Here is a 109,046-nt window from a genome sequence, read left to right as displayed (position 1 = left end):
CTCCGACGTCCTGACATGGTGTTGTCGGATATTCAGGAGGACAAGGTTGGCCTACGAATGGGATGAGCGGCGCGCCCGGCGCGCGCAGTTGGTGAGGCTTGCTACCGCCATGGCGTTGACGCTGTCGGCCATCAGCGTGCCCGTCGCCGTGCTCCTTGCCGCGTTACCCTTCTGACGCCACGGCAACGCTCGCGCAAGGACGTCGAAGCATTCTCCGCCGCCAAGTGATCGGCAGGAGAAGCAGATTGGACGATATGTCGGGCGTCTTTACATCGACCACCGAGCGTACAGCATGGAACATCGCGGCCCGCCATCTGGCCCGCGGCCAGAAAGATCCCGTGATGATGATTGTCGACGGCATCGAGGAGGAACGCAAACGCTGCATCGATTTGCTGCGGGCTGCCATCGGCAGGGACTTTGAAGTCCCCACTTTCATGGTCGATCCCGACCATCAATGGTGAGCCAACAGACCGGCTCATATGAGCGGACGAATCTGGATTCACATCGGCACGCACCTCTGGCAGAGTACCAAAGTGCTCGAACCATCGAGCGCCAAGGCCCGGTCGAGCTATACGAGGTGGCTCCCGGGCCGATTTTCTCGGTTCTGTCTCGGTCTATATCGGGCTTTGCCTTATGCGGCCGTGTCGCTGCTCTAGAACATTCGCGCCGACGCTTCGACGACCGAGCGATGTTTCCGGGCATCAAAGGCGCCAGACGGGAACGTTTCGATGAGATACCTGGCGAAAGCCTCCTGCGCGCCATCGGACGGATCGAACCAGGGCTGCGATGTGATGTCATCGAACAGCACTTTGAGATCGCTCAGCTCCTCAGGCTGGTGTCTTTCGGCGTCTTGTTTGACCGCACCATCGGCGCCGACAGCTGACCCCAGTCACATCGGAGAAACCACAAATTGCTCAGCATGTTAATCTAAAAAGGGCGGGTCATTCTTCCGCGCCGAAAGGGGTCAAACCTCGACGCTTAATCACAATCTCGCTCCGAAACTGCGGGCACTCGTCAATCACGTGAAGCGGTGGCGATAGCACCGCGCGCTCACCTCGCCTTTCGAAAGCGGCCGTCCAGCTCTTCTGTCCAGGCAATCCGAGCTTTCCTAACCCTGAACCCGACACATCGAGCCTTGACTGGTATTGCGGCCCGCAAGCGTCTGCTGGTTATTCTGTGCGGAAGCGAACGGTCCAGAATATTGCTCTTCACCGGCACTGGCGCCGTGGGCCTCCGCTATATGGTTGGTACGTGTTGTCCTCGGAGCGATAGGACCTGTAGCGCGCACTGCACCTGCGAACCTGATCGTCTATATCCGCGGTGACTATCGCCACATTCTGGTCACTCTCGCCGAGCGACCGAGGCGCGCTTAAAAGGACCTCCTCGGCGGCTCCTCCGTCCTGGTCACGGATTTCGGTCTCAAGCGCGATGTAGGGAGAAACGCAAGGCCTGCGTTTTCCGCTGTAGGGTTGATAGGTTCCGTCGTCGGCTCGGTAGGAATTGTACCTCGACACACACCATTGCACATGTTCGCGGGACAACGTCATTGCCCTTTGGTCTTCCTCGTCCGCAATCGAACCCGTGACAAAACCGTCCGGCTCGGAATCCGGCAAGACTGTCTGTTCGACGGTCTCATTGGACGGGTTGCCCCCTTCGGTATGCGATGCCGATACCTGGCGGGCAGCGGCACGCTCCAGCGGGTTGCGCGCAACAATGGTGGGCTCCGTGGTCCACAGATCCGAGACCCCCGCGGTTCTTGAGATCGAAGCCGGCTCAGGTGTCGAAAGATAAAGAATGGCACCGAACACGCCGATTGAAAATGTAACAACCGACAGCAGAACGCTGGCGATGATGGCTGCCAATGTTTTCATGATTGTACCTCCATGCAGCGCCCGCCGCAGTCAGCGTTTGGCGGCTGTGCCTTCGACTGGCTCGGTCTCGTTCTTGCTATCCGGCGTGGCGATGGCCGGCGTATCGCCGTCGGTCGTCGGGGTCGCGGCCGCCTGGGCCAGGGCCCCAGAGGCCGGTGCGCCGACAAGGGCGGCGGCCAGGAGAAGCGGTCTCATGATAAAGTCCTCATATCGCCGGGTTATCTCGCGTTGTAAAAGCGATGGATTGCGGCAATGGTTCCGGCCGGAAGCGTTGATCAGACCTTTGTCCCTATGGGCGCAGGCATTGGTCCAACGTCGGAACCATCGCCAGCCAAACCGCTTCCTTTGCCGTCCAACCCAAAGGAGTGGAACAATGAAACTCAACCTTCTTGCCTCGGCTGCCATCGCGGCCGCTCTTCTCACATCGCCGGTGATGGCCGACGACGACAATGATGGTGCCGTAACGGGCGCAGCAGGCGGCGCCGTGACCGGCGCGGTCGTCGGCGGACCCGTCGGTGCCGCCGTCGGCGGTGTTGTTGGCGCGATCGCGGGAACGGCGCTCGATCCGCCGCCGAGGAGGGTCGTCACCTACGTCGAACAGCAGCCGATACCCTCCGACACGATCGTCGTCGAGGACGTCGTGGAAGTCGGCAAGCCCCTGCCGAAGACGGTGGTGTTAACGCCGATTCCCGAAGACCCGACTTATGCTTATGCCGTGGTCAACAAGCAGAGGGTCATCGTTGACCCCAGCACGTACACGGTGGTGCAGGTACTGAACTGACGCATTCCGCCTGCCCTTCGTCATGGAAGGGCAGGCGGTCATCGGCGGAACCAATGCCCGCTTGGTTCGTTCGGGGGAAAGCTTAGGGACTATCTCTTCCGGAGCCGAGGAAACCAAGGGTGCCAACGCGCGTGAATGCAACGAATCCCGCGTGTGTAGAGTCGACACGACAACCGCCACGCAATTCTGTTTGGGGGCGTCAAACCCTTGCCCGCCAGTTCTTTATTGTCGGCAGTGCTTTCTCCCTTGGTGCAATGGCGCTCGTCGGACTGTTCGTCACACACCTTATAGAGAAGGCCGTTACCCGCAACGCCGCCGCCTCAACCGCTCTTTACGTCGACAGCATCATCGCTCCCCTGCTTCCTGACATGGCAAGCAGCGAAATTCTCGATGAGACCAGCAGCCGAGTGCTTGATGAGACCCTGGCGCAGGGGCCGTTGGGCGAGCGGCTCAAGGCGTTTCGTCTCTGGGCTCGTGACGGGCGGATACTCTATTCCAGCGACCCATCCCAAATCGGACAACAGTTTGCGCCCAGTGAGGATTTGCAGAAGGCGTTCGGCGGAGAGCTCGTTGCCGAGTTCGATGAACTCGATGACATCGAAAGTACGGCTGAGCGGGAGTCCGGCCTTCCGCTGCTGGAGATTTATAGCCCGCTGCTGCAACCCTGGTCCGGTGAAGTTGTCGCCGTCACGGAATTTTACGAGGTTGCAGAGGGTTTGAAGGTGGATCTGTCTGTAGCCCGCTGGCAGAGTTGGAGCGCGGTAGCCACCGTCACGCTTGCCTTCTTTCTCACCCTGTCAGCGATCGTTTTTCGAGGAAGTAGAACGATAAGCCTTCAGAGTCGGGAGCTGGAGTCCCGCATTGCGGAGCTGACACAGCTTTTAAGCCAGAATGATGCCCTCAAGTCCCGGATCCAGCGCGCAGCCGCCGCCACAACGGCCCTCAACGAGAGCTATCTTCGCAATCTCGGAGCTGACCTCCACGACGGCCCCGCGCAGCTGGTCGCCTTCGCCGCGCTAAGGGTCGATAGCGGCCTGTTGTCTGAACCAGCCACGTCCACGGAACGTCGAGAGAAAGAGGTCAGCGTTATCAAAGCCAGTCTGGATCAGGCAATGACCGAGATCCGCACGATATGTACGGGCCTGGTGCTGCCGCATGTCGAGTCGGTCAGTCTCGAAGAGATGTTGGGGGAGTTGCTGAATAGTTATCGCGCACGCACAGGCAAGACGGTCGAATTGCGCAATCGGGCTACAATCACGGTTTTGCCGGTCGCAGCAAAGATCTGCATTTACCGCTTCATTCAGGAGTCTCTCAACAACGGATACAAACATGCGGCCGGTTTGGGCCAGTGGGTCAACATAGCTCAATTCGATGACGGTATCGAAGTCCAGGTCGGCGATGCGGGGCCCGGCCTCTCGCAACTGAATTCAGGTGGTAGCGGCATAGGTCTGGCCGGAATGAGAGACAGGGTCGAAAGCCTGGGAGGGACCTTCAGCGTAGCGCCGGCCCCCGCAGGCACCATAGTGACAATGACATTACCGCTGCACAACATGGAGACACCGATATGAGTACGATCCGCGTTGCGGTCGTTGACGACCACCCCATCTTCCGGGAGGGCGTAGCGAGTTGTCTGATGGACATTGGAGGGTACGATATCGTCGGTGAAGGCGGCAGTTGTGAGGATGCGAAGGCTATCGCCCAGCAGGCAGATCCGGACGTCATGCTGCTGGACATCTCGATGCCGGGAGGTGGGCTCAATGCGGTAGCCTCGATCCTGGAGCGGCGGCCCGCACAGAAGATCATCGTGTTGACCGTGTCGGAATCGCATTCCGACGTGGCAACGGCTTTGAAACTGGGAGCCAAGGGATACGTGCTTAAAGGTGTCGGATCGCGCACGCTCTCCGAAATCGTGCGAGCTGTGCAGGGCGGCGAGATGTATCTCTCCCCTGCCCTGTCTGCGCGGATGATTGCTGACCTCTCGCAGGTGGGAAACCAGCCATCCGCAACGGGCATCCGTGACTTGACCGAGCGTGAGTATGATGTGCTGAGCCTCGTGGCGGCAGGCCTCACTAACAAGCGGATCGCCCGCGATCTCGACCTTCACGAGAAGACGGTCAAACATCATTTGACGCGTATATTCGCCAAATTGAACGTCAGCAACCGAACCGAGGCGGCGATGGCTTTCCGGGATGCAGGCGAAACGGCACCGCACTACCTGGGTTAGGGAACGATCGTTTTCAGAAAAAGGCGCATGCGGTCTTGTGCCGTTGCCTTGCGGTTCACAATCGTCCGGCCCTTCGAGTCCTTCATGATGAACCGGCCTCTGACAACTTGCTCAAGATAGCCGTTGCGATAGCGAACGGCAACTGAATCGGGTGTGACTTCCTTCTTCGCGACTGAAGCGGCCCGCCCTTTTGCCTTGTCACTCGCGCCATTCCGCCCTTTGCCGCTTTTGCTGTCGGATCCCTTGCCGCCTCGGCTGTCAGATCCGCCCTTACCGCCGCGGCCGCCGCCATGTCCGCCCCCGTTGCCGTTCTTCGCATCCGCGGTGGCAAGCGTAGGGGTCGGCGTACGGCCCTTCCATTCGACGTGAACAGGTACTGCGGCAACCGCCAAGGCCATGCTGATCGTAAGGATTGCTTTCGCCAAGTTGTAGACCGTCATGATGGTTATCCTGCGCTCTCGCCGGTGCAACGCGCAAGAACATTATACGTTCATCTACGCAGTTGACGTCGGGGCCTATGCGGAAACGGGACGGTCCATTTGCTCTGTCCTGGTATGGACTTTGGTCCAATCCGTTCCAGCAAAAGCCCTATGCCAGGAACACCGGCGGGGCGCCTGTGTTGACGGCTCGGTGCGCATTTGTAGCGCGTAGAGCAAGAATTGGAAGGAGAAAACATCATGAACATTGTTTCAAAAAAGACGATTGTCGCTGTCCTCCTGAGTGGCACTGCCTTTATCGGTGGAGCGGCCATGGCGCAGCAGCAGTCCGCCGATGGTGCCGGCACCTCCCAGGACGGCGCCAACGTCATCGTCCCACAAGCAGGAGCGTCCGGGCAGGTGGACACGAATGCCGGCGAGAATACCTCGGCGACGAAGAGTGATGCCGGCACCGATGCCGCCGCGAGCAAAAAGATCGAGAATGGTTCTGCGGCCGAAGGTTCGGCGCAGACAGAAGCTGGCGGCACCGGTGCAGAAACAGCCGGATCGACGGGCACCGCCGCGGAAGAGGATAATGCGAAGTCCTCACAGCTCGACGCCAACGGCGAATCTTCGACAATGACAACGACCGCAAAGGACGCCGAAACGGCAGCCGACACCCCTGACACCGAGCAATCCGACGAGGCCTCGGCAGGCAAACCGTCGAATGAAACGACCGCAAGCATCGATATCACGTCCGAGCAGCGTACCGAAATCCGCAATGTCATCGTTGAGAGCAAGGCGGAACCCGTCGATCTCGATATCGAGGTCAATGTCGGTGTCGTCGTTCCGAAGACGGTCGAGCTCCGCCCGTTGCCGCCCCGGATCATCGAGATCGTTCCTGCCTACCGCAGCTACGAGTATTTCGTACTGGCCGACGGCCGCATCATCATCGTCGAGCCTGGCACTTTGAAGGTGGTTTACGTCATTACCGCGTGATTGGTCGGCTGATGCCTCGGAGAGGGGCGAGCGCGATCGCCCCCAGCAAGTCAGGAAAGGAAATGGATTATGACAAGAAGCTCCTTCGATAAGTCGCCCGACCAAGGGTTCAGCGTGGGCCTTCCAGTGGGAATTATCGTCTGCTGCATGCTTGGTATTTCCGTCTATCTCGCTGTTCTGGGCGTGGACATCCCGCCGCCGTCAACGAAGGTGTATCTGGCCTCGCACACTACTGGAAACCCGTGATGTTTGGCCTCGCGCTTGAACATCTGTCCGTAACACTCCTGGAGTTCACACAAGTGGGCAAGACTTGCTATCGATATCTTCTCACCCGGTTGGATAACAACGAACCGACGATTGCCTCCCTCGAGCAGACGATTGAGGACATCAAGGCCGTTTTAGCCGCAAACAACGTTCCGATCCCGGAGGGGCTCGCCGAACTCCACCAGTCCGGTACACTCAAAATCGTCAATGACGTTCAAACCGGCAAGATCGAGACCATTCTTATGGCGAGGGCAGAAAGCGCCGGCGCAAGCGATCCGTCTCGAGCGAGAGAAGTAATATAGCCAATGCGGAAGCGCGTTCGGAGACGCGACAAGGACGACGAGGGCTTTGGCGCTGGCGCCGCATTCGCGATTTTGCGCATTTCACAACCAAGTCTGAAGATTTCTGAGAGAAACAGACGCCTCCTTTCGCGTTCCAAAGCAAGCAGCGGGAGCGACTCATGAATCGACGAACTGGCTTTCAAATCCTGGCGCGCGATGGTTATGTCGCTCGGGGAATCGTGTTCCTTCTTCTGGGAGGGCTGGCCCTGTTCACAGGGACGGCAACGACGAAATCCGCGCTCCCACCGGCGGGATGTTCGGCGAAGAGGTCGAAGTGGTCCTTAATTTGCCTAGCAGGAACATCCTACGTCGGGCGGACCGTTCCAGCAAAGCAGAGCGCAAGCAACTGAGCGTACAGAGCAGATGCGGGGACGGATCAGATATGGGCTGGCACCTCATGGCTGGTCACGCCCCGCGATAGTATTTGGCGGGATTGCTCGCCGCGCTTTCGATGGGGCAGCGCTGATGATACCGCGCCGCCCCTTGTTGGTTAGTTTGGCAAGGCGTCCAGGAGCTCGTCATAGGTTGGTGCGAGGCTACGCAAGTACGCTACCGCCTTATCGTCCTCTCTGGTCACCAAAGGGTATTGAAGAGCGCCGATCAGCCGCGCCTGTCGGTCAACAACCGTTGCTGCCCTGATCTCCGCAATCTGCGCAAGGCATTTGGCCGCATCTGCTGCACGCCGAGCGCCCACGCGTACGGCGAAGTGGATAAGGTGGTTGCGAAGATCATCCGTAATGCCAGTCTTAATCATGTCCGCGAGAGCATGTGCCGCCTCACCATTTCCGATGGTCCCGGAAGGAATATCCATTGTTCCCTGACAGGACAACCATCGCCTAGCCGAGGGGAGAGAGGCGCATATGATATCAGCGTTCGATCTCATCGAGATCTGGCGGAAGCCATGGCGCATCGTGAACGAGGTGCCATAGTCAAGCGTTGCCGTTCGCCAGGACTGCAGGAAGAGCTCGAGGGGTAGCCGTGCATAGGGGAAGCCTTCCGGATCGTGCATGAGAACCGATTCGTGGTCCATTTCGAGAACGACGACATAGTGATCCGCTCCAACCGGACCTGCCCGCCCCGGCTGATGATGGAGATAGCCCATTTCTATCGGACCAACCCAAACGGGGCCTCCACTCAGTGCCCTTTTTAGATGGTGGATGGCCGATCGAGGATCCTCGCCTCTTACGAGTTCGGACACCCACCCCATTGCACCAAGGGCTTCGGCAAAGCTGGCTTCCGGAGTCCAGCAGAATGGATCGAAGAATGGAAGGCTTCCTCTGAGTAAGTGCATCCCAAAGGCGCTGCTTGTGGCAAATTCAATTATGCGCGCTGGTGGTGACGATTCGCCAAACATCATGGAAAACGAATTGGAATAGCAATACGGGCCTGAGCCGACGTAGGAAGTTTTTGCCATCTATTTCACCTCTCAATGTTTAGAGGTGAAGACATAAGAAGAAATTGAATTTTATTGTCAACGGCACCGAATTAATACAATTTCAATTGCGCACATGTCGGCATCTTTCTGATGCGGATACCCGAACAAATCGGGTGGGTACTACGCCCCAGATGGTAGACGTTTCGCCTTTGCGAAGCCGCGATCGGTAGCGATGAAGCGGTTGAGCATCGGCACAATCAGCTTGGCGGGCTCGATGGCCGCGCCGCCTTCGGCGAGCAAGCGGCATATTCGGTGAGATCGCGATGGAGCGTCGCCGGTATCTCCAGTGCGATCTTGACGGGTTTGTCGTCGGCGATAGGGCCGAGTTTCAGCTTGGTCATGGTCAGCTCCTGTATGGTTCGAGCACTAAATCCTTGATGACGATGACGCGGACCGGGAAGCCCAGCCGGATGGTGAGGGTCGGCGCGACCTGCAATTGGCGCTGGACGATCTGCTGACCAGCCTGATTGACCGTATCCTGCGCGCCGTCGCGGATGGCGCGGATCAGGCGGTCGTTGTCATCGGTGGCAAGCTCCGCGCCAACGCCGAGCAAGGTAGAGAGCGCGGCGGCCTTGGCGAGATCCCACCAGTGGTAATTGACGCCGTCCTCGAGGCCGGCATAGCCCCGCGTGTCCGCACCCGGCTGCCGCTCTAGAACGATGGAGCGACCGTTCGGCATAATGAGGCGGTTCCAGACGAGCAGCACACGGCGCTGGCCGAATTGTACGGCGTTGTCATACTGGCCGATGAGCCGCTTTCCCTGCGGCACGAGCAGGATGCTGCCGGTCGGGCTGTCATAGATACGTTTCGTGACCTGCGCGGTGATCTGGCCGGGAAGATCGGAACGGATGCCGGTGAAGAGCGCGGCCGATATCACCGCGCCGGCTTGCAGAACGAAGGGCGATGCCGGTGGCGTGACGCGATCCGGCGTGACGGTGCGGCGGTCGGCCGCCGCATTGAGGAATGCAAGCTGCTTGTCCTGCGCGGTCGGCTGTCCCGCCACGCTCGCAGGATCAAAGCCGGCAAGGCCCGGCAATCATCGTGCTGGGCGTCGCTACCGTCGTGCCTTACCGCGACTACAAGAACACGGTGCTGACGCGGGCAGCCTCTTCCTCGGCACCGCGACGCCGTTCGGCCTCATCGACGCCAGGCGTCGGAACGACAGGCGGCACGACGGGCTGACCGGCATTCTGCGCGGACAGGATCGGTCCGCCGAGATCACCGGGTAGCGCCGGGCCGAGGATCGGGCCAGTATAGTCGCGGGGCAGACCGGCAAGACCATTGGCGGGCTGGCGGTTGGCGGTGGAACAATGCGCCTCGCCGCTATCGCCGGGGCCGCGCGTCTGAAGCGCTTAGATCAGCGCGCCACCGATCCCTACCAGGGCGACGGCCGCGACGCTGGCGAGCATCTTACGGAATAGCTACGTGACGCGGGGGGCGTCGGCGCGAAGGCGCATGGGAGCGGCGTTCGTTTCGGCTTTGGTCATGATTGCGGTCTCCCGTCGGTGCGGACGATCCTGACAGTCTGCTGGCGGTCGCCGCTACCAAGGCGTAGTTCGGCTGCGCGGAACAGGCGATTGGCGATCAGGATGTGTTAATAGATACGGCTGTTGACGATCTGCGCTTCGCCCTCGGAGCTGATGACGAAGATCGAAGGCATTTCGCCCTGCACGATGCCGCGGGGGAACTCGACATCGACACGGCGGCTGACGCCGGAGCCGGATTCCGTATCGCCGATGATCCAGCGTGCGGTGTCGCCGGCCGCGATGGGTCCCGCGCCGGTCAGGCTCTCGCCGGGTTCGAGCGCGATGTTCGTGATCTGACCGGGCGCGGCATAGACCTGATAGAGTGCCCTTCCGACCACGGTAGACCTGAATGGCGTTGAAATAGCCTTCGCGGCGTGGCTGCACGCGGGCGGCGGCGTTGACGTTTTCCACGCGAGCCGTCGGTGTCGCCCCAGCCGTGCCGCCGCGTGCGACGGTCCCGCCCGGCGGGATATGGATCGGCTTGGGTCGGTCGTCCGTCACCGATGCGGGAATGACCGGAAGCGGCGGCACGCTGGCGTCGTAGCCGGTTGGCGGCGCAGTCGGCGAGCGCCGTCGCGCCGTCGCGCCGAGAATGAGAGCAGCTCCGCCGCGTCGCCTAGGGAAGAAAGACGATGCCCGCCGGCGAAGTCGCCGGACGTCAGGTGCTCGCTGTCGTTCTCCTCCGCATACTGTCGCAACGGTCGCCTCGCACAAAATCAATCGGCATTGTGCGAAGGGCGCGCACGATGCGATGGATGAGCCCCGCCCGAGCACACGCTAACCGCGCCGCAAAGCCTCGAGCCCAGCGTTCAACGCACTGACGTCGCCATACTCCAAACCGAAGAGCACATCCAGCAGTGGGAATGTGCTCCTGTAGAAACAGATCCGCTCCCGCATGGCATCGATTCCGGGGTAGGACCTCCGCATCAGTGCGAGAAAATCGTCCCCTAGGCCAGCCGAAAGGCTGGCGAGGTCGTAGGCCGGATCGCCGATCGTGCATCCGGCAAAGTCGATGATGCCCGAGACCTTGCCATTGTCGACGAGGATGTTTCCCGTGCCGAAGTCGCCGTGGATGACCACCCTTGGATGCGGCTCGCCGTTGCCAGCGAGAAAGCGCTCAAACCTGGCGCGCACCGCCATCGCGGTGTCTGTAGACAGCAGTGGCAGAACCTTGGCATCTACTTCCGCTAGGAGACCAGACCACTCGGCCAAGGGGTCATCTGGCTCGTCCGCGCCACCGAGTACGTCGACCGGCAAAGCATGCAAAGCTAGAAGGAAGCCCGCAAGCTTCTCTGCAAATTGCTGACGCGCCGCAAAACTGACGCCGGCAAGATCGCGCAGAGCCGTGCCGGGCAATTTCATGTGCATCGCGACAACAGTGCCGGAAGCAAGCGTTTTGACGGCGACGTTTGGAATGGGCAGCGGCAGTCGGCCGACAAGCGCCGCTAGCACCTTCGTTTCGCGCCCAAGATCGCGGCTTGCGCCATCGTGCCGGGGGACCCGAACGATCAGCTCGCCGGTGTCGAGCACAAGATTGTTCTGTCCGCCTTCGATAACTAAGGCCGATAGGATTTCAGGGCGCCCGAGAGCGGACGCTATTTCATCTAGGCTCGCGTGCTGGTCAAAGTTCATCGTTCTTTCCCCGGCTTTTTTATGAGAGTTACGTCAAAACGACTTGCCAGGCCGATCAGCCACAGCTTTTGCGATGAGGGATGTTAATACGGAGGTGGCGGTCTGCTGGGATATCGACCCAGCCTGAGTCTCGGAGGCTAGGGCCTCCGCTGCGCCTAAAAGACCGACGCACACAGGTCGGAAGTGCTCATCCTCTAGGTCGGAGAGCGGCCGAAGGGCGTCATACATCAGATCGACGTATACGTTGAGCATGAGCCGCTGCTGCGCGGCCATCTCTTTTGTTCCCTTCAGGGCGGCCGAGATGGCGAGAGCTTCTGGACCAAACTGGGCAAGACACTCGAAATACGCTTGGCTGATGACATCCGCTACGGCAGCGAGTTCGGTTGGCGCCTTACGAAGAGCAGAGCGGAGCCAGTGGACATAGTTTTCCTCAAGCCGCTTGAACAGTGCCAGCAAAAGACCGGCCCGGGTAGAAAAGTGTTCGTAAGCGATCGGGCGACTGACCCCTGCTTTTGCGGCTAAAGTCCCGAGCGTCAGCTCATCCGCGCCCTGATTGCGGACGATTTCCATCGCAACATCGAGCATCTGTTCGCGACGCACATCTCTCTTCAGCTTCACATTTCCCCCTTGTGCACGAAATTACAATCTGTAAGTTACAGTATGTAATTTCATAGTCAAGGATGACGTGATGAGTGACTTAGCCGTGATTGGGCTCGGACGTATGGGCAGTGCGCTCGCCAAGGCGCTTTTGACTTCCGGCAAGAGAGTCACTGTCTGGAATCGAAGCCAAGGCAAAACGGACGCCCTGGAGCGCATCGGCGCCTTGAAGGCGGAAACGCCCGCCGCTGCTATTGCCAGCAACAGCACGATCATCGTCTGCCTGTCGGACTACGCTGCAACGTCGGTCGTCCTCGATGGCTCGCACGGAACTAATTTTCTTGAAGGAAAGACAGTCGTCCAACTCACGTCAGGCACACCGAAGCAAGCTCGTCATCTCGAACGATGGGTCGAGTCACGTGGAGGAATCTATCTTGACGGTGCAATTTCGGCCTGGCCCGATCAGATCAGCGGACCTGAAGCTTCGATAGTCATTGCCGGGCGGGAAAGCGCTCTAGCCTCGGTCGAACCGATGCTGAAACTGCTGGCTCCAAATCTCTCTTACGTCGGAACCGACATCGGCCGCGCAAAGATTGTCTTCAATGCGGCGCTTTCCTATTTCGCGGGCCACTGGATTGGCTTCAGCCATGGCGCAGCGATCTACGCGACGGAAGGAATGGATGTCGCTGAGTTTGGCGAAGCTATCGCTGCCTTGTCACCAATGTTTGCAGACGATGCGCGCCACATGGGTCTAGCTATTGCAGGGAACAAGTTTTCCGATCCGCAAAGCACCATCAAGTCAGTTGGTGTGGACATTTCGCGGCTTGTTGAGATGGCGGATGATTTGCATATCAGTCCCGCATTTCCCAAATTTGCTGCTGATCTCTTTCGCAAGGCTGAAGAGGCAGGGCACGGCGCAGAGGAACACTGCGCTATCTTTAAAGTCATTCGCCCGCGATGAGCCATCCCAGTATGTGGCATCAAAAAGCTGTTCTGGTCGAGATCGGGGTCGCAAGAGTCGTTCCTGGGGTCGCCGTGAAGGGAAACGATTCAGCAACTTACAAAAAGTGAAAGGAGTCTCGGTTGGATTTAAGTTCTGCCTTTCTTGATGGATTGCACTCTAACTGGTTGCCAGTCAGAGGTGGAGAATCCGGCAATATCGTTTTTCAGCGTGCCGATGCGCAGGCATACGCGAAAATCGCTCCTACCGCCCACCGGATAGAACTTGCCGAGGAACGCGACCGGCTCATTTGGCTGAAAGGCCGAGGGGTGACGTGTCCCGAAGTAATCAGTTGGCGGGAAGAACAGGAAGGCGCGTGCCTGGTTATGACGGCAATCCCCGGAGTGCCGGCAGCAGATCTTTCAGGATCCGACTTGTTCAAGGCTTGGCCGTCGCTGGTGCAGCAACTTAACGCTGTTCACAGCCTGTCGGCAGAGGAATGCCCGTTTGAGCGCAGGTTGTCAGGAATGTTCGCACGCGCTGTTGATATCGTTTCCCGCAATGCCGTTAACCCCGACTTCTTGCCAGACGAGGACAAGCTTACGCCGCAGCCCGATCTTCTAGCTCGCATCGAACGAGAGCTAACCGTTCGGATAGAGCAGGAAAACACCGAATTGAGGGTTTGCCATGGTGACCCCTGCATGCCGAACTTCATGGTAAGCGTCGAAACCCTGCAATGCACAGGTCTAATTGACCTTGGTCGACTTGGAAAAGCAGACCGTTATGCAGATTTGACGCTGATGATCGCCAACGCTGAAGAGAACTGGGCTTCTCCAGATGAAGCAAAGCGCGCTTTCGATATCCTGTTCACAAGTTTGGGGATCGACGCTCCTGATCGCGAACGCCTGGCCTTCTATCTGCGCCTCGATCCGCTTACCTGGGGTTGATAGTTATGCCCCCTGAATTTCCTCCTGGTTGGAATGTTACACAACCAGTTCTCATTGCAGACACCTTTTCAAGCTGCGTTTGGAAAGTCCAATTGCCGGGCGGAACTCCCGCGATCGTCAAGGCATTAAAGCCAATAGAGGATATTGCTGATGAGCTGCGGGGGGCGGACTATCTGGCGTGGCGCAATGGTAGTGGTGCAGTTCGCCTACTCGGTCGAGAGAACAACTTGATGCTCCTCGAATATGCGGGAGAGCGAATGCTCTCTCACGTCGTTGAGGAAGAAGGCGACAACCGGGCGACGCAAATTGCGGCCGAGCTCATGGCGGAATTGTATGACGTATCGCCCGAACCTCTGCCGTCGGCGCTTCTCCCGATCAGGGATCGCTTCGAGGCCCTGTTTCAAAAGGCACGCGACGAACAATCTTCAGGCTATCGAAATGACTATCTCGAAGGAGCAATCGTTGCTGATCAACTGATGAGCAGTGCTTTAGAACTCCGCGGGTTACACGGTGATCTGCACCACGAAAACATCATGCTCTCCAGCCGGGGCTGGCTCGTGATAGATCCGGTCGGTCTAGTAGGGGAAGCGGGCTTCGGCGCTGCCAACATGTTCTACGATCCGGCTGAAAGGGACGATCTCTGCCTCGACTTTGAACGCATTGCGCTGATGGCGGATGACTTCTCCCGGGCTTTGAATGTCGATCCGCGCCGCTTGCTCGATCAGGCATATGCCTATGGTTGTCTTTCTGCGGTCTGGAACGCGGGCGGGCAAGAGGAGGCGCGCGATTTAGCAATCGCAAAAGCCATTAAAGAGGTGAGGCGGGCATCGTAGTCGGGCGGCATGGACGAATTGATTGACGCGGCGCAGGGCTCCAAGCTGGCCCGGCAATCGCGCAGCGTGGAGGATTATCATGGACGATATTGCCGAAGTAAAGTACTGCGAGCAGCAACTGCGCGAGGCCATCTTGCACAGTGACGTGACGCAGCTCGATCGCCTGCTGAGCGATGGGCTGATTTTCATCAATCAGGATGGAGCGCGCCTTAGCAAGGCGGATGATATCGCCGCACATCGATCAGATTTACTGGCGATTAAGACGCTCTCGGAAAAAGGTGAGTGTGTCATCCAGAGGTTTGGTGATACCGCGACCGTCTGCCTGACCACTGAAGTGGCCGGCGAGTATGCGGACCAGCAATTTGGCGGTACCTTTGCCTACTCGCGCATATGGCATCAAAAGGACGGGCGCTGGCAAGTTTTGCTCGCGCATTGTTCTGCTGTCAATTTGACAGGCTAGTTGCTTCATGCAGCGGGTATTCGCCGGTCGTCATCTTTTGTCGATAATTCTCATTGCAAATAACGAAGGCGCATTTTCATCGGAATTCATCATTGATCTCAAGGTTCAATATTTTTCTCAGGCGATAGTCCCTTGTGCGGGACGGGCACCCGATAATCATCGACTACGCTCGCTTCTGCCTGGGACACATCTTCGTTGACCTTGAATAGCCCCGCATTTCGTAGACACCCTCGGGTTAGATTTTCTGCTGCTTCTCGTACTCGACGGGCGACAGCATTCCGTTTCTGACGTGCTTGCGTTTCGGGTTGTAGAACATCTCGATGTAATCGAACACATCCTGGCGCGCTTCATCGCGTGAAGGGTAGACCCTGCGACGTATCCTCTCTCGCTTCAGAAGATTGAAGAAGCTCTCGGCCACCGCATTATCATGGCAGTTGCCGCGTCTGCTCATCGAGTGAACCAGATTGTGGTGCGTGAGGAACGAGGCCCAGTTCATGCTGGTGAACTGCGACCCCTGATCCGAGTGGATCAACACCTTGTCCTTCGGTTTACGTCGCCACATCGCCATGAGCAGAGCCTGCAATACGACGTCCGTGGTCTGGCGGCTCTGCAGCGCCCAGCCGATGACCCGGCGGGAATAGAGATCGATGACGACCGCAAGGTAAGCAAAGCCCTCGCAGGTTCGGATGTAGGTGATGTCCGTGACCCAGGCCTTGTCCGGGGCCGCTACGTCAAATTGCCGGTCGAGCGTATTGTCGATAGCGACGGCAGGCCTGCCGCCATAAATGCCGGGGCGGCGCTTGTAGCCGATCTGCGCTTTGATCCCGGCGAGACGCGTCAGACGCGCGACCCGGTTCGGGCAGCACATCTCGCCCTGATCGAGAAGGTCGTCGTGCAGCTTGCGATAGCCGTAGACCTTGCCCCTCTCTTCCCATGCCTTCATGAGCAGATCGGTCTGTCGCCTGTCCTCGCTGGCTCGCCTGCTCAGCGGATCCTTCAGCCAGGCGTAAAATCCACTGGGATGAACCCGCAAAAGGCGGCACATCGTCCGCGCAAGGCAATGAACGCGTGCTTCACTTTGCATCCCTGGCGAAATACGCGGCCGCTTTTTTTAGGATGTCTCGCTCCTCGGTGACGCGACCCAATTCCTTCTTCAGCCGCCTGATCTCCTCGGCCTCATCGTTGCCCTTGGCGTTCGACGCGGCAAACTTCTTCTTCCATTCGTAGAGCGAATGCTGGCTGACGCCGAGGCGCTGAGAAACCTCCGAAACCGGATAGCCTCGCTCCGTGATTTGACGCACGGCGTCGCGCTTAAAATCTTCGCTGAATTTCGACTTGCTCATGATGCTCTTCCTGCCTCAAAATTAGGAAAGAAGGCGTCTACAAATCTAGGGGCTATTCAAGAAAACAGTTTCATAAGGGTGCCTTTCCGGGTCCTCATACCCTTGAAACCTCGGGAGTGAAATCCATATCGAAATGCGCCAGATGGATATCGAAGGGAGGATTTCAATGCTGGCCGACATTTCCTTTTCCGCCCCCCTGCATGTGCGCCTGTCCAGCGGCATTAGCCGTACCTTTGGCAGCGTAAACGACACTCTCGACTTCCTGAAAAACGAATGGCCGCTTCGCCATGGTGAGCGATACCGGCGCGCCTGTGAAAAGTGCCGGGCCGGGCTTCTTCGCCAAGCACCGATTGCTGTTGCACAGGAAGCGTTCGTCGCTGCCTGTCTCGAGGCGGGAATGGCGATTGAAGCCGAGCCTCCTGCGTTGCATCGGCCTGGGCCAATGACGCCGCCCCGCATGAGCGCCTGACGGGATAGCTGTCCGGTCAGAAAGATTGGGGCTTTCCCGATACGCAAGCGTTAGCTTGTCGTATGATGCCACTTTCAACAGGTAGCGAGGTTATCTACGTGCATATCGACGATGACCGCTCCAACAGCCCTGCCACCAACACCACGCTTTCCGCCGATATGAGAAACCTCATTGAAAGCGAGGCACGCCTGCGCTTTCTCGACAGGCTGGCGAAGGCGACGGCGGCGAGTGCCGACGCCGATGAAATCCTGGCCATTACGACGCGCGTGCTTGGAGAATACCTTGGTGTGTCGGTCTGCGCCTATGCGGACATGGAGCCCGACCAGGACCATTTCACCATACGCGGCGACTGGAGTGCGGAGGGTTCGCCAAGCATTAGGGGATATTACAGCCTTGCGTCCTTCGGTGCGCGGGCGGTCAACGATCTGCATGCCGGCAGACCTCTTGTCATCAATGACAACCGCGCCGAGCTTCCGCCCGAAGAAGCCGCGACCTTCCAGACGATCGGCATTGCGGCTACGATTTGCATGCCGCTCGTCAAACGCGGCCGCCTGACAGCCTTGATGGCGATCCACCACAAGGCACCGCATACGTGGACGCTTTCGGAACTCGCGATCCTGACCGAGGTCACGGAGCGCTCCTGGGCCCATATAGAACGCGTGCGCTCCGGACAAGTGGCGGAGGAAGCCGCGGAACGTCTGAAGCTTGCCACCGATGCCGCGTCGATCGGTATCTGGGACTATGAGATCGCCTCCCGCCGGCTGACATGGGATGCGCGTTGCAAGGCTCTATTCGGACTACCGCCCGAAGCCGAGATTTCCTACGAGCACAGCTTCCTCGCCGGGCTTCATCCCGACGACCGAGAGCGTGCCAACGCTGCGGTCCTGGAGGCGATCTCCGGCACGGCATCCCAACCTTTCAACATCGAATACCGGACCGTCGGTCTTCACGATCACGTCGAGCGCTGGGTTGCTGCCAACGGCGACGTTGTGACCGCCAAGGATAATAGGATTCGTTTCGTCGGTACCGTGCGAGATATCACCGGGCAAAAAAAGGCCGAGCGGCACCTGAAGATCATGAACGACACCGGCGCTGCGATTGCGGCGGAACTGGATCTCGAGACAATCGTACAGACGGTGACGGATGCCGGCGTGGAACTTTCAGGCGCCGAGTTTGGAGCCTTCTTCTACAATGTGCTCGACAATCAGGGCGGAAGCTACATGCTCTACTCGCTGTCGGGCGCTCCATCCACCGCGTTCGAGAATTATCCAATGCCGCGGGCAACGGCCGTGTTCAAGCCCACTTTCCTTGGCGAAGGCGTCGTGCGATCGGATGATATTCTGCAGGACCCCCGCTATGGCCTAAACAGTCCCCGAAAGGGCATGCCGGCCGGGCATTTGCCCGTTCGTTCCTATCTTGCCGTACCAGTGATCTCAAGGTCAGGGGAGGTGCTTGGCGGCCTTTTCTTCGGTCACAAGGAAACCGGCCGATTTGCGCTGGAGCACGAGACCGCACTGTTGGGCATAGCAGGTCACGCAGCCACGGCGATCGACAATGCGCGGCTGTTCCAGGCGGCGGAAGTGGAACTTGCGCAACGCCGACGGGCGGAAGAGGAACTGACGCTTCTAAATACCACCCTCGAGCAAAGGGTGGCTGAGGAAGTGGCCGAACGCGCGTGCGCGGAGGCGCAGTTGCGCCAAGCACAGAAAATGGAGGCTGTCGGCCAACTCACCGGCGGCATCGCGCATGACTTTAATAACATGCTGGCCGTCATCATCGGTGGACTAGGCATGCTGCAACGGCGCCTGGCGCGCGGCGATACCGATGTCGGCCGGTTCGTGGATGGAGCAACGGAGGCGGCGCATCGGGCAGCGGCTCTCACCCAGAGGCTTCTCGCGTTCTCACGGCGACAGCCGCTCTCCCCTAAACCACTCGATCCCAACCGCATGGTCGGCGGCATGAGCGATCTGCTGACGAGAACCCTTGGTGAGACGATTGCGCTTGAGACAGTTCTGACCGCCGGCGGCTGGCAGATCAATGCCGATCCCATCCAGTTGGAAAGCACGCTCCTCAATCTCTGCGTCAACGCACGCGATGCTATGCCGGGCGGTGGGCGCCTTACGATCGAGACATCAAATGCCTATGTCGACGATCGCTACGCGAAGGACGCCGGTCTTCAAAGCGGCCAGTTCGTTCTAATTGCCGTCACGGACACAGGCGTCGGGATGGACGAAGCCGTGATCGCACAAGCCTTCGATCCGTTCTTCACGACGAAGGAGGTCGGAAAAGGCACAGGCCTCGGGCTTAGCCAAGTCTATGGTTTCGTGCGTCAGTCTGGGGGAACGGTCAAAATCTATTCCGAACCCGGCGTCGGCACGACGGTGAAAATCTATCTGCCGAGATACCATGGTAGCGCTTCGCATCCGGTAGAGGCGGAACGGACACAAACCCCTTTGCCCGGTCGGGCAACCGAAGTGATCATGGTCGTCGAGGACGATTCCCGCGTGCGTGCGGTCTCGGTGGATGCCTTGCGTGAGTTGGGCTACACGGTCATAGAAGCGACCGATGCGGCACATGCGCTTCACCTGGTCGAGAAGGGACAACTGATTTCCCTGCTCTTCACCGACGTCGTGATGCCCGGCATGTCGGGCCGAGAGCTCGTTGATCGCCTACGCCAGATCGGCATCGCCGTTCCCGTCCTCTACACGACGGGGTACACGCGAAACGCGATCGTCCACAACGGCGTCCTGGATCCCCATACTCAACTGCTCTCCAAACCCTTCACCATCGAGGAACTGGCAAGAAAAGTTCGCGGAATTCTGGATGAGCGATCCAGCCAGGATGTATCTTAGAATTTGGATCCCTTGATAGCGGGCAAGAACTCTGCAACCCGAATATATGGAGCCCCCGCGAAGAAATCCGGTCGGACCGTTGACGGTTCATTCCACTATCCTAGCTTTCGCTTGAAGGAGGCTGCACCATGCGCGTTCTGATCGTTGAAGACGAGTTCCTCATCGCATCTCTTCTGGAAGCCATCGTTGAAGAACAAGGACACGAGCGGCTAGGACCGGTTTCGACGGTCGAGCAGGCGCTTGCCTACGCGCCGCGAGCCGATATTGCGCTCGTTGATCTGGGGCTGGCTGACGGGAATAGCGGACGACTGCTTGCAAGGCGCCTCGTCGACCGGTTCGGAATTGAGGTCGTTTTTGTAACCGGCGACGCCAGCGCACTTCAGGACGGATTCGACGGTGCCCTCGCCGTCATACAGAAGCCATTCCGTGATGAGGAGATCATATCGGCGCTGACCACCGCACTGGCTCGGCGCAGTAGGTCAATCGGCCGCGCCCAACACCCTTAAGAACTCTCTGCGCATTGTCTCGCGCCGGCAGAAATGCAGTAATTACGAGGAAATGGGCAGCCAGGGATTGCTCGCTGAGCCGTAGTGATCATGCAACCGCCACCACGTGTGCGGTGCCCCCTGCGGACGCCCGGGTGACACGTCCTGCCAGACTTCCTGCCTACCGAGGGGTGTGAGGTCGAGAAGTGTAAAGGTGGGACCAACAGCCCCAACACCGCGACCGTTCATGAAATAGGTACGATATGCCCTGTCGCCATCCCTTACGAAGACGTTGATGCCGAATTGTTCTTCGACGTCGAAATCTCTCGAAAACCGATCGTCCGGTAGCGTCACCCATGGCGAAAGCGCGCCTCCGCTGACGGCAGAGCAGTCCGACCCGCAAAGCCTAGGCTGGATGCAGGGCTTTCCGCCGCCGGAAGACAGGATCATCCGCTTTTCCGACAGCGATTATTCCGCCTTCCAGGCACGTTATCTCTCGGATCAGCTCGCTGCGTTCCCTCAGATATACGGGTCTATCAAATACCTTCGAGTCGGGCATCGAGTGTATTCGAGCACCTCCATGATCGCCCCCAACACCGGTCTCGGGAACGCCAGCTTCGTCAACAACCGTGATTGAGCGTTCATGGCCGGCTTCACAACCGAGGAAGATCGCTCATCAAACGCCGATATTCCGCTTCGGGCCTACCATAACAATCATGTGCGAAAGCCTCGAGAGCCGGGCGATCGCGGACGACGACGCTGCCCCGCAGTGAGCGGATGAGGCCCTCGCCTTCCAGGACGTGGAGCGCGGTCGTCACACTGGGGCGCCTGACGCCGAGGAGCACCGAGAGGAGTTCGTGCGTTACGGCCATCTCATCGCTGCGGGAGCGGTCGTGGCACATGAGAAGCCAGCGGGCGAGGCGCTCGTTGACGTCATGCACCGCGTTCGAGACCGCCGTGTGCGCCAGTTGAACGGCGAACCCCTCCATGGATCGGTTCATGATTTGCACGAAAGGTTTGCTCTGGTCCATCCAGCGACGGAAATCATCGAACTCCATGCTGTAGCCTTCGGCATCGAGCTGAACCGTGACGTCGTAGGAACTGATCCGCGCACCGGTGACCGCGGCAGTCGGGATATATCCGTCGAAGCCGAAGATACCAGCTTCCGCGCGCCGCCCCTGCGGTGTCATGATCACCACCGACCCTATACCGGAGGTCAGGAAATGCACCGCGTCGATCGGCTTGTCACGATGCGCCAGTGGCGTGCCCTTTGGAAAGACATTGTGTGTCAGATCCGGCGCCAGCATCTGGAAATCGATTTCCGGCAGAAGCTGCAGGAGATTGTTGAGGGGCGCTGAGCGCAACGGGGCGGTCATGTTCACGCCTCCAGTTTCGGGCCGAGGCTTGTTTCGACGCGTCCGGCTCCAAGAGATAATGGAACGAATTTACGCCTTCTCGCCGCCCTGGCAAGGGCGGGCAAGAACCGGGCACAGCGATCGAGGGGATATATAAGGAGGCCGGTCCGCAACTCGCGGACCGGCCTCCTTCAAGCCGAGAAATGCAGCGTGTTCAGCAATCAGCGCCGATAACGCAGGCGCTCCTGCTCGATTTCTGCGGAACCGTAGGGATCGAGGGTTTCGTCGAAGCGCGTCCAACCCTGTTCGGTATAGGCCGCACGCCGCTCGACCGGATCGACCCAGTTCGACTGGCGCAGAATAGCCTCGGCTTCCGCGTAGAGATTCTCCTCGACCCGGGCGGTCACGAGTGTGCCGCCGCGGCGCACGCCTTCCGCATAGACATGGGCATGCTCCTCCGGCACACCGGATTCGGTCATCGCGCCGATGATACCACCTGCCGCGCCGCCCGCGACCGCGCCGGCCGCGGCACCCACCGCGGTGGCGGCAAGCCAGCCGGCGGCGACCACAGGCCCAACACCCGGAATGGCCATGACACCGAGACCGGTCAGGAGGCCGCCGACACCGCCAACGGCAGCCCCGATCCCAGCCCCCGTTCCGGCGCCATCGGCGGCATTTGTGTCGCCGGCATGCCGATCGTCCACATTGTTCGAGACGATGCTGATGTCCTCCGAGGGGATGCCTCTCGCTTCGAGCGCGCTGACGGCGGCGCGTGCGTCGGAATAGTCATCAAAAAGTCCGGTAGCGGTTTTTTTCATGGAAATATCCTCTTAGTTGGCGACGATGTTGCCCTGGTAGTCGAGCGCGACGTTGACGGACTTTCCGTCCTTCATCGCGGTACCGCGCCAGACGCCCTTGTCGTCGAGCGTGAGCCCGGTGACGTCGGCATAGCCCGCCTCGACGATGCGCTCCCTGGCCTGTTCCTCGGTGAAGCTGTTTGCGCCTTCGACCGGCGCAGTGGCGTTCTTGTCGTCCGGGGTCGCGATCGCCGGGGTATCACCATCGGTGGCGGGTGCCGTGGAGGTCTGGGCGAAGGCGCCAAGGGTCGATGCGCCGACAAATGCGGCGGCGAGCAATAGCTTTTTCATGATGTCTCCTCGTTTTCAGCCGTTGAAGGCAAGGAGCGAACCGGGATACGGGCGTTTAGTTCCGCGTTAATTTTGAGATTTCTTAAGATAACTTCAGACTGATGCCGGATTTTTCACTTGGCGCGAGCCGGCAGCCACACCGTCCACCCATAGGACAAACCTGCCCCGCCGACCTGTTTCATTCGGCGGCGCGCAAAGGGCTTTCCAGGTCAGCGCAGGCCAGTCTGCTTGGCCGGTTCGTCGTTCTCGTCCGGGTTCGGATTGGGCTCCTCATCGGGCAGGTACTCGGGCTCCGGCTCCTTGATCGGCGGGCTTGGCTCGCCAATGGGCGGCAGGTCGGGAACCTGATTCGGGCCGGGTTCGGTCGGAATAATAGCCATGGGAAACTCCTTACTGGTTTGACAGGCCCCTATTGCGCCTTGACATTGCGCGCGCCGGCATGGCGGAAGGCCCGTTCGGCCTTGATAAGATCGAAACGCGCGATATCGGCGGAAACGCGGATTTCGCCGTGGAGCGGCGCGTCGGCGCGGGTGGCGTCACCGCCGGAAGGCGCCGTGCCAGCCGTGTTTGCGTCCGTATCGGGCTCCACGAACACATCGGTACGGGCAATTCCGCATTGCTGTACGAGATGCTCGACGGCGCGGTCGGCGGCCTCTCGGGTCGCGAATGTCGCCCACATGGTTTTCGTGCTGTCATCGGACATTGCACCTTCTCCTCTTCTTCAGGGATCAGGTTTGCAACGCGGCAAGGGAGCGATGGTTCAGAACAGAGTGCTAGGCGCTATCCCCGAGTGTAGAACATGCGGGCAGAGGCCTCGATGATGGAGCGGTGCTTGACGGGGTCGAAGGTGACGGCGGGGAATGTCTCGAAGAGATACTTGGCAAAACTCTCCCTCGCCTCCTCCGACGCATCGAACCAGGGTTGCGAGGTGAGCTCATCGAAGACCGACTTCAATGCGCCCAACTCGTCCGGCTCGAAAGTCCCCTTGGAACTGTAGCTGCCCACGCCCGCCTCCTCTGTGCGACAGGCATGAATCTAGGTCCGTATAGGTGCGATTCAAAGCGGTATCATGGTACGAAATCGTACGGAGAAACTCAATCCGTCACGTCGCGAGGCAAATGGCTGTCGACACCACGCGCGAGAAGCCTGTCAGCCTCGACGTCACGCACCCCCTTCACACGGCGCAGGAAGCTGATGAGGTAGCGGCGGTCCTCTTCGCTATCGACGGCGCCGTCGAGCACCGCGACGCCGTCGCGAATCGTGAGCTCAAGCGTTGCAAGATCGACCCTGTGGTCGTCTTCGAGCGCCTCCATGATGCGCGCCTCAAGATCGCCGTCGGCGATGATATCGCCCGTTTCATCTGCAAACGACAGTGGCGCGCCGTCGACATCGCGTGCAGCGGGATCACGCGTGATCGCCACACCCTCGTTGTCCAGCTGATCCAAATCAGCACCGGGGCTTCCGTAAGGCAAGTTCTGCGCGGCTCGACGTGCATCGTCGTCATCCGGATAGGGCCAGCCGTCGCGGGTGTCCCGCTCCTCGTAGTCTCGAAAATCCTCTTCACGAGAGATTTGTTTGCGATCGGCCATCGTCTTGCTCCGCGGTTTAATCTGGAAATGATGATAGCCAATCGCTCAGACCGGCGTTTGTTCCGGAGAACAACCACAACCGCGCCGTTATTCCGTCATTGCGCCCCGGGGCGGCCGATGTCGTCTTCGAGCTTCTTGCGCGCACGGTTGACCCTGCTTTTCACCGTGCCGATCTCACAGTCGCACAGCCGTGCGGTATCGATGTAGCTGACGCCCATCGCCACGAGCAGCAACGTGCGGCGCGAGCGCGGCGGAAGGCGGCGCAGGGCGCAGCGCAGTTCGCTGCGGCGAACCGCCCATTCCTGCGGCGCCATGATGCTCGCCCGTTCTAGCAAGCCGTCGTCCAGTCCGACAGGCTCCCGGCAGCGGCGGCGATATTCCGTGTTGAAGCTATTGCGCATGATCGTGAAGAGCCACGAGCGGAGTTTTGTATTGGGGTGAAACTGATGCGAGGACCGAAGCGCCCGCATCACCGTTTCCTGGATCAGGTCCTCCCGGTCGCTCGCCGAACGGGTCAACTGCTGGGCGAAGCGCCTCAGCGCGGGCAGCTGGGCTTCTATACCGGCGTGGACCGTTTGAGAAACGGGTTCGGAGACCAAGGCGTCCATTCATTCCTCCATTTCGAAGGAAACGAGACGGGCGTGCGGAGGTTGCCGTACGATAGCGTACAGACGTGGCTGGAAAGAAAATGGAACACTTGGCGGCTTCGCCAGTCCCTATGGAAGCGATGACGCTGCGAGGCGACCATGACCCACTACTTCTTCCACATCTGCAGCCGAACGGAACGGATCGAAGACCGGGAGGGTGCGGATTTCGATACGCTGGACGCCGCCCTGGCTGAGGCCCGTCTTGCAGCGCGCGAGATTCTGGCCGAGGATTTGCGAAAGGGGCACGTCGATGAAACGCGTCTCTTCGAAATCGTCGATGAACGGGGGGAGCTGATGGCGCGGGTGCCCTTCAAGGAAGCGATCAGCTAGCCGGCCGCGAGACGACGGCGCCGATGAGCCGCCCGTATTCCCTTTCGCATTCGCCATAGCCATCGCGCGCAAAGGCTTCCAGGCCAGCCCGGTTGCGCACGCTGACGACGCCGCGCTCGGAGTAGATGAGCTTCTTGCCCTCCAGCACATGAAGCGCCGTCGTCACGCTGGGGCGTCGCACGGCGAGCATGATCGACATGAATTCGTGTGTCAGGCTGATATCCGAACCGTCCACCCGGTCGTGGCACATCAATATCCATCGGGCGAGCCGCTCGTCGATATGGTGCACGGCATTGGAAAGCGCGGTATAGGCCTGCTGGACAGCCAGTGCCTGCGTGTAGCGCGCAAGCAGCCTTTGAACCTCGCGATCTTCTGTCAAAACCGCTTTCAAGGCTGCAACGGGAAGACGGTAAGCTTGGCCTTGCATCTGCATGTGGATGGAGAATGGGTCGGCGTCGACGTCAAGGACGGCCGATACCGGACACATGCCGTCCCTTCCGATGATCGCGATTTCGCTATGCTGCCCCTCCGGCGAGCGGATGACCACGGAGGCAATGCCGCTCTCGAAGAAATAGGCGTGTTCCATTGGTTGATGGGGAGAAGACAGCTGATGCAAACGGGGGAGATCGACGCACTCCAATCGCGCGGCGAACCGCTGCAGGCTCGCTTCCGGTAAACCCCGTAGCAGGGTATTTCGAAACCTGCCCTGCCAAACGCCATCCATCCAACGATCCCATGCGGTTAAGCGACCGCATATCCCCCAAAGGCTTCGATCTTCCTAACGTCAATGGCTGTCCATCTATGACCATAAAATCGGCGAGACAACCCAGAGTCGGGCGTCGGTACGGAAGCGGACAGAGGGATGGAAATGTACGCGCGCCCGGCATGGGTCGCGAAGAAGGCGCGCCGGTTTTCGCCCGCGGTCAGTATCCGCGTCGGCGAACGGGTTTGCCTCCGCTCTCACACCTCCTGGGTGCCGTGCGGAATCGCTTCGAGAACCAGCCGGAAGGTGACGATAGGCACGCGGTTGGCATCCTGCAATTCGACGGTGATACTGTCCAGCGGCTCATTCGGCAAACCATCGATGGCCATCTCGGCAAGAAGCGTCCTTGCCTCATCCTTGGCCTTTTCGATGTCCGCAAATTCGAAACCGCGATCAGGCTGCAGTACGCCGTCCTGATCCTGGATCTTGAAATAATACCGTTCCATTGCCGCCTCCCGGATTGAGAAGACAATGGCAAAGCGGGGCAAACGTTCCGCGAGTGAGCGAGCCGGGCAAAGGATAGAGCGGCCAACGCTGGGGGGAGCTTTGACAAAGGACTTGAGGCCTCCGCCCAATCGCTAAACAGCAACTGCGCCCTCCCTCGCGGGAGAGCAGAATGTGTCACGATGATAAGGCGAGATGAAGCGGCGTTCCGGCTCCTTACGAAACCGTACCGACCCACCGAATTGCAGTACCTTTCGGTTGGATAGAAGCCGGAACATGTACGGTTCCGTACAAACACCTCAGCCGGCAGGAACATCCCCTTCCCCAATTCATTTGCGTGAGACCACCAGCGGGGGAACGACGTCATGCAACATCTCGACAAGAAGCGTTCGAAACCATCCGTCAAAGTGTTCGACGTCATTGCGTACTGCCGATCGCACAACATCGATGAGCGGGAGACCAGAAAGCTCGTGCTCATTGTCGGCCGTTTTGCGAGCAGGCTTGAAATCCAGATGAATCTTACGAAACGGCCTGCGCGCTTCCGGTAGCGCTTTGTCCGGCACCCGGAACAATCACGGAAAGCACTTGATGAAACCGGAGCTTATTAACGGCTCATTCAAAGCGAGGAGATTGAAATGCCCACAAAAACAATGGAGGACCTCTTCTTCGATGGGGTCAAGGATATTTATTACGCCGAACGCAAGATTGTCGCGGCGCTCAAGAAGATGATCCGCGGCGCCAAGGCCGAAGAGTTGAAGGCCGCGTTTGACAAACACCTGCAGGAAACGGAAAACCAGATCGAGCGCCTCGTTCAGGTGTTCGAAATCCTCGGCAAACCTGCCCGCGGCAAAACCTGCCCGGCCATCGACGGCATCCTCGAAGAAGGCCAGGAGGTCCTCGAGGAGTTCAAGGAATCGCCTGCGCTCGACGCCGGTCTGCTGGCAGCCGCACAGGCCGTCGAGCACTACGAGATCGCCCGCTACGGCACCCTGAAGTCATGGGCCCTGCAGCTGGGGCACAAGGATGTCGCCCAGCTGCTCGAACAGACACTTTCGGAAGAAATGAAGACCGACCAGGCGCTGAGCCAGCTCGCCGAAACGAAGGTGAACCGCGAAGGCAATGCCAAGGCTGCCTGAACGCGCGGGGTGGGCAGTTCGGTCGAAAAAATGCAGGAACCGCCCACCGCTTCATTGCGCGACACCCTGCTTCAAACAAAGTCTCCCGCGCTCGACGGGGGCCTTCATGCGCAAGCGCTCGGGCAGCCCGAACTTCACACATATCCCGATCAACGCACCCAAACGTCCCTTCCATCACTTCGAGCAGGACGGGCACATGGCCCTGCGCAACCCCGTCGGCCGCGATAATTATCAGCCGAACTCCTGGGGCGAGGGACCGCGGGAATCACCGTCGGCCGGTTTTCCGCATTTCCCTGCGGAAGAGCAAGGCCAGAAGGTGAGGCTACGACCCGAAAGCTTTGCCGCCCACTATAGCCAGGCGCGCCAGTTCTACATTAGCCAAACCCCGGCCGAGCAGCGGCACATCGCGGCCTGATGACGGGAAAAGGTGGATGCATATGCAGATGTGAGGGCAGACCCCCAGCAAAAATGCCGGGGTCCGCACCTGTGCGGTCGAATCTAGCAACGGTCGACATATCTGTTACCATACTGGTCCCTGTAGTAGCAGCGTCCTGGCTGATCCGCGACATTGCCAATCAACGCGCCGGCGACACCGCCGACCGCTGCGCCAAAGGCTGCGCCGCGGACATTGCCGGTCGCAACGCCGCCGACCACGGCGCCCGTCGCGGCGCCAACACCGGCCCCTCGTTCGGTTGCCGTGCAGGCGGCGAGCGATAACCCGACGCAGGCAATAATCATGAGCTTTTTCATGGTAACCTCCCTATCTCGACCTTGTGAGAACCCGCAGTCGCCCCACAAGTTCCCGGCCGTGGTGACTCGATTGATGCGGAGGGCAGGCTTGGGTGCTTATTGTCCATTCAGGCTTCTGATATGGTCGAGCAGGGCAACGTCGCCGCGCAGGGGATCGGCCGGCAGGTGCGGCCCATCGACCGTCACTGCGGTCATCCGGGCATAGGCACGGGCTGCTTCCGGCGAGAAGCCCACAGCGCGAAAGCTCTCCTCCCATTTGTTGCGTGGAATGGTCTCCAGCCGGACAGGGCGGCCGAGCGCCGTCGAGAAGGCGGTAGCGACATCGTCGAACGTGTACCGACGAGGCCCTTCGACATAGCGTATGCCGACGTCGTCAGCTTCGGAGAGAAGCCGGCTCGCGGCCGCTTTCGCGATGTCGACAGGCGAAACCATCGGCAGACGCATGTCGCCCGGAAAGGGTGTCTGCAGGACGCCTTCCCTCGCGGATTCCAGCAACATGTCGAGGTTCGTGTAGTAGTAGGCCGCACGGTTTATTGCGGTGGGAACGCCGCTTGCCTCGGCTTGCTGCTCGAAGTCGAACAGGACGGACAGGTCACCGATCCTCTCTCCCGATTTGGCACCATAGGTCGAGGCGACAACGATCTTTTCAAGGCCCGAACCGGGCAGGGCGTCCGTGATGGCACGCACTGTCGCCGTTTCCGCTTCATCCGTATCGCCGCTCGGATCGGCCGGCGGATTGAGGAGAAAAGCGCGGCGGCCTCGCCGAAAGAGATCGTGCAACGGTGCGGTCTTCCCCACATCGAGAACGATCCGCTCGACATTTGCAGTGCGGATGTCGTCGGCCTTGCCGGTGTCGTGCACGATCGCAATGACCTTTTCGCCGGCCGCGTCGAGCTGGTTCACGAGTTCGGACCCGATATGACCCGTTGCTCCCAGAACGATAAACATTGTGCGCTCCTGTCGCTTGTGCCGTCTACTGTCCGTCTTCCGGTGAAACCGCGGGGGCGATATCGGTCTGGGCGGGCGTTGCAGATCCGTCGGCGGTCGCCGCATCCCCTAGCTTTTCTTCCAGCGGCCCCGGCGACGTCCCGTCTAATATCTTGCGCGAAGAGGACCCGGCGTCATCTCTAACACCGAGCCCTGCATCCCCCCGGATGGTTTGTTTTAATCAAGTGAGTACGTCGCGATCAAGTGGCGAGCGTTGAAATGAAAAAAGCCGGGGCCCTGTGTAAGCAAGGTCCCGGCTAAAATTCATCGCAGAGGCCCTACAACGAGCCGAATACATTAGCACAACCGCAAATTGGATCAAGCTACCGCGCGCGCGCAAAAAAAACCCGGCAAGGCGCCGGGTACAGGCTGGCTTTTCATGGGAGCTTTCGAATCAAAGAGTATCTTATCGCCCACGCCGTTCAAGCTTCTTCGCATATTTCGTGCGTGCGACACTCTCGACCAGTTCGCGGTGTAGAGCAGCGTTGAAAGACGCGCCCGGGAAGGCCTCAAAAATATAGACTGAGAACGCATAACGCGCTTCAGGATCAAACCACGGCCGCGCAGCAATGTCTTCGAACACCGCTTCCATCGAACTCAGATCATCGTCTTCAGAATTGGTGTGTGCCAAGCGCTAGAAGCTCCATGGTGGTAGCGTGGAGCTATCGAAGGAGCTGCTTAGAGGCAAGCAAGAAGCCGGAGCAACCACGCTGACAATCGCTCCGGCTCTTTGAGGCAGATATCGCAAAACCACTTCAGGGGTTGGAGAAGTCTTGCGACTCAAAAACATTAGCACGCGCTTGCATTGCGGCAAGACCGCAATGTGAACGACCCCAATGTGTTCAGTTTGTTCACTCCGTCCGCGACCGGAACATAATAGCAACATGACTACTCTCGCTCGAAAATGGATGGACCTCGAAAGCTATCTGAACGGACAGAAGCCCACGCTATCGGACCTCTTGGAGTCGATTTGCTTGGGTGGACACTGTTCGTCGTGTGAGAGGACAGCCGGTGTAGATCGATGGGAGATAGCGGCGCGGCGCGGCAAGCATAGGTACGTGGCAGAGTTGCGACCTGCCCTTCGGTGCATGGCATGCGGTGCGAAAGGCGGAAATACGTGGGTCTTCCGAATGCAGGCGCGATGACTGTTCACAAAAAAGAACGCGACTTAGCGGAGTCGCGTTCCTTCTTGCAGTCACAGCTTAAGGGTTAGGGGCATTCGCGACTGCGATTGAACATTAGCACTTGCTGCCGAAGGAACAAGCAAGGCGGCATAGTCATATCGAGCGAGTTAAATCTAGATTTTAACAGAAAATAATTAGATCGAACCCCGTAGCATCGAAAGCATAAACTTGACGCTTCGATACTAGTATCTGTCGCACGCCAAAGAACAAAGCCGATTGAATACATTCGGTATCGCTAAATTTCAACGTGAAACGCGGAACGTTTACAGTCCAATTCGCGAACTTCCTTGAAAAGGTACCCCAAATGGGGGTGTAAATCGACGTACACCTTATCAGCTACATCTATTACAACTTGATATATTTCGGCAAACGTTCTGCAACCGCTATCGATTAAACTGAGATGATGAGCAATGTCTTGTACCTCACCGTCTGTGCAGCAATCGGATGCATCCTGACAGCGGGAGGCTTATGCGATCATGACGCGATATATGCAGGACCCAAGCCCTAACAGCATGGTCACTGGCGGCGGCACACAAGCCCGGGCGGATATTGATCTTACTGGCGACTAATCAGCCAAAAGCCGACCACGATGGCGGCGAACCAGATTACGCCGACCAGCAGAAACATAACGGCTAGCTGAAACTCGCTCTCCATACGGCGCATTTTAACGCAGATTTGTCGTAGACAGAAGACAAAAGTGATTGCGTACATTGCACGTGACTAAACTAGAGCGCGCAACGGGGAACGATTACAGCCCAATGCGTGAACTGCCGCAGTGCGCTATTGCTTTCGGGCTATTACGCCGCCTTTTGCCACGAGTTTGAAAAGACGTGATCGGCAACCGCCTTCCGCGTAAGGCGCTAAAGCAACGGCGGACTGCATAACCCCGTTCTGTTGATTATGGGATGGCCCGCCCTTCCGAGGACATCGAGTATGATGTCCTTCTGTTGAAGGGAAAGGAGCCGTGTCATGCAGATTTCCATACTGGGTATCGACATCGGGAAGAACAGTTGCAGCGTTGTTGGGGTAGATGAGCGCGGCGCTGTGGTTGTCCGTCGAACGATACGGCGAGAGACATTGATCGAATTCGTCGAGAAGCTGCCAACCTGTGTTATCGCGATGGAGGCCTGTTGTGGTGCTCACCATCTTAGTCGGCTCTTTACCGCGAGGCGCGCGAGCGGCCATGCCGACGCTCAGTCGGAGTGATACCCCTGTCGGGCAATGGCTCCGAGGTCTGCTTTCCCGGGGTATGCACCGCAACGTCGTGATCGTGGCGCTGGCAAACAAGCTCGCCCGCATTGCCTGGGCGGTATTACGAAAGGACTGCCCATTCGAGCGAGCGTACGGCGCCACCGCGGCGTAACAAGATTGGCTGCGTCCAGCTGCAGCCCATGATGTTTGCGAGAAGGACCGTAGATGGCCTGACAGTTGACCGGCGTGCGGAAAGCCCAGCATTGGCAATGGCTCATTGAAGCCGTGTTGATTATTGAGGCTCCGGACGTGCGGATATCCATCTTGGCCACGGCGTGACCGTGAGACCGAATACGTTGAAGCAGACTGTACAGGGATCTAAAATTCTACTTGCGAACAGGGCGGGCCATACGTTGCCACTGAGAATTGGCTCTGACTCACATTTGCTGCTGTCCGGAAGGAGGTTTCTGCTGATTCACCGGAGGATCAGCAATGGGCCATCGAATGCCGCATGCGAGTCTCGCGCCGTTCGGCTTTGCAGTAGATGAAGTGAAGATCGTTGGGGAATGTGTTCAAGTTCGGCTTCGATCGCGCAATCTATCAGCAGCTTGTCCAGCCTGCGGGCGAGCAAGCCGACGAATACAAAGCCGATATGAGCGGCGACCTGCTGACTTACCTCTCAGCGGCCGGCGGGTCGAGTTGACAGTCGTGACGCGTCGGTTCTGGTGTGACGCCGTACTGTGTGGCCGCCGTATCTTCTGCGAACAGTTTGGTGACAACGTGCTGGCTCGCTATGGTCGACACACCCAGCGGCTGGAGACGATTGTTCACCATCTCGGCTTGGCGCGCGGCGGTAGACCTGCCGGAGCATTTGCCAATCGCCTAATGGTGCCGGTGAGCAACGACACGTTATTGCGGGTGGTTCGCCGCCGTATTGGTGATCGGAACGAAGACCTCAACGTTATAGGCATTGACGACTTTGCCTTCAGGCGCGGGCAAACCTACGGAACGATTGTTTGTGACCTTGAACGGCGGAGACCCGTCACGCTGTTGCCGGATCGTGCGCTTGATATGTCTCGAACATGGCTTGCCGAGCATCCGTCGATATCGATTGTCGCCCGTGATCGGGGAGGTGGCTATGGTGAGGCCATAGCAAAGGTATTGCCCGATGCTGCGCAGGTCGCCGATCGGTGGCACCTGATGGAGAATTCCAGCCGGGCCTTCCTCGACGCTGTCGGCAAGTCGATGCGGCAGATCAGACAGGCCGTCGGCAGCAATGTCGTTGATCCCAAGCTTCTGACATACGCTGAGAAGCTGCAGCATGAGGGATATCTACGCCGCCAGGAAACGAACGAGGCGGTCCGGGAGCTGTCGAAGAAGCTTATATCAATTCGACAGATCGTGCGGCAAACCGGCCATAGCCGGAAGCTCGTTAGCGACGTTTTAAGGGGCCAGCGTCTCGACGTTTTCCGAACGCGACCCAGCTCTCTGGATAGCTGGCTGCTCTGGCTCAACAGCCGCTGGGAGGAAGGAGCACGGAACGCTTCGGCACTCTGGCGTGAGATGAAGACAAAGGGTTTTGCGGGGCAGAGTGGCGTCGTCTCGCAACGGGCGCAACGCCGACGACTTGCGGAAAAGGCCAATCAGAGCGGGCTCGCCAGAACGCCATCGACAAGGGTCATCGCGCGGCTCATGACCACCGCACGCGATGACCTTGCAAAGTCCGAAGCGATCCTGGTGGCGGCGATCGAAGTGAACGTCCCGGAGCTTGTGGTCGCCCGCACGGCCATCGGTGACTTCCAGTCCATGATCCGCTCGAAAACAGCGCGAAAGCTCGACGAGTGGTTGGAAGCCGCTAGGAACAGCCTGGTCGGATCGTTTGCTGGCGGCGTCGAAAAGGGCCTCGACGCGGTAAGGAATGCAATCATCTCACCATGGTCAAATGGGCAAACGGAAGGTCAGATCACACGCCTGAAGCGCATCAAGCGCCAGATGTATGGAAGAGCAAAGCTCGATTTGCTGCAAGCACGACTGATTGGCGCATCGTAGGAGCGGCACGTCAGCAAATGTGCGTCAGAGCCAATCAGCGACAGCGCATTGGAACCTTCATCGACCGACGCTTCCAGCCAGCGGTTCGATCGTTTCTCGCCGCCGAACGGCGTTTGGACGACGTCGGTCAACGCGTAAGCCTCGCGGGGGATCTCCTTCGGACCACGGTGCAGGTTCAGCTCGAGGACCAGAACGCGTCCTTGCTCGCCTCAGTGGAGGAGCGCGCCAGAGCGCAGGTTCACATCCAGCAGGCCGTTGAAGGATTCTCGGTTTTGGCGATCACCTGTTATGGCATTGGTCTCCTGAAGACATGTCTCGAAAGCCTGCAGGCCGCCGGCGTCGACATGCACCACGCAAAGACCGCGCTCTTCGGCGTCGTCCCGATCATCCTATTCGCCGTTTTGCGCACGGTTCGGCATGTGCGGTCATCGATCACCTCGCGAGTCCATGGCGGCTAAGCGTCACGGGACTGAAATCCTCGGGTTCGAATGGCCATAAGATGATGGCTCCCGCTCTATTGAATGCTCGTGAGGAGATATGAACCGCCGACCAGCCTACCGTCATGCGTGACAAGCACGTTCACTGGATCCGGTGGATAGGATATCGTGCCCCTTTGGTGCTACGACAACGCTCGCGCAAGGACGCCGAAGCATTCTCCGCCGCCAATTGATCGGCAGGACAGACAGATTGGACGATATCGCGGGCATTTTTACATCGACCACGGAGCGAACAGCATGGAACATCACCGCTCGCCATTTGGCACGCGGCCAGAAAGATCCCGTGATAATGATTATCGACGGAATCGAGGAGGAACGCAGGCGCTGCATCGAACTGCTGCAGGCCTTCGCAGGCAGGGACGTTGACATCCCAGCCTTCATGGTTGATCCGAACCATCAATTGTGAGCGGAAAGATCGGTGCATGACAGCACGTGGATCCGGATTAACATCGGCACCCGGCTCTGGCAGAGTACCATAGTGCTTGAACCATCGAGCGCCAAGGCCCGGTCGAGCTATACGAGGTGGCTCCCGGGCCGATTTTCTCGGTTCTGTCTCGGTCTCTATCGGGCTTTGCCTTATGCGGCCGTGTCGCTGCTGCAGAACATTCGCGCCGACGCTTCGACCACCGAGCGATGTTTCCTGGCATCAAAGGCGCCAGACGGGAACGTTTCGATGAGATATCTGGCGAAAGCCTCCCTCGCTCCATCAGACGAATCGAACCAGGGCTGCGATGTGATGTCATCGAACAGCACTTTGAGATCGCTCAACTCCTCGGGCTGGAATGCCGTTTTGACAAATAAGTGATCATAGATGCCTCCCATAAGCGCATCACAGTTAAGGAACTCCACAACCGTTTCAAGGTGGATTTTTGACTATCTTTCGGAGGGCCGGTATACTCGTCCGGTAGCTTGGTATGCGTTCGCGCCGCCCCGTGCTGGTTCTCAGGCAACCGAGCCATTGCGGTCGATCAGTCCCTCGCCCTGTGGCGAACCGGAAGACGCGTTGCACGGCAGTACCTGCGCCGAAGAACACCGGCATCCAGATGAGCGCACGACTTTGGCCGCAAATGGCGCGGCGCGCACTCGCACGAAGGAGAAAGGACAATGCCGAGATTCATCACAATCGGATACGGCGCCGCCGCCGACTACGATCGCACATCGCAGCCGGCAAGGGACGCCGCGCACGCCCGGGATGCAAAACTGCGGTCCGAAGGCGCGATCATGGGCATTGCAGGCCCACCGGTGCAGGTTCGCAATCCAGAGGGCGGTGGCATGGAAACCCGTGAAGGTCCGTTCCTGTCGTCCGCGCTGCCGATCGCCGGCTTTGCTATCATCGAGGCTGCCGATCTCGCCGAAGCCATCGAAAAGGTCTCAGGCGTTCCCTGCGCGGTCGCACATGGTGTCGTCGAGGTTTGGCCCTTGAAGGAGACAGCATAGTCGACGCTCATCACGGATCACTCATAGCGATCGTGGCGACGAACCCAGTCCATTCCCTCCGCCTCGTTCCGGCCCTTCGGAGCGAGATCGAGCATGTTGTAAGTGCCCATCATCACCTCTACGCCGCGCCCGAAAGTGGAGTAAGTGCGGAAGACCTGGCCTGCATCGTCCTTATAGAATGCGCTGACGCCCGGCCACTCCTCGCCGAGTTCGTGCCACTCACCGAAATTGTAGTCGATATGCCCGCTGGCGACCTCCTCGGGCGTGAAGCTGACGCGGAAATCATAGTTGAAGTCGCTGCCGAAAGACGACACCCATTTGAACTGCCAGCCCATGCGTTTGCGATAGCGCTCGATGTCGGCGAGCGGTGCGCGCGAGACCGCGAGCATGGTGACATCGTGATGCGCCAGATGCTTGTTCAGGCCGTCGGTGTGATCGGCCATGTAAGAGCAGCTCGGGCAGCCTTCCTTCCATCCCGGCGCGAACATGAAGTGCTGCACCAGAAGCTGGGATCGCCCGTCGAAGAGATCGGTGAGCGCGCGCGGGCCATCCAGCGTATCGAACACGTACTCCTTCTCGATCCGCACCCATGGCAGCGCAAGCCGCTTTTGAGCGACCTCGTCGCGATGACGAGTGAGCTCTTTCTCTGCCTTTAGCAAGGCCCGACGGGCCGTCAGCCAGTCATTGTGTGAAACAACAGGGTGTTGCATTGTCAGTCTCCTTCCGTTGGGTATCGAGGTGTTGGGCGCCGCGAAACTGCGGAGAAGAGCTTCATCCACCATAGGTCTGGGCGACGAAGCGAGATCTTTCGTTGCTTGCGCATCGTCCTCTCCAACCCTCTCATAGCTTCGCGGTTCCAAAGATCGCGATCCTGGAACACTATCTCGGGCAGACTGCCGGGTGAGAGTTACAAGTGTGGCGGGATTTCAAAGGGCTCGTGAATCATCGCGGCTGCATACCGCTCAGGAACCGTTACCGGTTTCAATCCGGCCAACATCACCACGTCAGGGAAGCGGTCGATTGTTCCAAGCAACGCATCTGACGAAAAAAAGCACGCTCTCACCGATCGGCTTGAGCGCGGGACCAACGGCAAACAGTCGATGTATTGGCAGGCTGCCATCCACCCGATCAATGAAAGCAGGATGCGGACATCCTTCACGGCCACAATAATATTACCGGGAAATGGTCACAGCTGCGTCATAAATTATCTATTGGATGAGCCAAATTATTCCACCGGCACGTCGCCTGCCGCGGCGTGTGCTTCCCGGACAAGTCCGGAAAGGCTCGTTTCCACCCCTTCGAGAACGGCGCCGGCGCCGATCCAGGCGATCAGGTCGTCCTTCCATTTGTCGAGCGCGTAAAGGCCGATGAAGATCCAGCTCGCATCCACCGCGACGATCACGAGGCGCAGCCAGGATGAGGGAGTGCGGCTGTCGGCGCGCTTTGCGAACCAACGCACCAGCCAGCATACCGCGATCGCCGCGATCAGGCTGCGCGAGCGGAGGAGCTCAAATATCTGCACCCGCTCCCCGGATGCCACCCGGTCCAACGCAAGACGCGAATATTCACGGACCGTATCCGCCAGGAAACCCCATGCGGCATAATAGGCGAAGAACGGCAGGATGGCCGCAGCGGTGATCAGCAAGAGCCGGTTGGTCGCCTGCCCCTTCCGCGCCGGCGCAGCCGCGGCTGGAGCCGTTCCGCGCAGGGCGGCAAGCGCCGGCAGGCCGGGAGTGAGGGTGGCGAACATGCCGATGACCACAAGCAGCTTGACGAGCACGACCAGCGAAAGCACCACCATCCCGCCGAGGGGCGCCTTCAGCCCGACGCTGACGGCCGCCTCGAGGAGGAGAGCGCGCGCGATGAGCCGGAGCGCCGCAATCAGCATGAGTTGCGGCCAGAAGCGGGCGAAAAGTCGTGCCGCCAATGCCACGAGGCCACCGATGTCTCTGAGCATCGCCATGCCCGACCCTAGCCCGATCCTTGCAGGCGCTCAATCCCGCAGAGTCAGTGTGTGGAAGTGGCACAGTTGAGCACAGCGGTTCGAGAGCATTTAGATTTCGGAGACCAAAGCGCCGCTCGCAATCTCCGGTAGCTTGGATCGCCCGAGCAGGAGGATAGGTTGGCTGCGCTCCATGATGGAGCCTGATTCGAGGAATGAACATGTCGCACCGGCACTCTCGCCGCTTCGCGCTAAAACACGCGCCGGCCGACGATCTGGCCCGCGCGATTGGCGATATAGACAAGCGGCTTGAGCAGCTCAGGCTCGCCAATGAGGCCATCCCATTCGACGCTTATCGCGCCCGCCAAATTCTCAAGGAAGCGCACGCCCGCTGTTGCGAGCACACCGGAACCAGGATCTCGAAATTTTCCAACATACGAGCTGCACGGATCGACTTGATGCCTAGATCAGATCAATCCCGCAGGGACCCGGTCGAGCGATACGAGTCGCTCCCGGGTTTTCCCTATCCGCCACCCAGAGCACAAGATTTAACGGGTTGTGTCGCGCCGGTGCCAAAGACAGATTTGCGCTTCCGCGAATCTCAATGCGGCTTGCATGCCTATGAAGGGACGACCATGGCCTACGACTGGACCGGCGAAACGACGCGCAAACGCACGCGAGTGAAACTGGTAGCGGCCATAGTGCTCAGCCTCGCCATCGTTCTCGGCGTCCCAGCAGCCCTGTCGCCGTTCATTTGAACGCGGCTAACGGAACCGCGTAGAAGCAAGCCAGGCACCGCCCAATATCAACACCCCTCCCCCGATGCAGCCAATGGCGCGTCTTGCCGCCCCATCCAAGCGGCGCCCGATGTGCCCCGCGACAAGGGCATAGCTGCCGTCCGAGAGCACGCAAAAGACAATCGCGGTTCCTCCGAAGATCATTATCTGCCACAACTGACCGCGGCCAGGATCGATGAACTGCGGCAGGAGCGCGCCAAAGAACAAGAGCTGCTTCGGGTTGCTTAGCGACACAAGCAGGCCTTGCAGAAAGAACCCTCTTCGCGGCGATGCGGCCCCCGAATATTCGGACGTACCCTGATCGCGGATCATCTTCCAGCCGATCCAGCATAGATAGGCGGCGCCTGCCAGCCTGAGCCAATCGAACCAGCGACCAGCCAGCGCAATGAGGGACGCCAGACCCAGGCCGGATATCGTGATCATCACGGCGAGGCCGGCGATCGTCCCCCCAACATTCAGCAGACCGGCCCGGACACCATGGCGCATTCCGTTGGCGAGGATCATCATGTTGGTCGGCCCCGGCACGATGGTCGCGACAAGGCAGATGGCGGCATAGGCGAAGTAAGTTTCGAGCGTCATCCGGCGATCCTGCGCGCATCCTGCTCGAACCGGTTGAAGATCGTCACCGGCTTCGGCCCGTCGAACATGCGCTGCGTCAGGAGAATCGTCGTCAGCTGCCTGGCGGGATCGCTCTGCCACTTGGTGCCGAAGCCGCCGCTCCAGCCGATGGTGCCGGCCGGCCCTCCACCGGGCGTTTTATCCACGGCGACCGACATACCGTAACCCCAGCCCTGCCCCTCCTGAAGGATGATCTCGCCATCCTTGCGCTGCGTCCGCGTCAGGTGATCGCGCGTCATCGCAGCGACCGCCTCCGCGGACAATAACCGGCGCCCTTCATGCTCGCCGGCCGCCAGCAGCATGCGGACGAACGCCAGATAGTCGTCGGCCGTGGAGACCAGCCCACCGTCCCCCTGCTCGAAGGCAGGAGGCTTGCTCCAGCCACCGGTCGCCGGTTCGTCCCAGACTTCGAGCGAACCGTCTTTCGGCCGGTAGGCCGTCACCAGCCGCTCGATCTTGGCCTGCGGGACATGGAACGCGGTATCCTTCATGCCGAGCGGCCGGAAGATGCGTTCCTGAAGGAAATCGCCGAAGGATTCCCCCGCAGCGCGCGCGATCAGCACGCCGAGAATGTTCGAGGCGGTTGTGTAGAGCCACCGCTCGCCCGGCTGGGCGAAGAGCGGCAAGGTGGCAAGGCGTTTCAGCCATTCGTCTCCATCGTAGGGCATATGCGGGTCCGGCGGGCCGAAGCCGACGATGCCGAGCCGGGCGATGTCCTTCTGCACCGGATAGGTGCCCGGGGGAACGAGAAGCAGGCCGTATCCCGCGCGGAAGGTCAGCAGGTCCTCGACGGTTATGGCGCGCCTTGCCGGGACGGTATCGTCCACCGGACCGTCGAGGCTGCGCAGCACCTTGCGGTCGACAAGCTCGGGCAGGAGCCGGTCGACGGGCTCGTCGAGCTTCAGCTTTCCGTCGGCGACGAGCATCATCGTCGCGACCGTCGTTACCGGCTTGGTCATAGAGGCGATGCGGAAGATCGAGTCCCGCTGCATCGGCGGACCGTCGACAGCCATGCGGCCAAGGACGATGGTTCGCACGTCCTTGCCCTGCGCCAAGAGGCCGACCAGCCCCGGTGCATGCCCGGCCTCCAGAGCCTCCTCAAGATGCGCCTCCATCTCGTTTTCGGTCGCCTGCGACCACGCCGCGCCGGGCAGCGCCACCGCGGCGCCCAGCAAACCGAGCGTTTCCCGCCGATTGATCGTCATGTCCTGTTCTCCTCGTGGTTCACGATGTTTCGATGAGAAAAGACGAACTACATTGGCACCATCCGACATTGTGGACCACGCTTTCGTCTTTCCGGCAGGGCTTAGCCCGCGCGTCGTTGTCGCCAAGCTTTCCAGGCGGCGAAAATTCCGGCCGGCAGGACAAGGAGAAGCAGGGCATGGAACGCGATATCGCCACGCGTCTGCGGCCCCACCCCGACCGAGATCGTGAATGCGCCGACCAGCGTGCCGAGAAGCGCGAAGAACTGAACGGAAAGGGCCACGACCGCCGCATGCCCCGGCCGGATCAGGCATGCCAGCACGCCGACGGCGAGTACAGCCCCAATCACACCCTCGGCCACCATGGCGCGCGCATGCTCGAAACCGGAAACAAGGATACCGGCATGGACCAGCGAAGCGGCCACGAAGAGGGCCGTCTCGACGAGAAGGAAAAGAAGATGTTGTGTCCGGTCATACATGGTTCCACCTTTACGATCGTTCGGACTTTTCCGCTTCGGCCTCGCCTTGCGGATTGCCCGAGGCAAACCCCGCAAGGCTCGCATAGCCGCGCACGACCTGCTCGCGTTCCTCATAGGATGCGACCGCATCGATATCGTCGAAACCGTCCGGCGCGCGCGCCTCGACGAGATCGATCACGCCTTCCGGCCCGCCCCCGCGGTTCGACAGGACGATCTGCGATGTAAGCGGACGGCGCTCCATATCGTAAGCGCTGAGCGCAGCCTCGACCGACATATGGGTTCGCAGATGCTCCGCCAGCGCGCGGGCGTCGAGAATAGCCTGGCTCGCGCCGTTCGAGCCCACCGGATACATCGGGTGGGCGGCGTCTCCCAACAGGGTAACGCGCCCGAACGACCAGCGCGGCAGCGGCTCCCGGTCGCAGTTGGGATATTCGTAGAAGGCGCCGGTGGCGCGGATGATCTCCACTGGATCGACGTAATCCAGGCGGAAACGATCCCGCACGAAGGGCAGGACCTGTGCGAGGTCCCCCGGACGGCTCCAGTCCGCCAGGGTGAAGTGACCCGCCTGTGGCGCGGAACTGCGGGCCATCACGGCCCAGTTGGTGACGCGCATGGCCGGACTATCAGGGTCCTCGCCGATCGGGTAGAAAACGAATTTGGCATGGTTGCCGCCGGCGATCGCCATGGTGCGGCCGTCCCGCCACGCCGGCCAGCGTGTGGCACCGCGCCACAGCATGACACCGTTCCAGGTGGGCGTGCCTTCCGCGGGATAAAGCGCTGCGCGCACGGTCGAATGAATGCCGTCGGCGCCGATCAGCAGGTCACCCTCGGCCTGCACGGTGCGTCCGCCTTCGGACAGGTGAACGGTCATGCCCTGGCCCTCTTGCGCAAAGCCGTCCACGCGGCATCCCGTGCGGATGCTCGCCGGCCCCAGCCGCTCGATCACCGCTTGGTGGATAAGGCCCAACAGCCTGCCGCGATGGATGCTGAACTGCGGCACGGCATGGCCGGCCTCGATCCCGCGCAGTTCCCGCCAGACGACCTGGCTGAACCGGTTCGCATAGATCAATTCGCGCGTGCGGATTCCCGCCGCGTCAAGTGCGTCCATCAGCCCGAGTTCGGCCAGAAGGCCGACGGCGTGCGGCAGCATGTTGATGCCGACACCCAGTTCACGCACCGCCTAGGCACGCTCGAATATCCCCACGTCGATCCCCGCCCGGTGCAGGAAGAGGGCCGCGGTCAACCCGCCGATGCCGGCGCCTGCGATCAATGCCTTCATGGTCCTGATCCCCGTTGCGGGTATTCGAGCTGCATGGCGACGACATCGGCGGTGTCCCGACCATGGCGAGCGGCGATCTCCTGCAACGCGCCGTCCAAGGCCTTGGCCGGCTGTTCGTCCACGCTCAGCCGCTGGCCGGGCCAGGTATTGGCGATCTTGTCCGGAAGGACACGCACGCCGTTGCGCGTCGTCACGGCTCCCGACGAAGCCGCAAACAATTCCACACTCGAACGGTAGGTGCGCGACCAGGCATCGGCCACCAGCGCGAGCGAGACCTCATCCATTCCCGGCTCAAGGGCGATGCCGAACCGATCCCGGCTCCAGAAGGCAAGGCGGTTGCGCAGCACGGTCTTGGCAAAGGGGCGGGTCAGGCGGAAGGCACCGCTGTCATGGCGGGAATCCCAACTGCCCAGCCCCAGATCGCCCGCAATCGCTTCCGCCTTGCCGCGGCCGGCAATCGCCTCGATCAAGGTGAGCACCATCGGCATCGAGGCCGTGATGCCCGTGGTAGTCGCGACGCCCCGGTCCACCACCATGCGCCCGTCCGGCACATAGCGGATCGAAGGATGCCGCTTGAGCAGATTCTCGAGATAGTACCAATGGGTGGTCGCCCGCCGACCGTCGAGCAGCCCGGCGGCGGCGACAATCTTCGCCCCGGCGCAGACCGCGACGACAACGGCCCCACCCTCCGCCTGCCTGCGCAGCCAGGCCGTGACGAGCGGGTCCTCGTCGTGGCTCATCGCCGGAACGATCACATAATCGGCTCCCTCAGGATGGAGCGCGTCGAACGCCTCGATCGTCGCTTCGGCCTCGACGGTCAGCGCCGGATAGAGTTTGACCGGACCGGCCTCGGTCGAAAGAGTCACCACGTCGGCGATATCAGCACGGCGCAGGATGCCCACGGGCATCAAATAGTCCGTTGTCTCCGTGGCATCGTTGATGCCGACGACAGCAACAAGCGGCCTGGCCCGCTTCGGCGGCTTCAGCGCCGCCAGCATGGCATCCGTTTCCGCCAGCGGGATGGCCGGCGGCGCAAAGGTGACAGGTGCGGCCGGTAAGGTCGCCAACCAAAGGCCGAAGCCCGCCAGCGGCAGGACGACGAGCGCCAGGCCGGCGAGGAGAAGATAGCGCGTGAACATACGGCGCTCCGATCCGGTATTGCAGCAACCGTCAGGGTATCGGCCCTCTGCTCTGGCGGAAATGACATAAACAGCGTATTTTCCGCCAATGCACCGCCTCGCCTTCATCGTCTATCCCGGCTTCGAGCTTCTCGACACGTCCGGGCCGATCTCGGTCTTCACCGGCGCCAACCGCGCTCTGGGCGTGAGTGGCAAGCCGCCATTCTATGCCATCGACCTGATATCGGCGGCGGGAGGACCGGTGACGAGCAGCAGCGGCGTTGCCGTCCACACGCAAAGCCTCGAAGAGCGATCCCGGGAGGCGGTTGATACGCTTCTCGTCGCCGGCGCGGAGAGCGAGCATCTGCTGCCGGTTCTGGCCGATTCCGTCTGGGCGGCCTGGGTTCCGGACCTCGCCCGCAAGGCGCGACGGTTCGGCTCGGTCTGTTCGGGCGCCATTATCCTTGCGCGGCTCGGCCTGCTCGACGGGCATCGTGTCGCCACCCACTGGGATGCCTGCACGCCGCTGGCCGCAACCTTTCCCGCCGTCACCGTCGACCCGGATGCGCTCTATGTCGTCGACGGCCGGCTGTGGACCTCCGCCGGCGTGACCACCGGCATCGACATGGCGCTCGCCATGGTCGCGCAGGATCTGTCGGCCGACATTGCCGGCGCGGTCGCCAAGCGGCTCGTGCTCTATGCACGCCGCCCCGGCTATCAGTCGCAGTTCAGCCCGCTGCTCCAGGCGCAGGTGAAGGCCGATAGCCCCTTCGCGGACCTGATCGCCTGGATATTGGCAAACCTCGGCTCGCCGCTGGAGGTCCCCAGACTGGCAGAGCGCGCCGGGCTCAGCGAGCGGACGTTCCATCGCAAATTCGTTGCAGCAACCGGCCAAACCCCGGCGCGCTTCGTCGAAACGGCCCGCCTCGATGCCGCCCGCATGCTGCTCTGCCGTGGGCTTTCCCTGAAATCGGTGGCGGTCGAGGTCGGGCTCTCGCCGGCGACACGCTTCTGCGAAGCCTTCGAACGCCGCTTCGGCATCGCCCCACGGCTGTTTCGCGAAATGCACGCGGAGTTCTGACCATCAGGAGGACCAGGCTATGTCCATGACGATCTATACGTTCGCCGTCCTTGAAAACCAGGAATGGATTTTCCCGGTCGACAACGAGGACTTCGAAACCTTCCTTGCGATGGATGGACGAGTGATCCGCGATTGGGCTGCCCCCGTCATGAGGATAGTGAGGGCGGAGGATGGGGCCAAGAAACCGAGCTACTCCGATTTCCCCTGGCTGGGCGAGCATGCGCCCATTCTGAGGAAACCCGCCGTCGACGCGCTGGCGCCGGTTCTGACCCTCTACGGGCAGCTCCTGCCGCTGAAAGGCGAGGAGGTCTGGCTGTTCAACGTCACCACCATCCTCGACGCCCTCGACACGGAAAAATCGAGCATCATCTATTTCGACGACGGGGACATCCTCGATATCGAACGATATGTGTTCAAGGAGGAGGTCATCGGAACCGCAGAGATATTCAAGCTACGGAAACGCGCTTCGCCGGTCTATGTCAGCGACAGCTTCGTCGCGAAGGTCCGCGACGCCGGGCTGCGCGGCGTCTCGTTCACACCGGTCTGGACATCCCAAGAATAAGCGCCGCGGCAAGCGCGTGCTATCAGGAATAGTGCGGCCTACCGTCAGGCGCGTAGTCAAGCACAACGACTTCCTCATCGAGAATGCGATGATCCCTGAGCTTGAACTTTTGGTCAGGCATGCCCCGGAAGAATGGCTCGACGCCCGACTGCGGCAGGATCAGCGGACAATAGATCAGGCGGAGGCGGTCCAGCAGACCTGCCGCGAGCAACTGCCGGACGATGGACAGGCTCCCCATCGTGCGGATTTCAGGACCTTCGCCCGCGCGCTCCGCGCGAAGCGTATCGAGAAATCTGGACCCCAGCACCGTCAGGCCCGGCCAGGTCACGCGGCTGAGCGTGGAGGAAACGACCCAGCCCGGATTTTCGGTCATCCGGCGATAGCCGTCATCTTGATAGGCCGCGGGTATGCTGCTCAACGCATCGAGGGTCTTGCGACCGATCAACGTGCGATGGGTCTGCGCGTTTTTTTTTGCCAGCCACGCCATGAATTCGGGTCCGGTGTAACCGTAATAAGCTGGCGATTTCTCGCCGCGCGCCGCGCCGTCGATCGTCAGCATGATTTCACAAACGATTTCAGTCATTGCTCGTCCTTTCCAAAGCAGATCTACAAACGGACCGGGCGCCGCCCGTCAGGCGTAGTGGCGAGCAAGAAACTTGCGCACCAGCGGCAGCGCCGTGTCGAAATGGGTTTCCAAACGCCAGTGGCCGGCCCCTTCAAGCAGATGCAGTTCCGCATCGGGCAGGTCGCGGTGATAGGTGCGCGCGGACGAGGCTGCCCGCAAGTCGCGTTGAATATACCAACTGGTGCGCTCGGCCCAAACGACAGAACGTGCAGGATTTCTGCCACGACATGATGCGCTCGCGCGACACGCGAGGTGAGCGAGATCGTATAAGGAGGACGTTTTTCCTAAAGCTGGCGAAGCACCCGCACGAGATCGATGTAGCCAGACGACCGCAGCAGTGGCGATCCATGCGTCAACTAGTCCATAAGCGTCTGCTGATGGGCGATCATGATCGCTCCGAGGTGCTTTCGGACATAGGCCGAGCCGCAGAACGCCTTATATGGGGGGCTGTCACCCCTGCGCGCGATTGCAGCGTATGCGAGGAAAACAAAACCTCCAGCATCGGCGAGTTGGCGGTTGCACATGTCGACGTGGTCCCAGCGGGGAGCGTCGCGCAGGCTGTCGAGGATTGCAGAACGGTCAAGAATTCCCATCCCCGGGAAAATCATGCGCGCGCCCTCGTGAAGATGCGCCTCGTACACGGAAATGCCTTCAAGCCAGAGCCGACGCTCTAGCTCCCAGATCGGATCTTCATCCATCGCCGCCTCCCTTGCGGACAGATAAGCCCCGGCCTTGCTATTCAAATGGGAAAATAGGGCACCGCTGTCGCGTTGCAACCGCTCGCCGAGCGGCGATGCAGTGCGCAGGATCGCATGCTGCGCCACGCACGCATGCCCTTCCTTGGCCTAGCTGAACGCGCCGTCCGCGATATCGGCAAAATGTTCTGACGTGGAACAACCAGCAGATCGCGCAGTGCGATGCTACATCCAGCGTTAAGCTTGTGAGGCCATTTTTACGCGAGACCGTCCGTCGTTCTTGCTTCAAACAGACATGAGCCTAAATCAATGCTATGGACCCTCTCAAGACAATAGGAACGTCAAGGAAGGATGGGATATCCGCACTTCAACCGCCGAAATCCTCCGTTGTCGATGAAGTCGATCGCCTTCTTGCCGGGCGTACGCGCGATATTCGCTTGAATCCTGAGCTTTCCAGTATTTTTCGCCTGCGATCGTGGCCTCAGACATCGAAGATCATCCGCGCGTGGATGATCTGGGTCGTCGTACTCGACGTTCTCACGCTAGCGGTCAACGCGATCCTTCTGCCATCTGAAGTCGTGGCCGCCATGCTTAAGCCGGCCTTGATCCTCCCGCCGGCCGCGCTTGCTACGGCGGCTGTATTTCTAAAGCCGCGCACGCGCTGGATCGAGGGCACCGCTATCCATCTTGGCGTGTTTCTCATCTTGCTATCGGTAGCTCTGGTCGGCGTAGCGGCAGCTGGTGAATATTATGAGCGCCACCTGACAATCATGCTGTTCGTTGCGGCGAGCGCAATCATAGTCTTCCCGGTTCCACTCGAATGGACGATCTCGATCGTGCTGGCGGCGATCGGCCTTTTTCTCGTGCTGCAACTGCAAAACCCGCATGTCTCGCAAGGAAGCGCACTCGCGGGAACGCACTTCTTCGCGAGCGGCGTTGGGGCGACGGTCGTAGCTCGCCGCACTGCAAACATCCTCAGCCACAAAACGTTTCTGCTCGAATTGCGCGACCGCGCGCGCCTGGCCGATCTGACGGACGCCAATGGGCGATTGGAACTACTTGCCAGGACCGATGCGCTGACAGGGATCGCAAATCGCCGTTGGATGATGGAAGCGCTTCATCGGGTCGGAATCAACGAGCTTGAGCAGGCAGAAGCGGTGGCGATCCTGATGTGCGACATTGATCACTTCAAGCAGCTCAATGACAGCCTTGGCCATGCGGAAGGTGACCGCTGCCTTGTAAAGGTGGCCGGTATTATCCAAAGCAGTTTGCGCGATGAGCGCGACCAAGTTGCCCGTTACGGCGGTGAAGAGTTTCTTGTTCTTCTTCGAGGAGCCGACGAACAGGAGGCGGCAAAGATCGCGGAGCAAATTCGAAGCCGCGTCGAGGCCGCCTCGCTCCCTAACCCTCGGTCGAGCGTTGCTCCATACGTTACCGTCAGCATCGGGGTCTCTATCCTTGAAAAGGGCGACAATATCGTTTCCTCGGAAACACTGCAGCAATGGGCGGACGCAGCCCTCTACGAAGCAAAGACGAGTGGGCGCAACCGGGTGGTCACATACAAACCTTAGTGCCAGGCGGCGCTTGCCTGCGAATGAAAGTCCGGCCGCCCCACCCGCGTCGCGACCATCCCGGATGCAGACTTAAGCTGATCGTGGTTCAAGCGATGAGCGTTTGCGGATAGGTCGCCGTCCAGTGCCAGCGATCAGGCTGCAGCCATGGTGCGGGCATCGTAGTCGGCGGTCCATTGCAGCGACGGCCGCTCCCCGCACCGCTTAACCCAGGACCGGACCACATCGCTGTCCGGCGTCGCCGCGGGGTACCAGGCAAAGGGCGAATGCAGCAGCAGATCGACAGCCGTGTATCGCTCCCCCATCAGATACGGGCTATCCGTGAGTGCGGTTTCGAGGCGTGCCGCCAGTTCCGCCGGGCCGCGGAAGGTAGAATCCAGAAATTGATGCGAGATCCCGGCTGCCTGTGCGATCAGCACCGGCTCGACGACGCCGGCATACCAGGCGAGCCAGCTTAGATACCGACCACGCTGCGGGTCGCCGGCAACCGGCGCCATCTTCTTTTCCGGGAAGAGATTCGTCAGGTACTGGATGATCGCGATGCTCTCCCAGATCACCACGCCGTCGTGAACGAGCAGCGGCACCTTGCCTTCCGGATGTGGGTTCCTCGGATCCTTGCGGCCGCTGCCGTCGCCGCGGGTGATGTCGACAATCTCGATCGCGACCTTGTCGAGGGCTTCGAGTTCGCGAAGCAGGGTGACGATACGCGACGAGCGCGAGCGGGGGGAATGAAACAGCGTCAGCATGGTCTGGATCCTCGGTTGCGTTTGGCAATGCTGATCTTGTACAGTCGGCCAACTGCCATTTTCCGTCAGTAGGCTTCATCTACCTTCCACAGTCATGGCCCGTAGTGATCGTCTGTTTCGCCTGCTCCAGGCGCTTCGCACTCTCCCCTCCCCGGTGACGGCCGCGCGCCTTGCCGAGGAGACCGGCGTATCGTTGCGTTCTCTCTACAGGGACATCGACTGCCTGCGCGCCGCAGGTGCCGTCATCGACGGCGAGCGCGGCTTCGGATACCGGCTGACGGAAGACATCGCCTTGCCGCCGCAGACATTTACACGGCTTGAAATCGAAGCCCTGGTGCTCGGCCTTGCCGAGGTGCAGCATATGGGTGAGCCGGCTCTGGCGGCAGCCGCAGCTGCCGTGCTTTCGAAGGTCACGGCAACGCTGCCTGATCGGCTACAGCGCCAGGCACTGCACGCCGCATCGCAGGTCTATCGCTTCGAACGCCGCGATCCGCCGTTTATCGATGTCGGCCTTCTGCGCGAGGCCTGCTGGCAGGAGCGCGCTGTGGTGATCGGTTACGTCGATGCTGAGCAGCAGCGAACCGACCGGCAGGTGCTGCCGCTGGCGATCGTGTATCTGGAGCGGATGCTGGTGCTGCTCGCTTGGTGCTGCCTGCGCCAGGATTTCCGCAAGTTCCGTGTCGACCGGATCGCCGATATCCGAATGACGGAGGAGAGTTTCCGTCCACGCCGGGTGCCCATGCTCAGGGATTTCGTCGCCTATTTGAACGCCGGCGCGCCCGCGGCGTCGAAGATGACCTTGAGCAGTCAGTAACCGGGAAGGGACGAGCGAACATGCCGCCGTTGCGGTAGGGCCACCGGGAGCCGGGGGTGTTGTCAATCTCACGCTCCTCCTGCGTCAAGGCGAGTATGTCACGTTAGATTGCTGGCGCGGCGGGGTCGCCTCCCTGTCAAAGAAGGCTCTGGCCGCCATCGATGTGAAGGGTCTGGCCGGTGGTAAAATCGCTTTCCATCGTGTGAATATAGGCAGGCGCGATATCGGCCGGCGTTGCAATGCGACCAACGGGCAGGCGGGCGGCCATACCGTCGAAGTACCCGGCCTTCGCCTCGCCAGCCAATGCGTCGAACATGGGGGTGTCCACCCAGCCCGGTGATACGACGTTCACGCGGGTTGGCGCCAGTTCAAGCGACAGCGCATGGGCCAGATAACTGAATGAACCGGCAATCGCCGCGACGACCGCGCCTCCCGGGACGGGCGGCTTGTCCTTGTTGATGCCCGAAGTGAACGTCATGGACCCACCGCGCGTCAATCGGCGCGCCGCGTGTTTTGCAAGAAGAACGGCGCCGACAAACTTGTTCTCGATGAAGTCGCGAACGACATCGATGTCCGTCTGATCGATCGGATCGCCCGGTGGAGGCGACCCGGCCGTCGAGACGAGATGATCGAACGCGCCCACGGCATCGAAAAGCCGGGCGATCTCGCGCTCCTGCGTCATGTCGGCAGCAAGGGCGGTAACACGATCCTCAGCGGCAAGTGTCTCTCGCGCCGCCTTCAGCCTCTCCATTGAGCGACCGACGATGACCACCTGTGCCCCGGCTTTCACCGCGGCGGAGGCAACGCCGAGACCGATACCCGAACTGCCGCCGACGATAACAACTCTCTTGCCCATAAGCGGTGCCATTGGGTTCTCCATATTCTGCGTTGAAGATAATTTTTCCGGGGAAGCGGAACGCGTCAGCCGCGATAGGCGTGCTCGAGATCGGCGATGACGATCTTCTTCATTTTGTACATGGCCTGCATCACGCGGCTGGCCTTCTCTTGGTCGGGATCGGCGAGCATGCGTAAGAGTACCCGCGGCGTGACCTGCCAGTAAACCCCGAACCGGTCGGTCAACCATCCGCAGGGCTGCTCCTTGCCGCCATCGGCGATAAGGGCGTTCCAATAATAGTCCGTCTCCGCCTGATCTGCGGTTTCGACGAGGAAGGAGAAGGCTTCGTTGTAGGGCACCCGCGAGTTGGCGTTCAAAGCCGCAACCGGCAAACCGGCCAGCGTGAACCGAACGACGGACAGTTCAGGATCGGGCAATAGGATGCGTTCGATGACCGTGGACCCATTGAAGACCGACAGGTAGAACGCCATGGCCTCCTCGGCCTGGCCCTGGAACCAGAGATGAGGATAGATCTTCATTTGCCTTCTCCTTGGCTGGCGGTCGCAGACCGGGGGCGGATTGTCCCGCCCCAGTCGCGTTCGAAGCCGATGTCATCCAGACGGCGGGCCGAAAGGCGCGCGATACGCCGCATGGCAAGGTGAAGGTGAACCGCATCCATTGACCGGGCCGCCAGGCGTGCGACGAACGCGAACAACGATGTCAGCGCCTCTCGGGCATCGGGCGCGGAAACCGGCACAAGGCTGCGGCACGGAGCGTCGCAAGTGTGAATGATACTCACAGCGTTTTTCCTTCTCAAATCGCGCCCCCGGGGAGCAGCCGTTGAATTCAAATCCATGAGGAAAAACCTGCGGCAAAACCGGCTGGACGACAAACGAGTAATCGTCGATGATTTGTGATCAATGCTCACAGGTGTTCGATGGCCCGCAAACTTCCTCCGCTGACGACGTTGCCAGCCTTCGATGCTGCTGCCCGACATTTGAGCTTCACCCGGGCGGCCGCGGAATTGAACCTGACGCACGGGGCGATCAGCCGAGCCGTGCGCAATCTCGAGGAGATGCTGGGCGTCCGGCTTTTCGAGCGCGGCACCCGTTCTGTCCGGCTGACTCGGGAGGGGGTGGCCTACGCCGCCGAAATCGGCGCGGCGCTGGACCGCGTGGGTATCGCGACCATTGCAGCGACGGCCTCGAGATCAGCCGGTGTCCTCAATGTCAGCACCTCGGACGGCTTTGCAGGTCGGTGGCTTGTACCCCGCCTTCACAGGTTTCACCGTATCCACCGTGAAATCGATGTGCGTCTTTCGACGTCCGGGACGCTCACCGATTTCATCCGCGATGGCATCGACATCGCAATCCGCTACGGCGAGGGCAATTATGACAAGGTCGTATCGGAACTTCTGGCGGAAGAAGATGTCAGCCCCGTCTGCAGCCCGGAACTCCTGAAGGCAGACCGCCCGCTACGCAGCCCGGAGGACCTCCGGCACCACAGGCTCATTCACGACAATTTCCGTATCGACTGGGCGACTTGGCACCAGGCCGCCGGCCTGTATGGCATCGACCACACCGCCGGCATAAAATTCGAATCCGCCGCCTATGCCGTGGAGGCCGCGGTGCAGGGTGAAGGCGTGCTTCTCGGCAGGAGCGCGCTCGTATCGGCGGACCTTGCAGCGGGACGTCTGGTGCGGCCCTTCGACCTTGCTCTCAAATCGCGCTGGAGCTACTACGTCGTCTATCCGGAAAGCGCGCTGCGGCACCAGAAAATCAGGGCGTTCCGGGACTGGCTGTTCAGCGAGATGGCGGCAGGTCAGTAGCACCCATACGTTGTGCAACGCATCGGTGAGAGCCGGCCGGACAGGGTAATTGTCGAGGTGAACGAGGGCTTCCTCTTGAAGGAGTATCGCTTCCCCTTGCGAGCGGCCAAAATGTGCCAGGCGGTCGCGTGCTTTATCTGTCGCTGCGGAACACGGCTTTCCTTGGCCGCACGCCATCGCTGCGGGTAAGCTCCCTCGACATCCCCCAACACTTTGCGCTAGCTCGGCAACGCGTCGCCGGCGACCAAATAGGACTATCGGTGCGTGGCGTGTCCTCATGGATTTCGTTCGACGTCTCCTCCAGGCTGCGCCGACATCGGCTGGTTCAGTTCAGCGGGGGTCAATCGCTCGAACGCATTCTGTTCAGGGCGAAACGCCCAGACCAGCGTGATCGAGAGAGCGACGAGGAGGACCGACAGCGTCAAGCGACCGGTCATATAGCGTCTCCTTTCGTCGCCCCGCCCTCGTTTTCCCACACCTGAAGACCTGTATCGTCCGCGGCTTGGCGCGGATGATACGCTCTGTGTTCGAGACCATGCAGCATGAAGGACGGTTCAATGAGGCCGGCCTTGAACTGACCGATCACGAACATCGCGGCGGAGCGACTGCGCTTCGTCTCCGCTCCTCCTCCGGCAAGCCGGTAACCCGAACGCTTCAGAATGTCGCGAAGCATTCTTATGTCTGCGGCATCCATATATTGTTCTTGATAGATGGAAGACATGCCACCCTCCTTTCGCATTGGGTGGTTTGTGCGCGTCTTGCACTCTGCCTGTCAGTGGATAGATTTATGGTGCGAGGCGGGTTTCAGCGCTCCACCTTCATTCTCCCATTCCTGCAGATCATTTTCACCAGATCGCAAGTGCACGCTGATCGGACGGAAGCCCGCCCTGGGAACAAGCGGCAGGCCTTGTATGGCATACCGCGGCAGTAGGGAGGCAAAGAGGACCTTGTACTTCATGGGGCGACCGAAACACTGTTCCAGATGCTCCGCCAGAGCATGCGGCGCGACTTCGCCGGAGAGGACCAGCTGCATCAGCAATTTGGTGGCCGTATTGAATTTTTGCCGATCTTCGGCAAGGACATCGGGACTGTAGCCCGCAATGCGCAGCACGGACCGGATCATTTCCATCTCGCGCAATGAGATTTCAGGCGTTCTCGTATCGGAAGACATGTCGTCCTCCTTGGATTGGGGCCAGGGTAACCAACCCTCACACAGCAGTGCCCGGAACCATGGCTGCTGAAGAAACCAGTGTGAGCCCCCTCCGCACCATTAGCAAGGTAAATCAGAGATGCTGCCTCTGAGGGCAGTAAAATCATCCCATGTTGAGGAGACACACTGGCGGCCATGACGCACGATTAGCCCCGAAGGAGAGGCAGAGTAATCTCTGTTGAATAACGATCGGAATTGACCCAGTTTTTCATTTGGCATCGCCCCATCTAAAGCGACGCAAAGGCTTGGGATCGAAAGTAGTTTTATTGCTGCGCGTGGATCACGATAAACTGACAAACTGGGTCAAATTCTGGAAATATCCAACAACTGGGCAACAAGCGCAAAGAGTTTTGGCCAGACGCCGAAGGCTGTTTCGACCGTAGCTTGGAGAAGCTCTCCAAGCATTTTGATAGTTTGAGACAGATTAAAGCGATATGCAGCGACGAGAAGGTGGTTGCGTGCCGAACGTTTTTGGCTCCGCGAATGATTTGCTCTTGAACGGGATCGAACCGAAGACCAGAAGCCAACGTCAGTTCTCGTGGAAAACCGTGCCGGATCAATCGGTCGTAGATATCGCCACGGCATCGACACCCAGGCATTGATGGGGATCGAGCAATCTCAGGCTACACCATTTCGGAAGCCACTGTCGGTCGCTTTCCAGCGAATAGATCGCGCTTCCCACGGCTGAACGAGCCCGTGCTCCACGATCAGCATGACACCCACGAAAGCTAGAGAATACGCGATCACATGCGCGGTTTGGAATTGCTGGAAATAGAGGTGAATGCGAAAGCCGATGCCGTTGGACCGGCCGAGGAATTCGACGACGAGGACGATCTTCCAGATGACGGCGATCCCGTTGCGCGCGGCGACGGCCAGCCATGGTGCGAGTTGCGGCAGGATGAGATGCCGAAGCCGCTCCTGGGGCGAAAGACAGGCAACGAATGCCAGGTCGTCGAGGGCCGGGTCGAAGGACGTCACGCCCTGGCGCACGGTGACCATGACCATTGCCGTCTTGTTGAGGGTCACCGCGACGATCGCCGCTAGCTCGTTGAGGCCGATCCACAGATAGCAGAGCACGATCAGAACCAGCGCCGGCAGGTTCATGAAGATCGTCACCCACGGATCGGCCCAGCGGTTGAGCGCCCTGTGGCGGCCGAGCAGGAAACCCAGCAGCGAGCCCGCCGCCATGGCAAGCCCGAACGAGACCGCCACGCGCAAGAGTGTCGCCATCAGTTCTTTCGGCAAGCGTCCGGCAACCGTTTCAGACCAGAAGACACGCGCGACCTCGACAGGCCCCGGCAGGACGGTCGGGTCGGCCTTCAGCATGGCGAGTGTTGCCCAGAACAGCCCGAACAGGCCGAGTGAAAGAAGGAACACGCTCCCCTGCAAGCGATCGTCGAGGCTCTTCTCAGACATGCGAATTCTCCCGAACCGAATATAGCCGCCACGGTTGCCACCCGATCCGCGACCTTGGTCGTATGGCGGCCTTTCGCCTGGCGCGTAGAGATCGGGTTGGGAGGATCGCGGCATGAGACGACGCTTTGCCCTGCTGAGCTTTCTCGTTTTCAGCCTGCTCGCCTGCGCCGGGATGGCGGGCGCAGCACCGCTCGATCGCGATGCGCTTGCAGGCCTGATCGTGCCGCCCTACGCGCTCGGCGAGCCGGTGAATGAAAAGGGCGTGTGGACGCTGCTGAATTCCGGTGGCGCGGAGGCGGGTTACGTTTTCGAGACCGGTCCGCTGGCGCCGCTTCCGGGCTTTTCCGGCGCTCCCATCAACATGCTCGTGACGATCGACCGCGATGGCCGCTTTCTCGATGTGCGCCTTATTGCCCACAACGAGCCGATCTTCGTTTCCGGCCTGGGCGAAGCGCCGCTGCGCGCATTCCTCGAACAATATCGCGGCCATTCGATCCGGGAAGCGCTCGTTGTCGGCACGCCGTATGGCGAGGCCGGCGGCGGCTCCGATCTCGTCTATCTCGACGGGGTGACGAAAGCCACGGCCTCCGTTCGCATCGCGCACGAGTCGATCCTCGCCGCAACGCTCGCCGTCGCGCGCGAGAAGATGCAGGGCGTGGCGAGCGGCCCGCCGGTGCACCCCGATCCATCGATAGACGAGACATTCGACTGGGCGGAACTGGTCAAGCGAGGGTTGGCCCGGAACCTGAAGGTAACCAACGCCGAACTCGACGACGGCTTCAAGACGACGATCTGGGCGCGCGACGATCCCGAGGCGGCGGATGATCCGCAAGGCCTGTTCCTCGATCTGTGGGTGGTCGACATCGGTCCGCCGTCCATCGCCCGGGCCGTCCTGAGCGAGGAGAGTTTCGCCGATCTTCAACGCCTGCTGCGCGTATCGCCGGACGACGAGCCCATGCTCATCATCGATGGCGGCCGCCACGGGCTGGTGTCGGCGGATTTCGTGCGCAACACGGCGCCGGACCGGCTTGCGGCCGTGCAGGACGGCCTGCCGGTCGCCCTTCGCGATGCCGACATGATGGTCGAGACGCGGCGGGATGTGCCGCAGGGCACGACGATGGTCCTGAGGATCGACCGGCGCCTCGGTTTCGACCCCACGCGCGACTGGATACTCTCCGCCCAGGCCGTGCGCGCCCACGGCATGCTGAAGCCGGAAATGGGCTCGGTCCATTTTCCGCTCGACTTGAAGGCCGACCCCGCTTTCTTCCTGCGCCCGCAAACGTCAAAGGCGCTGCCACCCTGGCAGGCCGCGATCGTCGATCGAAAATGGGACGTTGCCGGGCTTGGCATCCTGCTTGCGGGATTGATCGGCGCAGTCGGCCCCGGCATGCACCGGCTCGCCGCGCCGACGTTGCTGCGCCCGGCACGGCTGGCCTTTCTGGGCCTGATGATCGGCTTCGTGGGCTGGTGGGGCCAGGGCCAGCTTTCGATCGTTACGCCACTCGCGGCACTTCGGGCCGCAAATAGCGGCGGCAGCCTGGCGGTCCTGCTCTACGATCCCTTCTCCCTCATGGTCTGGGGCGCCTCCATCCTTGGATTTGTCTTGTGGGGACGCGGCCTGTTCTGCGGATGGCTCTGCCCGTTCGGCGCCATGCAGGAATTCGCCCATCATGCCGGCCGCCTGCTTCGGCTGCCGCAATGGAACCCCTCACCGATCTGGGACAGACGGTTGAAGGCTGGCGCATGGATTTCGCTCGCCGGCCTGGTCGCCGTCACCTTTCTCGCACCCGAAAAGATTGAAACCGCAGCCGAGATCGAGCCCTTCAAGACGGCGGTCACCACGCTCTTCCAGCGCGAATGGTACTACGTCGCCTATGCCGTCTTCTGGCTGCTCCTCGCAGCAACGACCTTCAAGGGTTTCTGCCGCTATGTCTGCCCTCTCGGCGCGGTCATGGCGCTCGGCGGCCTGTTGCGCACCCGCTCCTGGATACCCCGCCGCGCCGAATGCGGCTCGCCCTGCCAGCTCTGCCGCGTGCGCTGCCCCTACGGCGCCATCCGCAAGACGGGCGAGATCGCCTACAGCGAATGTTTCCAATGTCTCGACTGCGTTTCGATCCACGACGACGCGCAGCAATGCGTGCCGTTGGTGCTGGCGCAACGAAAGCGCCCGCCGATTCAGGCGCTTGCCAAGGTGGAGGCATCAGCATGAAGCGACGGCGGTTCCTGTTCATCGCCGCGGCGGCTGCGTTTTCCGGCGCCGCGCGCGCTGAAAACACGACCTGGCAGACAGACATGCTTGGCGGCACGGTACGGGTGGATCTGCGCGGCACGCGCGGCCTTGCGCAGGATATTGTCGGACGGATCGGCAGCACGATTGCCGAAGTCGAGGCAGCGGCCAGCCTGTTCAAAACCGGTTCCGCCCTCAGCAGGCTGAATGCCGCAGGCCATCTGGACGATCCGCCGCCAGCCCTTCTCGATCTCCTACGCCTCGCCAACCACGTCCATCAGGCAACGGCCGGTCGTTTCGACCCGACGGTGCAGCCCCTCTGGCGCGCGCTTGCCCAAGCACGCGACGTCACCGAAGCACAGGCCGCGATCGGCTGGGAGCGGGTGCGCATCGAACCATCCATCCAGCTTGCTCACGGCCAAGCGCTGACCTTGAACGGCATCGCGCAGGGCTACGCGGCTGATCGGGTCCGCCGCCTGCTGCTGGAAGAAGGCTATGCGCAGGCCTTCGTGGACATGGGGGAGTTTGCCGCCATTGGCGGCCCGTTCAGCGTAGCCGTCGAAGATCCTGCCCTAGGCCAGATCGCCACGCGGCGCCTCGCCGGCAACGCCATTGCGACCTCAAGCCCTTCGGCCATGATGCTCGGCACGGGCTTCCATATTCTGGGACCCCGTGGTGAGCGCCCCTGCTGGTCGACTATCTCGGTGGAGGCAGAAAGTGCCGCCATGGCGGACGGCTTTTCGACCGCCTTCTGCCTGATGACACGCGATGAAATCCGCGCGACCCTGCGCCGTGTTCCCGGCATCACGCGCGTCACCGCGGTCGATGAGGCCGGCGATGTTTCAACCTTCTGAGCCTATCGTTCGGGCGGCGTGAAGGTCAGGCCATGCGCCTCGAAAACACGCGAGATTTCCCCGCTGGCAAGCGCCTTTTCGATTGCCTCGTCGACGGCATAGGCGAGGTCCTTGTGCTGGAAATTCACACCCACGCCAATCGTCCAGCTGCCACGCGCGAAGCCGACAAGCGGCGGAGAATGGACCTTCAGCCCGGCATCCGGATGGCGCACGAGACCGGATTCCAGCTCCGCGCGAGGCCCCATCGCCGCCTTGGTGTCGCCGTCCGCCAGGCCGTCCATCGCCGCTGCGGTCGAGCGATAACGGTGGATCTTGTCGACCGGGCCGATCAGGGACGTGAGGTAAAAGTCAGAGATCGCGTCGTTTTCGACCGCCACCGCATCGAACCGGAAGAAGGGCGGGGTCGGCGCCTTCTCTTCGTAGTCGGACGCACGATAGGCGATGGCGATGCTTTCCTTGGCGTATTTCCCGGTAAAACTCACCTGCTCGATGCGGCAGACGAGCGCGCTGTCATAGGGCACATGCAGCATCACGTCGCTGACCCGCCCACCGACGGCGGCGCCCTTCCAGACATAATTCAACAGATCGGCTTCGAGATTCTCGCCGGCCGCGACAAGGCGGAACTTCGCCTCGACGCCGAGGGCCTTCGCAACCAGACGGCCGATCTCGATATCCACGCCGACCGCCTTGCCCTTCTTTTCATAGGACCACGGGGCATAGTTCTCGTAGACGGCGAACTCGATCCAGCCGTCTTCGATGATCCGGTCGAATTCGCGCCCGACATCCTGCGCGAAAGTGTTCTGCGGCTTGGCCTGGGGCACATAGTCCTCGCAGCGCGCGAAGGCGCCCCCCGGAAGGGCGACGCCGAGGACCATGGCCAGAAATGCACGGCGCAACATGGCAGGTTACTGCGTGGCCGAAAGGCCGACCGTCAGCACCTCGGCCGCCTTCTTCCAGCTTTCCGGCTTGTCCGAGAGGATGCGCGCAGCCTCATAGGTGACGCTGTCGGCAACCGGCGCGCCGGATGCGGTCTTCACTTCGGTCGCGATCGTCTCCAGTTCCTTCTTGATCGCGCCCGTATCGGCCACCTTGCCGCTGCCGAGTTCGTCGCGGATTTCATGGAGGCGCTTTGCGTGGGCGTCGAGCGCGCCGTCCTCCGGCCGTGTCTCGACATAGGTGCGGATCGCCCAGGCGGCCTTCTGGCCCAGAATGTCGCCGAAGGCCGGCATCTTGGTCGTGCCGTCCTGCGTATAACCGTGCCGGAAGCGCTCCACGAACCACTCGTCGCCGACTTCTTCCGCTTCCAGAAAGCGCAGGTCCGGCGCAAGCCCGCCGGACACCGCACCCAAGCCATGACAGCGCGCGCAGTTCTGGGTATAGCCGGAGGCACCGATCTCGACGGCCTTCAACCAGGCCTCATGGCCGATCTTCGCCTCGCGATAGGGGTTTTCGGTCAACCACTCCTCGCCCACTTCGGGAAGCGCATCGGTATTGACCGGTTGCGGCGCGACATCGCCATGCGCAATCACCAGGCTCGTCGTCGCCATGAGAATGAATGCGGCGACCCCGCCGCGAATGATGTTGGCCGACATGCCGTCCTCCTTCGCATTTCCAACTGCGCATTTTGTAAGGCAGCACGGACGCAGCGCGATATTCGACCTAGGTCGCGGCGGCGCATGGCACCAAGGTCGTATTTCTAGCTCTCCCCCTTGGCGACATGGTTGTTGCGGGAGGATGCGACATGCGGGAATGCTTCAAAGGGAGCCGGAAAGGCTTGTGGCTTGCGGCTGCGGCTTTCTGCTGGGCGTCCTCAGCCGCAGCCGACATTGCCATATCGATGACCTATCTCCGCCAGGAGATGCAGGCGCCGCCGGTGCTTTCCAATCTCGATCCGATTCCGGAGGACCGCGGCATTGCCGGCGCCGAGGTGGCGCTGACCGATACCAAGACCACCGGCACCTTCATGGGCCACGACTACAGCCTCGCATTGCTCTCGGTCGAATCCGATGGCGACTTCCTCGACGCCGCCCGCAAGGCGCTTGCCACGTCCAAGATCCTGTTCATCGACGCGCCGCCGGAAGGCATTCTCGCCGTGGCCGACCTGCCGGAAGCCAAGGGCGCGCTGCTCTTCAACGTCTCATCCGGCGCGCGACGGCTGCGGGACGCCGACTGCCGCGCGAACGTGCTGCACACCATGGCGGAAGATGCCATGCGCGCGGATGCGCTGATGCAGGTGCTGAAGGCGCGGCGCTGGACCCGCACGGTGCTAATCGCTGGACCGAAGCCGGAGGACCGCGCCTTCGCCGACACGCTGCGCGCCTCCGCGCAAAAATTCGGCGTCGAAATCCTTGCCGCGAAGGACTGGACGTTCGACACGGACCTGCGGCGCGCCGCCGGCCAGGAAATCCCCCTCTTCACCCAGGATTTTCCCGACCATGACATCCTGCTGATTTCCGACGAGGCCGACGATTTCGCGCGTTACGTTCAGGACAATACCTGGCTGCCGCGACCGGTCGCGGGCTCCGATGGCCTGCGCGGCGAGGGCTGGGCGACGGTGCTGGAACAATGGGCCGCCGTGCAGCTCCAGAACCGCTTCGAAAAGGCGGCCGGCCGCGAGATGGGCTCGCGCGATTACGCCGCGTGGACGGCGCTGCGCACCATCGGCGAGGCCGTCACGCGAACCAATTCCGCCGATCCCGCCGTACTACGCACCTTCATCCTCTCGGAAAAATTCGCGCTCGACGGCTTCAAGGGCCGCAGCCTCACCTATCGCGACTGGGATGGCCAGCTGCGCCAGCCGATGGCGGTGGTCAACGCCCGCGCGCTGGTCGAACTGGCACCACTCGACGGCTACCTGCACCAGACCAACGAAATGGACACGCTGGGCCTCGACCGGCCCGAAAGCACCTGCACTGCCTTTGGAGGATGAGATGAAATTTCCGGCCCTGCTGATCGCGCCCATGCTGGCCGCCATGCCGCTTCCGGCGATTGCCGGCGAGATCTGGGTGACGAACGAGAAGGACGACACGATTTCCGTGATCGACACGCTGACGCTGGAAATGGTGCGCACCATCAAGACCGGCGAGCGGCCGCGCGGCATCACCTTCAATTCCGACCACAGCCGCGTCTATATCTGCGCCTCCGACAGCGACACGGTCCAGGTCATGGATCCCGCGACCGGCGAGATCCTGCACGACCTGCCCTCCGGCGAGGACCCCGAGCAGTTCGTGCTCGCCCCGGACGACAAGCATTTATGGATCGCCAACGAGGACGATGCCGTGACGACGGTCGTCGATGTCGAGACCCGGCAGGTCGTGGCGCAGGTCAATGTCGGCATCGAGCCGGAAGGCATGGCGGTCTCGCCGGATGGCAAGATCGTCATCACCACGTCGGAAACGACGAACATGGCGCACTGGATCGACACCGGCACGAAGACGATCTTCGCCAACACGCTCGTCGATTCCCGTCCGCGCCATGCGGAGTTCGCCAAGGGCGGAACGGAGCTCTGGGTCTCGTCCGAAATCGGCGGCACGATCACCGTCTTCGACGTAGCCACGCAGGCGGAAAAGGCCAAGATCCGCTTCGAGATCACCGGCGTCAATGCCGACCTCGTCCAGCCCGTCGGCTTCGAGTTCACGCCGGACGGCAAGACCGCCTTCGTCGCCCTTGGCCCTGCCAACCATGTCGCGGTGATCGATGCCGATACGTTCGCGGTCAAGTCCTACGTCCTCGTCGGCCGGCGGGTCTGGCACCTCGCCTTCTCGCCGGACCACACGCAGCTTTTCACCACCAACGGTGTCTCCGGCGACGTGACCGTCATCGACGTCGCCTCGCTGGAACCCGTGAAATCCATCAAGGTCGGGCGCTTCCCCTGGGGCGCGGCGAGCCGGCCATAAGAGTCGAAGAGGAGGACATCATGAAAAGAGCAATCCTGACCGCCATCGCGCTTGTCGCCGTGCCGTTCGTGGCGCTGGCGGACGACGACGACAACAAGGCCGAAGCCGGCATGGGCCTTGCCGGCATCCTGTCCAAATCCAATCGCGAAGCGTTGCCCGAACTTACCCTGTCGGCAGGCCAGCCGGTTGCCAAGGGCGCGCTGACGCTGAAATCCGGCAAATATTACACGCTGGAAATCAAGGCGGACGGCAGCCAGGAACTGGCGCTGGAGGGGGCCGGTTTCTTCCGCGCCGTCTGGGTCAACGAGATCGTCATCGAGGGCATCGAGATCCGGCCGCTCGGCGTCGATTCCATCGAATTCGACGAGGCGGGCGAAGCGGAGATCAGCTTCATCGCGATCAAGCCGGGCAGTTATCACCTCAAGGTGCCCGGCAGCACGGGCGATACGCAACAGGTCTCGATCACCATAGAATGAGCAACACATGAGCGGCTTGACGGTAGAGGATATCAGCCACGACTGGGGCGCCCGGCGCGCCCTCGACGGCGTGTCCTTTACCGTCGAACGCGGCCGTTTCTGCGCCCTGCTCGGGCCGAACGGCGCCGGGAAATCGACGCTGTTCGGCATGCTGACACGGCTCTTCACGCCGCGCACGGGCCGCATCGCGATCGCCGGCCACGACATGGCCCGCGCGCCGCGCGCCGCCCTTGCCGGCATGGGCGTCGTGTTCCAGGCTTCGACGCTCGATCCGGACCTGACCGTCAGGCGCAACCTGCTTTACTTCGCAGCCCTGCACGGGCTTTCCGGGCGGGAGGCGGAGGCGCGCGCCATGGCGGCGCTCGAAAGGCTCGGCATGGCGGAACGCGCGGAGGAGAAGGCCGCAAGGCTGAACGGCGGCCACCGCCGGCGCATGGAAATCGCGCGTGCCCTCATCCACCGGCCCGACGTGCTGCTGCTGGACGAGCCGACGGTCGGACTGGACGCAGCCTCGCGCGCCGCCATCACGCAGCACGTGCACGACCTTGCGGCAGGTGGGCTGACGGTGCTCTGGGCGACCCATCTGGTGGATGAAGTGCGCCGGCAGGACCGGCTCGTCATCCTTCACCACGGCCGGGTGCTGGCCGATGGCGAAGCCGGAGACATTGGCGGTACGGATTTGACCGGCCGATTTCTTGCGCTCACGGGAGATCGGCCATGACTGCGGAGGCATTTCCAACCGTGGCTTCTGCACCCACCGGGTTCTTCAGATCGCACCCCTTCATCGCGCTGCGCGCGATCATCCACCGCGAGGCGCTGCGGTTTCTCGGCCAGCGCGGGCGATTGATTGCAGCGCTTGTGCGGCCGCTCGTCTGGCTCTTCGTCTTCGCCGCCGGCTTCCGGGCGGCGCTCGGTCTTTCGATCACCCCGCCCTACCAGACCTACATCACCTACGAGATCTATATCGTGCCCGGGCTGGTGGGCATGATCCTGCTGTTCAGCGGCATGCAGTCCTCGTTGAGCCTCGTCTATGACCGCGAGATGGGATCGATGCGGCTGTTGCTGACGGCGCCGTTGCCGCGCTGGTGGCTGCTGTTCTGCCGGCTTCTCGCCGGCAGCCTGATCGCCATGCTGCAGGCCTATGCCTTCCTGGCGATCGCCGCACTCTATGGCATTCGTTTTCCATTGCTCGGCTACCTGGCCGCAGCGCCGGCAATGGCCGCAAGCGCCATGATGCTGGGCGCGCTCGGGCTGCTCCTCTCCTCCTTCATCCGGCAGCTCGAAAACTTTGCCGGCGTAATGAACTTCGTTATCTTCCCGATGTTCTTCCTCTCCTCCGCGCTCTATCCGCTGTGGAAAATGGCCGAGGCCTCTCCAAGACTGCGGGACCTATGCGCGCTGAACCCCTTCACCCATGCCGTCGAACTCATCCGCTTCGCGCTCTACGCGAAGGGCAACCTGACATCGCTTGCCGTCACGCTCGCCGCTTTCGCCGTCTTCGGCCTTATCGCTGTCTGGGGCTACGATCCCGCCCGCGGGCTTACCGCGCGCAAGGCCTGACCAGGGCCGCAAAGGAGAACTGCCATGCGCCTTGCCACCCTCGCCGCCGGCCTTCTGCTGATATCCGCCAACACCGCCTTGTCCCAGACGGAGACCGATGCCGGCGGCACGCTCAATCCGGAAGAGCTGACGCTCAACCGCGTCATGAAGGACGTGGCGGAAGGGCGGACGAGCATGACCATCTGCGCGACCGGCTACTACATCACCAAATCGGGCCGCCACGAAATGGCGCGCGAGCTTTTCGAGCGTTGCGCCGCAGCCGGCTGGACGCATGCCATGACATGGATGTCGCAGCTTGACGACAACGGCCTTGGCGGCCCGGAAGACCCTGATACGGCGGCCGAGTGGGACCGCCGGGCCGCGGAGGCCGGCGATCCGATCGGCAAGCTGAACTACGGGCTCGACCTGATGCGCGGCCGCGGCGTCGCGGAGAACCGCGCGCTCGGCCGTCAGTATATCGACGAGGCGGCCCGCAGTGGCCTTCCTACCGCAAAGCGCCTGCGCGCCGCCGACTACGACCTCGATGTCGTGACGCCGGACGCCGACAACTGGAAATACGCCCCGGCCTTCTGATCCTCCTCGACGATCCGCGCGGGACGTCCCTCAAGCCGAAGGATGCGCCCGGCAAGCCGCTCCGCCTCCACGCGGACATGGGTGACGAGCAGGGTCGCGCAGGGCCGCTTCGCGATCAGCCGCTCGAAAAGGCCCATCATTTCGCCGGCAAGCGCCGGGTCCAGGCTGACAAAGGGCTCGTCCATCAGGAGAAGATCGGGCTTGGAGGCAAAGGCTCGCGCCAGGGACAGGCGCCGCTGCTGGCCGAGGGAAAGCATGCCGGGAAAACGTTCGCCGAGACCGCCGAGCTCTACGGCCTCAAGCCAGTGCCGCGCCTCTTCAGGGGAGATGCGCGCGACGATGGTGAGGTTTTCGATCGCGGTCCGCCAGGGTAGCAGAACCGGCTCCTGGAACACCATGGCAAGCCGCGCAGTGCCCTCCCGTCGGCCGCGAAAACCGCGATCGAGGCCGGCGACGACGCGCAGCAGCGAGGTTTTCCCGACGCCGGAAGGCCCGGTCAATGCCACCGTCTCGCCCGGGGCCAGCGAAAGCCTCATCGGGCCGAGCACACCGCCCGGCCCGCCGCGTTGAAGGTCGAGCGTGAGGACGGACTCAACTGCCGGGGTGGTGGAAGACGCCATCGGGCAGCTCTTTCAGGTCGCCGACCAGATCGGCGCCGCCGAGCTCGGTCATGATGGCCAGCATGCGTGCGGCCGCCTTTTCGTCCACCGCGCGCCTTTCCGGCGTGCCCGCGAGGAAACCCGCCTTCAGCGCCTCGAATTCCGCATCGGTCTCCGCCCGCATCATCGGCCGGATACGCTCCCAGGCGGCTGGATCATTGGAAAGCCTTTCCTTCGCCTGGCGCGAGGCGGTGGCGATCGCCTCGCCCAGTCCGGGATGGCTCTTCAGGATGTCGCCCCGCACCACGTAGCCGATCAGCGGTGTTTCCGGATCGAGGCCGAGGGCTCTCGCGGCCTCCTCGACGCCGACCAGCGTGCGCATGCCCGCCGCCTGCATCCGTGCGCCAAAATTCCAGAAGTTCAGGGCGCCCTGCACCTCGCCGTCGAGCGCGGCCTTGTAGATCAACGGCGGCGCGCCGAAGACCTGCTCGGTCGTGCCGGAAAGATCGAAATGCTCCACCTTCTGCGCATAGGCACGCAGGATCAGCCAGCTCTTGTCGATCGGGCTGCCGGCGACGCCGATCTTCTGGCCCTTCAGGTCGGAAAGGCTTTTCGCCGTGCTGTCCGCCGGCACCATCAGGCCGCCGACCGCACGCGAATAGGGAATGAACACGACGTCGCGGCCGGCGGCCCGCTCCCGCGCCACCCAAAGCCAGTCGGAGACGATGACGTCCACCTCGCCCCCGACGAGCGCAATCTGGGCCGCGGGAGCGCCGGCAATGTCCATCACCTCCATGGTAAAGCCGTTCGCCGTGTCGAAACCGTAGTGACGGATCGTATCGACTTCCCAGTTTACGGTGCCCGAAAGCTGGAGCGCGGCGCGCACGACAGTCGGCTCGGCGAGCGCCGGCAGGCTGGACATAACCGCGGCAAATGCCACTCCGACAAGCGATTTCAGGATTGTCATGGGCTCTCCTCCCCCTGTTCCAGCGATGCTATCCGCCGCCGCCACGGCCCGATATACGACCTATTGGGGGTCCCCAAAGACATCGGGGTCTCGGCATTACGACCAAGGTCCAATTCATCCGTTGCAAGAGTGAGCAGATGATCCACGCCATGAAGCCCGCATCGATCTGCGGGCAGGGAGTGGGAGGATGCCATGAGGAGTCTCGTTCTGGCCGCGGTTGCGGCCATTGCCTGTGCGGGTGCCGTGCAGGCCGGCGTAACGGAGGAGGATCTCGCAAAGGACGCCGAAACCGCCGCCGACGTGCTGACCAACGGCATGGGGCGCGGCCTGCAGCGCTTCTCGCCGATGGAGACGCTGAACACGAAGAACGTCAAGAACCTGCTGCCGGCCTGGGCGTTCTCGCTCGGCGGCGAAAAGCAGCGCGGCCAGGAAAGCCAGCCGATCATCTATGACGGCATGATGTATATTACCGGCTCCTACAGCCGCCTCTACGCCATCGACATCAAGACCGGCAAGGAAGTCTGGCAGTACGATGCCCGCCTGCCGGAAGGCATCCTGCCCTGTTGCGACGTGGTCAACCGCGGCGCGGCGATCTTCGGCGACAACATCTTTTTCGGCACGCTCGATGCCCGCCTCGTGGCGCTCAATCGCAAGACGGGCGATGTCGTCTGGAACAAGAAGATCGCCGACTACAAGGAAGGCTACAGCTATACCGCTGCCCCACTGATCGTGAACGGCCTCGTCGTCACGGGCAATTCCGGCGGCGAATTCGGCGTCGTCGGCGAGGTGCAGGCGCGCAATGCCGAGACCGGCGCGCTTGTCTGGACCCGGCCCGTGATCGAAGGCCACATGGGCACCTTCAAGGGCAAGGAAAGCACGATGACCGGGACGCTGAACGCGACCTGGCCCGGCGATATGTGGAAGACCGGCGGCGGCGCGACCTGGCTCGGCGGCTCCTATGACGAAGACACGAAGACGCTCGTCTTCGGCGCCGGCAACCCCTCGCCCTGGAACAGCCACCTGCGCGGCGCCGGCAAGCCGGTGGACGGCAACAAGGGCGACAACCTCTATGCCGCATCGCGCATCGGCATCGATCCGGAAAACGGCGAGATCAAGTGGCACTTCCAGACCACGCCGCGCGAAGGCTGGGATTTCGACGGCGTCAACGAGGTCGTGCCCTTCGTCGACAAGGACGGCAACAAGCGCTTCGCAACGGCGGACCGCAACGGCTTCTTCTACGTGCTGAACCGCGAGGACGGCAAGTTCGTCTCCGCCCATCCCTTCGTGAAGAACATCAGCTGGGCCAAGGGCATCGATGAGACGGGCCGCCCGATCTACAACGAAGACAACCGTCCGGGCGATGCCGCTGCCGCCGCCGATGGCGCCAAGGGCCAGCAGGTCTTCGCGGTGCCGTCGTTCCTCGGCGGCAAGAACTGGATGCCGATGGCCTACAGCCCGAAGACCGGCCTGTTCTACGTTCCCTCCAACGAGTGGGGCATGGACATCTGGAACGAGCCGATCAGCTACAAGAAGGGTGCCGCCTATCTCGGCGCTGGCTTCACCATCAAGCCGCTCTTCGAGGACCATATCGGCAGCCTGAAGGCGATCGACCCCAATACCGGCGAGATCAAGTGGGAATACAAGAACGGCGCTCCGCTCTGGGGCGGCGCGATGACCACCGCCGGCGGCCTCGTCTTCTTCGGCACGCCCGAAGGCGATTTCGTCGCCCTCAACAACGAGACCGGCGAGGAGCTCTGGAAGTTCCAGACCGGCTCCGGGATCGTCGGACAGCCGGTGACCTGGGAACAGGACGGCGAGCAATATGTCTCGGTGATTTCCGGCTGGGGCGGCGCGGTTCCGCTCTGGGGCGGCGAAGTGGCCAAGAAGGTCAACTATCTCAACCAGGGCGGCATGGTCTGGACCTTCCGCCTGCCAAAACAGCTCGCAGCGCTGGACTGAGACGACAAGCCGGGCGGAAACGCCCGGCTTCCTGCTTTCTGCACGGGCCAACAAGGCCGATGAAGACGGACGAAATCAATGCTAAGCTATCGCCAGCCCTTTCGGGAATTTCGCATGATGCCAGTCCCAGCCCCCGACAAACCCGTGCGCACGCTGAAATCGGCGCTGATCGTCGACGATCACCCGCTGTTCTGCGATGCGCTGGCGATGACCTTGACCGGTCCGGTCGGCATTCCGGACGTCGAGGCCGTCGGTGCGCTTGAGGCAGCACTTGCGAGGCTGGAGACCGGCCCGCTGCCCGACGTGGTGGTGCTGGACCTCAACCTTCCCGACGTCAACGGGCTCGATGGGGTGGTGCGCCTGCGCCGCGCCCTGCCGGACACGCCGATTGTCGTCGTCTCGTCGCTCGACGAGATCCGCGTCGTGCGGGCAGCACTCAAGGCCGGCGTCAATGCCTTCGTCCCCAAACATGCCTCCCGCGAAGAATTCCGCGAGGCGTTCGCCGTCATCGCGCGCGGCGAAATCCATGCGAGCCGCATGGCGCTCGAAGCTTCGGCTCCGACGCCATCCGAAGAAGCGGTGAGGCGGCTGGCATTGCTGACCCGCCAGCAGGCGCGCATCCTGCAACTCGTCTGCGCCGGGCGCATGAACAAGCACATCGCCTATGAGCTTTCCATCGCGGAAACCACCGTGAAGGCCCATGTCACCGCCATCATGCGAAAGCTCGGCGTGCAGACACGCATGCAGGCCGTGCTTTTCGCCCAGGAGGCAAGTTTCAACGTCATGGCGACCGATATCTGACAACGAACTGCGTGCTGGCGTCCGGTCATCATGGATGCTCTAAGCTTTAAGGCGGGGGAAACGGCGGAGGAGGCCATCACCCGTGGAGGAACAGTTCATCACGCGTGCGCTCGCATCGGCGCATGACGCCCATGCGGTCGAGAGGCTGGCATCAAGCCTCGGTCCCGGCCCGTTTTCGCTCGTCCTTTTGTTCGTCTCGCCGGAAGCCGACGTGCCCGGCATCGTTTCGGGCGCGGCAAGGGCCTGGCCGGATGCGCGCATCGCCGGCTGTACCACCGCCGGAGAAATCTCCGGCGCCGGCTATGAGGACGGAAGCATCGTCGCCATCGGTTTCCGTGCACGCCATTTCGCGGCCCAAACGCTGCTCATTCCGGATCTGTCGCAGCTTGCGGCAAGCGAGCTTTCGGAGGCGCTGCTGCATGTTAGGCAATCGCTCGCCCGCGATCACGGGCACCTGCCCGAAGAGTTCGCGCTGCTTTTCGTCGATGGGTTGTCGGCGCGCGAGGACGAACTTGCTTCGGTGCTCGCCGCCGGCACGGGCGCGATGCCGCTCATCGGCGGATCGGCCGGCGACGGCACGAATTTCCGCGAAACCCTCGTCTTCGACGGCAGGCGGCTTCTGGCGAATGCCGCGGTGATTTCCGTCATGCGCGGCGCCTGTCCGCTGCGGGCCTTCAAAATGGACCATATCAGGCCGACGGAGCGGCGCATGGTCGTGACGGAAGCCGACCCTGCCGCCCGCATCGTGCGAAAGATCAACGCCGAACCCGCCGTGCAGGAATATGCCCGTCTCATCGGCATGCAGCCGGAAAGCGTCGATACCCTCACCTTCGCGATCCATCCGCTTACCGTGCGCATGGGCGAGCGCCACCACGTGCGTGCTATCCAACGCGTTCTGCCGTCCGGCGAACTCCTGTTCTTTTCGGCGATCGACGAGGGAATGGTTCTCACGATTGCCGAACCGCACGATCTCGTGGACCACCTGGCGGGCGAATTGCAGGCCCTGAAGCAGCCCGGAAACCCCGTCGCCGTGCTTGCCTTCGACTGTATCCTGCGGCGCGTCGAGGCGCAGGAAAAACAGATGACCGGCCGCGTTTCCGAGCTTCTGCGGCATCATGGCGTGATCGGCTTTTCCACCTATGGCGAACAGATCGGCCCGATGCACATCAACCATACCATGACCGGTTTTGCCTTCTACCCGCCCGGCACGATCCTTTCGGGAAGCGATCCATGAACACACACCTGTCCGAAGGATTGCTCGACCCCGCCGATGGTGAGACGAAAAACCTCGAAAAGATGCTCGTCATCGCCGATGCCCTCATTCGCCATGTCGAGCAGAATTCCGGCGACAGGGGTGCGGCCTTCGAGCAGTTTCGCCGCGCCGCCGTTCTGGAGGACCGGGTGCGCCAGCGCACGCGCGACCTCGAAACCACGCTCAAGCAGCTCAACGACGCCAACAGCGCGGCCGAGCGGGCGAGACGCGATCTGTCCCAGGCCATCGAGGCGGTCGATGAAGGTTTCGCCCTTTTCGACCCCGCCGACATCCTCGTGCTGTGCAATTCCCGCTTCTGTCGCGACCTCACCGACGTTCGCCCGAAACTCTTTCCAGGCATCGCCTTTGCCGATTATGTGGAAATCGTCAGCCGTTCCACGATGCTGGCCTTTCCCAAAGGCGTGACGGTCAAGGCCTGGGCTGCGGAACGCATGCGCCTGCATCGGACCCGGCAGGTCTTCAATGTCGGGCTGACCGGCGACCGCTGGCTTCAGGTCAGCGAGCAGCGCACCGCCGATGGCGGCACCGTCATCCTCCAGACGGATATCACCGACATCATCCGCATGGAGCGCTCGGAACGCGGCAAGCTGCTTGACGATCAGGCCCGCATGATCCGCGCGACGCTGGAACATATCAACCAGGGCGTCGGCATCTTCGACGCAAACCGCCGGCTGGCCGGCTGGAACGGCCGTGTCGCGCAGCTTCTCGACATTCCGCCGCGGCTGCTGCGGCGGGGAACGCCGTTCGAATTGCTGGCGGACCGCATTGCCCGCTCGATCACCCTCAGCGACGGTTTTTCCGCCGATATGCTGCGCCAATGGATCGACGGCCGCCTGCCGCGCGAACCGCTGTCCTTCGAACTCCAGCACGTCTCGGGCATCATTCTCGACGTCTTTGCGCAGGAAATGCCGGGGCGCGGCTTCGTCATGTCGTTTGCCGACGTGACGCGCGAGCGCCTTGCCATTCACGCCATGATCCGCGCCAACAGCTCGCTGGAAGCGCGCGTGGCGGCGCGCACCGGGGATCTCGCCGCAGCGCTTGCCGAGGCCGAGCGCGCCAATTCCGCCCGCGTCCGCTTCGTCGCGGCGGCAAGCCACGATCTGCTGCAACCACTGTCGGCCGCAAAACTCTTCGTCGCGGCGGCGCGTGACGACGCGGGTGCCACGCCGATGTGCGGGACGCTGGAAAAGGCACACAATGCCCTTGTCAGCGTGGAGGGGATCCTCGGCGCCCTGCTCGACATCTCGCGCCTGGAAGCCGGCGGCGCTGCGGTCGATATCGGCCCGGTTCCCCTTTCCGTTCTGCTCAACCAGCTCACCGACGAATTCGCTCCCATCGCCGCCCGCAAGGGCCTGCAGCTCGACATCCTGCACTGCGGCCTCACCGTATCGAGCGACCCGACCTACCTGCGCCGCATCCTGCAGAACCTGATCAGCAACGCCATCCGCTACACGAGCAGCGGCCGTGTCCTCGTCGGGCCGCGGCGGGTGAAAGGGCATGTGCGCATCGAGGTGCATGATACGGGACCGGGTATAGCAGCCGACCAGCAGCAATCGATCTTCCGTGAATTCCATCGCATCCAAGGCTCCGCCTCGGCATCGGAGGGAATGGGGCTCGGCCTTGCGATCGTGGAAAGGGCCTGCGGCCTGCTCGGCCACCGGCTGGCGCTTCACTCGGAACCGGGGCGCGGCACCTGTTTCGCCGTCGATCTGGCCGTCGTCCCGCACCACGCCAAGCCGGCCTATCGGGAGACCGCGCCGGCGATACCCGAGGAGCCGGGCGACAATTCCGATCGCATCGCGCTTCTCGTGGAGAACGACGAGGACCTGCGCCGCGCCATCTCCCTGCTGCTGGAGCGGCGCGGGGTCAGCGTGCTCGAAGCGGCAAGCGGCGAAGAGGCGCTCTCCCTGCTGGAGGAAATCGGCATCGTGCCCGACCTTTACCTGATCGACCAGCAGCTCGACGGCACGCTCACCGGCATCGAAACCGTGCTGGCGCTGCATGCGGAATATGGCGAGCGCCCCACCCGCCTGCTCACCGCCAACCGTACGCCGCAGGCGCGGCTTGCCGCGGACGCCGCGGGCATCGAGGTCATGTACAAGCCGATCGCCGCGGACGCGCTGGAGGCCTTCGTGCTGCACGCGAGCTGACCCGGCACCAAGGTCGCATTGCGACACGGCGTGCCAGATGGGACATCCCTTCCACCCGAATTGGAGGAGGAAGGACATGAAGAAGCTACTCGCGGCAACCGCCCTGATGATCCTTGCAAGCGGTGCGGCACAGGCGGCCGAGCACGCCGTCAAGATGATGAACAAGGGCGAAAGCGGCGCCATGGTCTTCGAACCGGCCGCCATCGCGGCGGCACCCGGCGATACCATCCGCTTCATCCCGACGGACAAGAGCCACAATGTCGAGGGCATCAAGGGCATGCTTCCGGAGGGCGTAAAACCCTTCAAGAGCAAGGTGAACCAGGAATATGTCCTGACGGTCAGCGAGCCCGGCTTCTACGGCGTGAAGTGCTCGCCGCATTACAGCATGGGCATGGTCGCCCTCATCCGGGTCGGCGATGGCTCCCCCAATCTTGACGCTGCAAAAGCGGTGAAGCTGCCGAAGAAGGCGTCGGAGCGCATGACGGCTGCCTTCGATGCGCTGGCGGCAGCGGCGGTGAACTGACCCGATCGAGAGACCCGAGACCTTGGTCGCATTGTGAAGCCGGACGGACGGGCGCAGCCTGACAGGGTGAACTGTCCACGTTCTGGAGGAGAAACAAATGGCCTGGAAGAAACCCGTCGTCAAAGACATTGCCTGCGGTATGGAAATCAACATGTACGGCCCGTCGGAAGATGATCCGCGTCCCGAACATCCGTTCTGAACGGGGCGCTGTGCGTATCATCGTTCTCGGGGCAGGCGCCGGTGGCGGCCTGCCCCAATGGAACTGCGGCTGTGTGCAATGCGCCGCGGCGCGTGAAGGTCTGATCCCCGCGATGACGCAGAGCACGCTTGCCGTCGGATGATCTGCCAAGGCGTCGGACAAGGTTGCTTACCTCCGGCGACAATTCATTGCCGCGATACTAGCATTCATCCCGCAGAAAGAAAGAATAATAAACTATACTTTTGTAATCATGATTCAATTTGCGCAATGTCAATTCCGGATATATCGGTGAGAACACATCGAAGACATGAAACATTTCCAAAAAAGCGCTGCTAATTTAAAATCAATAGTACAGGAAACAAAAGCAATTCAGGATTTACTGAATAATGACGCGATAAAATAAACACCAAGGCGTCAGTCGCGGCCGCCATCCGCAAGCGCGGCAAGACCAGCCATGTCGCGCACCAGAAGCTTCTGCCGGCCGCCTTCAACGAGGCCTTGCGATTCCCAGGCGCTCAGGATGCGCGAGACGGTGTGCAGCGTCGTGCCGGTCATTTCGGCAATATCTTGCCGGGAGATCGGGAAATCGATGCGCACACCCTCGCCTTCCTTGCGGCCGGCCTGCTTGGAGAGCCGGAGCACGGCGTGCGCCACGCGGCGCTCCACCTCCTGCGTCGACATTTCGCGGATGCGGGTATGCGCTTCCTCCAGCCGCTGGCCAATCGTCTGCATGGCGCTGACGGCAAGCCGAGGGTTCTGCTCGACGAAATGCGGCCAGAGATCCGTCGGCCAGCCGAGGATGACGCTTTCCGTCGCGGCCTTCGCGGTGCCCGGATAATCCGAGCGCTGCAAGGCCTTGGCAAAGCCGAAGAGATCGCCGGGATGCACGACGCGCACGATGATCTGCTGGCCGTCCTCCGTCACCTGCGTCACCTTCAAGCGCCCGTGCAGCAGAAGGAAGAAGCTTGCTGCCTGCTGGCCCTGCTTGAAGACGGCGTCACCCTGCGGCACGCGGCGCGCGGCCGCGTGGTTCAGCAGCCTGTCGAGATCCTCGTCGCTCATCCTGTCAAACAGGGCGAGCGACCGGACGACGGTCCGGTCAATCTTCACAATCGTGTCCCTTTGCGTGCGCCTTCATCGGCGCATCCGGCTTCTATCATGCCTGTCCGCCGACAGAAAGTTCAGAACGCAAGTCCCCTCTCTCTAAGCTTCGCAAGAAGCGGCGCATACCAGCGCGTATCCTTGACCAGCCGGAAGCCGACATTGTCGGGCGGAACCCCGACCGCGCAGCCGCCGCCCTTCGGGTTGCGCACGAACGAACTGAGCGCCGCCCGGTGCTTGCCGCTAGCGACATAGATGCCGCAGGACGATACGTCGTTCACAACAATGCCGGCCTTGTCGAGATTGACACGCCGGTTGCAGGTCGCCGTCCACTCCCAGATATTGCCGGCGAAATCCGCAAAGCCGTATTCGTTCTCGCCGAAGCGGCCGAGCGGCTGCGGCGCCGGATCGCGCGAGGCCTTGCGCGCCGCCTCGCGGTTATAATCGGCGAGCCAGCGATCGGCCGGGTTGGTGCTGTTGATATCGACACCGAGCGCATCGTCGGGAAACCGTGAGCCGGCGGCAAAGGCGAGATCCTGATCGCTCGGCAATACCCAGACCTCGCCGGTGCGCGCACTCAGCCAGCCGGCATAGGCGGTGGCATCGTCGTAGCTGACGCCGGTCGCCGGCGTCGTGGTGGCATCGTGAGGAGCAAAGCCCGGCTCGGCCGCCGGGCAGGCGCCATCGGCCACGCAGCGGCCGTAATCCGCAGCCGTCACCTGATATTTCATGATGGTGAGCGGGCGGCGCATGGTGACGCTCTTCACCGGCCCATCGACGGCAAAGCCGTTGCGGAAGAACTCGCCGCTGTCGCGATACTCGAAGCGGCGCGGCGCGATTTCCACCGTCAACGGCTCGTCCAACACGGGGCCGGTAGCCGCCAATCCGATAAGATCAGCCTTGATCGCGAGCGTGCCGGCAAGTGCCGCCAGCAGCAGGGCGGGAAGCGCAAGTGATTTCAGGGGAATGCCGGGTTTCGATGTCAGCGCAGCCATGAAGGCCTCCTTACGCCTCGCCCGGACGATCGTTCGGCGTCCGGGACTGGGCGCCGATTGGTATGGGAATCGCAGCCTTGCGATCCGCAAGCGCGCCCGTCCCAAGACGGGCGCGCCTTTGTCGGGTGGTGTCAGGCGCCGCTGGGCGGTGTGACCGAGGTCATCAGGTCATCGTTCCAGTCGCCGGTGACGGCGAAGTGGCCGGCGGCACCCAGTTCGAAGGCCTCGATGAGGTTGTGGTTCACATAGGCGTAGATGCCGGGCTGCTGGAAGGTATAGTAGGCCGCGCCCGCCGTGCCGCCCGGAATGAACCAGGTTTCCTGGTCGACATCAGGTGGATTGTGGAACTTGCCGGTCTGCCAGACATAGTCGCCATGGCCGCCGATCAGGTGCGGGCGGGTGTCGCGGTTGGCCTGCGAATGCACGACCAGCACCCTGTCGCCCACCTTGGCCTTCAGCGCGTTGTCGCCCGTCAGTGCGCCCACGGCGCCATTGAAGACGATGTGGCTCGGGGTGAGGGTCCGCATGACCGCAAGCGTATCGTCATAGGCTTCGCCGACGCTGGCATATTTCTTGAAGTTGCCCTCGGCATCACGGGGGACATAAAAGTCCTGCTCGCCGACATAGTAGATGTGGTCATAGGTCAGCTCCTTGCCGTGGCCATCACTCAGGCCTTCGCGCGGCAGCACCATGATGGCGCCGTTCATGCCCGAGGTGACGTGCCACGGCACCATTCCGGGAGGTGCGCAGTGGTAGACGAAGACGCCTGCCTTGGTGGCCTTGAAGCGCAGCACGGTGCGTTCGCCGGGATTGACCACCGTCAGCGCGCCGCCGCCGAGAGCGCCGGTCGCCGCATGGAAGTCGATATTGTGCTGCAGCTCGTTGGTCTCGGGGTTGATCAGCGTCAGCTCGACATAGTCGTTCTGGTGCACCACCATCAGCGGGCCGGGAACCGAGCCGTTGAAGGTCATGGCGTGCACTTCCGTGCCCTTGTCGTCGAGGATCATCTTCTTTTCCTCGATCGTCATGGTGAACTCATAGACCTTCGGGCCGCCTTCGGCCTTCTGGGTGTGGGCGTGCACGAAGGGCGGCTTGACGAGCTCGACCTTCACGCGCTCCAGCTTGGCGATGTCGGCCGCGGTCGCCGCGGCGTTTGTTTCGACCGCGCCGCCTTCGGCGCGGGCCATCGACGCCGCAATGATCGGCGTCAGGACGCCGGCAAACGCGGCACCGCCGAGGATCGTGCGGCGGGTCATCTGAAACTGCTCGGTCATTGAATTTCTCCTTTTCGAAAGGACGGAGCGATTTGTCTATCGCCCGGTCCTCTCTGTTCTAGGAGCATTCGCGCCAACCTCTTTGTGGTGGGACAAACAGGCCTTTCCGGCCGCTGCGGCATTTTGGCAGATGCTGATTTGCTCTTTGCCATCTCGCAAAGAAAGAGCCCGATGGAGGCCCTAGAAACAGCTGACGATTGCAAAGGAAAGTGACATCAATGTCTGCAAATCCCCCCGTCAGTCCATCCGTCAGCCGCCCCGTGCCACGCGGCCTTTCCCGCACCGGCCCGGTGCTCTTCTCCTATGGGTTCCGGCCGTTCTTTCTCGGCGGCGCGCTCTGGGCCATCGCGGCCATGGGCCTGTGGATCGCCGCGATAACAGGCCACATCACGATTGCCGAGACCTATGGCGCGCCGAACTGGCACGCGCATGAAATGCTGTTCGGCTTCGCCTCCGCCGTGCTCGCCGGCTTCCTGCTGACGGCCGTGCCGAACTGGACCGGGCGCCTGCCGGTTTCCGGCTGGCCGCTAGCAGGCCTTTTCGCGCTCTGGTGCGCCGGGCGCATCGCGCTTCTCGCCTCCGATACGATCGGTGTTGCCGTTGCCGCCACCATCGATGCGCTCTTCCTGCCCGTCCTGCTCGCCATCTGCACGCGCGAGGTCGTGGCCGGGCGCAAGTGGAAGGACCTGAAGGTTATGGCCGGGCTCGCCGCCCTGTCGCTTGCCAATGCGCTCTATCACGTGGCGGCCATTCACGGCGGGCACGATCCTATGGCGACCCGGCTCGCCGTCGCCGCCTATGTCGTACTGGTGATGATCGTCGGCGGACGCATCATTCCAAGCTTTACGCGCAACTGGCTCAACAAGTTCGGTCGCACCGATTTTCCGGTGCCCTACAACAGCTATGACATGGTCGTGATCCTCGCCGGCACCGGCACACTCGGCCTCTGGGCCGTCTTGCCGGAGCGTCCGTCAACCGCCGCTGCGGGCGCGGTCGCTGCCGCCCTCCATTGCATCCGCCTGCACCGCTGGCGTGGCTGGACGGTGGCGCGGGACCGGATCCTCGTCATCCTGCACATCGCCTATGTCTTCATCCCGCTCGGCCTCTTGGCGATCAGCCTCAGTGCAGCTGGATACCTTGAGGAACGCTCTGTGCTGCACCTGCTCTCGGTCGGCGCCATCGCCTGCATGATGCTGGCGGTCATGACGCGGGCAAGCCTCGGCCATACCGGCCGCGCTCTGATCGCCTCGAAGATCACGGTGGCCTCCTATGCCGCCCTCATCCTCTGCGCGCTGGTGCGCCCGCTCGCGGAAATCCTGCCGGACCTCAGCCCCGCCCTCTATGCCGCCTCCGGCCTGCTGTGGATCGTCGCCTTCGGCCTCTATTGCCTGGAATATGCACCGATCCTCGCAAGGAAGCGCCGCGCACCGCTCTAAAACGCGAAAGGCCCGGAGGTTCTCTCCGGGCCTTTCGTTCATGCGACATCCAGCATCATATCCGGTGTCCAGGGCGGCTCGTAGGTCAGCCGCACCTCGGCATATTCGACGCCCGGCACATACCAAACGCAGGCCTGCACCGCCTCCTTGAGGAAATCCGTTGCCGGGCAGAAACGTGTCGTCGTGGTCATGGTGACGGAAACGACGCCGCCCTCCTCCACCGCGATATCGTAGACCAGACCGAGATCGACGATGTTCTTGCCGATCTCGGGGTCGATGACCATGCGCAGCGCCGTGCGGATGTCCTCGGACAGCGTGGTCTTGTCCATTTCGTTCATCGCCGTCAAGCCTCCCCGATCCGCACGAGGATGCGATAGGCCGAGCCCGTTTCATCGAAATTGCCGGCCCATTGGTGGCCGCGCTTGGTGAGTTCCGGGAAGAGGAACAGCGGCTCGCGGGAGAGCACGGCAAAGAGCACTTCCCCCGGCGCCAGCGCCTCGGCGGCGGCAAGAATACGCACCATCGGCTCTGGCGGATCCAGATCGGTGAGGTCGAGATGCTCGGACGGATCCGGCCATGTCTCGGGGCGATCGGCGTCGACAGAGGTCTCGACGGGCGCCGCGTCCTTCTTCGGCGTGAACAGCACCTCCCAGTCGCCGCCGTCGATCTCGCGGGCTTCATGATCGAAGCCACGCCCTTCCATCACACGAAACAGCGGCTGCGGACGAAACGTCGCAAGCAGCGTCAACGCCTGTCCGGGCTGCAGGTCTTGAACAGCCTGCATGATCGCCTGGAACGGCTCGCCGCCGCTGCGCAGGATCGGCCGCACGTCGAGCACCTTCGGTGTAATCTCGGACATCATTTATCTCCTTGGAAAGCGGATAGAGGCAGAAAGAGGCGCGGCCGCACCATGCCGGCAGGCGCACGTAGCGCAGCCGGCACGATGGACAGGCGGCGCGCCCGGATGAATTCGCGGATCAGACAAAGCGTCGACAAAAGCTGCCCTGCGACGGCCATCCGGAAAAAGCCGGTCGTTCCGGCAGCAAGGGAGAGCACCGCGATGCCGACGGCACCGTAATAGAGACGGAACAGGATCAACGCGTGGCGCTCGTCGACGAGGTCCTGCACCCGCGGCACGGGCGCACGGCCCAGGACGGGGCCATAGGCCTCCAGCCAGGTGAGAAAGGCGACGATCTTGTAGAGCTGGGCAAGGCCGAGCCCGGTGAGCCAACCGAAAACGAACAGGTAGACGACCGCCGCCACCATATTGCCGGACCTGAGGGAGGGGACGTTGAGAAGGAGGATAGAGAGGGCACACAAGCCAAGCGCCGCGAAACTCGCGCGAATGTTCAGTTCCGCCTGCTTTCGCTTCCGGCCACGATAGATGTGCAGGACATCCGCGCCGTAAAGCATGACGGCCATCAGCGTGAGCAGCAGCGCGGCGGCGAAAAGCAGCGCGGCACCGAAAATGCCGGACAGCACGAAGACCACCGCCACGACAACAAGCCCGACAGCCACGCTCGCACCCCACCAGGCGGCGCGGCTGGTCGAACGCTCGACCTCCGGCGCCAGCAGAAACATCGAGAACAGCCGGTAGCTGACACCGACCGCCGTCGCGCTCAACCAGCCCCCGAGGCCAAGGGCGGCATGCAGCGCGACGCCATCGGCAACGAGCCGGTCGAGCAATGGACTTTCCGTGAAACCGGACAGGGTGGCCGTGAACGCAGAACCGATCAGGGCCGCGCCGACAAGCGCGGCAAGACCGGTGGCGACGAAGCGGGCGGGTAGCGGCAGAGGCCGCGCAGAAAGAAGCGTGACGGCGAGAATGCCGGCAAACAGGCCGAAACCGGCCAGAAGCATAACGCCGCCGATGGGCAGCAGGGCAAGCGGCAGGTCCAATGCCCCAGACAGCGCAACGAACCCGCCCAGAAGGCAGCCCAGCCCGCCGAGCAGCAGCAACAGGGCCGGCATGGCAAAACGCCCGCCGATGACAGGCCGGGCGATGAGCACCGGCACGAATTGCAAGAGCGCCCCGGCCATCAGCAGGCTCAGCCAGCCGATGGCGATGAGATGGACGACGACAAGCGTTTCCGGCGCGCTGATATCGGCAAAGGGATAGCCGTAGCCGGCCACCATCAGCCCCTGCCCCGCCACGAGCATGAGGCAGGCGGCGGCGAAGTAGGACATGGTCCAGCGGGAGAGCGTTGCGCCCGGCATGTCGGTTTGCCTCGCCGCAACCTGTTCAGTGTTCGGAACCGCAGCAGCAGTCGCAGCCGCCGCCGTCTTCCAGCCGGTCGATCTCGACGCGCCAGACTTCCGGACCCTGTTCGAGATAATCCCAGCCGAACTGGCCGGGGAAATTGGTCTCGAGCTGGTAGTGCAAAGGTCGCGGATCGTGATCGCTGGTGATCAGCATGGATTTGCCGGGCATCAATGCGCCAAGCATGCCGAAAATGCGCGGATGGCGTTCGCGCGGCGGAATGGTGCGCACGTCGATGAGGGGCTTGTCCAGGGTCTCAGACATGGTTTGGTGTTTCCGTCCCGGCCGTTCCGATACCGTTCCGGAAGGGCACGGCCCGACCCGACCGGAACCACCTGACGCTAACCCTACGCGCCGCCAGGCACTTTGACCCTGCGCAAACAATCGACGATTTTCAGGCCTCTTGCCGCGCTGCTTGGCATTTCGCAAAGAAGACTGCCCCTGCCGCTCCTACCCTTTCCGCAATCGACACACGAAAAGGAACGCGCCATGCAACAGGCCCTGATCGAGAAATACGGAGAGGCGCGGCTGCCGCGCTATACGAGCTATCCGACCGCGCCCGCCTTCGCTCCCGTCGTCGGCGCCGGCACCTATGGCGACTGGCTGTCTAACATCAAGCCGGGCACCGAGGCCTCGCTCTACCTGCACATCCCCTTCTGTCGGTCCATGTGCTGGTATTGCGGTTGCCACACCACCATTACCCAGAAGGACGCGCCGATCCTCGACTATCTCGACATGCTGCGACAGGAGATCGGCCTCGTCTCCGACCGGGTGGAAAACCGCATCAAGATGAAACACATCCATTTCGGCGGCGGCACGCCGACGATCATGCAGCCGGAGGAGTTCCGCGATCTCATCGGCCTGCTGCGCGCCCGCTTCGGCCTCGTTGCCGGCGCGGAGATCGCGGTGGAGATCGACCCGCGCACGCTGACGGCAGAGATGGCGGCAGCGCTCGGCGAGGCGGGCGTCACCCGCGCGAGCCTCGGCGTGCAGAGTTTCGATCCCGTCGTGCAGAAGGCGATTAACCGCATGCAAAGCGAGGCGCAGACCGCCGAAGCGGTGGCACGGCTGCGTGCCGCCGGTGTACGCGGCATCAATTTCGACCTCATCTACGGCCTGCCGCACCAGACGGTGCAATCCTGCATCGACACGGCGACCGCGGCGGTCGCCATGCGGCCGGAGCGTTTCGCCGTCTTTGGCTATGCCCACATCCCCTCCTTCAAGAGGCACCAGCGACTGATCGACGAACGCGCGCTGCCGGATGCTGCCGCACGGGCCGCGCAGGCGGAGGCGATTGCCGAAACACTCGTTGCCGCCGGCTATGTTCGCATCGGTCTCGACCACTATGCGCTCCCGAGCGATGATCTCGCGATCGCCGCAAAACGCGGCCGGCTGCGGCGCAACTTCCAGGGCTATACGACGGATACCTGCGAAACGCTGATCGGCTTCGGCGCCTCGTCCATCGGCCGCACGCCGGATGGTTATGTCCAGAACGAGGTGCCGCCCGGCCTCTATGCCCAGCGCATCGCCTCGGGTCGGTTGGCCACCGTCAAGGGATACCGGCTGACTGCCGAAGACCGGCTGCGCGCCGAAATCATCGAACGGCTGATGTGCAATTTCCGCGCCGACATCACCACCATCGCCGCCCGTCACGGTTTCGACGCGGCCCCCCTTTTGGACGGCAATGCGCGGCTGGCAGCGCTCGCTGATTACGGCGCCGTCGATATAAGCGGCGGCACGGTCACGGTGCGGCAGGATCATCGTTTCATCATCCGCGCCGTCGCTGCCGCCTTCGACGCCTATATCGACCAGTCGGCCCGCACGCACAGCAAGGCTGCCTGAACGCAAAAGGCCCGGCGTGGTGCGGCACGCCGGGCCTTTCTCGCAGATCCTGTGTCCTCTATCCCACAAGACCGCGATAGATCGCCGGCAGCGCCGCTGGCAGCCGGGCGATATTGCTGACAATGGCGTAGCCGTTGCGGCCGAAGATGGCGGGCACATAGGCTTGCGCCTCCCGGTCGACCGTCACGCCGAAGACGCCAAGGCCCGTGCGCCGCGCGTCGTTGACGGCGCGGCGGCTGTCCTCCAGCGCGAAACGCCCCTCATAGTGATCGACGTCGTTCGGCTTGCCGTCCGTCAGGATCAGCAGGAGCTTGCGGCGGTTCGGCTGCGCGCGCAGCTTTGCCGCCGCATGGCGGATCGCCGGGCCGATGCGAGTGTAGAAACCCGGCTTCAGCGCCGCGATGCGCGCCTCGACGCCATGGCCCATCGGCTCGCCGAAATCCTTGACCGTCTCGACGCGCACCCAGGAGCGGCGGCGCGAGGTGAAGGTGAGGATGGAATGGCTATCGCCGCAGGCCGCGAGGCCATGGGACAGAACCAGCAGCGCCTCCTTCTCCACGTCGAGCACCCGGCGGTTGTCGAACCAGGCATCAGTGGAGAGCGACACGTCCACCAGGATGGTGACGGCGAGGTCATGCGCCTGCGGCCGGCTCATCAGGTGGATGCGATCGCTGCCCTGCCCGCCGGCGGCGAGATCGCTGCGCGCCCTGACCACCGCATCAAGGTCGAGTTCGGCGCCGTCGAGCTGCGCACGCAGCATTTCATGGCGCGGCCGCAGCACCTCGAATTGCCGGCGCACACGGCGGATGAGGCTTTTCGTATCGGCATCGGTCTCCGGGATCTCGGCCGCATCCGGCGCGGGCGCGGCCAGCACGCGGCAATGGTCCGGCAGATAGGTGGCCGTGCGATAATCCCATTCGGGATAGGTGAACTCGCCCGTCAGCCGCGTGCGGTCGAGCGCTTCCGGCGGCAGGTCGAGATCGAAGCGGAAGCGCGCGGCGGGACGCCCCTTGCGCTCGCCGAGCGTCATGTCGTCGAGTTCATCGGCAGCCGAGGAATCGTGGTCGTCGCTGTCGTCGCCGGGGCGGTCGACATTGACCATCTCGGCCATCGCCAAAATCTTCTCGAAGCGGTTGAGAATGAAGGGGCTGCGTTCGCTCTTGCGGTTCTCCGCCTTCTCGCGCAGCGCCACATGACGCTCCGTTTCCGGTGCGTCGGGGTTTGTTCCCGTGGCCGGCTGGTCTTCATCACCGCGTCCCTCACCCTCCTCGCGCCACAGCGCATCCGGCCAGAGCGGCACGGGAAGCATCGGCAGATAGCCGGCAGGTGCACGATGCGGAAAAATCACCGGCAGCATCTCGTCGGCAAGCCCCGCGCCTTCGCGCAGCAGGCTGAGAATGCGGTTCTCGACATGGCGCTCGACGGAGGGAAGCGGGCGGTGCTGGCGCGCGTCCAGCATGGCTAATGAAAGCCGGAGGTAGCGCTTTGCGAGGCCGGGAAAGGCCGCAAGTACCGCTTTCACCATCGCGTCCGCGCGCTGGAGAATGGCAAGGTCCCGCAGCAGCGGGTCACTTTCGGCAACAGGCTCGAGCGGCATCGCAGCCATGGCGGCGGCGAGCCAGACATAGAGATCGCGGTTGAGTGCGCGCTCCGGGAAAAGGTCGACTGCGCCGGGCAGCATGACGGTCGCGTGGTCGCGGCCGGGCTGCACCAGCTTCTCCTCGCCAAGCCCCATGCGCTGGCGCAACCGCAACCGATGCGTCGAGGTGCGCCCACGCGCCGGCGCGATCTGCACCGCGCCCTCCCCGCCGAAACCGCGAAAGCAGACGGCGAGCACCGGGCGGATATCCTCCAGCCGCACCGCCTGGTCCGGATGGCGCGGCCAACTGCCAGTCTTGCCGACCAGCCGGTGCCAGGCGCGGCCGACAGTCTCCTCAAGCTCCAGAAAATCCAGCATGGTCAGACCTCACCGGATCATCGCATCGGCAATTTCGAGGAGGGCGGCGCGCACATCGGGTTCGTCGGTCAAGGGCTCGATCATCGCCGCGCGCACAGCCTCGCGCACGCCCATACCGCTGTCGATAAGGCAGGCACAATAGACGAGCAGGCGCGTCGAGACGCCCTCTTCGAGGTCGTGGCCCTTCAACGCGCGCAGCCGGTGCGCCAGTGCGACCAGCGGCGCGACGCGCGCCTCGTCCAGCCCGCTTTCCGTGGCGACGACGGCGATCTCGGCGGCCTTCGGCAGGAAATCGAACTCGATTGCAACGAAACGCTGGCGGGTGGAAGGCTTCAGGGCCTTCAAGAGGTTCTGGTAGCCTGGATTGTAGGAAACGACGAGCATGAAGCCGACAGGCGCTTCCAGCACCTCGCCGGTGCGCTCCAAAGGCAGGATGCGGCGGTCGTCGGTCAGCGGGTGCAGCACCACGGCAACGTCCTTGCGCGCCTCGACGATTTCGTCGAGATAACACACGCCGCCCTCGCGCACCGCGCGCGTCAGGGGACCATCGACCCAGACGGTATCGCCACCCTTTAGCAGATAGCGGCCGGTCAGATCGGCGGCGGAGAGGTCGTCATGGCAGGAGACCGTCGAGAGCGGCAGGTTGAGCTTTGCCGCCATATGGCTGACGAAGCGGGTCTTGCCGCAACCGGTCGGGCCTTTCAGCAGCAGGGGAAGCTGGCGTACCCACGCCTTTTCGAACAGCTCGCATTCGTTGCCGGAAGGGCTGTAGGCGGGAATGTCCGCGCGGGCGGCCTTGAGCATGACGGTCATTTCTATCTCCAAGTCTTATAGAGGAAAGGTGCCGGCCCCGCGGGATGACGGGGCCGGCCAGCACTCACTCGGCGGGTTGGACCATCCGCGTGAGGCTGTCGGTGCGCTCACGGCCGGGCACCAGCACGGCCCAGATGAACATCAACGCCGAGACGAGCACGACCACGCCCGAGCCGAGGCGGACCCAGTAAAACAGCGCCAGCTGGTCCTGCACGTCCATGAAGCTTTCGCCGAGCACGCGCTGCAGGTGGATCTGCACGACGCCCGCAAAGGTGAGCGCGAAGGTCATGACCGACATGGCGGTGCACATGATCCAGAAGCTGACGATCGAGAGCCACTGGTTGTAGGGCTGGCGGCCGCGGATCTCCGGGATGGCATAGGCCATCATGGCGAGGTTCAGCATTACATAGGCGCCGAAGAAGGCGAGGTGTCCGTGCGCGGCCGTTATCTGCGTGCCGTGGCTGTAGTAGTTCACCGACGACAGCGTGTGCAGGAAGCCCCAGACACCGGCGCCGAAGAAGGCCATGACCGAGCAGCCAATCGACCACAGGAGTGCTGCCTTGTTCGGATGATTGCGGCCGGCCTTCCAGGTCATCACGAAGGTGAAGATGACCATGGTGAAGAAGGGCGCCACTTCCAGCGTCGAGAACAGCGACCCGATCCACTGCCAGTAACCCGGTGCGCCGATCCAATAATAGTGGTGACCGGTACCCAGAATGCCCGAGAACAGCGCCAGGCCGACGATGACATACAGCCACTTCTCCACGACCTCGCGGTCGATGCCGTTGAGCTTGATCATCAGGAAGGCGAGCACCGAAGCCATGATCAGCTCCCAGACGCCTTCAACCCAGAGATGGATGACGTACCACCAGTACATCTTGTCGAGCGCGAGGTTCGCCGGGTTGTAGAAGGCGAAGAGGAAGAACAGCGCCAGCCCCCACAGACCGAAGAGCAGGATGTTGATGACTGTGGTCTTGCGGCCCTTCAGCGCCGTCATCGTGATGTTGAACAGGAACATCAGCACGACCACGACGATACCGACCTTGGCGATGAAGGTCTGCTCGAGGAATTCGCGGCCTTCATGGATGCGGAACATGTAGCCGACGACCGTCAGGCCGGCCGCGACGAAGAACATCCAGAACTGCGCGATCGCGAGCCTGGGGCTGTAAAGCTCCGTCTCGGTCTCCTCGGGGATCATGTAGTAGGTGGCACCCATGAAGCCCATGAGCAGCCAGACGACGAGCGCATTGGTGTGGATCATGCGCACGATGTTGAAGGGCAGGAGTTCGGACAGCGTGTTGGGCAGCACATAGATCGTACCGGCCACGACGCCGAAGAGCACCTGGGCGAGGAACAGGCCGAGCGCGCCGTAGAAGTACAGCATCGCGACCTTTTGCGTTTGATATTTCATGTCGTCTCTCCTTAACCGGCGTCGTTCGGCGGCCAGTTCTGGGTCTTGATCTTGCTCGTCCATTCGAGGAAGTCGGCGAGATCGTTGACCTCCTGTTCGGTGAGATTGAACTGCGGCATCTGCCGCCGGCCTTCCGCGCCGCTCGGCTGGGCGGCCATCCAGGCCTTCAGCGCCTCGCGTGCGCCTTCTGGGTCTTCCACGCCGCCATAGCGCTTCCACACATTGCCGAGCTCGGGCGCGAAATAGGCGCCCTCACCCAGCAGCGTGTGGCAGTTGATACAGGCGTTCTTTTCCCAGACGTGTTTGCCGCGCGCGACGCTGTCGGTCAGTGTCGTCTCGTCGGTGGATACCGTGCGCATGTAGTAATGCGAATGGGCGGTCAGCCCCACGAAGATCGTGAAGAAGAAGATGGACCCGCCATAGAAGACGTTGCGGGCCCCGGTCTTGGTTAGGCGCTCTGCCATCCCCTGGTCCTTTCCTTGGCCAGAACCCCTCGGGCACCGGCGTCAAACCCCGCGAAACTGGGTGCCGGCGATCCCCTCGCCGACGATGCGGGACGCTCCGTTCTAGCGCCGCATGAAAAGGCTTCTTTGCGCGCAGGCAAAGATCAGCGCGGTTCGTCAGCCGATGAGCGCGACGGCGACGGCGCGCAGGAGCGCGAGCGAGAGCAGCACCGCCGGCCAGGCGAGCAGCGCGGATCGGAGGACGCCGCGCTGCGCCCGCAGCTCCAGGAAATCGAGGATGACGATACGTCCCTTCGCATAGGCCATGACGAGCACGGCGGCGATCGGCACCAGCAGGCCGCCGCCGAGGCCGCCGACGAAGGCACCGCCGAGGGCGAGCGTCAGCAGCATGGCAAGGGTGGCGATAAACTGTTCGCGGGCCTGTCGGGTCATGGCTGCCTCAGGTGAGATAGACGATGGGGAACATCACGAGCCAGACGAGGTCGATCACGTGCCACAGCGTCGCGATCATTACGACATTGGCCCGCGACGGACGCCAGGCGACGAGGAGGAGGATGCCCGTGCCGAAGACGACATGCAGCAGGTGGAAGCCGGTGACGAGGAAATAGAGTTCCGCAAGCGTGCCGGCTCCGCCGATGCCGGAGCGGATTTCCACCGTATATTCGGCGATCTTCACCGCCGCGAAGGCGAGGCCGAAAAGCGCCGCAAGCATGAGGGGACGGCGGACCGCACCCGCGCCGCCGCGAACCGCCAGCGCCGCCTGCCAGCCGCTGGAGACGAGAAGCACGGTGTTGAGGGCCGCAAGCCCCGGATGGAGATGCGAGCGGAGAAGGGACGCGCCGCCGGCATCCACCACCGTCGTCACCAGAAAGGCGACGAGCAGCGCGCCGAAGGCGGCAAGCTCGCTCCACACCAGGATCCAGAGCAGCAGGCAATCGCCTTCCCCGCTCCTAGCCTTCCGGACCGCCATGTCCATATCGTCTATCGTCGCCATGGCCTTTCCTAGCGCAGGCGCCCGCGGCCTTCTTTGCGCCGGCACAAAGAGCGGCGATGGCGGGTGCTGCATGATGGCGGCAAAACGAAAGGACCCTTCCATGACTTCCATGACGGATGCGCAGTTCGGCCTCCTCGTCGCGGCGCCGGTCATCGCCGGCTTCGCCCTGATGCTCTATCGCATGGGCGTGCTGCAGGGAGCCGGAACGTTCTCTGCCGTCGGCGCCTCGGTGGTCATCGCCGCCGTGCTGTTCTTCGGCCAGTAGGAGGCGGTGATGAACGTCCCAACCCTTGCCGCCGCCGATATCGGCCGGCTCGAAGCGCTTCATCGCGACCTGCTCGACCTGTGCCTGCGCCTTGAAGCGGCGGCGGGCGAGCCGGGGCTGGCCGGAGAGCTGTGCGAGCTTGCCGATACCGTTCCGCCGCTCCTCGGCGCCGTGCACGAGCTTGAGGAACGCCTGCTCTTTCGCGATTTCGACCGGCACGCCGGCTCGTGTTTCGCCGCTATCGCGATCGAGCGGCTGAAGGCGGAGCACCGATGCGACCGGCTCGCGGCCGACGAACTGTCGCTGACGCTGAAGGCCGTCGCCGACGATCGCTGCGGGCTCTCGCCGCAGACGGTTTCGCGCATGATCGGCGGCTTCCAGGAGAGCCTGCGCCGCCACGTCTTCTCGGAACAGATGATCCTGGAAGCGCTTCTCTCGGCAAAGGCGGAAGCGCGCGACGTCTTCGCCTGAGCCGCCCCTCAGTCGCGTCCCGTCGCCGCATTCCGCCCGCGCGAAACCCAGGCCGCGCCCTCCTGCCTGTGCAGGAAGCCATTCGAGAAGCGCACGCCGGGATAGACCCTTGCCAGGCCCGCGATCGCCTCTTCGCCGTCGATCCGGCCATTGAGCAGCGCACGGTAGAGGCCCGCCACCTCGACCATGTCGCAATCCTGCGGCGACAGCCGGATGCGTGAAAGACCCGCCTCGACCAGCGGCGCCAGATCGTCGACAAGCACCACGCAACTGTTCGACATGGTCTGCACGCCGTTCAGCACGAGGAAGGACTGGCGGTCGAGCGTGCGCAGCGGCAGGCTGTCGGGTTCCTCGCCGCAGACGAACTGGCAATTGTCCTTCGTCAGCCCCTTGGAGCGTGCATGGGCGCAGCGCGCCGAGATGGCGAGAGGCATGCGGCCGAAGGCAAAAATCTCGAAGGAGAAGTCCGGCATGGCCGCCAGCATCGGATGGATGGATGCAGCCGGCAGTTCCGGCGGCAGGCAGATGTTTTGCGCCCCGCGGGCGGCGAGCAGCCGCGCGGTCGCCGCATTGTAGACGTTGACCAGCGGCCCGATCGCATGCGGCCTGCCCTTGAGGAGGCCGAGCGCCGAAAGGTCGTTGGCTTCGATGGGGTGGATGCTGTCGGCGATCAGGTCGCGCACATGGCGGCTTTCCCGCGGCAGCGTCACCATGGCGAGGGAGGAAAGCGTCACCCGCTTGCCGGCCGCCTCCAGCCGCTCGACGACCTCGGCGATATGCGGCTCGCTGAAATGCTGGCGTTTGGAACAGACCGTTTCGCCGAGCGTCACATGCTCGACCGCCGCCTCGTCCGCGATGCGGAAATAGAAATCGCGCCATTTCGGCCCGTCCCAAAGGAAATAGACCGGCCCGAGGCTGAGCGCCGGCTTGCCCGCATTTGTCGTCATCTCGTCTCCTATCGCCAGCGCTTGTCATAGGCGCCGGCGGTGGTGCGTTGACCCTCGCTCATCGTTCGCAACCGGGCGACGAGCACGGCCCGTTCCGCAGGCGTCGCGTCAAGTGCCTTCTTCAGCGAGGACACCACTTCCGCGACATAGGCCTTGCCGCGCTGGCGGCCCTCGATCTTGAGTGCCGAGACGCCGGCCGCCCTCAGCGCGTCGATCTCATCGATCACGTCGAGCGAGACCGGATCCTCGAAGGCATAACCCTCGACGCCGCCAACATCGAAACGCCCCTTGCAGAGCGTCGGATAGCCGGAGGCCTCGCCGGGGCCGAAACGGTTGATCGTATAGGCACCCAGTTCGGAAACGAGATCCGCCCCGTCCTGCCGGTAGCGCACATGACTTGCCGGCGAGCAGACGCCGTTCATGTTGGGCGATTTGCCGGTGGCATAGGAGGAGAGCGAGCACCGCCCCTCCGCCATGACGCACAGCCCGCCGAAAGCAAAGACCTCGACCTCGCAATCGATCTGCCGCGTCAGCCGGGCGATGTCCTGCACCGTCAGCACGCGTGGCAGCACGACGCGCCTGGCCCCGAAGGCTTCGACGAGGAAACGGATCGCATCCGCGTTCGAGGCAGACGCCTGGACGGAGACGTGCAGCCGCTGCTGCGGGTATTTTTCCGCCACATAGGCCATCAGGCCGAAATCGGCCAGGATCAGCGCATCGGCGCCCAGCGCCACGGCATCGTCGGCAGCCGAATACCACAGCGCCTCATCGCCCGCCCGCATGAAAGTGTTGAGCGCGACGAAGGTCTGCACGCCCTTGCGCTGTGCCAGCGCAGTCGATTGGCGCAGCTCCTCGCGACTGAAGTTCAGGCCGGGGAAGTTACGGGCATTGGTCTCGTCGCGAAAGCCGCAATAGACCGCATCGGCACCGGCCTCCACCGCCTCGCGAAAAGCGGCGGGCGTGCCGGCGGGGCAGATCAGTTCCATGTGGTGTCCCTTCCTTCCAGCGCTTTGCTGCGAATGAATCGTGCCGTGCCCGCAACCAGGAACGAGAGCGGCCCGGCGAGCCTGCCAAGTTCGCGCGGCAGGTCGATGGCGCTGTCGTCGAGCGCATTGCGCAGCGCCAGCATGGCCTCCATGTCGCCGGTAACCGAAAGCTCGCGCGAGAAGAACAGCGCATCCGCATCGCAGCGGCCTTCGAGCAGGCCGAGCAGCAGCAGCAGCGGCCCCTCGACGCGCGCATCGGCTTGCGGCGGCTGCCCGCGTGAGACCGCCAGCGTTTGCGCCGCCGGAACGACGGTGAAATGGAGCGGCAGGTCGGTCGGGGAAAAGCAGTAGCGCGCCTGGCGATAGGTGCCGAGCCGTTCGAAAAGATCGGGGTGGGCCTTCAATACACCGGAAAAGATCAGGCGCGCCACCCGCTCCACCAGCCAAAGGGGGGCGACGTCGACCGGTTTTGCGAGAAAGAGCGGAAGGGATTGCATGCGGCTAGCCTTGGAGAGAAGCGTCAGGCCGAACCTAGGGAGCCCGGCGGCAAAGGAGTTTGCGCCAGGTCAAAGACCGCGCCATTTTTCCCCGGCAAGGAAAGGTATGAAAGCCGATGCCCCCATTCCGCGCCATTTTGGCAACCTCCAGGATTTCGTCGCTTTGCTAGAGCGGCGGGCACGGCTGAAGCGCATTTGCGAGCCCGTCTCGCTGGTCCACGAGATTACGGAAATCCATCGACGCGTGCTGGCCGAGGACGGGCCGGCGCTGCTCTTCGAACGGCCGGTCGATGGGAAAGGTCGGGTCCAGCCGATCCCTCTGCTTACCAATCTCTTCGGCACACGCGAGCGCATCGAATGGGGTTTCGGCCTTGAGACCGGCCGGCTGCCACACCTCGCGGCCTTGCTTGCCGACCTTCGCGAGCCGCAGCCGCCGCGCTCCATGCGGGACGCCTGGCAGAAACTGCCCAATCTCAGGGCCGCCCTGTCGATGAACCCGCGCGAGACACGGCGTCCGCCCTGCCAGGAGATCGTCTGGCGGGGCGACGACGCCAATCTCGACGACCTGCCGATCCAGACCTGCTGGCCGGGTGAACCTGCCCCCCTCGTCAGTTGGCCCCTCGTCATCACGCGAGCACCGGACGATCCTGCCGACGTCAATGTTGGTATATACCGCATGCAGAAGCTCGGCCGTAACCGGTTGATCATGCGATGGCTGGCGCATCGCGGCGGGGCACGGCACCATCGCCTCTGGAAGGCGCTGGGACAGCACATGCCGGTCGCTGTCGTTATCGGAGCGGATCCCGCAACGATCCTTTCAGCCGTCATGCCGCTGCCGGACGGCATGAGCGAATTGAGTTTTGCCGGTGTGTTGAAAGGCCGGCGACAGGAGACGGCGCGCGGCGTGACTATCCCCACACCCGTACCGGCCAGCGCCGAAATCGTTCTCGAAGGAACGGTTTCTGCCGTTGAGACTGCCGAGGAAGGCCCGTATGGCGACCACACAGGCTATTACAATTCGGTCGAACCTTTCCCGGTGATGAAGCTAACGGCGATCACAATGCGCAAGAACCCGCTCTATCTATCCACCTATACCGGCCGTCCGCCGGACGAGCCATCGAGGCTCGGCGAGGCGATGGGCGAACTCTTCGTACCGTTGGTAAAACGCCAGTTTCCAGAAATCCTCGATCTGTGGCTGCCGCCGGAAGCCTGCTCTTACCGTGCGATGATCGTTTCCATCGACAAACGATATCCGGGACAGGCGCGCCGAATCATGATGGGCCTCTGGTCGATGCTGCCGCAATTTAGCTACACGAAGCTGATCATCGCAGTGGATGGCGACATCGATGTCAAAAGCTGGCGGGACGTGATCTGGGCGCTCTCCACGCGCTTCGACGCCAGCCGCGACGTTATGCTAGTGGAAAACACGCCGATCGACTATCTCGACTTCGCCTCTCCCAAATCCGGCCTCGGCGGCAAGCTGGGCCTGGACGCCACGACAAAGATCGGCACGGAAGTCGGTCGCGACTGGGGTCAGGTCCTTACGATGACGCCAGAGGTGACGGCTGGGGTTGACGCACTTTGGTCTTCTCTCGGCCTGGGGGAGGCCGGCAGGTGAATCGGGTCGTCATTGGTATCTCCGGCGCTTCCGGTGCGGCACTCGGTGTGCGCATTGTCGAACGGCTCGCGTCACTGTCCACCGTCGAAACGCATCTCGTCATCTCCGATGCGGCGCGGCGCACGGTGGATTACGAATGTGGTCCGGAGGCACTGACTCGCCTCCTCTCCATCGCCACCCACCATCACCCGATCGGAGATATCGGCGCTTCGATCGCAAGCGGCACATTCCCCGTTCGCGGGATGATCGTCGCCCCGTGCTCCATGCAGACGCTTTCGGCAATCGCCACGGGACGCAACGATTCACTGCTGACGCGCGCCGCTGATGTCCAACTGAAGGAACGCCGCCGGCTCGTGCTGCTTGCGCGAGAAACTCCGCTACATCTCGGCCACTTGCGCAACATGTGCGCAGTGACCGAGATTGGCGCCATCGTCATGCCGCCGGTTCCCGCGTTCTACCATCACCCGAAGTCAGTAGAAGACATCGTCGACCATCTCGCAGCACGCGCGATCGATCTCCTCGCCTTGTCTCACGCCCCGCTTTCGAAGAGCTGGCAGGGGACATGATACAGAGTTGACGACGGCAGCAAGATCTTGCAGCGCTGCGGACAATACTGCTCTGCTTGAATTGCATGGGCTATTTTACACATCGGTCTTCAATGTGAAAAACTGAAGACCGCGGCTCTTCACCCGTAGCGCCGATGTGGAAATCGAGGTGAGTCTTGTGGAAGGCTGCCCAATGCCAGGCTGCTGGCTTGTTCCAAGCTTTCGAGCATCGCGGCGAGCAGTTCGCTATCGACAGCCGAATGGCTGTTCAAAGCGCCGAAGACGGCCTCAATGTGCTCTTCTCGCCTGAAAAACAGGGCGCGATCATCTGGATGAATTATCAACGTCAGGAAATCTCCCTAATAGCTCTCAAATCCGCGATTGCTTGTTCTTCAAATCTCGAGTGGCGGGAACATGACCGAGTGTTTGCCGTTCGACATCGCCATTGCTCGTCACAATGCCTTGCCAGGCCCTGTTGCCGCAACGCAGCGTCAGCCTCCAGAGACCGTCGTCGTCGCCCACGCCCTTCTCCACGACGCTCCTGAAGAGCTTCCGCGTCATAAGCGCGCACACTCGAGCCTCGCTCATATCGAAGGTTCTCGCGATAAACGCCACGTCCAGGAAAAACTCCTTGTAAGAGCTCTGTTGTGACGACGGTGCATCTTTTGCGATCTTTGTCATGGCGCTCCGCCAGCCGGCTCAGGCCGAGAACATAGTTGATTTCGAAGTCCGACCGGTCCTCATGTTCCTGCCAACGACACAATCGTGTTTTGGATCGGCTCGTACTTAATGTCTCAGTTGAGAGAGATTGCGTAAGGAGCCGGAGGGAGATCGTTTTCTCCGGCCCTCTTCTTCGATTTGTTCGCGTGTTTACTGGCCCAGCCCTGCGATGGCCGCATCCATGCGCTCGCGAGCCTTCTTCGGCAGCTTGCCGGTTTTGACGGCCTCGAGGTTGGACGGTGCATCGCCGACCACGACGACGCCCACCATGCCCATACCGACATGCGGTGTGCATTTGACGCCATAGGCGCCAGGTTTGTCGAAGGTGACCTTATAGGTCTCGTTCATTTTGCTCTTGAAGGCTTCTGCCCCCTCAGGGATGAAACCTTTGATCGTTTCGACATTGTGGCCCTTGTCGGTGGGAATGAACGTGACGGTATCGCCGGGGGCGACCTTAACGAAAGCGGGCTCGAACATCATGGCGCCTTCGGCGCCCTTGTTGAGCATGTGCACTTCGAAGTCTGCCGCACCCGCCGGAAGGGCAAGCGAGATGAAGGTTGCTGCGGCGCCGACGATGCACTTTGCTATGATACGCACTAAAGTTCTCCTTGCTGACGAACGTCATACGTTCATATGCAAAGGATAGGCGACGGGGCATCTCCCTTCTTTGACGTTGATCAAACAACGGGAAGAGATGCGCCTCGTCGGCAGAACCGTGCGTGCGAACTTGCCTAAGGCCGCTGACCCTCTCATCTCATACCAACATGGCGGGGATCGCTCGCTGATCCTAACGATAGGTCGCCGTCATCGAGCGTGGTACGGTTGACGCTCTTACCCATGGAGGAGGCTGGAATGGTGATCGCATTGATCGGCAGATTTCACGAGATGCGGCAACAACTGTATAATTCTCTCCATCACTGTGAGGGTTCCGTGTTTGATAGTTTGGATAAAGGCGTCGAGGCGATCTTCGAGGCCGTTATGAGCTACAAACCTCGCAATTTGGCCGAGTACCGAGAGACTTTATTATTTTTGATCAATGCGATTTCCCGCAACGACGACGGTAATAACAGCAGGCTGATCTCGAGACTCGAGGAATTAATCAACCAAGCCGTGGACGAACTTCGCGTGATTGGAACAATCAAGACGTTATCGTAGAGATTAGCTACGAGACCCCATAATGAGAATTTGAACAAGCCTTAGGCGAACCGGTCAGCGTAACGAGAAATAAGACCTTCGCTAAATTAGTCGCTTCATAATTAGTCGTACCTTTGATAAAACTGCGGGATTTTGGCAACGCGTTCTCCGGCTGCCTACCCGCGTTGCTTCGGCAATTGCCGCTGCGCAAAGAGGTCTCATTGCACCGTTCTGGCCTAAACTTGATTTTCGTCAAGTTCTGGCTTGAGATTGTCGTGCCAACTTCATTTAATCCCACCACGTCCTTGACTTCAGGTTTGCCAATATGCGTTCCTGAACACGAGCGCGTTGCAGTGTCTCGTGCCTTGAAGTTGGTGAGGGAGATCGGAGATGGGGCAACTCACGACGGGGGAACGGGACTTCGGTGCGATCATCCTGATCGTGCTCGCAATCATCGGCATCGCAATGGCCGCTGCGGGACGATCCGATGTGCTCGGCATCCACGGGGCTATGGTTCTCGTCTACTGTCTCGCGCTGCTCTTCTTACTCCTCTCCGGCGCCTTCGGCACGCCGCCGAGCGCCGCCCGCCTCACCCGCTACTATGACGATCCGATCAAGGTCGGCGTGGGATTGACGCTGTTCTGGGCGATTTTCGGCATGTTCATCGGCGTGTGGGCAGCCGCGCAGCTCGCCTGGCCCAGTCTCAACTTCGATACGTCGTGGGCAAGCTTCGGCCGCATCCGCCCGGCACATACGTCCGGCGTCATCTTCGGCTTCGGCGGCAATGCGCTGATCACCACCTCGTTCCATGTCGTTCAGCGAACATCGCGGGCGCGCCTTGCCGATCAGCTTTCGCCCTGGTTCGTGCTCCTCGGCTTCAACCTCTTCTGTCTAATTGCGATTTCCGGCTATTTCCTCGGCGTTACCCAGTCCAAGGAATATGCGGAAGCCGAATGGTACGCCGATATCTGGCTGGTTATCGTCTGGGTCACCTATTTCGTGCTTTATGTGCGTACGCTTGCCCGCCGGAAGGAGCCTCATATTTATGTGGCCAACTGGTACTACATGGCGTTTATCATCGTCGTAGCCATCCTGCACATCGTGAACAATCTCGCGGTTCCGCTCTCGTTTGCTCATGCGAAGAGCTACACGATCTGGGCGGGCGTGCAGGATTCCATGGTGCAATGGTGGTACGGGCACAATGCCGTGGCGTTTTTCCTGACCGCCGGCTTCCTGGCAATGCTTTACTACTACCTCCCCAAACGCGCGGAGCGGCCGATCTTTTCCTACCGGCTGTCGATACTCAGCTTCTGGGGCATCACCTTCTTCTACATGTGGGCGGGCTCGCATCACCTGCACTACACCGCCCTGCCCCACTGGGTGCAGAACCTCGGCATGACCTTCTCCGTAATGCTGCTTGTACCCTCCTGGGCCTCGGCGGGCAACGCGCTGCTGACCCTCAACGGCGCCTGGCACAAGGTACGCGACGACGCGACCCTTCGTTTCATGATGATGGCGGCGTTCTTTTACGGACTTTCCACTTTCGAAGGTTCGTTCATGGCAATTCGCCCGGTCAACGCCCTTTCTCACTATACCGACTGGACGGTTGGCCACGTTCACGCTGGCGCGCTCGGCTGGGTCGCGATGATCACCTTCGGTTCGCTCTACACGCTGGTGCCGGCGATCTGGAAGCGGGAGCGGATGCACTCGGCGATCCTGGTCGAGGTCCACTTCTGGCTCGCGCTGGCGGGAACGCTCATCTACGTCTTCGCCATGTGGAACTCGGGTATCATCCAGGGTCTCATGTGGCGCACCTATTCTCCAGACAACACCCTCGTCTATTCCTTCGTGGACACGCTGCTGGCGATGTACCCCTATTACATCGCGCGCGCCTTCGGCGGCCTTCTCTTCCTCATCGGAGCGATCGTCGCAGCCTATAATATCTGGATGACCGTTCGTACGCCCGCCGCCGCGACGCTTGCCCTCGACGACGATTCGCCGGGCGACGAGCGACAGATCAGCGGCGCAACCCCCACGCCTGCGGAGTAGCCGATGCCGGAACTGATGCACAGGAAACTCGAACGCTCCGCAACGGGCTTCATGCTGGCCATTATCGCCGCCGCAAGCGTCGGCGGCATCGTGGAGATCGCTCCACTCTTCACAATCGACGACACGGTCGAGACCGTCTCCGACATGCGCCTCTATACGCCGCTGGAACTTGCCGGCCGCGACATCTACGTGCGTGAAGGCTGTTACGCCTGCCATAGCCAGATGATCCGCACGCTCCGTGACGAGGTGGAGCGCTACGGTCCCTATTCGCTCGCCGTCGAATCGAAATACGATCACCCGATGCTGTGGGGCTCGAAGCGCACCGGCCCGGACCTTGCTCGCATCGGCGGCAAATATTCCGATTTCTGGCACGTCGCCCATCTCAACAATCCGCGCGACGTCGTACCGGAATCCAACATGCCGTCCTACCGCTGGCTTGGCACCAACCCGCTGAAGCTGGCCGACCTGCCGCTGGCACTTCGCGCGCAGCGTGCCGTCGGCGTGCCCTATACCGACGAGATGATCGAGAACGCCGCGCGCGACGCCTATGGCCAGGCCGTGCCCGACAGCGAGCAATCGTCCGGCGTCACGGAACGCTACGGCGAGGCGACGCAGGTCTCGGCCTTTGACGGTGTGACAACCAATGTGACGGAGATGGACGCGCTCGTGGCCTATCTCCAGGTACTCGGCCAGCTCACCCGCGCGGCCTATGAGAACACTGCCGCGCCGGAACAGATGCCGGATCCGGACAATTGAGGTGACGAGATGGCGCTGACACACGAGACACTGCTCGAAGGCGCGAAATTGTGGGGCCTGTTTTACCTGATGGGCTTTTCGATCTGCGTGCTGATCTACACCTTCCTGCCCTCCAACCGGGAGCGTTTCGAACGGGCGGAGCGGGAGATTTTCGACGAGGACGATGGCCCATGGAAGTAAAAGAGGTCGACCCCGTCAGCGGCCGCAAGACGACGGGCCATATCTGGAACGGTATCCGCGAGCTCGACACGCCCATTCCGCGCGGCGTCCTGCTCTTTCTTATCGTCACGCATATCTTCGCCGTGCTCTGGTGGGTGCTGATGCCTACCTGGCCACTCGGCAAGACTTATACAAAGGGCGTGCTCGGCGCCGACCAAAAAGCAACCGTCGAGGCGTCGATCACGGAGGGCATCGGGGAGCGGGCCCCTTGGGTTTCACGCATCGAAAGCCTGTCCTACGACGAGGTTCGCGCCGACGAACCGCTGATGGAGACGGTGCGTGTCAACGGCCATCAGCTCTTCGGCGACAATTGCGCCGCCTGCCACGGCCGCGACGGCAAGGGCCGCGAGAACTATCCCGACCTCACAGACGACGACTGGATCTGGGGTGGCGGGCCGGAAGCGATCGCGCAGACGCTGACAGTAGGCATCAATTCGCGCCATGCGGAAAGCCGCGTCGGCCAGATGCCCGCATTCGGCCGCGATGAGATGCTCGACGCCGGACAGGTAGTGGACGTCGCGAGCTACGTTGCCTCCCTTAGCGATCCGGCCGTGTCCACCGCCGACAACGTCGATCAGATGGACCGGGGCCGCGAGGTTTTCCAGACGACCTGCATTGCCTGCCATGGCGAGGACGCCAAGGGCAATCCGGAACTTGGCGCTCCCAATCTCACGGACAACCGATGGATCTACGGCGGCAGCCTGCAGCGCATCATCGCGACCATCCACGGCGGCCGGCAGGGGCATATGCCGACCTGGGACGAGCGGCTGGCGCCGGCCGAGATAAAGGTGCTGGCGCTCTATGTCGACGACCTCGGAAAGAGGGCACCCTAGATGACGGATGCCGCGCCCGCCCGCCCGCGAGGGTTTCACCTCCTTTGGATTCTGGCGGCGGCAACGATCGTCGTCTTCGTGGGCGCCAATGCCCATCTCGTTTACGTCGCAGTCTCCAGCCAGACGGGCTGCGTGGCGCATCTAAAGGATAAAAGCGGAACGCCGGGCGAATATCGCGCGGCCAAGTCTGCGTGCTGACAGGAGACGATGATGGCTGCGAGGCAACATAGGCCTGAACTTGTATCCGAAGTCTCGGATATCGAGGAGATGCGCAACGAGCAATGGAAGCGCCACCTGTCGGCACAAGCGCCCATGCGGTGGCTCGCCAGCGGCTGGCGCGATCTGTGGACCAACCCGGTACCAAGCCTTCTCTACGGGCTCGCGGTCTTCATCGCCTCGATCGTCTTCATCGTCTACATGTTCCATACCGGACGGGACTATTTCCTTTTCCCGGCACTTGCGGGTTTCCTGATCGTCGGCCCGCTGGTTGCCGCCGGCCTCTATCTCAAGAGCCGCGATATCGAGGCCGGCGCACAGCCGACGCTGCGCTCCATGCTGGCCGTGCGTCCGCTAGCGGGCGCGCAGGTATTCTTCACCGGCATGTTGCTCGCCATGCTGATGCTCCTTTGGATGCGCGCGGCAGTCCTTGTCTATGCGCTGTTCTTCGGTGTGCGCCCTTTTCCTGGGCTCGACTACGTCACCGGGATGCTCTTCACCACGCCCACCGGCTGGGCCATGCTGCTGGTAGGTAGCCTGATCGGGGCACTGTTCGCCGGTTTTGCCTTCGCCGTCAGCGTCTTTTCCATCCCTATGCTGCTCGACCGGCGTGTCGATGCGTTGACCGCCATGGGCGTCAGCACGGCGCTCGTCTGGAACAATCTCACGCCCATGCTGGCCTGGGGCGCCATCGTGCTCGGCCTTTTCCTCATCTCCGTCGCGACGGGGCTTCTGGGTCTGGTCGTGATCTTTCCCTGGCTCGGGCATGCCACCTGGCACGCCTATAAAGAAATGCGGTAGCGACCATGTCCTGCTGCGCCGCCGAGATAGGATTGGATATATCGCAATCGCGTACCGGCTTCTCAGCCGACGAGTTGGCGATGACCAGCAAGGATCTCGGCAACGGCCTTCGCCAGAGCGTGCTCTCGATCCCCGCCATGCATTGCGGTGCCTGTATTGGTGCGATCGAGGCCGCCCTCACCGCGGTGCCCGGCGTTGAGCGGGCACGCGCCAACCTCTCGCTACGCCGCGTCACGATCGACTGGAAACGAGATCGGCAGGTTGCACCAGACCTCCTTGGAGCAATCACAGCCATTGGATATGAGGCCAACCTTCCCACAGCCGAGATCGACGGCGAGGATGAGATTCTTGCGGGACTGGTGCGTGCGCTCGCCGTCGCCGGCTTCTGCTCCATGAACGTTATGCTGCTGTCCGTTTCAGTCTGGTCGGGGGCGGACGCTGCGACACGACAAACGTTCCACGCAATCTCGGCACTGCTTGCGCTGCCGGCAATTTTCTATGCAGGCGCGGGCTTCTACCGCTCAGCCTGGCAGGCACTCTCCCATGGCCGCACCAATATGGACGTGCCAATCTCTATCGGCATCCTCCTCACCTTCACGCTCAGTCTTTACGACACCGTCACCAACGCTCCCCATGCCTATTTCGAGGCCGCCACGTCGCTGATCTTCGTTCTGCTGATCGGTCGGGTGCTCGATCATGCGATGCGTCGGAAAGCGCGCTCTGCTGTCGCCGCCTTGACACGGCTGATCCCACGTGGGGCGAACGTGCTGCAAAACGACGGCAGGCTGGACTTCGTAGAACTGGGAGACATCAAGGCGCGGATGCGCCTTCGCATCGCTTCCGGCGAGCGTGTGCCGACCGATGGGGTGTTGGAGAACGGGCGCGCTGAACTCGACGCCGCCCTTATCACCGGCGAAAGCCTTTGGCGCAGCGTCCGCGCCGGGGAGGCCGTGCAGGCGGGGGAACTGAACCTCGGCAACCCCTTCGTGCTGCGCGCCACCAACGCGCCGGCAGATTCCACGGTCGCCGAGATGACGAGAATGATCGAGGCGGCCGAGGATGGCCGCTCGCGCTACCGGCGGCTCGCCGACCGCGCAGCCGGCCTATATGCCCCCGTTGTTCACAGTCTCGCTGTCCTCGCTTTCATCATCTGGTTCATCGCGAGCGGTAATTTGCATACCGCGCTCACTATCGCGGTCGCCGTTCTCATCATCACTTGCCCCTGCGCGCTGGGGCTCGCGGTACCCATGGTACAGGTCACTCTGGCCCGCCACCTCTTCGAACGCGGTGTGATGGCAACCGACGGCTCCGCTTTTGAACGCCTGCGCGAGATCGATACGGTCGTCTTCGACAAGACGGGCACGCTGACGACGGGGGCGCCTCGCCTGCTCGGCATTGACGGGATCACTCCGGAAGCGCTCAAACTCGCCACCGCTCTGGCCCGCACCTCCATCCACCCGATGGCAAGGGCGATAGCCGAAGCAGGTGTCTCCGCAGAGAAGCCGCCCACCTTTACGGATGTGAGGGAGACGGCGGGAATGGGGCTGGAAGGCCGCCTCGGCGGCGACCTATACCGGCTCGGCAGGCCTGAATGGGCTCTGACCACACAGGACGAAGCGGTTATGACCGTGCTCTCGAAGAACGGTGAGGCCCTTGCGCGTTTCAGCTTTGGCGAAGATATCCGACCTGGCGCGCGCGATCTGGTCGCAACGCTGAAAGCCCGCCACTTTGAGGTCGTCCTGCTCTCCGGTGATTCCCTCGAAGCCGTCGAGGTGGTTGCCAACGCGCTCGGCATCACCGATAGGCGCGCCCGGCTTCTGCCTACCGAAAAGGTCCGGGCGATAAAGAACCTGCAGGCGGCCGGGCACGGGGTGCTGATGATCGGCGACGGGATCAACGATGCGCCGGCGCTGCGCGCCGCAGACGCATCCATGGCGCCGACGTCGGCGAGTGACGTCGGCCGCAGCGCCGCTGACTTCGTTTTCCTTGGCAATGATCTGCGCGTTGTGACGGATGTGTTCGATAGCGTGGAAAAGGCGGCCGGACTTATCCGACAAAATTTCGTGCTCGCCGCCCTCTATAACCTCATCAGCCTGCCCATTGCATTCAGCGGATATGTGACGCCGCTTATAGCGGCCCTTGCGATGTCCTCGTCCTCGCTCATCGTGGTCGCCAACGCGCTACGCCTCGCGCGTGCGCCACGGTCTGGAGAGAACATGGCGAAATCCGTCTTGGAGGCAAGGACATGACGGCCATCAGCGTGCTCGTTCCACTTTCGATCGTTATGGGTATCGCTGGGCTCCTCGCCTTCCTATGGTCCCTGCGTACTCGACAATACGAGGATCTCGACGGGGCCGCCGCCAGAATTCTGCTCGACAGCGACGAAGACGATGCAATCGACCGCGACCGACGGCGGCATATGTCCAGGAATGGAGGATGAGATGACAGATGAGGATCGGCCCAAGATTCAAGAGGGTAACCATCAACACGTTGTCGTCGACCCCTCCGACGCCGTAACCGGACTTGGCTTTGTGCTCGGGTCAGTCGGCGCGGCGGTCGGTGTCGTGGCCGCGATCGTGGCGGCTCCGCAACTCGATGCTTCTGCGGTCCTCTATTGCTTGATCGGCGGCCTTGCAGGCGGTTCGGCGGGCGTGGTCACAGGCGGTCTGATCGGAGCTGTGTTCTCCGTTGCACGCGGAACGCCACGTTGAAAGGCTCGCTCCATGCCGCCTATGATCAAATTCATGGTCACACGTTTGTTGATAGGCTTCTCAATTGGTGGTCTCACTGCGGTCGCCTTGATCCTGGGGGCGCCAACCAGCGTTGGCAATCCAACGATATGCCTAGCGGGAGTTTTGATTGTCTATGGCCTGGGATCCGTCTTCGCCCTTGGATACCTCGCCACCGCGCAGAGTTGGGAGAATTGAACTGACGCCTTGAAGGTCCACGGCCGTCGTGTGCGATCGGCGAAAAACCGCATCGTCAATCCGAAAGCAGTCGCATATTTCAAATTTCGCGTTTCAGAGGCATATGGCGAGTGCCGAACCCATTACCAACTGCGGCAAGCTGGGCACGCCCAATAGCTCGGCGAGATGCCGTTTGCTGAGTTGAAGCAGACTGTCCCACCAAAAACGGGACGGTTTTATCGTGGTATTTCAATCGTGTCCTGAAGCCGGACAAGTTCAAAGTCGCTAACGAGAATGTCGACCCTCAGGTGCCATTGTCCCGCGATCGGCACTACGACGCCGGAGGCCCGCCACACACCGTCAGCCTGCAAGGTCGCTTTCCTGCGCATCGGCTCGATACCCGCCTGCGGATTGAAAAGCACGAAGGTCACCTCCTTCGGGATCATGGTCGTGAAATCCGGGGCCAGGATGACGGCGGACAGCTCGACCGGACCGGCGCGTCCGGGCGTGACGGCAATTTCAGCCATCGCCTTGTCCGCGTGGATATGGATCGACACCGGCTGCGCAGCCGCAATCGCCAACGCGCGAGGCGGCGGCGTGAACCGCCATGTGGCGGCGACAGCAAAAATGGCGAGGGCGATCATGGTCTCGATGATAATAGCGCGGGCAAGCCGCCGTGCGGAGCCCAGCTCGCCGCGTTCGGCTGGCTTGGTGAAGACCCAGCGGTTGGCCACCACGAGAAGAAACAGGACGACGAGCAGCGCCGTCTTCGCGAGAAGCACATTCCCATAGGCCGTCGAAACGAGCGCATCGAATGTCTGGACCTGTACGATGGCCAGCAGCAGGCCGGCCGCGGTCAGTGCAGCGACGCAAACGGGGATAAGGCGGGAGAACCGGCCAAGCGCCTGCCGCGCGGCATCGCCTCCATGCTGCAAAGCGTAGGCCAGTGGTGGGAGAGAGCCGATCCAGATGGCAATCGTGACTACATGCACGAAGACCGCCGGCCGCATCAGCCATTGCGGCGTCGCCGAACTTGCATGGCCACTCAATGCCATCGCCGCGCTTCCGGCGACAACGGCTACAAGCGATGCCGCGCGGCCCGAAAAAGTTGCCCTTGAAGAGGTTACCAGCGCCAGAAGGAACGCAAAGGAGAGCACGACGACGGTCAGGCCGAAACTCGTCGCGAGCCCCGCGCTCCATACCGCACGATCAGTAAGATTGGAGAGCGGAGCACCCAAGGCATCGAGCCCCTGCAATCCCAGGGAAACCACCGTCGCCGAGAAGCCGAGCAACAGGGCCATTTTTATGACCGGCAATCCAGCGGCGCCATCGGGGATCAGCCACCGGACGGCGAAAAGGCCGCCTATCCCGAAGAACAGGCCGGCATACATCGCGATGCGGGCAAGCCATAGCGCCGTCCTCACCGGCCAGTCGATCGCTTCCCCGGCAGCCTGCGGCGCGCTGCTCGGCGCGCCAATCGAAAAGATCGTGGAACCCGCGACGGGATGTCCGTCCTCGGAGACGACGCGCCAGGCAAGCACGTGGGTTCCCGCCGCAAGGTCGCCGGGTGCCGCGATCTCGAGTGTGCGGTCGCGCAGAACGAATGTCTCCAGCGTCTTCGACTGCCCATCGGGCAGGATGAGCCGCAGCACGAGCGGCGACACCGGCTCGCTGAAGGACAGCGACAGGGTTTTCGGCGGAGCATTGACGACGGCGCCATCAGCGGGCACAGCGCCCGTCAACGAGGCATGCGCCATCGCTGCCACAGCGAGGCAGCACCAGAAGATACCGGTCAGAAAGACCTGGATACAGGCTCGGCCAAGATGATCCCGCACGACAATCTCCGAAGGACAGACGGGGCCGGCGTCCGAAAGCGCCGGCCTTTTCGGGTTCAGTGGCCGTTTGTGGCCTCAAGCAGCTTCACGCCGGGGGCGGGAAGCTCGAGATCGTCCTCGGACTGGCCTGCGGCCGGGATTTCGATCCAGCGCTCAGCCACACCATCCGGGCACTCCTGCACTACGGGGAAGTGCAGCGTTTCACCCGCCTTCAGATCCTTCGTCAGATAGACCCGCAGCACGAATTCGTCATATTCGTCGTCGCCGAGATTTCCGCCGCTCCAGACGATTTCCTTCACGCCTTCGCTGGTCGGCGTGCCGTAGTAGTCGTAGGATTTAGCATAGGCGCCCTTGATCTTTTCAAGCGTCCAGCCGGCCTTCGGCTGCGGCTTCACCGCAATCACGCCTTCGGGGATCTGCACGCGCACCACATTGGTCGGCTTGCCCTCGCAGCCGTGCGGCACCTGGAAGATCGCGCGATAGGTCGAGCCGACCGGCGCCTCCTTCAACTGCAACGAAACATGGGCAAGGGCGGCGCTGGAACCGAGCGCAAGGGCGGCAACGGTTGCAAGTGTTCTTTTCAGCATTGTCAGTCTCCAAGAGAGCCGGTCATCCCTGCCGGCAAGGTATGATGGAAAAAGGAAAGGAGATAGGAGCGCGAGGGCACGCAGCAGGCGGTCCGCTCATGCAGCGATCAGGGCAGGGAAAACCCGCACAACATGCTCGCACGATGGCCTTGCCGGCACTGGCCCGGCGATCAGGCGAGTGTCGGGGGACCGCGCGGATGTCCGGGCAAAGCCTCATGCGCCGAAGGCGCGTGGTCGTCATACCCGTCGAAAATCCGCTGCGAGGGTTGTGCAAGCGGATTGAACAGGATGAGGACAGGGCGATACGGCGGAACGAGGCCTGCCGCCATACCGCAGGCCAGCGTGCAGCAATCGGGAGCGAGCGAGCGCTCCTTGCCCGGCGTCGATGCCGGTTTCTGCTCGTCGAGATGGGTGATGCAGAGCGGATTACCATAGGCATCCACCGCCGAACTGCCGGCCGTGGCAGCTTGGGCCAAGGGGCTCAGAAGAACCTGCAACGCCATCAGCACGGCGGCGGCGAAAGCCACCCATCCGTTCCGGCACTGCTGCATGTATATCGTCATCAAAACCTCTCGCACCGAGGCTTACCAAGCGCGCCGCGTGATGAAAAGGCTCCCGGCTCGCCGAATTGTCGCACTCTTTGCGGTGCAGCAAGCAGCGCCACGATAACTTCTCATGCATCCGCTCTTTTGTTCGGCCGGGCGCAAAGATGACGCATGACGATCCTGCAAAATGGAGCTCTTCCCTCCTTCAAAGGATCAAGCATGCAAACGCTTTCTCTCAAGACCACCGTGACCACCATTGCCGCCGAACTGCCGGGTGCGGCCGAACTGTTTCGCCGCTCTGCCATCAATTTCTGCTGTGCGGGTGATATCCCTCTGCGCCAAGCGGCCGAACGGGCCGGCTTATCGCCGGCAGAACTGCTTGCCGAGCTGGAAGCGCTCCAGCGGATGGCCGGTCTTGAAGCGCCACAGGAGACCGGGCCGCTCATTGATCATCTTCTGTCGCGCTACCATGAGACCCATCGCCGCGAACTGGCCTTTTTGATCCCGCTTGCCGAGAAGGTCGAACGCGTTCACGGCGACCATCCCGTCGCCCCATCAGGACTGGCTCGCGCACTGGTCGCGCTGAAGGCGGAACTGGAAGACCACATGACGAGCGAGGAGCAAATCCTCTTCCCCCTGATGCGGCAAGGGCAAAACACGCGGATTTCCCGCCCGATCATGCAGATGCGCCATGAACATGCCGATACGGTCAGGCTTCTTCAGGATATCGAGCATGCAGCCCATGGCATGGCGCTGCCGGAGGGCGCCTGCGGGTCGTGGACGGCGCTCTATACGGGGCTGCGCAAGCTCACCGATGATCTCGTCTTGCACATGCATCTGGAGAATACCGTGCTTTTCCCGCGCTTCGAGACGCCGGAAGCCGCCATCGGCGCCTAAGCCCTGTCCGTCGTCGAATGATTTGAGACTTTTTGGGCTTCGGAAGAATGGAGTTTCCGGCTCGATTTGCGGATTGATCTAAGCCGCTTTGGCCTGGTGGTTCAAGCGGCGCTGTTTGATCGTGTCTCGTTTGATCCTTTCACGTTCGAGCAGGATGGTCTGGCCGCGCCCGAAGTAGACGTCGGCCGGGGTGAGATTGTCGAGGCTCTCGTGGTATCGGCGATGATTGTAATGCTCGACGAAGGCGGCGATCTGCGCTTCGAGGTCCTCCTGGAAGAAGTAGTTCTCCAAGAGAATGCGGTTCTTGAGCGTCTGGTGCCAGCGTTCGATCTTGCCCTGCGTTTGCGGATGGCCGGGAGCGCCGTGGACCTGGTCGATCTTGTATTTCTCCAGCCATTCGCCGAGATCGGAAGCAACGTAACACGGGCCGTTGTCGGATAGCAGGCGCGGTCGGTGTTCGACCTTGACCTTGTCGCAGCCTGATGCGGCCAGTGCCAGATCGAGCGTGCCGGTGACATCGTCCACCCTCATGCTGGTGCACAGCTTCCAGGCGATGATGTAACGCGAGAAGTCATCGAGAATGGTCGACAGGTAGAACCAGCCCCAGCCAAAGACCTTCAGATAGGTGAAGTCGGTCTGCCACATCTCGTTGGGCCGTGTGGTCTTGTCCTTGAACTCGTCATTGGCCTTGATGACGATATAGGCTGGCGAGGTGATCAGGTCATGCGCCTTGAGCAGGCGATAGACAGAAGCCTCTGATACGAAGTAGTTTTCCGTGTCGGTGAACTTCACCGCCAGCTCGCGCGGCGACAGATCGGCATGATCGAGCGCCATGGCAATGATGCGGTCCCGGATGTCGTCGGGGATGCGGTTCCACACCCGTGATGGCGCAGACGTCCGGTCTTCCAGCCCCTCGACACCGTGGGTCTGTAACCGGTCATACCATCGGTAAAATGTTTGCCTGGGTATGCCGAGCTTTTCGAGGGTTTGCCGGACCGACAGATGTGACCGCTCGACGAGCCGGATGATCTCAAGTTTTTCAGTGGCGGGATATCTCATTCCTCGTCGCCCCCATCCGCGATCATGCTTTATGGAATGGCCCGCCCTTTCTCCAGCGTCTGTTAGGATGCTGCAGGTGGAAGGAAGAAAGGAACGAGCCAATGTCTATAGCGATCCTTGGAGTTGATCTGGGCAAGAATTCTTGCAGCATAGTTGGTGTCGACGACATCGGCGCGATAGTTGTCCGGCGAACAATGCGTCGCGAGACGCTAATTGAGTACGTAGCGAAGCTCCCTGCCTGCGTGGTGGCAATGGAAGCGTGCTGCGGCGCCCATCATCTGGGTCACCTGTTTGAGGCACAAGGCCACGAGGTCCGGCTGATGTCGCCGGAATACGTTCGCCCCTACATCAAGGCGCAGAAAAATGATGACCGGGATGCAGAGGGTATTGCCGAAGCTGCATCTCGACCGACCATGCGTTTCGTCAACCTTAAGAGCCAGGAGCAACTGGACATCCAGACGCTGCATCGGGTGCGTTCTCGCCTTGTGGCCGAACGAACAAACCTCATCAATCAACTTCGTGCCATCCTGCTGGAGCGCGGGGTGATCTTCCCGGTCGGGCGGCGAAAACTTGAGCTCGGCGTGGATGGTATGCTTTCCAAGAGTGCCCAGATACTATCGCCTCGTGTGCATCAGCTGGTTGCTGATCTACGCAGCGAATGGAAGGAACTCGACAAAAAGATCGACGCACTGAATGCCGAGTTTGTCCGGTTGGCACGCGGTGACGCCGCCATGCGCAGACTGACCTCGATCCCTGGTGTTGGCGTTCTTAATGCAACGGCCTTGGTCGCGGCGGTGGGTGATGCAAGCAGCTTCGCCAAAGCTCGGGATCTGGGGGCCTGGCTCGGACTGGTTCCCAGGCAATACAGTACTGGCGGCAGACCCCGACTGCTTGGGATATCAAAACGTGGCAATACCTACTTGCGTACGTTGCTCATTCATGGTGCTCGTGCAGCGCTACCGTCGCTTTCAACAGCTGAGACGCCTCTGGGGCGATGGCTGAAAGCCATGATCGAGCGAGGCGTACACCGTAACGCCATTGTTGTGGCTCTGGCTAACAAACTGGCGCGGATAGCGTGGGCTGCGTTGCGCAAAGGAACAGGCTTTGACCGTGGATACCCGGTGGCTGCGTAATAGGAACAGCTACGCATTATCAAACGCGTAGCCCAAAGGAGTTTGCAGGAAGGATCGTGAAGATGGCCTGACAGTCGAACGGCATTTGGAAAGCCCGGTTAAAAAAATGGCACTGGGTGCCGGAGTGCTTTATTGGGGCTCCAAATGCGCGGATGTCCATCTTGGCCATGAGCACGCTCATGAGACCGTATACGTTGACGCAGACTGATCAGAAAATCGTAAAATCCTCTTGCAAGCAGGGCGGGCCATACGTTTTTTGAGCAGGCGGTTCTCTAGGGTGAGGTCGGCCAGCGCCTCCTTCAGGTCGCGGCTTTCACGGCGCAGTGCCTTCACCTCGTCACTGGTCGCCGAGCGGGCGGTGTTACCGGCAAGACGCTTCTTGCCCGCTTCGAGGAATTCCTTTGACCAGCTATAATACAGGCTCTCGGCGATCCCTTCACGGCGGCAGATCGCGGCAATGCTGTCCTCACCACGCAGACCTTCCAGCACAATACGAATTTTGTCCTCGGCCGAATGATGCTTGCGCGTGGCGCGGCGGATGTCCTTGATGACCTGTTCGGCCGCCGATGTCTGCGGCCCGGATTTCTGTCTCATCTTCGCTTCCTTTGATAGAGCTACGATGAGCCGAAAATCCTCTCTTCTCAACTAAACCAATTCTGTCTCATGGGCGCTGATGTCGGACA

At 61.8% G+C, this 109,046-nt stretch carries 122 protein-coding genes and 12 pseudogenes (1 of these 134 running past the window's edge); 65 read left to right on the top strand and 69 right to left on the bottom strand.

From position 1 onward, the window contains the following. From GR138_RS25605 to GR138_RS25595, 4 genes are all read left to right on the top strand, one after another. A protein-coding gene (locus GR138_RS25605) for a hypothetical protein (protein ID WP_160862104.1) crosses the window boundary here: on the top strand, positions 1-14 show its end. It extends 313 nt beyond the left edge of the window; 14 of the gene's 327 nt are visible here — the last part of the coding sequence; the start codon falls outside the window, past its left edge; it ends in the stop codon at positions 12-14. 32 nt (positions 15-46) lie between these two features. Further along, positions 47-175 carry a hypothetical protein gene (locus tag GR138_RS30860; RefSeq protein ID WP_276508812.1) on the top strand — a complete coding sequence of 43 codons (129 nt, stop codon included), beginning with the start codon at positions 47-49 and terminating at the stop codon, positions 173-175. Positions 176-245: 70 nt separating this feature from the next. Then, complete coding sequence (locus GR138_RS25600; RefSeq protein ID WP_160862103.1) at positions 246-461, top strand: hypothetical protein; 216 nt, start codon at positions 246-248, stop codon at positions 459-461. Between the two features lie 227 nt (positions 462-688). Beyond that, positions 689-883 (top strand): hypothetical protein, encoded by a 195-nt coding sequence (locus GR138_RS25595; protein ID WP_160862102.1) that lies wholly within the window; start codon positions 689-691, stop codon positions 881-883. Between the two features lie 325 nt (positions 884-1,208). On the opposite strand, the gene GR138_RS25590 is transcribed toward GR138_RS25595, so the two are convergent. Together GR138_RS25590 and GR138_RS25585 are read right to left on the bottom strand one after the other, a co-directional pair. Next, positions 1,209-1,871, bottom strand: a complete 663-nt coding sequence (locus tag GR138_RS25590) for a BA14K family protein (RefSeq protein ID WP_160862224.1) — start codon at positions 1,869-1,871, stop codon at positions 1,209-1,211. Positions 1,872-1,901: 30 nt separating this feature from the next. Next, positions 1,902-2,066: a hypothetical protein gene (locus GR138_RS25585; protein ID WP_160862101.1), complete on the bottom strand. Its 165-nt coding sequence runs from the start codon at positions 2,064-2,066 to the stop codon at positions 1,902-1,904. 178 nt (positions 2,067-2,244) lie between these two features. Here GR138_RS25585 and GR138_RS25580 point away from each other — a divergent pair, with 178 nt between their 5' ends. The 3 genes from GR138_RS25580 to GR138_RS25570 all read left to right on the top strand — a co-directional run bounded on the left by GR138_RS25580 (position 2,245) and on the right by GR138_RS25570 (position 4,876). Next, positions 2,245-2,652, top strand: coding sequence for a DUF1236 domain-containing protein (locus GR138_RS25580; RefSeq protein WP_160862100.1), 408 nt, complete (start codon positions 2,245-2,247; stop codon positions 2,650-2,652). 119 nt (positions 2,653-2,771) lie between these two features. After that, positions 2,772-4,220, top strand: coding sequence for a sensor histidine kinase (locus GR138_RS25575; protein WP_338091165.1), 1,449 nt, complete (start codon positions 2,772-2,774; stop codon positions 4,218-4,220). Further along, positions 4,217-4,876 (top strand): response regulator, encoded by a 660-nt coding sequence (locus tag GR138_RS25570; protein ID WP_160862099.1) that lies wholly within the window; start codon positions 4,217-4,219, stop codon positions 4,874-4,876. The genes GR138_RS25575 and GR138_RS25570 overlap by 4 nt, the downstream gene beginning before the upstream one ends. Here the strand turns inward: GR138_RS25570 and GR138_RS25565 are convergent. After that, positions 4,873-5,316 (bottom strand): hypothetical protein, encoded by a 444-nt coding sequence (locus GR138_RS25565; protein WP_160862098.1) that lies wholly within the window; start codon positions 5,314-5,316, stop codon positions 4,873-4,875. The genes GR138_RS25570 and GR138_RS25565 overlap by 4 nt on opposite strands. Before the next feature lie 237 nt (positions 5,317-5,553). Here GR138_RS25565 and GR138_RS25560 point away from each other — a divergent pair, with 237 nt between their 5' ends. From GR138_RS25560 to GR138_RS31055, 3 genes and pseudogenes are all read left to right on the top strand, one after another. Beyond that, on the top strand, positions 5,554-6,291 hold the full coding sequence (locus tag GR138_RS25560; RefSeq protein WP_160862097.1) for a DUF1236 domain-containing protein: 738 nt from the start codon (positions 5,554-5,556) through the stop codon (positions 6,289-6,291). Between the two features lie 245 nt (positions 6,292-6,536). Next, positions 6,537-6,857 carry a hypothetical protein gene (locus GR138_RS25555; RefSeq protein WP_160862096.1) on the top strand — a complete coding sequence of 107 codons (321 nt, stop codon included), beginning with the start codon at positions 6,537-6,539 and terminating at the stop codon, positions 6,855-6,857. Positions 6,858-7,015: 158 nt separating this feature from the next. Next, positions 7,016-7,138: pseudogene (locus tag GR138_RS31055) on the top strand (DUF1206 domain-containing protein); the annotation flags it as partial. Between the two features lie 248 nt (positions 7,139-7,386). Here GR138_RS31055 and GR138_RS25550 read toward each other — a convergent pair. The 6 genes and pseudogenes from GR138_RS25550 to GR138_RS25525 form a co-directional block, all read right to left on the bottom strand. After that, positions 7,387-8,310 carry a hypothetical protein gene (locus tag GR138_RS25550; protein ID WP_160862095.1) on the bottom strand — a complete coding sequence of 308 codons (924 nt, stop codon included), beginning with the start codon at positions 8,308-8,310 and terminating at the stop codon, positions 7,387-7,389. A gap of 141 nt (positions 8,311-8,451) precedes the next feature. After that, positions 8,452-8,672 (bottom strand): annotated as a pseudogene (locus GR138_RS25545) (DUF2274 domain-containing protein). A 2-nt stretch (positions 8,673-8,674) separates the two neighbouring features. After that, positions 8,675-9,740, bottom strand: a pseudogene (locus tag GR138_RS25540) (TraB/TrbI/VirB10 family type IV secretion system protein). 74 nt (positions 9,741-9,814) lie between these two features. After that, positions 9,815-10,451, bottom strand: a pseudogene (locus GR138_RS25535) (TrbG/VirB9 family P-type conjugative transfer protein). Positions 10,452-10,634: 183 nt separating this feature from the next. Further along, positions 10,635-11,489 (bottom strand): phosphotransferase family protein, encoded by an 855-nt coding sequence (locus tag GR138_RS25530; RefSeq protein ID WP_160862094.1) that lies wholly within the window; start codon positions 11,487-11,489, stop codon positions 10,635-10,637. Between the two features lie 33 nt (positions 11,490-11,522). After that, entirely contained in the window at positions 11,523-12,107 is a 585-nt protein-coding gene (locus GR138_RS25525) for a TetR family transcriptional regulator (protein WP_160862093.1), read from the bottom strand. Between the two features lie 70 nt (positions 12,108-12,177). Here GR138_RS25525 and GR138_RS25520 point away from each other — a divergent pair, with 70 nt between their 5' ends. The 4 genes from GR138_RS25520 to GR138_RS25505 all read left to right on the top strand — a co-directional run bounded on the left by GR138_RS25520 (position 12,178) and on the right by GR138_RS25505 (position 15,266). Then, positions 12,178-13,047 carry an NAD(P)-dependent oxidoreductase gene (locus GR138_RS25520; protein WP_160862092.1) on the top strand — a complete coding sequence of 290 codons (870 nt, stop codon included), beginning with the start codon at positions 12,178-12,180 and terminating at the stop codon, positions 13,045-13,047. 122 nt (positions 13,048-13,169) lie between these two features. Further along, positions 13,170-13,973: an APH(3'') family aminoglycoside O-phosphotransferase gene (locus GR138_RS25515; protein ID WP_160862091.1), complete on the top strand. Its 804-nt coding sequence runs from the start codon at positions 13,170-13,172 to the stop codon at positions 13,971-13,973. Further along, on the top strand, positions 13,973-14,806 hold the full coding sequence (locus tag GR138_RS25510; protein ID WP_160862222.1) for an APH(6)-I family aminoglycoside O-phosphotransferase: 834 nt from the start codon (positions 13,973-13,975) through the stop codon (positions 14,804-14,806). The genes GR138_RS25515 and GR138_RS25510 overlap by 1 nt, the downstream gene beginning before the upstream one ends. 79 nt (positions 14,807-14,885) lie before the next feature. After that, positions 14,886-15,266, top strand: a complete 381-nt coding sequence (locus tag GR138_RS25505) for a nuclear transport factor 2 family protein (RefSeq protein ID WP_160862090.1) — start codon at positions 14,886-14,888, stop codon at positions 15,264-15,266. Positions 15,267-15,501: 235 nt separating this feature from the next. Here the strand turns inward: GR138_RS25505 and GR138_RS25500 are convergent. After that, positions 15,502-16,609: pseudogene (locus GR138_RS25500) on the bottom strand (IS3 family transposase). Positions 16,610-16,775: 166 nt separating this feature from the next. On the opposite strand from GR138_RS25500, the gene GR138_RS25495 reads away from it, so the two are divergent. The 3 genes from GR138_RS25495 to GR138_RS25485 all read left to right on the top strand — a co-directional run bounded on the left by GR138_RS25495 (position 16,776) and on the right by GR138_RS25485 (position 20,436). Further along, positions 16,776-17,078: a DUF982 domain-containing protein gene (locus GR138_RS25495; protein WP_160862089.1), complete on the top strand. Its 303-nt coding sequence runs from the start codon at positions 16,776-16,778 to the stop codon at positions 17,076-17,078. A gap of 98 nt (positions 17,079-17,176) precedes the next feature. After that, positions 17,177-19,930, top strand: coding sequence for a GAF domain-containing protein (locus GR138_RS25490; protein ID WP_338091164.1), 2,754 nt, complete (start codon positions 17,177-17,179; stop codon positions 19,928-19,930). Between the two features lie 128 nt (positions 19,931-20,058). Beyond that, positions 20,059-20,436: a response regulator gene (locus GR138_RS25485; protein WP_160862087.1), complete on the top strand. Its 378-nt coding sequence runs from the start codon at positions 20,059-20,061 to the stop codon at positions 20,434-20,436. Between the two features lie 42 nt (positions 20,437-20,478). Here GR138_RS25485 and GR138_RS25480 read toward each other — a convergent pair whose 3' ends face one another. Then, positions 20,479-20,769: a DUF899 family protein gene (locus GR138_RS25480; RefSeq protein WP_338091173.1), complete on the bottom strand. Its 291-nt coding sequence runs from the start codon at positions 20,767-20,769 to the stop codon at positions 20,479-20,481. On the opposite strand from GR138_RS25480, the gene GR138_RS30900 reads away from it, so the two are divergent. After that, positions 20,711-21,052, top strand: a complete 342-nt coding sequence (locus GR138_RS30900) for a hypothetical protein (RefSeq protein WP_338091174.1) — start codon at positions 20,711-20,713, stop codon at positions 21,050-21,052. The genes GR138_RS25480 and GR138_RS30900 overlap by 59 nt on opposite strands. A 16-nt stretch (positions 21,053-21,068) precedes the next feature. Here GR138_RS30900 and GR138_RS25475 read toward each other — a convergent pair whose 3' ends face one another. The 8 genes from GR138_RS25475 to GR138_RS25445 form a co-directional block, all read right to left on the bottom strand. Beyond that, positions 21,069-21,791: a Crp/Fnr family transcriptional regulator gene (locus tag GR138_RS25475; protein ID WP_160862085.1), complete on the bottom strand. Its 723-nt coding sequence runs from the start codon at positions 21,789-21,791 to the stop codon at positions 21,069-21,071. A gap of 200 nt (positions 21,792-21,991) precedes the next feature. Further along, complete coding sequence (locus tag GR138_RS25470) at positions 21,992-22,588, bottom strand: general stress protein (protein ID WP_160862084.1); 597 nt, start codon at positions 22,586-22,588, stop codon at positions 21,992-21,994. A 12-nt stretch (positions 22,589-22,600) separates the two neighbouring features. After that, on the bottom strand, positions 22,601-22,918 hold the full coding sequence (locus tag GR138_RS25465) for a PepSY domain-containing protein (RefSeq protein ID WP_160862083.1): 318 nt from the start codon (positions 22,916-22,918) through the stop codon (positions 22,601-22,603). Between the two features lie 209 nt (positions 22,919-23,127). Beyond that, positions 23,128-23,298, bottom strand: a complete 171-nt coding sequence (locus GR138_RS30345) for a hypothetical protein (protein ID WP_202402848.1) — start codon at positions 23,296-23,298, stop codon at positions 23,128-23,130. 29 nt (positions 23,299-23,327) lie between these two features. After that, positions 23,328-23,621, bottom strand: a complete 294-nt coding sequence (locus GR138_RS25460) for a hypothetical protein (RefSeq protein WP_160862082.1) — start codon at positions 23,619-23,621, stop codon at positions 23,328-23,330. Positions 23,622-23,698: 77 nt separating this feature from the next. Further along, positions 23,699-23,923 carry a hypothetical protein gene (locus tag GR138_RS25455; RefSeq protein WP_160862081.1) on the bottom strand — a complete coding sequence of 75 codons (225 nt, stop codon included), beginning with the start codon at positions 23,921-23,923 and terminating at the stop codon, positions 23,699-23,701. 89 nt (positions 23,924-24,012) lie between these two features. Further along, entirely contained in the window at positions 24,013-24,507 is a 495-nt protein-coding gene (locus GR138_RS25450) for a BON domain-containing protein (protein ID WP_160862080.1), read from the bottom strand. 95 nt (positions 24,508-24,602) lie between these two features. Beyond that, positions 24,603-25,115 (bottom strand): sigma-70 family RNA polymerase sigma factor, encoded by a 513-nt coding sequence (locus GR138_RS25445; protein WP_160862079.1) that lies wholly within the window; start codon positions 25,113-25,115, stop codon positions 24,603-24,605. Between the two features lie 138 nt (positions 25,116-25,253). Between GR138_RS25445 and GR138_RS25440 the strand changes: the two genes are divergently transcribed. Beyond that, positions 25,254-25,484, top strand: a complete 231-nt coding sequence (locus GR138_RS25440; RefSeq protein ID WP_160862078.1) for a DUF6894 family protein — start codon at positions 25,254-25,256, stop codon at positions 25,482-25,484. Here the strand turns inward: GR138_RS25440 and GR138_RS25435 are convergent. Further along, positions 25,477-26,208, bottom strand: coding sequence for a Crp/Fnr family transcriptional regulator (locus tag GR138_RS25435; RefSeq protein ID WP_160862077.1), 732 nt, complete (start codon positions 26,206-26,208; stop codon positions 25,477-25,479). The two genes, GR138_RS25440 and GR138_RS25435, sit on opposite strands and share 8 nt — an antisense overlap. Positions 26,209-26,444: 236 nt before the next feature. Further along, positions 26,445-26,693, bottom strand: a complete 249-nt coding sequence (locus tag GR138_RS25430; protein WP_160862076.1) for a DUF6894 family protein — start codon at positions 26,691-26,693, stop codon at positions 26,445-26,447. Positions 26,694-27,056: 363 nt separating this feature from the next. Between GR138_RS25430 and GR138_RS25425 the strand changes: the two genes are divergently transcribed. From GR138_RS25425 to GR138_RS25415, 3 genes and pseudogenes are all read left to right on the top strand, one after another. Next, positions 27,057-27,239, top strand: coding sequence for a hypothetical protein (locus GR138_RS25425; protein ID WP_130520302.1), 183 nt, complete (start codon positions 27,057-27,059; stop codon positions 27,237-27,239). Between the two features lie 87 nt (positions 27,240-27,326). Then, positions 27,327-27,827 carry a YciE/YciF ferroxidase family protein gene (locus GR138_RS25420; RefSeq protein ID WP_160862075.1) on the top strand — a complete coding sequence of 167 codons (501 nt, stop codon included), beginning with the start codon at positions 27,327-27,329 and terminating at the stop codon, positions 27,825-27,827. Positions 27,828-27,939: 112 nt separating this feature from the next. Further along, positions 27,940-28,239: pseudogene (locus tag GR138_RS25415) on the top strand (catalase); the annotation flags it as partial. Positions 28,240-28,325: 86 nt separating this feature from the next. On the opposite strand, the gene GR138_RS25410 reads toward GR138_RS25415, so the two are convergent. The 3 genes from GR138_RS25410 to GR138_RS25400 all read right to left on the bottom strand — a co-directional run bounded on the left by GR138_RS25410 (position 28,326) and on the right by GR138_RS25400 (position 30,195). Beyond that, positions 28,326-28,577, bottom strand: coding sequence for a glycine zipper domain-containing protein (locus GR138_RS25410; RefSeq protein WP_160862074.1), 252 nt, complete (start codon positions 28,575-28,577; stop codon positions 28,326-28,328). 96 nt (positions 28,578-28,673) lie between these two features. After that, a complete protein-coding gene (locus GR138_RS25405; protein ID WP_160862073.1) occupies positions 28,674-29,525 on the bottom strand; it encodes an NmrA family NAD(P)-binding protein in 852 nt (283 codons plus the stop codon). A 445-nt stretch (positions 29,526-29,970) separates the two neighbouring features. Further along, entirely contained in the window at positions 29,971-30,195 is a 225-nt protein-coding gene (locus tag GR138_RS25400; RefSeq protein WP_160862072.1) for a hypothetical protein, read from the bottom strand. A 1,522-nt stretch (positions 30,196-31,717) separates the two neighbouring features. On the opposite strand from GR138_RS25400, the pseudogene GR138_RS30665 reads away from it, so the two are divergent. The 4 genes and pseudogenes from GR138_RS30665 to GR138_RS25385 form a co-directional block, all read left to right on the top strand. After that, positions 31,718-31,903, top strand: a pseudogene (locus GR138_RS30665) (IS110 family transposase); the annotation flags it as partial. 528 nt (positions 31,904-32,431) lie between these two features. After that, a complete protein-coding gene (locus GR138_RS25395; RefSeq protein WP_160862071.1) occupies positions 32,432-33,988 on the top strand; it encodes an ISL3 family transposase in 1,557 nt (518 codons plus the stop codon). Next, positions 33,943-34,446: pseudogene (locus GR138_RS25390) on the top strand (DUF3422 family protein); the annotation flags it as partial. The gene GR138_RS25395 and the pseudogene GR138_RS25390, both read left to right, overlap by 46 nt. A gap of 229 nt (positions 34,447-34,675) precedes the next feature. Then, positions 34,676-34,891, top strand: a complete 216-nt coding sequence (locus GR138_RS25385) for a hypothetical protein (protein ID WP_160862070.1) — start codon at positions 34,676-34,678, stop codon at positions 34,889-34,891. Positions 34,892-35,061: 170 nt separating this feature from the next. On the opposite strand, the gene GR138_RS25380 is transcribed toward GR138_RS25385, so the two are convergent. Then, entirely contained in the window at positions 35,062-35,307 is a 246-nt protein-coding gene (locus GR138_RS25380; protein WP_160862069.1) for a hypothetical protein, read from the bottom strand. Positions 35,308-35,589: 282 nt separating this feature from the next. Between GR138_RS25380 and GR138_RS25375 the strand changes: the two genes are divergently transcribed. Next, complete coding sequence (locus tag GR138_RS25375; RefSeq protein ID WP_160862068.1) at positions 35,590-35,922, top strand: YciI family protein; 333 nt, start codon at positions 35,590-35,592, stop codon at positions 35,920-35,922. A 17-nt stretch (positions 35,923-35,939) separates the two neighbouring features. On the opposite strand, the gene GR138_RS25370 is transcribed toward GR138_RS25375, so the two are convergent. Both GR138_RS25370 and GR138_RS25365 read right to left on the bottom strand, forming a co-directional pair. Beyond that, entirely contained in the window at positions 35,940-36,632 is a 693-nt protein-coding gene (locus tag GR138_RS25370) for a DUF899 domain-containing protein (protein ID WP_160862067.1), read from the bottom strand. A gap of 518 nt (positions 36,633-37,150) precedes the next feature. Continuing rightward, positions 37,151-37,885: pseudogene (locus GR138_RS25365) on the bottom strand (hypothetical protein); the annotation flags it as partial. Positions 37,886-38,085: 200 nt separating this feature from the next. On the opposite strand from GR138_RS25365, the gene GR138_RS25360 reads away from it, so the two are divergent. After that, positions 38,086-38,622, top strand: coding sequence for a hypothetical protein (locus GR138_RS25360; RefSeq protein ID WP_210253454.1), 537 nt, complete (start codon positions 38,086-38,088; stop codon positions 38,620-38,622). Positions 38,623-38,628: 6 nt separating this feature from the next. On the opposite strand, the gene GR138_RS25355 is transcribed toward GR138_RS25360, so the two are convergent. From GR138_RS25355 to GR138_RS25335, 5 genes and pseudogenes are all read right to left on the bottom strand, one after another. Further along, positions 38,629-39,240, bottom strand: coding sequence for a LysE family translocator (locus GR138_RS25355; RefSeq protein ID WP_160862065.1), 612 nt, complete (start codon positions 39,238-39,240; stop codon positions 38,629-38,631). Continuing rightward, positions 39,237-40,484: a serine hydrolase domain-containing protein gene (locus tag GR138_RS25350; RefSeq protein ID WP_202402846.1), complete on the bottom strand. Its 1,248-nt coding sequence runs from the start codon at positions 40,482-40,484 to the stop codon at positions 39,237-39,239. Before GR138_RS25350 ends, GR138_RS25355 begins: the two co-directional genes overlap by 4 nt. A 101-nt stretch (positions 40,485-40,585) precedes the next feature. Continuing rightward, entirely contained in the window at positions 40,586-40,960 is a 375-nt protein-coding gene (locus GR138_RS25345) for a hypothetical protein (protein ID WP_160862064.1), read from the bottom strand. A 10-nt stretch (positions 40,961-40,970) separates the two neighbouring features. Beyond that, positions 40,971-42,239: pseudogene (locus GR138_RS25340) on the bottom strand (flavin-dependent oxidoreductase). After that, on the bottom strand, positions 42,236-43,378 hold the full coding sequence (locus GR138_RS25335; protein ID WP_160862063.1) for a DJ-1/PfpI family protein: 1,143 nt from the start codon (positions 43,376-43,378) through the stop codon (positions 42,236-42,238). Before GR138_RS25335 ends, GR138_RS25340 begins: the two are co-directional and overlap by 4 nt. A gap of 88 nt (positions 43,379-43,466) precedes the next feature. On the opposite strand from GR138_RS25335, the gene GR138_RS25330 reads away from it, so the two are divergent. After that, positions 43,467-44,438: a GlxA family transcriptional regulator gene (locus GR138_RS25330; RefSeq protein ID WP_160862062.1), complete on the top strand. Its 972-nt coding sequence runs from the start codon at positions 43,467-43,469 to the stop codon at positions 44,436-44,438. Between the two features lie 25 nt (positions 44,439-44,463). Next, on the top strand, positions 44,464-45,000 hold the full coding sequence (locus tag GR138_RS25325) for an imm11 family protein (protein ID WP_246200711.1): 537 nt from the start codon (positions 44,464-44,466) through the stop codon (positions 44,998-45,000). Positions 45,001-45,022: 22 nt separating this feature from the next. On the opposite strand, the gene GR138_RS25320 is transcribed toward GR138_RS25325, so the two are convergent. From GR138_RS25320 to GR138_RS25310, 3 genes are all read right to left on the bottom strand, one after another. Then, complete coding sequence (locus tag GR138_RS25320) at positions 45,023-45,583, bottom strand: dihydrofolate reductase family protein (RefSeq protein ID WP_160862060.1); 561 nt, start codon at positions 45,581-45,583, stop codon at positions 45,023-45,025. A gap of 48 nt (positions 45,584-45,631) precedes the next feature. Beyond that, on the bottom strand, positions 45,632-45,784 hold the full coding sequence (locus tag GR138_RS25315; RefSeq protein ID WP_420853721.1) for an alpha/beta fold hydrolase: 153 nt from the start codon (positions 45,782-45,784) through the stop codon (positions 45,632-45,634). A gap of 197 nt (positions 45,785-45,981) precedes the next feature. Beyond that, on the bottom strand, positions 45,982-46,449 hold the full coding sequence (locus GR138_RS25310) for a hypothetical protein (RefSeq protein WP_160862059.1): 468 nt from the start codon (positions 46,447-46,449) through the stop codon (positions 45,982-45,984). A gap of 185 nt (positions 46,450-46,634) precedes the next feature. Here GR138_RS25310 and GR138_RS25305 point away from each other — a divergent pair, with 185 nt between their 5' ends. Next, positions 46,635-47,891 (top strand): GGDEF domain-containing protein, encoded by a 1,257-nt coding sequence (locus GR138_RS25305; RefSeq protein WP_160862058.1) that lies wholly within the window; start codon positions 46,635-46,637, stop codon positions 47,889-47,891. A gap of 134 nt (positions 47,892-48,025) precedes the next feature. On the opposite strand, the gene GR138_RS25300 is transcribed toward GR138_RS25305, so the two are convergent. After that, the gene (locus tag GR138_RS25300; RefSeq protein WP_160862057.1) at positions 48,026-48,637 is read right to left on the bottom strand and encodes a glutathione S-transferase family protein; all 612 of its coding nucleotides are present in this window, start codon (positions 48,635-48,637) and stop codon (positions 48,026-48,028) included. A 94-nt stretch (positions 48,638-48,731) separates the two neighbouring features. Here GR138_RS25300 and GR138_RS25295 point away from each other — a divergent pair, with 94 nt between their 5' ends. Beyond that, entirely contained in the window at positions 48,732-49,451 is a 720-nt protein-coding gene (locus GR138_RS25295) for a helix-turn-helix transcriptional regulator (RefSeq protein WP_160862056.1), read from the top strand. A 136-nt stretch (positions 49,452-49,587) separates the two neighbouring features. On the opposite strand, the gene GR138_RS25290 is transcribed toward GR138_RS25295, so the two are convergent. Next, a complete protein-coding gene (locus GR138_RS25290; RefSeq protein WP_160862055.1) occupies positions 49,588-50,319 on the bottom strand; it encodes an SDR family oxidoreductase in 732 nt (243 codons plus the stop codon). Between the two features lie 53 nt (positions 50,320-50,372). Beyond that, complete coding sequence (locus GR138_RS25285) at positions 50,373-50,825, bottom strand: VOC family protein (RefSeq protein ID WP_160862054.1); 453 nt, start codon at positions 50,823-50,825, stop codon at positions 50,373-50,375. Positions 50,826-51,223: 398 nt separating this feature from the next. Between GR138_RS25285 and gcvA the strand changes: the two genes are divergently transcribed. Beyond that, entirely contained in the window at positions 51,224-52,114 is an 891-nt protein-coding gene (gcvA, locus tag GR138_RS25280; protein WP_160862053.1) for a transcriptional regulator GcvA, read from the top strand. Positions 52,115-52,389: 275 nt separating this feature from the next. Here the strand turns inward: gcvA and GR138_RS25275 are convergent, their stop codons facing one another. From GR138_RS25275 to GR138_RS25260, 4 genes are all read right to left on the bottom strand, one after another. Further along, positions 52,390-52,551 (bottom strand): hypothetical protein, encoded by a 162-nt coding sequence (locus GR138_RS25275; RefSeq protein WP_160862052.1) that lies wholly within the window; start codon positions 52,549-52,551, stop codon positions 52,390-52,392. Beyond that, positions 52,548-52,835 carry a hypothetical protein gene (locus GR138_RS25270; RefSeq protein WP_160862051.1) on the bottom strand — a complete coding sequence of 96 codons (288 nt, stop codon included), beginning with the start codon at positions 52,833-52,835 and terminating at the stop codon, positions 52,548-52,550. Before GR138_RS25270 ends, GR138_RS25275 begins: the two co-directional genes overlap by 4 nt. A 51-nt stretch (positions 52,836-52,886) precedes the next feature. Continuing rightward, positions 52,887-53,285 (bottom strand): hypothetical protein, encoded by a 399-nt coding sequence (locus GR138_RS25265; RefSeq protein WP_160862050.1) that lies wholly within the window; start codon positions 53,283-53,285, stop codon positions 52,887-52,889. A 657-nt stretch (positions 53,286-53,942) separates the two neighbouring features. Then, on the bottom strand, positions 53,943-54,740 hold the full coding sequence (locus tag GR138_RS25260) for an ABC transporter permease (RefSeq protein ID WP_160862049.1): 798 nt from the start codon (positions 54,738-54,740) through the stop codon (positions 53,943-53,945). A 112-nt stretch (positions 54,741-54,852) separates the two neighbouring features. Here GR138_RS25260 and GR138_RS25255 point away from each other — a divergent pair, with 112 nt between their 5' ends. Next, complete coding sequence (locus GR138_RS25255; RefSeq protein WP_160862048.1) at positions 54,853-56,949, top strand: 4Fe-4S binding protein; 2,097 nt, start codon at positions 54,853-54,855, stop codon at positions 56,947-56,949. Next, the gene (locus tag GR138_RS25250) at positions 56,946-57,821 is read left to right on the top strand and encodes an FAD:protein FMN transferase (protein WP_202402845.1); all 876 of its coding nucleotides are present in this window, start codon (positions 56,946-56,948) and stop codon (positions 57,819-57,821) included. Before GR138_RS25255 ends, GR138_RS25250 begins: the two co-directional genes overlap by 4 nt. Before the next feature lie 2 nt (positions 57,822-57,823). Here the strand turns inward: GR138_RS25250 and GR138_RS25245 are convergent, their stop codons facing one another. After that, the gene (locus tag GR138_RS25245; RefSeq protein ID WP_202402844.1) at positions 57,824-58,720 is read right to left on the bottom strand and encodes a transporter substrate-binding domain-containing protein; all 897 of its coding nucleotides are present in this window, start codon (positions 58,718-58,720) and stop codon (positions 57,824-57,826) included. A 6-nt stretch (positions 58,721-58,726) separates the two neighbouring features. Then, positions 58,727-59,413 carry a cytochrome c-550 PedF gene (gene pedF / locus GR138_RS25240; RefSeq protein WP_160862047.1) on the bottom strand — a complete coding sequence of 229 codons (687 nt, stop codon included), beginning with the start codon at positions 59,411-59,413 and terminating at the stop codon, positions 58,727-58,729. Positions 59,414-59,658: 245 nt separating this feature from the next. Between pedF and GR138_RS25235 the strand changes: the two genes are divergently transcribed. From GR138_RS25235 to GR138_RS25210, 6 genes are read left to right on the top strand one after another with little or no spacing between them, the layout of a single operon-like run. Continuing rightward, a complete protein-coding gene (locus GR138_RS25235) occupies positions 59,659-60,750 on the top strand; it encodes an ABC transporter substrate-binding protein (protein WP_246200709.1) in 1,092 nt (363 codons plus the stop codon). 1 nt (position 60,751) lies between these two features. Next, complete coding sequence (locus GR138_RS25230; protein ID WP_160862045.1) at positions 60,752-61,717, top strand: YVTN family beta-propeller repeat protein; 966 nt, start codon at positions 60,752-60,754, stop codon at positions 61,715-61,717. 20 nt (positions 61,718-61,737) lie between these two features. Then, complete coding sequence (locus GR138_RS25225; protein WP_160862044.1) at positions 61,738-62,193, top strand: cupredoxin domain-containing protein; 456 nt, start codon at positions 61,738-61,740, stop codon at positions 62,191-62,193. Between the two features lie 7 nt (positions 62,194-62,200). Further along, complete coding sequence (locus tag GR138_RS25220) at positions 62,201-62,914, top strand: ABC transporter ATP-binding protein (RefSeq protein ID WP_160862043.1); 714 nt, start codon at positions 62,201-62,203, stop codon at positions 62,912-62,914. After that, positions 62,911-63,753, top strand: a complete 843-nt coding sequence (locus GR138_RS25215) for an ABC transporter permease (RefSeq protein ID WP_160862042.1) — start codon at positions 62,911-62,913, stop codon at positions 63,751-63,753. Before GR138_RS25220 ends, GR138_RS25215 begins: the two co-directional genes overlap by 4 nt. A gap of 24 nt (positions 63,754-63,777) precedes the next feature. Further along, the gene (locus GR138_RS25210) at positions 63,778-64,326 is read left to right on the top strand and encodes a tetratricopeptide repeat protein (protein ID WP_160862041.1); all 549 of its coding nucleotides are present in this window, start codon (positions 63,778-63,780) and stop codon (positions 64,324-64,326) included. On the opposite strand, the gene GR138_RS25205 is transcribed toward GR138_RS25210, so the two are convergent. Continuing rightward, positions 64,266-64,946, bottom strand: coding sequence for an ABC transporter ATP-binding protein (locus GR138_RS25205; RefSeq protein ID WP_160862040.1), 681 nt, complete (start codon positions 64,944-64,946; stop codon positions 64,266-64,268). The two genes, GR138_RS25210 and GR138_RS25205, sit on opposite strands and share 61 nt — an antisense overlap. Then, positions 64,918-65,892 carry an ABC transporter substrate-binding protein gene (locus GR138_RS25200; RefSeq protein ID WP_160862039.1) on the bottom strand — a complete coding sequence of 325 codons (975 nt, stop codon included), beginning with the start codon at positions 65,890-65,892 and terminating at the stop codon, positions 64,918-64,920. Before GR138_RS25200 ends, GR138_RS25205 begins: the two co-directional genes overlap by 29 nt. Before the next feature lie 192 nt (positions 65,893-66,084). On the opposite strand from GR138_RS25200, the gene GR138_RS25195 reads away from it, so the two are divergent. The 6 genes from GR138_RS25195 (at position 66,085) to pqqA (ending at position 72,797) form a co-directional block, all read left to right on the top strand. Continuing rightward, positions 66,085-67,851 (top strand): PQQ-dependent methanol/ethanol family dehydrogenase, encoded by a 1,767-nt coding sequence (locus GR138_RS25195; protein ID WP_160862038.1) that lies wholly within the window; start codon positions 66,085-66,087, stop codon positions 67,849-67,851. 114 nt (positions 67,852-67,965) lie between these two features. Beyond that, complete coding sequence (locus tag GR138_RS25190; RefSeq protein WP_246200707.1) at positions 67,966-68,652, top strand: response regulator transcription factor; 687 nt, start codon at positions 67,966-67,968, stop codon at positions 68,650-68,652. A gap of 82 nt (positions 68,653-68,734) precedes the next feature. Next, positions 68,735-69,886, top strand: a complete 1,152-nt coding sequence (locus GR138_RS25185) for an FIST N-terminal domain-containing protein (RefSeq protein WP_160862036.1) — start codon at positions 68,735-68,737, stop codon at positions 69,884-69,886. Then, on the top strand, positions 69,883-72,075 hold the full coding sequence (locus tag GR138_RS25180; protein WP_202402843.1) for a PAS-domain containing protein: 2,193 nt from the start codon (positions 69,883-69,885) through the stop codon (positions 72,073-72,075). Before GR138_RS25185 ends, GR138_RS25180 begins: the two co-directional genes overlap by 4 nt. 76 nt (positions 72,076-72,151) lie before the next feature. Continuing rightward, complete coding sequence (locus GR138_RS25175) at positions 72,152-72,598, top strand: pseudoazurin (protein ID WP_160862035.1); 447 nt, start codon at positions 72,152-72,154, stop codon at positions 72,596-72,598. Between the two features lie 97 nt (positions 72,599-72,695). Then, the gene (gene pqqA, locus GR138_RS25170) at positions 72,696-72,797 is read left to right on the top strand and encodes a pyrroloquinoline quinone precursor peptide PqqA (RefSeq protein ID WP_160862034.1); all 102 of its coding nucleotides are present in this window, start codon (positions 72,696-72,698) and stop codon (positions 72,795-72,797) included. Between the two features lie 414 nt (positions 72,798-73,211). On the opposite strand, the gene GR138_RS25165 is transcribed toward pqqA, so the two are convergent. The 3 genes from GR138_RS25165 to nirK form a co-directional block, all read right to left on the bottom strand. Next, a complete protein-coding gene (locus tag GR138_RS25165) occupies positions 73,212-73,907 on the bottom strand; it encodes a helix-turn-helix domain-containing protein (RefSeq protein WP_160862033.1) in 696 nt (231 codons plus the stop codon). A 71-nt stretch (positions 73,908-73,978) separates the two neighbouring features. After that, on the bottom strand, positions 73,979-74,893 hold the full coding sequence (locus tag GR138_RS25160; protein WP_160862032.1) for an SUMF1/EgtB/PvdO family nonheme iron enzyme: 915 nt from the start codon (positions 74,891-74,893) through the stop codon (positions 73,979-73,981). 131 nt (positions 74,894-75,024) lie between these two features. Beyond that, positions 75,025-76,167 carry a copper-containing nitrite reductase gene (gene nirK, locus GR138_RS25155; RefSeq protein ID WP_160862031.1) on the bottom strand — a complete coding sequence of 381 codons (1,143 nt, stop codon included), beginning with the start codon at positions 76,165-76,167 and terminating at the stop codon, positions 75,025-75,027. Between the two features lie 218 nt (positions 76,168-76,385). Here nirK and GR138_RS25150 point away from each other — a divergent pair, with 218 nt between their 5' ends. Continuing rightward, positions 76,386-77,603 (top strand): NnrS family protein, encoded by a 1,218-nt coding sequence (locus GR138_RS25150; RefSeq protein ID WP_160862030.1) that lies wholly within the window; start codon positions 76,386-76,388, stop codon positions 77,601-77,603. Between the two features lie 38 nt (positions 77,604-77,641). Here the strand turns inward: GR138_RS25150 and GR138_RS25145 are convergent, their stop codons facing one another. From GR138_RS25145 to GR138_RS25130, 4 genes are read right to left on the bottom strand one after another with little or no spacing between them, the layout of a single operon-like run. Beyond that, positions 77,642-77,941: a metal-sulfur cluster assembly factor gene (locus tag GR138_RS25145; protein WP_160862029.1), complete on the bottom strand. Its 300-nt coding sequence runs from the start codon at positions 77,939-77,941 to the stop codon at positions 77,642-77,644. Between the two features lie 5 nt (positions 77,942-77,946). Next, positions 77,947-78,462 (bottom strand): DUF2249 domain-containing protein, encoded by a 516-nt coding sequence (locus tag GR138_RS25140; RefSeq protein WP_160862028.1) that lies wholly within the window; start codon positions 78,460-78,462, stop codon positions 77,947-77,949. After that, on the bottom strand, positions 78,462-79,820 hold the full coding sequence (locus GR138_RS25135; protein ID WP_160862027.1) for a hypothetical protein: 1,359 nt from the start codon (positions 79,818-79,820) through the stop codon (positions 78,462-78,464). The genes GR138_RS25140 and GR138_RS25135 overlap by 1 nt, the downstream gene beginning before the upstream one ends. 25 nt (positions 79,821-79,845) lie before the next feature. After that, positions 79,846-80,127, bottom strand: coding sequence for a DUF2249 domain-containing protein (locus GR138_RS25130; RefSeq protein WP_117372374.1), 282 nt, complete (start codon positions 80,125-80,127; stop codon positions 79,846-79,848). Between the two features lie 225 nt (positions 80,128-80,352). Between GR138_RS25130 and hemN the strand changes: the two genes are divergently transcribed. Beyond that, positions 80,353-81,705, top strand: a complete 1,353-nt coding sequence (gene hemN, locus GR138_RS25125) for an oxygen-independent coproporphyrinogen III oxidase (RefSeq protein ID WP_160862026.1) — start codon at positions 80,353-80,355, stop codon at positions 81,703-81,705. A gap of 58 nt (positions 81,706-81,763) precedes the next feature. On the opposite strand, the gene GR138_RS25120 is transcribed toward hemN, so the two are convergent. From GR138_RS25120 to GR138_RS25095, 6 genes are all read right to left on the bottom strand, one after another. After that, positions 81,764-83,662, bottom strand: coding sequence for a nitric oxide reductase activation protein NorD (locus tag GR138_RS25120; protein WP_160862025.1), 1,899 nt, complete (start codon positions 83,660-83,662; stop codon positions 81,764-81,766). 9 nt (positions 83,663-83,671) lie between these two features. Further along, positions 83,672-84,475 carry a CbbQ/NirQ/NorQ/GpvN family protein gene (locus tag GR138_RS25115; protein ID WP_160862024.1) on the bottom strand — a complete coding sequence of 268 codons (804 nt, stop codon included), beginning with the start codon at positions 84,473-84,475 and terminating at the stop codon, positions 83,672-83,674. 64 nt (positions 84,476-84,539) lie between these two features. Next, a complete protein-coding gene (locus tag GR138_RS25110; protein WP_160862023.1) occupies positions 84,540-85,886 on the bottom strand; it encodes a nitric-oxide reductase large subunit in 1,347 nt (448 codons plus the stop codon). Between the two features lie 11 nt (positions 85,887-85,897). Further along, on the bottom strand, positions 85,898-86,350 hold the full coding sequence (locus tag GR138_RS25105) for a c-type cytochrome (protein WP_160862022.1): 453 nt from the start codon (positions 86,348-86,350) through the stop codon (positions 85,898-85,900). Positions 86,351-86,506: 156 nt separating this feature from the next. After that, positions 86,507-86,782: a cytochrome C oxidase subunit IV family protein gene (locus GR138_RS25100; RefSeq protein ID WP_160862021.1), complete on the bottom strand. Its 276-nt coding sequence runs from the start codon at positions 86,780-86,782 to the stop codon at positions 86,507-86,509. 7 nt (positions 86,783-86,789) lie between these two features. Beyond that, positions 86,790-87,344: a cytochrome c oxidase subunit 3 gene (locus GR138_RS25095; protein ID WP_420853720.1), complete on the bottom strand. Its 555-nt coding sequence runs from the start codon at positions 87,342-87,344 to the stop codon at positions 86,790-86,792. A 100-nt stretch (positions 87,345-87,444) separates the two neighbouring features. On the opposite strand from GR138_RS25095, the gene GR138_RS30340 reads away from it, so the two are divergent. After that, positions 87,445-87,609, top strand: a complete 165-nt coding sequence (locus GR138_RS30340; protein ID WP_202402867.1) for a hypothetical protein — start codon at positions 87,445-87,447, stop codon at positions 87,607-87,609. 6 nt (positions 87,610-87,615) lie between these two features. After that, positions 87,616-88,080 carry a hemerythrin domain-containing protein gene (locus GR138_RS25090; RefSeq protein WP_160862019.1) on the top strand — a complete coding sequence of 155 codons (465 nt, stop codon included), beginning with the start codon at positions 87,616-87,618 and terminating at the stop codon, positions 88,078-88,080. An 8-nt stretch (positions 88,081-88,088) separates the two neighbouring features. Here GR138_RS25090 and ubiV read toward each other — a convergent pair whose 3' ends face one another. The 3 genes from ubiV to ubiT are packed head-to-tail and all read right to left on the bottom strand — an operon-like array spanning position 88,089 to position 90,510. After that, complete coding sequence (gene ubiV / locus GR138_RS25085; RefSeq protein WP_160862018.1) at positions 88,089-89,027, bottom strand: ubiquinone anaerobic biosynthesis protein UbiV; 939 nt, start codon at positions 89,025-89,027, stop codon at positions 88,089-88,091. An 8-nt stretch (positions 89,028-89,035) separates the two neighbouring features. Next, a complete protein-coding gene (gene ubiU, locus GR138_RS25080) occupies positions 89,036-90,013 on the bottom strand; it encodes a ubiquinone anaerobic biosynthesis protein UbiU (protein WP_160862017.1) in 978 nt (325 codons plus the stop codon). Then, a complete protein-coding gene (ubiT, locus tag GR138_RS25075) occupies positions 90,004-90,510 on the bottom strand; it encodes a ubiquinone anaerobic biosynthesis accessory factor UbiT (protein ID WP_160862016.1) in 507 nt (168 codons plus the stop codon). Before ubiT ends, ubiU begins: the two co-directional genes overlap by 10 nt. Positions 90,511-90,616: 106 nt before the next feature. Between ubiT and GR138_RS25070 the strand changes: the two genes are divergently transcribed. Beyond that, positions 90,617-92,128 carry a UbiD family decarboxylase gene (locus GR138_RS25070; protein WP_160862015.1) on the top strand — a complete coding sequence of 504 codons (1,512 nt, stop codon included), beginning with the start codon at positions 90,617-90,619 and terminating at the stop codon, positions 92,126-92,128. Next, on the top strand, positions 92,125-92,694 hold the full coding sequence (locus GR138_RS25065; protein ID WP_160862014.1) for a UbiX family flavin prenyltransferase: 570 nt from the start codon (positions 92,125-92,127) through the stop codon (positions 92,692-92,694). The genes GR138_RS25070 and GR138_RS25065 overlap by 4 nt, the downstream gene beginning before the upstream one ends. 348 nt (positions 92,695-93,042) lie before the next feature. Here the strand turns inward: GR138_RS25065 and GR138_RS25060 are convergent, their stop codons facing one another. Both GR138_RS25060 and GR138_RS25055 read right to left on the bottom strand, forming a co-directional pair. After that, positions 93,043-93,354: a DUF6522 family protein gene (locus GR138_RS25060; RefSeq protein WP_160862013.1), complete on the bottom strand. Its 312-nt coding sequence runs from the start codon at positions 93,352-93,354 to the stop codon at positions 93,043-93,045. 189 nt (positions 93,355-93,543) lie between these two features. Further along, the gene (locus tag GR138_RS25055) at positions 93,544-93,990 is read right to left on the bottom strand and encodes a pseudoazurin (RefSeq protein ID WP_420853719.1); all 447 of its coding nucleotides are present in this window, start codon (positions 93,988-93,990) and stop codon (positions 93,544-93,546) included. Positions 93,991-94,245: 255 nt separating this feature from the next. Between GR138_RS25055 and GR138_RS25050 the strand changes: the two genes are divergently transcribed. The 10 genes from GR138_RS25050 (at position 94,246) to GR138_RS25005 (ending at position 102,112) form a co-directional block, all read left to right on the top strand. Continuing rightward, entirely contained in the window at positions 94,246-94,548 is a 303-nt protein-coding gene (locus GR138_RS25050; RefSeq protein ID WP_160862012.1) for a hypothetical protein, read from the top strand. 369 nt (positions 94,549-94,917) lie between these two features. Then, positions 94,918-96,576 carry a cytochrome-c oxidase, cbb3-type subunit I gene (gene ccoN / locus GR138_RS25045; RefSeq protein ID WP_160862011.1) on the top strand — a complete coding sequence of 553 codons (1,659 nt, stop codon included), beginning with the start codon at positions 94,918-94,920 and terminating at the stop codon, positions 96,574-96,576. 3 nt (positions 96,577-96,579) lie between these two features. Then, positions 96,580-97,332, top strand: coding sequence for a cytochrome-c oxidase, cbb3-type subunit II (ccoO, locus tag GR138_RS25040; protein WP_160862010.1), 753 nt, complete (start codon positions 96,580-96,582; stop codon positions 97,330-97,332). Between the two features lie 9 nt (positions 97,333-97,341). After that, entirely contained in the window at positions 97,342-97,512 is a 171-nt protein-coding gene (locus GR138_RS25035) for a CcoQ/FixQ family Cbb3-type cytochrome c oxidase assembly chaperone (RefSeq protein ID WP_160862009.1), read from the top strand. Beyond that, positions 97,503-98,384 carry a cytochrome-c oxidase, cbb3-type subunit III gene (gene ccoP / locus GR138_RS25030; RefSeq protein WP_160862008.1) on the top strand — a complete coding sequence of 294 codons (882 nt, stop codon included), beginning with the start codon at positions 97,503-97,505 and terminating at the stop codon, positions 98,382-98,384. The genes GR138_RS25035 and ccoP overlap by 10 nt, the downstream gene beginning before the upstream one ends. Then, complete coding sequence (locus tag GR138_RS25025; RefSeq protein ID WP_160862007.1) at positions 98,385-98,582, top strand: hypothetical protein; 198 nt, start codon at positions 98,385-98,387, stop codon at positions 98,580-98,582. A 12-nt stretch (positions 98,583-98,594) separates the two neighbouring features. Beyond that, on the top strand, positions 98,595-99,401 hold the full coding sequence (locus GR138_RS25020) for a DUF2189 domain-containing protein (protein ID WP_160862006.1): 807 nt from the start codon (positions 98,595-98,597) through the stop codon (positions 99,399-99,401). A 5-nt stretch (positions 99,402-99,406) separates the two neighbouring features. Then, positions 99,407-101,650: a heavy metal translocating P-type ATPase gene (locus tag GR138_RS25015; protein ID WP_160862005.1), complete on the top strand. Its 2,244-nt coding sequence runs from the start codon at positions 99,407-99,409 to the stop codon at positions 101,648-101,650. Then, positions 101,647-101,841, top strand: coding sequence for a cbb3-type cytochrome oxidase assembly protein CcoS (ccoS, locus tag GR138_RS25010; protein WP_160862004.1), 195 nt, complete (start codon positions 101,647-101,649; stop codon positions 101,839-101,841). Before GR138_RS25015 ends, ccoS begins: the two co-directional genes overlap by 4 nt. A 1-nt stretch (position 101,842) precedes the next feature. After that, a complete protein-coding gene (locus tag GR138_RS25005; RefSeq protein WP_246200704.1) occupies positions 101,843-102,112 on the top strand; it encodes a hypothetical protein in 270 nt (89 codons plus the stop codon). 431 nt (positions 102,113-102,543) lie between these two features. Here GR138_RS25005 and GR138_RS25000 read toward each other — a convergent pair whose 3' ends face one another. The 3 genes from GR138_RS25000 to GR138_RS24990 all read right to left on the bottom strand — a co-directional run bounded on the left by GR138_RS25000 (position 102,544) and on the right by GR138_RS24990 (position 105,292). Beyond that, on the bottom strand, positions 102,544-104,142 hold the full coding sequence (locus tag GR138_RS25000) for a copper resistance CopC/CopD family protein (protein ID WP_261002772.1): 1,599 nt from the start codon (positions 104,140-104,142) through the stop codon (positions 102,544-102,546). Between the two features lie 56 nt (positions 104,143-104,198). After that, the gene (locus GR138_RS24995) at positions 104,199-104,729 is read right to left on the bottom strand and encodes a YcnI family copper-binding membrane protein (protein ID WP_160862002.1); all 531 of its coding nucleotides are present in this window, start codon (positions 104,727-104,729) and stop codon (positions 104,199-104,201) included. Positions 104,730-104,899: 170 nt separating this feature from the next. After that, positions 104,900-105,292 carry a hypothetical protein gene (locus GR138_RS24990; RefSeq protein ID WP_160862001.1) on the bottom strand — a complete coding sequence of 131 codons (393 nt, stop codon included), beginning with the start codon at positions 105,290-105,292 and terminating at the stop codon, positions 104,900-104,902. A gap of 201 nt (positions 105,293-105,493) precedes the next feature. Here GR138_RS24990 and ric point away from each other — a divergent pair, with 201 nt between their 5' ends. Continuing rightward, positions 105,494-106,171, top strand: coding sequence for an iron-sulfur cluster repair di-iron protein (ric, locus tag GR138_RS24985; protein ID WP_160862000.1), 678 nt, complete (start codon positions 105,494-105,496; stop codon positions 106,169-106,171). A 78-nt stretch (positions 106,172-106,249) separates the two neighbouring features. On the opposite strand, the pseudogene GR138_RS24980 reads toward ric, so the two are convergent. Further along, positions 106,250-107,260: pseudogene (locus GR138_RS24980) on the bottom strand (IS3 family transposase); the annotation flags it as partial. A gap of 71 nt (positions 107,261-107,331) precedes the next feature. Here GR138_RS24980 and GR138_RS24975 point away from each other — a divergent pair. After that, the gene (locus tag GR138_RS24975) at positions 107,332-108,363 is read left to right on the top strand and encodes an IS110 family RNA-guided transposase (RefSeq protein WP_160861999.1); all 1,032 of its coding nucleotides are present in this window, start codon (positions 107,332-107,334) and stop codon (positions 108,361-108,363) included. A 213-nt stretch (positions 108,364-108,576) separates the two neighbouring features. Here the strand turns inward: GR138_RS24975 and GR138_RS24970 are convergent. Continuing rightward, positions 108,577-108,957 (bottom strand): annotated as a pseudogene (locus GR138_RS24970) (transposase); the annotation flags it as partial. Between the last annotated feature and the right edge of the window lie 89 nt (positions 108,958-109,046).

Source organism: Shinella kummerowiae, from assembly GCF_009827055.1.
GTDB lineage: Bacteria > Pseudomonadota > Alphaproteobacteria > Rhizobiales > Rhizobiaceae > Shinella > Shinella kummerowiae.
Note: the sequence above shows the minus strand (reverse complement) of the source record. Positions and strands in the feature narration are given on the sequence as shown.

Coding starts and splice junctions, on each gene's coding strand:
- GR138_RS25595 (WP_160862102.1), top strand. CDS start 689: ATGTTTCCGGGCATCAAAGGCGCCAGACGGGAACGTTTCGATGAGATA.
- GR138_RS25590 (WP_160862224.1), bottom strand. CDS start 1,871: ATGAAAACATTGGCAGCCATCATCGCCAGCGTTCTGCTGTCGGTTGTT.
- GR138_RS25585 (WP_160862101.1), bottom strand. CDS start 2,066: ATGAGACCGCTTCTCCTGGCCGCCGCCCTTGTCGGCGCACCGGCCTCT.
- GR138_RS25580 (WP_160862100.1), top strand. CDS start 2,245: ATGAAACTCAACCTTCTTGCCTCGGCTGCCATCGCGGCCGCTCTTCTC.
- GR138_RS25570 (WP_160862099.1), top strand. CDS start 4,217: ATGAGTACGATCCGCGTTGCGGTCGTTGACGACCACCCCATCTTCCGG.
- GR138_RS25565 (WP_160862098.1), bottom strand. CDS start 5,316: ATGACGGTCTACAACTTGGCGAAAGCAATCCTTACGATCAGCATGGCC.
- GR138_RS25560 (WP_160862097.1), top strand. CDS start 5,554: ATGAACATTGTTTCAAAAAAGACGATTGTCGCTGTCCTCCTGAGTGGC.
- GR138_RS25555 (WP_160862096.1), top strand. CDS start 6,537: ATGTTTGGCCTCGCGCTTGAACATCTGTCCGTAACACTCCTGGAGTTC.
- GR138_RS25550 (WP_160862095.1), bottom strand. CDS start 8,310: ATGGCAAAAACTTCCTACGTCGGCTCAGGCCCGTATTGCTATTCCAAT.
- GR138_RS25530 (WP_160862094.1), bottom strand. CDS start 11,489: ATGAACTTTGACCAGCACGCGAGCCTAGATGAAATAGCGTCCGCTCTC.
- GR138_RS25520 (WP_160862092.1), top strand. CDS start 12,178: ATGAGTGACTTAGCCGTGATTGGGCTCGGACGTATGGGCAGTGCGCTC.
- GR138_RS25505 (WP_160862090.1), top strand. CDS start 14,886: ATGGACGATATTGCCGAAGTAAAGTACTGCGAGCAGCAACTGCGCGAG.
- GR138_RS25495 (WP_160862089.1), top strand. CDS start 16,776: ATGCTGGCCGACATTTCCTTTTCCGCCCCCCTGCATGTGCGCCTGTCC.
- GR138_RS25485 (WP_160862087.1), top strand. CDS start 20,059: ATGCGCGTTCTGATCGTTGAAGACGAGTTCCTCATCGCATCTCTTCTG.
- GR138_RS30900 (WP_338091174.1), top strand. CDS start 20,711: ATGCCGAATTGTTCTTCGACGTCGAAATCTCTCGAAAACCGATCGTCC.
- GR138_RS25475 (WP_160862085.1), bottom strand. CDS start 21,791: ATGACCGCCCCGTTGCGCTCAGCGCCCCTCAACAATCTCCTGCAGCTT.
- GR138_RS25470 (WP_160862084.1), bottom strand. CDS start 22,588: ATGAAAAAAACCGCTACCGGACTTTTTGATGACTATTCCGACGCACGC.
- GR138_RS25465 (WP_160862083.1), bottom strand. CDS start 22,918: ATGAAAAAGCTATTGCTCGCCGCCGCATTTGTCGGCGCATCGACCCTT.
- GR138_RS30345 (WP_202402848.1), bottom strand. CDS start 23,298: ATGGCTATTATTCCGACCGAACCCGGCCCGAATCAGGTTCCCGACCTG.
- GR138_RS25460 (WP_160862082.1), bottom strand. CDS start 23,621: ATGTCCGATGACAGCACGAAAACCATGTGGGCGACATTCGCGACCCGA.
- GR138_RS25450 (WP_160862080.1), bottom strand. CDS start 24,507: ATGGCCGATCGCAAACAAATCTCTCGTGAAGAGGATTTTCGAGACTAC.
- GR138_RS25445 (WP_160862079.1), bottom strand. CDS start 25,115: ATGGACGCCTTGGTCTCCGAACCCGTTTCTCAAACGGTCCACGCCGGT.
- GR138_RS25440 (WP_160862078.1), top strand. CDS start 25,254: ATGACCCACTACTTCTTCCACATCTGCAGCCGAACGGAACGGATCGAA.
- GR138_RS25435 (WP_160862077.1), bottom strand. CDS start 26,208: ATGGATGGCGTTTGGCAGGGCAGGTTTCGAAATACCCTGCTACGGGGT.
- GR138_RS25430 (WP_160862076.1), bottom strand. CDS start 26,693: ATGGAACGGTATTATTTCAAGATCCAGGATCAGGACGGCGTACTGCAG.
- GR138_RS25425 (WP_130520302.1), top strand. CDS start 27,057: ATGCAACATCTCGACAAGAAGCGTTCGAAACCATCCGTCAAAGTGTTC.
- GR138_RS25420 (WP_160862075.1), top strand. CDS start 27,327: ATGCCCACAAAAACAATGGAGGACCTCTTCTTCGATGGGGTCAAGGAT.
- GR138_RS25410 (WP_160862074.1), bottom strand. CDS start 28,577: ATGAAAAAGCTCATGATTATTGCCTGCGTCGGGTTATCGCTCGCCGCC.
- GR138_RS25405 (WP_160862073.1), bottom strand. CDS start 29,525: ATGTTTATCGTTCTGGGAGCAACGGGTCATATCGGGTCCGAACTCGTG.
- GR138_RS25395 (WP_160862071.1), top strand. CDS start 32,432: ATGGGCCATCGAATGCCGCATGCGAGTCTCGCGCCGTTCGGCTTTGCA.
- GR138_RS25380 (WP_160862069.1), bottom strand. CDS start 35,307: ATGGGAGGCATCTATGATCACTTATTTGTCAAAACGGCATTCCAGCCC.
- GR138_RS25375 (WP_160862068.1), top strand. CDS start 35,590: ATGCCGAGATTCATCACAATCGGATACGGCGCCGCCGCCGACTACGAT.
- GR138_RS25370 (WP_160862067.1), bottom strand. CDS start 36,632: ATGCAACACCCTGTTGTTTCACACAATGACTGGCTGACGGCCCGTCGG.
- GR138_RS25360 (WP_210253454.1), top strand. CDS start 38,086: ATGTCGCACCGGCACTCTCGCCGCTTCGCGCTAAAACACGCGCCGGCC.
- GR138_RS25355 (WP_160862065.1), bottom strand. CDS start 39,240: ATGACGCTCGAAACTTACTTCGCCTATGCCGCCATCTGCCTTGTCGCG.
- GR138_RS25350 (WP_202402846.1), bottom strand. CDS start 40,484: ATGACGATCAATCGGCGGGAAACGCTCGGTTTGCTGGGCGCCGCGGTG.
- GR138_RS25345 (WP_160862064.1), bottom strand. CDS start 40,960: ATGTATGACCGGACACAACATCTTCTTTTCCTTCTCGTCGAGACGGCC.
- GR138_RS25335 (WP_160862063.1), bottom strand. CDS start 43,378: ATGTTCACGCGCTATCTTCTCCTCGCCGGCCTGGCGCTCGTCGTCCTG.
- GR138_RS25330 (WP_160862062.1), top strand. CDS start 43,467: ATGCACCGCCTCGCCTTCATCGTCTATCCCGGCTTCGAGCTTCTCGAC.
- GR138_RS25325 (WP_246200711.1), top strand. CDS start 44,464: ATGACGATCTATACGTTCGCCGTCCTTGAAAACCAGGAATGGATTTTC.
- GR138_RS25320 (WP_160862060.1), bottom strand. CDS start 45,583: ATGACTGAAATCGTTTGTGAAATCATGCTGACGATCGACGGCGCGGCG.
- GR138_RS25305 (WP_160862058.1), top strand. CDS start 46,635: ATGGACCCTCTCAAGACAATAGGAACGTCAAGGAAGGATGGGATATCC.
- GR138_RS25300 (WP_160862057.1), bottom strand. CDS start 48,637: ATGCTGACGCTGTTTCATTCCCCCCGCTCGCGCTCGTCGCGTATCGTC.
- GR138_RS25295 (WP_160862056.1), top strand. CDS start 48,732: ATGGCCCGTAGTGATCGTCTGTTTCGCCTGCTCCAGGCGCTTCGCACT.
- GR138_RS25290 (WP_160862055.1), bottom strand. CDS start 50,319: ATGGCACCGCTTATGGGCAAGAGAGTTGTTATCGTCGGCGGCAGTTCG.
- GR138_RS25285 (WP_160862054.1), bottom strand. CDS start 50,825: ATGAAGATCTATCCTCATCTCTGGTTCCAGGGCCAGGCCGAGGAGGCC.
- gcvA (WP_160862053.1), top strand. CDS start 51,224: ATGGCCCGCAAACTTCCTCCGCTGACGACGTTGCCAGCCTTCGATGCT.
- GR138_RS25275 (WP_160862052.1), bottom strand. CDS start 52,551: ATGACCGGTCGCTTGACGCTGTCGGTCCTCCTCGTCGCTCTCTCGATC.
- GR138_RS25270 (WP_160862051.1), bottom strand. CDS start 52,835: ATGTCTTCCATCTATCAAGAACAATATATGGATGCCGCAGACATAAGA.
- GR138_RS25265 (WP_160862050.1), bottom strand. CDS start 53,285: ATGTCTTCCGATACGAGAACGCCTGAAATCTCATTGCGCGAGATGGAA.
- GR138_RS25260 (WP_160862049.1), bottom strand. CDS start 54,740: ATGTCTGAGAAGAGCCTCGACGATCGCTTGCAGGGGAGCGTGTTCCTT.
- GR138_RS25255 (WP_160862048.1), top strand. CDS start 54,853: ATGAGACGACGCTTTGCCCTGCTGAGCTTTCTCGTTTTCAGCCTGCTC.
- GR138_RS25250 (WP_202402845.1), top strand. CDS start 56,946: ATGAAGCGACGGCGGTTCCTGTTCATCGCCGCGGCGGCTGCGTTTTCC.
- GR138_RS25245 (WP_202402844.1), bottom strand. CDS start 58,720: ATGTTGCGCCGTGCATTTCTGGCCATGGTCCTCGGCGTCGCCCTTCCG.
- pedF (WP_160862047.1), bottom strand. CDS start 59,413: ATGTCGGCCAACATCATTCGCGGCGGGGTCGCCGCATTCATTCTCATG.
- GR138_RS25235 (WP_246200709.1), top strand. CDS start 59,659: ATGACCTATCTCCGCCAGGAGATGCAGGCGCCGCCGGTGCTTTCCAAT.
- GR138_RS25230 (WP_160862045.1), top strand. CDS start 60,752: ATGAAATTTCCGGCCCTGCTGATCGCGCCCATGCTGGCCGCCATGCCG.
- GR138_RS25225 (WP_160862044.1), top strand. CDS start 61,738: ATGAAAAGAGCAATCCTGACCGCCATCGCGCTTGTCGCCGTGCCGTTC.
- GR138_RS25220 (WP_160862043.1), top strand. CDS start 62,201: ATGAGCGGCTTGACGGTAGAGGATATCAGCCACGACTGGGGCGCCCGG.
- GR138_RS25215 (WP_160862042.1), top strand. CDS start 62,911: ATGACTGCGGAGGCATTTCCAACCGTGGCTTCTGCACCCACCGGGTTC.
- GR138_RS25210 (WP_160862041.1), top strand. CDS start 63,778: ATGCGCCTTGCCACCCTCGCCGCCGGCCTTCTGCTGATATCCGCCAAC.
- GR138_RS25205 (WP_160862040.1), bottom strand. CDS start 64,946: ATGGCGTCTTCCACCACCCCGGCAGTTGAGTCCGTCCTCACGCTCGAC.
- GR138_RS25200 (WP_160862039.1), bottom strand. CDS start 65,892: ATGACAATCCTGAAATCGCTTGTCGGAGTGGCATTTGCCGCGGTTATG.
- GR138_RS25195 (WP_160862038.1), top strand. CDS start 66,085: ATGAGGAGTCTCGTTCTGGCCGCGGTTGCGGCCATTGCCTGTGCGGGT.
- GR138_RS25190 (WP_246200707.1), top strand. CDS start 67,966: ATGATGCCAGTCCCAGCCCCCGACAAACCCGTGCGCACGCTGAAATCG.
- GR138_RS25180 (WP_202402843.1), top strand. CDS start 69,883: ATGAACACACACCTGTCCGAAGGATTGCTCGACCCCGCCGATGGTGAG.
- GR138_RS25175 (WP_160862035.1), top strand. CDS start 72,152: ATGAAGAAGCTACTCGCGGCAACCGCCCTGATGATCCTTGCAAGCGGT.
- pqqA (WP_160862034.1), top strand. CDS start 72,696: ATGGCCTGGAAGAAACCCGTCGTCAAAGACATTGCCTGCGGTATGGAA.
- GR138_RS25160 (WP_160862032.1), bottom strand. CDS start 74,893: ATGGCTGCGCTGACATCGAAACCCGGCATTCCCCTGAAATCACTTGCG.
- nirK (WP_160862031.1), bottom strand. CDS start 76,167: ATGACCGAGCAGTTTCAGATGACCCGCCGCACGATCCTCGGCGGTGCC.
- GR138_RS25150 (WP_160862030.1), top strand. CDS start 76,386: ATGTCTGCAAATCCCCCCGTCAGTCCATCCGTCAGCCGCCCCGTGCCA.
- GR138_RS25145 (WP_160862029.1), bottom strand. CDS start 77,941: ATGAACGAAATGGACAAGACCACGCTGTCCGAGGACATCCGCACGGCG.
- GR138_RS25140 (WP_160862028.1), bottom strand. CDS start 78,462: ATGTCCGAGATTACACCGAAGGTGCTCGACGTGCGGCCGATCCTGCGC.
- GR138_RS25135 (WP_160862027.1), bottom strand. CDS start 79,820: ATGCCGGGCGCAACGCTCTCCCGCTGGACCATGTCCTACTTCGCCGCC.
- GR138_RS25130 (WP_117372374.1), bottom strand. CDS start 80,127: ATGTCTGAGACCCTGGACAAGCCCCTCATCGACGTGCGCACCATTCCG.
- hemN (WP_160862026.1), top strand. CDS start 80,353: ATGCAACAGGCCCTGATCGAGAAATACGGAGAGGCGCGGCTGCCGCGC.
- GR138_RS25120 (WP_160862025.1), bottom strand. CDS start 83,662: ATGCTGGATTTTCTGGAGCTTGAGGAGACTGTCGGCCGCGCCTGGCAC.
- GR138_RS25115 (WP_160862024.1), bottom strand. CDS start 84,475: ATGACCGTCATGCTCAAGGCCGCCCGCGCGGACATTCCCGCCTACAGC.
- GR138_RS25110 (WP_160862023.1), bottom strand. CDS start 85,886: ATGAAATATCAAACGCAAAAGGTCGCGATGCTGTACTTCTACGGCGCG.
- GR138_RS25105 (WP_160862022.1), bottom strand. CDS start 86,350: ATGGCAGAGCGCCTAACCAAGACCGGGGCCCGCAACGTCTTCTATGGC.
- GR138_RS25100 (WP_160862021.1), bottom strand. CDS start 86,782: ATGACCCGACAGGCCCGCGAACAGTTTATCGCCACCCTTGCCATGCTG.
- GR138_RS25095 (WP_420853720.1), bottom strand. CDS start 87,344: ATGGCGACGATAGACGATATGGACATGGCGGTCCGGAAGGCTAGGAGC.
- GR138_RS30340 (WP_202402867.1), top strand. CDS start 87,445: ATGACTTCCATGACGGATGCGCAGTTCGGCCTCCTCGTCGCGGCGCCG.
- ubiV (WP_160862018.1), bottom strand. CDS start 89,027: ATGACGACAAATGCGGGCAAGCCGGCGCTCAGCCTCGGGCCGGTCTAT.
- ubiU (WP_160862017.1), bottom strand. CDS start 90,013: ATGGAACTGATCTGCCCCGCCGGCACGCCCGCCGCTTTTCGCGAGGCG.
- ubiT (WP_160862016.1), bottom strand. CDS start 90,510: ATGCAATCCCTTCCGCTCTTTCTCGCAAAACCGGTCGACGTCGCCCCC.
- GR138_RS25070 (WP_160862015.1), top strand. CDS start 90,617: ATGAAAGCCGATGCCCCCATTCCGCGCCATTTTGGCAACCTCCAGGAT.
- GR138_RS25060 (WP_160862013.1), bottom strand. CDS start 93,354: ATGACAAAGATCGCAAAAGATGCACCGTCGTCACAACAGAGCTCTTAC.
- GR138_RS25050 (WP_160862012.1), top strand. CDS start 94,246: ATGGTGATCGCATTGATCGGCAGATTTCACGAGATGCGGCAACAACTG.
- ccoN (WP_160862011.1), top strand. CDS start 94,918: ATGGGGCAACTCACGACGGGGGAACGGGACTTCGGTGCGATCATCCTG.
- ccoO (WP_160862010.1), top strand. CDS start 96,580: ATGCCGGAACTGATGCACAGGAAACTCGAACGCTCCGCAACGGGCTTC.
- GR138_RS25035 (WP_160862009.1), top strand. CDS start 97,342: ATGGCGCTGACACACGAGACACTGCTCGAAGGCGCGAAATTGTGGGGC.
- ccoP (WP_160862008.1), top strand. CDS start 97,503: ATGGAAGTAAAAGAGGTCGACCCCGTCAGCGGCCGCAAGACGACGGGC.
- GR138_RS25025 (WP_160862007.1), top strand. CDS start 98,385: ATGACGGATGCCGCGCCCGCCCGCCCGCGAGGGTTTCACCTCCTTTGG.
- GR138_RS25020 (WP_160862006.1), top strand. CDS start 98,595: ATGGCTGCGAGGCAACATAGGCCTGAACTTGTATCCGAAGTCTCGGAT.
- GR138_RS25015 (WP_160862005.1), top strand. CDS start 99,407: ATGTCCTGCTGCGCCGCCGAGATAGGATTGGATATATCGCAATCGCGT.
- ccoS (WP_160862004.1), top strand. CDS start 101,647: ATGACGGCCATCAGCGTGCTCGTTCCACTTTCGATCGTTATGGGTATC.
- GR138_RS25005 (WP_246200704.1), top strand. CDS start 101,843: ATGACAGATGAGGATCGGCCCAAGATTCAAGAGGGTAACCATCAACAC.
- GR138_RS24995 (WP_160862002.1), bottom strand. CDS start 104,729: ATGCTGAAAAGAACACTTGCAACCGTTGCCGCCCTTGCGCTCGGTTCC.
- GR138_RS24990 (WP_160862001.1), bottom strand. CDS start 105,292: ATGACGATATACATGCAGCAGTGCCGGAACGGATGGGTGGCTTTCGCC.
- ric (WP_160862000.1), top strand. CDS start 105,494: ATGCAAACGCTTTCTCTCAAGACCACCGTGACCACCATTGCCGCCGAA.
- GR138_RS24975 (WP_160861999.1), top strand. CDS start 107,332: ATGTCTATAGCGATCCTTGGAGTTGATCTGGGCAAGAATTCTTGCAGC.